Below are 81,671 nucleotides of genomic sequence, written 5' to 3'. Positions count from 1 at the left end.
AAACTATGTATCTTAACGAACATTATCAAGTCTAATAACTAAATGATTTGGATATTTAATCTTCTAAAAGAGTAGGATTACTCATTTTGAGTTTTATAGGTAAGCTAACCAGCTTAGTTTTGAGGACAAACTGACCAAATAATGAAAAAACTACTATGCTTATTCGTAATACTTTTTAGTTATAATTTATATTCTCAAGATTTATTAGATTTAGCTTTAGTCCATAAAACTAAGATTATTGACAAAGAGGGGTATAAACCTAATTTAAAAACGGACAAATGGAACATCAATAATTATCTATATGAGCTAAATGAAAGTGAGCTTACTTTGAATGATTCGATAATTTTAATTGAACTGATTTCAAAAACTAATACTCAAAACTTGACGGAATGGAAAGTGGACGAACTAAATGAAGTTTATCTGACAAAAAAGAATCAGAAAATTAGTATTAATGCTGCTCTGGAATCTATTAAACCAAAATCTAAAGAACAACAAAGGGAGTTGAAAAGAAAAATGAGACAGTATAATAATAATCCTAGTAAATGGAGAGGCTGGCCATTATCAATATCCAGACCTGTTTTTTCTGACGATAATAAATATAGCATTATTAGCTTTAAATTAGGTAATAGTGGAGGATACTCTAGTCTATATCAAAAATTGAATGAAGAATGGAAATTGATTGGAGTTTTTAATCGATTTGCCTATTAAAAAACTATACACAACGTCTCTTTTATATTGCATATGCCGCCTTCGGCAGGCAAGCACAATATAAAAGAGACGTTGTAGCCAATTAAATGAAAATAATCTTAACTTCCGTAGGTACTAGAGGAGATATGGAACCGTTTCTTGCTATCGGTGAAATATTAAAAGAAAAAGGGCATCATATTATTTGTCTTTTTCCTGAGCAATTCAGGCATCTTGCTGAAGACTCTGGATTTGAATTTGTTTCACTCGGTTCAAAATTTATGCAGTTATTGGATACTCCTGAGGCTAAAATTGCTATGGGAGGAGGGAAATTCGGATTTAAAAAACTAAAAGCTTACATAAAACTCATTTCCATGCAACCAGCAGCTAATGAGGAAATGATTAAAAATCAAGAAAAATGTATTCAAGCACAAAAACCAGATAGAATTGTTCATCATCCAAAAGCCATATATCCCATACTTTGGAGCTTACAAAACTCAGGAAAAACTACATTTATAAGTCCCGTCCCTTACTTGCATTATGTTGAGGATCATCCTCACATCATTTTTAGTAAAAACTATGGTAAATATATAAATAAGCTGACTTACAAACTGGTAAATTTTGGGTCAGTAAAAAGTGTTACGTATTCTCAAAAGTGGTTAAAAGATAAAAGCAGAAAATTAACTTCTAAAAAAGTTCGGGAAGTGTTATCAAAAAACAATGTATTATACACTATCTCTCCTTCTCTTTTTCAGCGCCCTAAGTATTGGAATAACAACTTACAAGTATTAGGATTTCATGAAAGGAATAAAACAAGAAATTGGAATCCTTCCCTTGAATTAGAGAAATTCTTAAAACAACATCCAAAATTCGTATTTATCACATTTGGAAGTATGGTTAATACCGACCCCGAAAAAAATACAAAAACGATACTCCAAATTCTTGAACGACATAAAATTCCCTCAATTATTAATACCTGTGCTGGTGGTATCATTCAACCTAAAAACTATAACTCTCAACTCATTCACTTTGTGGAGAGTATTCCTTATGACTGGGTTTTTCCTAAAACGTATGCCGTTATTCACCATGGTGGCTCTGGAACAACGCATATGGCTTTAAAATACGGATGCGCTACTATGATTATTCCGCATATCATTGATCAATTTGTATGGAATAAAATAGTTCACAAAAAAGGAGCAGGTCCTTTAGGACTTGATATTGGTAAAATTACGATAAACAATCTTGAACCTAAAGTGATTGATCTTATGGAAAACGATTGTTACAAACAAAAAGCGCAAGAATTGAGTAAAGAAATTAAGAATGAAAACTTTAGAAATGAAGTTTACAATTTTATCATGAATTAAAAATAGGTTACAACACTATATAACAAAACATAGTTGCCCTTCGGGACAACAACGTTTGTTATATTTACCGTCGTAGCCAATTGAAAAACAATATAAATGAAAGTATTGAAAATATTTATCACATTTATCAGTATCGCTTTTTGTAATCTAATTCTCGCTCAAAATGAAAACAAATCGATTGAAACCACTCAGCTTTCAATTGGAGAAAAAATAGAATTTAAATCAAAAGTCCTTAATGAAAAACGTGAGTTGAATGTTTATTTACCAAACGGATATTCAAAAGATTCGTTGAAAAAATATCCTGTTATTTATTTGTTAGACGGTTCTATTGATGAAGATTTTATCCATATTTCTGGACTTGTACAATTTGGCTCGTTCTCTTGGATTAATATGCTTCCAGAATCAATTGTTGTTGGAATTTCTAATGTGGATAGAAAAAGAGACTTTACCTTCCCTACCAACAACAAAAAAGATAAAAAAGACTTTCCGACAACGGGAAAATCAAAAGAGTTTATGAACTTTATTGTAGAAGAAGTACAACCATTAATTGACAATGAATATAAAACAAATTCACTAAGAACTTTGATTGGTCAATCTCTCGGAGGGCTTTTAGTCACTGAAATTCTATTTAAAAAACCTGACACGTTCGACAACTATATTATTGTAAGTCCAAGTTTGTGGTGGGATGACGAATCATTACTTAAGCACATGCCAAATTCTTACTCAACTAAAAAGTCAATTTTTATTGCAGTTGGAAAAGAAGGTGAAATAATGGAAAGAACTGCCAAAGAATTATACGCTAAACTAAACTTAAACAAGAAAGAAAATACGAATCTCTATTTTGAGTTTTTAGAAAAGCAAGATCATGGAGATGCGCTCCATTTAGCAGTTTATAGTGCATTTGAAAAGATATTTAAAACGGAAAAAGAATAAAAAACTAACTACAACACCGATAGCCGTTGCACAACTCATGATTTTGTCAAATAGCACTGATTCTTGAATTAGAACAAGTCATAAACACCTACCTATTAAGGGTAAAAAAGTTTTTTATCAACACAGAAAGAGTTAAAAAAGAAATCTTTATCATTTACTATCATTATGAACACAATTGGTATTCTGATTATTAGTGTTGAAACTACTTATTTTATATAAGTTTTTGGGAAAATTAGTAGTTCTATGCGAGGGTAATATATATGGGTTTAACAACTCTTGGTACTAGAAGTCTAGTAAATAATTAAGTTTAGTGATTAATTGAGAACTCTTTTATTTAGAATGGTGTTTTTACTCAAAACCTAAACACTGATTAATAATCCTTCAGTTTGAATAGATACTTGTTATTTTTTTAATAAAAATTTAACAAAAAAACTTCATTATGATATGTTATAAAAATGAAAAATAGCATCATTAGTATAGAAGCCCTCGGGGCTAAGTTATAATCTTTTTGGATTTAAATATTTCTGAGATTATTTAACAATTTCGAAAATTACTGATCAATGTGCTGTTCAAAGTCTTATATAAATAGAAACTTTGTGGGCGCAAGAGGCGAAGCTATTTTTACTTTTTAGTAGCAACTTATAGGAACCTCAGAATAGAAATATGATACTTTCATTCATTATGTAACTTAACAGAAATAAGTTTTGATTGCAGAAAGAGTAGTATCTAAATGAATGAGTAGATTGCTAAAGATATAAAACTAGAATCTTTTCGAGTAATCAATAAACCTTATTCCAAAATTGGGCAAATAAGTCTACTCTACTTTATATGTTTTTAGCTATAATTCTCATCTTGAACGTCAAAACTCAGAAGAGGCACTGTTAATTTTTTGTGAAAATTTGGTTATTTGAAGTTTAACGTGGCTTAAAGTTTTACTTAATTCTCAAGTTCGATTATTCGGTGTTGATAATTTGTCAAATGTGTAGTTAAAAATTTGTAATGCGAGATTATTAGAGGCGTGTCGATACTATGGGTGTAGGTTTTTAGAAAAATAATATTGAAAACACCTATTGTTAAAAGTGTATTTTTTTAATTAAAAATACTAGTAATAAATAATGTTTCACTAGTTTTTTTGAGCATACAACAATCTTATCACTGTTTTCAGGGAGTTGTTTTAAAATAAAATTCTATAAATTCGTACTTGTAGAATTTGTAAATGATAAAATACAGGTAGTTATGTAATCAAATGATAGAATTTTAGGTCCAAAATACATTGTTATTTTTTCCTTGATTTTATTACTGTTAATTTGTTTTCAGAAAAAACAAGCTTAATGATGCAACAAATCATTATTAAATATTACTAACAGACGAACTTCTTGTATTTATTACGAAAATTTATAATCAATATGATACTGGCTTACGTATAGTATAAACAAGTATTATTTTATTACCCCACTTTTTTATAGAAATGAGTAATTATTAAAAATTACTGCACAAATGGTGTGTGATTTTATATAATTTACTAATAAGATTCTAAGTTTTAGCTCCTGTTTTAAGGTGCACTCTTTGGAATTAAATATTTTTGAAATGGCTTATCATTTCAGAAGTAGCTTATCAATGTGCCGTTCAAGGTCTTTATTAAATAAGAACTTTGGGAGCGCAAGAAGCGAAGCTATTTTCATCTTTTAACTGTATTATAACTAGATATAGTTTTTATAACAATCAAATTTTTTCTTTATAAATGTATTCGTGAATATAAATATCCTGAGAATGCAAAATCTAAAAGATTTCGTTTATCAAAAATGAAATCCACCTAATTTTTTCGATAACATTCCATTTAGTATTTACCTCTAATCACTTCAAGAGGGGTAACACCCGTATGCTTTCTGCTTTGGGTTTTTGAATGTGAAATTAGTGTGCGTATTAGGTTTTGTAATCATTTTCTACTGAAAAGAGCTTTGTATAATTCTTGTAATCAAATATTTAAAACCAATATAAATTCTTAAACTATTAAACCATGAAAAATGTCAAAAATGTTTTTATTTTATTTTTATTCATCGTTAGTGTTCAATCATGTGTATCAGATGATATAGAAGAAGATATGTATATAGAAGTTGTTGAGGATGAAGAAGTAGCTAATGATGAGGATAATGTTGATATAGATAATGAAAAAGATGATTAACCATCTTCAGAAAATATATTTTAATGCCTTTAATATTTTTAAAGGCATTTTTTATATTATTGATGTAAAATTTTCACACCTTGAGTTTTAAAAACACACATATATTTTTTGGTACCGTATTTATTAGCATGTTTTGTCTATTAATTATTGGATGTGAACAACAAAACAAAGGGGTTGCCAATAAATTAGATACAATTGACACCGTTAATGAATGGATCAAAAAGTCGAAGAATTCTGATATACCCTTATCTAAAAGAATAGAGGTTTTAGAAAAAGCATATAATACCGTTCTTTTATTTCCTGAAGATACCGTAAAAAGTAAAAAGATAAGTTCTATTGCCTATCAGGCTTTAAAGTTAGAGGATACCATTCTCTTTAAAAGGAGTAATAAGGTGGCTCATGAATTGGCTTTACGCTTAAAACATGATTTTTCAATTGCAGACACTCACTGGAATTATGCATATTATCAATTAAATAAGGAAGTTTATGATAGTGTATACTATCATTATAATAGGGCATATTATTATTTCAATTCTGCTAATCATGAGTATTACAGAGCGAAAATGTTATATAATATGGCAATTATTAAAGGAAGATTTAGAGATTATACTGGTAGTGAAAACTTAATTGTGCAGGCTATACCGATATATAAAGAGCTAAAAAAAAATAAATCTTTATACGAGTCTTATAATTATTTAGCTGTTCTCTACAAGGAGCTTAAAGAATATAATACAGCATTATTTTATAACCGAAAAGCTTTAGAGTATCTAAATAAAATAGACGAAAAACACACTTTTCGTGAAGGTTCACTAAATAATATAGGTATTGTTTATAAGGAGTTGAAGGATTATAATAAAGCTATTGTTTATTTTGATAAAGCCTTAGAGAATGAAGATCTTGAATCTGAAAATATAAAATTGTATGCTAGATTAATCGATAATAGAGCATATTGTAAATTTCTTAATAATGATACTACAAAGGTCAAGGAAGAATTTTTTAATGCACTCCGTATTAGAGATAGTATAGATCATAAGGCAGGAATTGTTTTTAATAAAATACACTTATCAGAATACTTTTTGGCTCTAAAAGATAAATCGAAGGCATATAAATTTGCCAAAGAAGCAAATGAGCTGAGCAAAGAAATAAATAGTAACCAAGATTATTTACTTTCATTAAAACTACTTTCTAAGACCGATGTTTTGGAAGAAAAAAAATATTTAGAAGACTATATTACATTCAGTGATAGTTTGTATCAAAATGAACGAAAAAAAAGAAACAAGTTTAATCGAATAACCTTCGAAACTGATGAATATATAAAGGAAAACAAAAGATTATATCAGCAAAAAATTATCATTTTAATTGTTAGTCTTGGTTTAGTGACACTTCTGATATTGTTATATTTCATTAAAATTCAAAAAACAAGAAATGATAGGTTAATTTTAAAAAATGAACAACAAAAGGCCAACGAACAAATATATATTTTGTCTTTAGAACATAAGACTAAATTAGAAGAAGGAAGAATGAGAGAACGAAATCGCATTTCTGAAGAATTGCATGATGGAGTTTTAGGAAAATTATTTGGAACTCGTTTTGGATTAGGGTTTTTAGATCTTCAAGGGAGTAAACAATCTTTAGATCAATTTCAGTCTTTTCTGAATGAATTACATTTAATAGAAAAAGAAATAAGAGCTATATCTCATAACCTCAAATATGATTTGAAAACATCTGATATGGATTTTATTACCTTGGTTAGAGATCTTTTAGATGAGAAAGGTAAATTAGGGGGCTTTTCTTGTCAATTAGAAATCGATGAAGATACGAATTGGGATGAAGTAGGTGAAATTGTTAAAGTAAATTTATATAGAATACTTCAGGAAGCATTATTGAATATAATTAAACATGCAAATGCAAAACAAGTAAAGCTATATTTTTCTATCAAAAACAAAAATGTTAATTTGGTACTAGAGGATGACGGTATCGGCTATGTTTTATCTAAGAAGAAAAAAGGGATTGGTACAAAAAATATGAGATCAAGAGTTGAAAGACTAGGGGGAACATTAGAAATATCTTCTCAATTTCAAAAAGGAACCACAGTTAATGTAACAATGCCCGTCTAAACTGAAAATTTTATGGAAAAAAAATATACCGTTTTAATAATAGATGATCACCCATTAATTTCGGAGTCCTACAAGAGTGCTTTGCATAAGTTAAGCAGCAATAAACAAGATATTCTTTTTACAATTGATGTTGTACATAATTGTACGGATGCTCTAGAAAAGATTACTGAAGCTTCTAGCAACCAAAAGGAGATCGATTTAATTCTTTTAGACATGAAATTACCTCCAGCTCCGGACAAAAAAATTATCTCTGGAGAAGATTTGGGGTTAAAAATAAAAACGCTATTACCCTCTTCAAAAATTATAGTTTCTACAACCTTTAATGATAATTTTAGAATACATAGTATATTTAAGAGTATAAATCCAGACGGGTTTTTAATAAAAAATGATATTACTCCTTCAGAATTAGTAGTTGCAATAGAAACAGTAATTATAGATCCACCTTATTACAGTAAAACCGTTATTAAGCAGTTAAGAAAAGAAGTTGCTAATGATTTTTTACTAGATGATATCGATAGAAAATTGTTATATGAACTTTCTATTGGTTCTAAAATGAAAGACCTTCCTGATGTATTACCGCTCTCTATTGCTGGTATAGAAAAGAGAAAGCGACATCTCAAAAACATCTTCAATGTCCAGAATGAGAATGATAGAGAACTTCTTATAAAAGCCAAGGAAAAAGGCTTTATATAGCGTTTTTAAAAACACATGGAAACCCCTTACTTATTGTATGGGCTTTACTTTATCAAATAGTATATACTTCTATATCTTTGGTTAGAAATCAATTACTTGAGGTTTATTTATAGTTTCAAATTTCTTTAGAACTAGATGTAGTCTTTTAAGTAAATTGATTGTATTTCTAACCAATGTGATCATGTTTTATCAAATAGAAATGTGACCGCAAGAAGCGAAGCTGTATGCAAATTTTAATAGTACAGTGAACCTTGAATTTTTGGTCTAAGATTTTTTCAATCAATCAATCATCAATCCTTACTATTATGAAGTTAAACACTTTTAAAAATGGGTGGTATGTTCTTTATGTAAGATCATGTCAAGAAAAAAAAGTTCATAACCTTTTACAGGAAAATCAATGTGAATCGTTTCTTCCTTTAATTGAAACTACACGACAATGGAGTGATCGAAGAAAAGTATTACATAAACCATTGTTTCCGTGTTATGTTTTTGTGAAAAATAACTCTGCAAAAGATTTTTATAAGGCACTAAATATTGAAGGAGCTTGTACTTATATAAGATTCGGAAAAGAATATGCGCAAATCGCTGATGAAGAAATAAACAGGATTAAGCTTCTATTAAACGCAGATGGTGTTAAGGATTTAGAAATCAATAGCAAAGAACCTTTTATAGGAGAGAAATATAAGATAAATCATGGTCCTTTAAATGGTTTAGATTGCGAAGTCGTTCGCATTAATAGTGAAAATAGGGTAATGGTGCGTTTTGACTCTATAAGACAAAATATAACAGCAACAATTTCAAAACATTTATTAGAAGAGTATACCGTAGCGGTCTAGATTCCCTAATAATAGTATTACTTTAAAACTACTTTTATTCATACGTTTAGCAGCTGTTCTAAAATCTATAAATCAAATTTTTAGTCCGATTCATGTATTGAAACTTCTTTATGAAGATTTCTATACATCATATGGGTGTTCTAATACCTTTAGGATAGCCGTGATAGTGAGTTAAAAATTTACTAAGCCCTTGTATATACAGTAGCTTAAGATGCAACAGATTTTTTGAGGTATAAACTAAGTTTAATGAATAATTAGACTATGTATTTAAGTAAAGTGTCTGTTGAGTAATAAAACCGTAGTTAGATATTAAAAAGTTTAGAATCATGAGTTATCAAGTAGAAAAAAACACAAGTAACGAAGAGCAATTACTTTTGGATAAAAGTATTACTACTTCACTTATTCAAGAATCTTTAGGTTTTCCTTTAGTAATTAAAAATAATGATGAGCATCAAGAATTATCAGATTGGCTTCGTGACAATCAAGAATATTTTAATGCTAATTTGAGAAAATATGGAGCAATTCTTTGTCGGGATTTTAAAGTGGATACTGTAGAAAAATTTCAAAGCTTAACCGAAACCTTTCCTAGCGAATTATTAGATTATAAAATGAGATCTTCTCCTCGTTATGAGATTACCAATAATGTATATGTATCTACAACATATCCAGAAGATCAAAGTATTAATATGCACAGTGAAAGTTCATATGCTCCGAGTCATCCTACTAGAATTGTTTTTTGTTGTATCACTCCGGCAGAAGTACAAGGAGAAACCCCAATAGCAGATAATCGAATGATTATTCAGAATATGAGACAGGAGTTGGTAAAGAAATTTTTGGATTTGGGTGTAATGTATAGAAGAAACCTAACAGGTTTTTTAGGTATGGGTTGGGAAGAAGTCTTTCAAACTTCGGATCGCAAGGAAGTCGAGTTAGAGTGCGAACGAAACGGAATGCTATATGACTGGAAAAATGATGACCATTTAGAACTAACCTGGACCAAAAAAGCCATTTGGGAGCATCCCAAAACAGGAGAATTGACCTGGTTTAATCATGCTATGTTTTTTAATAAATATTCTTTGAATGAAGATTTACTAAGCTTCATAACATCAGATGAAGAACTGCCAAATAACACCTTTTTTGGAGATGGTTCAGAAATTACTGAAGAAGAAATTATACATATTAAAGAGGCCTATAGTAAATCAACAATAGAATTCCCTTGGGAAAAAGGAGATGTACTTTTTCTAGATAACATGTTAATGTCACATGGAAGAAACCCTTATCAAGGTGAAAGAAAAATTATTGTATCTATTTCTTAAATTATAAAAATTCATTTTCTATAAAACTTTGATGCAGCTGAATTCATGATGAATTTTTTGGCTAAACGTCTATTTTTAGATTAATAATAACGAAACGTACCTATGACTTCAAATATATTAGAAGATACTTCATTACAGGAGTTTTCTTATAACCAGAAAAAAGTTGTTAAAGATGGCGCAAATACTTTTTATAGCCAGGTTATTCTAGAATTTACTTCCAAAGTAAATAAAGATCATTTATTAAAAGCGCTTAGTTTATTGATTAGTAGGTATGAAGCATTATCACAAGCATTTGTAGAAAATGAAAGTTTAAATAAGCAAAAAGCACCAGCAGATCACTCCGTAACATATTACGAAGTTGATGATAAGAATGAAGAAAATATCATTACTCAATTAGATAGATCTTATGATTTTAGAAAAGATGCACCTATCCGATTTGGTTTTATAACTAGTAATGAAGAGGTAACGCGACTATATATTAGATTATATATACTTTGTGGAGATGTTTTTAGTAATAGATTGTTTATAAGCGAGTTGGGTAAAGCAATAAATAATCTAGAATCCTACAGTAAAGAGCAGCAGCAAAAAGTCACTTATTCAAAATATTGTGAATGGTATAATGCTTTGATCGAAGAATCAGATAGTGATGCTACTAATTTTTGGGAATCCTATAATCACCAACCATCTCAAGGAGGAGTCTTACCATTCTTAAAAAAAAGGAAAGGAAGTTTTGTTCCTAAACGTATTAGAATTAATACGATATCAGGCCCGCATCTAAAGGGAATTAGAAAGTATTGTCAAGAAAACAATGTAGGGCTGTCTGAGTATTTATTCACTCAATTTTTAGAGTATCTACAAAAATTTACTGATAATGATGTTACGGTTGGATATTATCCTCAAGAGCGTAACTATGAAGAATTAAATCAAACATTAGGCTTAATTAATAAAGTTATTCCCATTAAAACAGCCGTGCCAATAAAAGGTACACAAATTGAGAGGATTAAGAAAATAAAAGAACAAATAGAAGAGGTTACGCTATGGTCAGATTACTATTTGCCCGATGCCAATGATAGTGAGGAAGCTTCGACTTTTAGTACCAGTTTTGAGTTCATAGATTTTTCATCTAATCATGATAAAGATATCGTAATAAACGATTTCTTCGTTGTTCAGGATATTTTTGATCTAAAGTTGAGCTGTACAGATTTTCAAGACCAAATTACCTTAGAGTTATATTATAATTCAGAAACGATAGATTTTGAAACAATAAAAATAATTGAATCTCAATTAGAGCTGGTTCATGGTAGCTTAAAGTCAAATACTACATTGAGTGTGTTTGAGAAAAGTATTATTGATGTCAGTAATAATACAAGTAGGCGTTTTGATTCTTATTCATGTATGGGGGGATTTTTCGAAACCCAGCTCATAAAATATCAAGACAATACTGCTTTGATCCAAGGCAATGATTTCTTGTCATATAAGGATCTAAATGAAAGATCAAGTCAATTTGCGCATCATTTGATAAATAAGTTCGGTATACGAAAAGGAGATGCGGTTTGTTTATGTATGGAACCTTCAATAAATTTTGTAGTAAGTTTATTCGGAGTACTTAAAGCAGGAGGTTATTATGTGCCATTAGATCATAATTACCCAGAAGAAAGAATAAATTATATTTTAAGGGATAGTAATTCTAAAGTCATAATTTCTGATAGTGATACTTTTGATATAGACATTTCGAATATTTTGGTATTAGACCCTAATGATCCATTGATATTTCAAAATTCTAAAGAATCTCCCAAAGTCGGTTTAGAACCCTCAGATTTAGTTTATAGTATTTATACTTCGGGCTCTACAGGAAACCCAAAAGGTTGTCTCGTGACGCATAAAAACTTATTAAATTACATTCAGTGGGCTAATGAATATTATTTTGAAAATGATAAGAAAGGTAATTGGGGACTTATTACATCAATATCTTTTGATCTAACCGTGACCTCAATTTTTACGAGTCTTACAAGAGGAAATAAATTATGGATAGGAGATGCTAATAAAAGCAGTGACGAATTATTAAAGGAGTCATTTTTAAATTCAGAAATTGATACTCTTAAATTGACGCCATCTCACTTATCCCTACTTAAAGAGATGAATATTCAAAATACCTCTGTCCGAACGATAATTTGCGGAGGTGAACAATTAAAAAGAAATCAAATAAAAATTTTAAAAGATATTCATCCAGAGATACGAGTTTTTAATGAGTACGGTCCAACAGAAGCTACTGTAGGATGTGTTGTGACAGAAGTAAATGATACAGATACCCCTATATTGATAGGGAAACCAATTGCGAATACCAAAATTCATATTATTGATAATCAAAATGAAGAATGTGGTATTGGAGTAGTAGGAGAATTGGTGATTTCTGGGGATGGATTGTCAATAGGATATCATAATAGATTAAACCTTACAGAGAAAAAATTTAAGGAAAACTTTCTCAACTTTGGGTATAAGGGATATTTGACGGGGGATTTGGGTAGATGGTTACCCAATGGAAAGATTGAATATCTAGGAAGAAAAGATAACCAAGTAAAAATTAGAGGATATCGCATAGAATTAGAGGACATAGAAAGTAAGTTAATGTCTTATGATCTGATATCAAACGCAGTTGTTTTAGTAGGGGAGAAAGAAGAAGAATTAGTGGCATACTTAGTTGGGAATGCAAACCTGATAGAATCAGAATTAAGAGATTATTTGGTAAAGAAAATACCAGAATATATGATTCCAACAGATTTTGTTCTGGTAGAAAAAATTCCGCTAACAATTAACGGAAAAGTAGATAAGACTAAATTGATAAATACCACCGTAAAAAATATAGATTCAGGGATTACTTATAAGGAGCCTACTACTGAGATCGAAAAACAAATCGCTAAGTTATGGCAAGAGATTTTAGGAAAGGAAAAAATAGGATTATTGGATGATTTTTTTGCTTTGGGAGGACATAGTCTAAAAGCAATCAGATTGATTAATGAATACTATAAAAAATTAAATATTAAGTTAACACTAAAGCAATTATTCGATCATAAAACTTTACAATCACATGCAGAACTACTATCATCATCTTTAAAATCCAAATATGAAGAAATAATTAGGGTTCCTGAAAAGGAAAATTATGTGGTATCAGATGGACAAAGAAGAATTTGGATGTTAAGTCAATTCGAAGAAAGTTCTATTGCCTACAATATGCCAGCCTCAATAAATTTAGAGGGTGTTTATGATCCTGATATATTATCTAAAGCGATCAAAGCGTGTATAGAAAGACACGAAATTCTAAGAACTATCTATGATTTGGATGAATCAGGAGAGTTACGGCAAAAAGTTGTTCCTGTCGATCAGTATGATTTTAAGTTAGAGTTTTTTGACTATAGAAATCACGAAGACAAAAGAAATGTAATCAGACAAGATATCGAACATGATAGTCAAAAGAAGTTTAATCTTTCGCAAGGGCCGTTATTGAGAGCTAAATTATACCAGATTGAAGATGAAGAATTTTTATTCTATTACAATTTGCATCATATCACTGGGGATAGTTGGTCATTTGATATATTAGAAAAAGAGGTTTTTAAGTTTTATACAGCTTTTGAGAAAGAAGAAAAAGTTGATATCCCGCAATTAAAACTTCAATATAAGGACTATGCAAACTGGCAACTTAAACAATTAGAAAGTGATTCTTTAAAAGCTCAAAAGGAATATTGGATTAAAAGTTTAGGAGGGAAACGGCCAAAAATAGATCTTACCAATTGTAAACAAAGACCTAAAATAAAGACTTATACAGGAAGAACATTAATGACCTATTTATCACCAGAGTTAATAGGAGAATTAAAAGGTTTTTGTAACGAAAATGGAGGTAGTCTTTTTATGGGATTACTTTCTTTATGGAATGTTCTATTGTCAAAATACACTTCATCAAATGATTTGATCATTGGTACTCCTGTATCTTGTAGAAACCATAAAGATCTAGAAAATCAAATAGGTTTTTACCTAAATACTTTGGCTTTGAGAAATACAATTGATGCAAGCCTTAGCTTTGAAACGATTTATGAACAAATTAAGGCAAGTACTTTACAGGCTTATAAAAATCAATCGTATCCGTTTGATCGTCTAGTCGATGATTTACAACTACCTCAAGATTTAAGCAGAAACCCGGTTTTTGATGTAATGTTTACACTTCAACGAATGGAAAATAATTCAAAAAACATTGAAGTAGCCCCATCTCAAATACATAAAATAGTGGATACTGGCTTTTCATTATCCAAATTTGATATTGATATTTCGTTTTTTGAGTTTGATAACACAATGGCATTAGGTATTAATTATAATACTGACATATATGAGAGGTTTTTTGTAGAAAATTTGATGAGTAACTTCATCCATTTGTCAAAGAACGTTCTTAGTAAACCAAAAGAAAAGATACAGAGTTTATCATATATTTCTGATAAAGAGGTGGGTACGTTATTGAATGAGTTTAATGCTACTGACATCAATAAGGAGCCTGCACAAACGATATTAGAGTTGTTCAAAAGTCAAGTGATGATTAATGAAAATAAAGTGGCTCTTAATTTTGATGATAAAACATATTCTTATCAAGAAATAGATGAAATATCTAATCAATTAGCTCAATTTCTTAAAACAAAACATAAAGTAAAACCAGAAAGTATCGTAGGAATAAAGCTCGATCGAACAGAATGGTTGGTTATTTCAATTTTGGCAGTTTTAAAGGTTGATGCTGCATATGTTCCTATTTCTCCTGCTCTTCCTAAGGAAAGAATGGAGTACATCAAAAATGATAGCCAATATTCTTACTGTATTTCTACAGAGGATATCGATGATTTTAAGAAAGAAGCGGATCAGTTTACTAAAGAGTATGATATTATCAATAGTATCGATAGTAGTAACGTATGTTATGTAATATATACATCAGGAACTACTGGAAATCCAAAAGGAGTAACAGTTAGTCATGAGAATCTGATTTCTTTTATGTCAAATATTAATACAAGATTTGGTCTAAAAGATTGTAATAAAATAGGGGTTACTACTAATTTTACATTTGATATTTCGATTCTAGAAATATTAGGAGGGTTATGTAGCGGTAAGGAATTGATTTTGTTTTCGGATTCTATTTTATTAGATCCAGAAAAAATAATCGATCATATTGATAAACATCAAGTAGAGGCCATACAACTTACGCCATCAAGATTAGCACAGCTTTATGAAACTAATATTGCACTACCTAATAGTCTAAAAGTAGCTCTGATTGGCGGAGAGGCTATGAACCAATCTATTTATAACAAATTACAAAACGAAAAATTCGAGTCAATAAATGTTTATGGTCCAACAGAAACGACAATCTGGAGTACTAGTTTATCTATAAAAGAAAGTACTTCATTAAGTATAGGTAAGCCATTAAATAATGAGCGAATTTATATAGTTAATAAACAAAATGAGTTACAGCCTGTTGGCGTAGTTGGAGAATTGTGTATTGGCGGAGATGGCGTATCCTTGGGATATATAAATAAGAAACAATTAACAAATGAAAAATTTATTCTAAACCCATGGGTACCTAATCAACGAATTTACAAAACCGGAGATATGGCAATGTGGAGAGAAGATGGTACTATTGAGTTTTTTGGAAGAATTGATGATCAGGTAAAAATTAGGGGGTATAGGATAGAATTGGGTGAAATTGAAAATACGCTACTCAAAAATGAAAAAATAAAAGGAGCAACTGTTTTAGTACGCAAAAATAACAATGAAGAAAAAGATATCGTAGCCTATCTAATCTCTGATGAAACGCTTAATGTTTCGCTAATAAGGTCACATTTAGGGACTATTTTACCTGCATATATGATCCCTTCAATCTTTATACAAGTTGACAACTTTCCGCTTACCTCAAGTGGTAAAGTAGATAGAAATAAATTAAAAGCCTATGATGGAGAACCCATCTCTAGTGGAGAAAAATATCAGGCACCCAGAAATGAACAAGAAGAAAAACTAGTGAACGTTTTAGCAACTCACCTAGATAGAGACCCATCCAAAATTAGTATTTATGATAACTTTTTTGATTTGGGAATCAATTCTTTAAAGATGATAAAAATGTTAGGTCAGATTAATAATGAATTAGATTCTGATTTAAAGATAGTTACATTGTTTGAGTATCCTAATATCGATGAACTATCCCAATATTTTATGAGCATGGATAATGAAGATGAGCTTCAGGAAGAGCCTTCGAATATATCCGAGGATCTCGATGAAATATTAGATTTATTGTAACTCACCGTCAACATTCCAAAAATATCGTTCGATGGTTAAATACATGAATTGCTATACCACTCGATAGTATAGTTGGTCTCATCATTGATCTTAAAAATATTTAAATACACATAGTCAATTTTTTAGAAAGGAGGATATAAGTATTTCTACTTTCTACATATTAATTATTTCAATAAGAAGTGTAAGCATATGAAACAAGTAGTAAGAAAAAAAGATATTGCTGTTATTGGTATGTCCGGAAGATTTCCACAGTCTGATGATTTGAATCAGTTTTGGCAAAATTTGGTTAATGGTAAAGAGCTTATTCAATTTTATACAGAAGATGAATTAAAAGATAAGGGCATAACAGAAACAATTCTTAAAGATGCCAATTATGTAAAGGCTAATTCGACGATTAATAATTCAGATAGTTTTGATTATAACTTTTTTGGATATACGAAGCACGAGGCAACTAGTATGGATCCACAAATAAGAGTATTACATGAACAAGTGTGGTTAGCTATGGAAGACGCCTCTTATATTCCTAATAAATATAGCCAACCTGCTGGTGTATTTCTTACGGCATCAGATAATATTAATTGGAGAGCATATTCTTTGTTATCCAAAAATGAGAAAGTAAATCCTTTTTTTCTTAATCAGATTTCAAACAAAAATTTCATTAGTACATTAATTTCTTATAATCTAAATCTCAAAGGCCCTAGTTATTTTGTTGATACTGCCTGTTCGAGTTCCTTAGTTGGTATACATATGGCATGCCGAAGTTTATGGCTAAAAGAGTGTTCTATAGCAATTTCTGGAGGTGCAAGAATAGAATCAACAACTGGCATAGGGTATTCGTTTCAGGAAGGAATGATTAACTCTAAGGATGGTCACTGTAGAGCTTTTGACAAAGACTCTTCCGGAACAATAACAGGAGAAGGCGTTGGAGTTGTTGTTTTAAAACGTATGGAAGATGCAATAAGAGACAATGATCAAATCCATGCAATCATAAGATCATCATCTGTAAATAATGATGGGGATAGAAAAGTAGGATATACCGCTCCGAGTGTCAAAGGACAATCTGAGTGTATTAAAAGGGCCCATCAAATAGCAGATTTGGATTCTGATACTATTACCTATATAGAAGCTCACGGTACCGGAACTAAATTAGGAGATCCTATAGAAATTGAGGCACTAAATAGAGCTTTCAACTATAATACCGATCATTCTTGCGCTATAGGCAGTGTAAAAACAAATATGGGGCATTTAGATACCACTGCGGGAGTGGCAGGTTTTATCAAAACAGTATTAGCCTTAAAAAATAAGCAAATTCCACCCTCATTACATTATGTTCAGCCTAACCCAGAAATTAATTTTAAGGGAGGACCATTCTATGTTAATAATTTATTGAAAGACTGGAAACCAACAGGCGATGTACCTCTTAGAGCCGGTGTGAGTAGTTTTGGAATTGGTGGTACGAATGCTCATATTATTTTAGAAGAGTTTAATCAAGAAAAGAATACTCTAGAGGATAACAGTTATCATCTAATTAGATATTCTGCTAAATCAGTAAAATCTCTAGAAGCATATCAAAACAAGCTTTCAGATTTTATTGCAAATTCTTCTGAAATCAATTTAGATGATATTGCATATACTTTACAAATAGGGAGAGGCCAATTTGCGTATAACCGTTTTTTGGTGAGTAATAAAAAGGAAAATACAGTCTCTATTTTGAAGTCTGAAGGTAGTGAGTATCTTTTTTCAGGAAAATTAGAACCAAAGAGAAACGTTGTATTTATGTGTACCGGTTCAGGAACACAATATATGAATATGTGCAAAGGGTTATACTCGCAATACCCTTATTTTAAACAACTGATAGATAATGGTTTTGAGCAATTAAAAGAGATTACCAATCTTGATTTTAAGGATATAATATACGGCGAGAAAACTTCTTTAATTAATAACAATGAATATACCCAACCTATAGTTTTTGTATATGAATATGCACTTGCTCAGCTTTTGATAAAATGGGGGATCTCCCCAAACATGATGATCGGTCATAGTACTGGCGAATATGCTGCTGCTTGTCTTTCAGGAATTTTTTCTTTTGAGACGGGATTAAAATTAGTCGTAAAACGGGCGAAACTGATGAGTCAGACCCAAAAAGGAAGCATGCTTAGTATAGGAGTTCCAGAAAAAGAAGTAAGATCATTATTATCATCAGGAATTTCTATTGCCGCGGTCAACTCACCAGAGTCATTTGTTGTTTCGGGAACAGAAACAGAAATAGATGAACTGGTCGAAAAATTAGAAATAAATGATATAGCTCATTCAAAGCTTAGGATCTCTTTAGGAGCTCATTCGTATTTAATGGATCCAATTCTAGAAAGTTATCAGAAAGAACTTGAACAAGTTGAACTTTTAGAACCTCGGATTCCATTCATGTCAAACCTTACCGGGAAATTAATCACTAATAAGGAGGCTACTTCTGTGAATTATTGGGTAGATCACTTAAGAAATACAGTCCAATTTTCTAAAGGGTTAATAACCATGTTAGAAGAGCCATCTACAATTTTTATTGAAATTGGCCCAGGGAATGCTCTAACCACTCTTTTTCATCAACACTCAGAATATAACACTCATAAAAATTCGGTCGTTAATTTAATAAGGCATCCGCGAAAAGAGATAAATGATCAACAATTTTTGCTTCAAAAATTGGGAGAGCTATGGTTACATGGGATTGATATTAATTGGGATGTTTATTATGAAGAAAATCAACCAGCAAAAGTATCCGTTCCTGGATACAGTTTTCACGCTACAAGATTATTATCCAGAGTTGATCTCTTAAAAAAATTAAGTGGTCAATTAGAAAATCCATTAGAACTGCTCGAAATTCCGGAAGAACCAGCGCCCAATGAGGAAGATAATCAAGAGACGGTATTTGCCGACAGGTCTAGACTACTTACACCCTATGTGGCGCCAGGGGATAAAATAGAGAAAACGTTGGTTGCCATTTGGGAAGACTTTTTTGATATGGAAAAAATTGGAGTACTAGATGATTTTTTTGCTTTGGGAGGGAATTCCTTAAAAGGAGTTACGATGCTTAAACTGATTATGAAAAAATTTGATGTAGAAATTAATATAAAAGATTTCTATAAGCATGCCAGTATCAAAGCCTTGGCTATTGAAATTTCAGTGGCTTTAAAAATTAGAAAAATGAACAGAATGATACCATCTTCAAAAGTGGTTAAAATCTAAGTATATGGTAGAGCTAATAAATGAACTAGAAGAGAATAAAATAGCTGTATTTCTTGATGGAGAAGATTTGAAATTGACCTATGAAGGAGAAACATTAAATACAGGGCTGCTCGAAAAGGTAAAGACTCATAAAGAAGGTATTATTTCTTTTTTACAAAAGTATAGCCAATCTAATACCTATGCTGATATCCCAATGGCAGAGAAAAAGGAAAACTATCCTCTTTCTTCTAGTCAATATAGGATATGGTTATCCTGTACTTCTGAAGAAGTATCAGCAAGTTATAATGTATCTAATTACTTTACTTTAAATGAGTATCATAACATTGATTTTCTTATCAAGGCTATAGAAAATACCGTTGATAGGCATGAAACACTTAGAACTGTTTTTAAAGAAGACAAAAATGGAGAGATTAGGCAATGGATTTTTTCGAGAGAAGAAATAGGATTTAATGTAGTTTATAGGGATTGTAGGGAAATAGAAAATAATGCATCATTTGTAAAAACACATATCGAAGAGGATTCTAAAAAAGTATTCAATTTAGAAAAAGGTCCATTACTACGATTTTATATTTATCAATTAGCAGAAGATCAATTGGTTCTTTATTGCAATATGCATCATATTATTAGTGATACTTGGTCCTTAGGAGTGCTTACCAAGGATATATTAGCATATTATCAGTCTTTTACACAAAATAAAACTCTAGACTTACCAGTATTAAGAATTCAATATAAGGATTATGCCATATGGCATCAGGATCAAAATAGTTCGGATAAACTTAAGAAACAAAAAGCCTTTTGGTTGAAGCAGTTTGAAGGAGATATTCCTGTATTAGATTTATCTACGCATTTAACAAGACCTAAAATAAAAACACATAAAGGAGTTCATCTCGAAACGTATTTGTCCGAAGAAATTACAACAGGTTTAAATACGTATTGCCAGAAGCAAGGAGTAAGCCTTTATATGGGATTATTAGCCGTTTGGAATATCTTGTTTTACAGATATACGGGAGCAGAAGATATCGTCATAGGAACGGCCGTTGCAGGGAGAGATCATTTAGATTTAAAACACCAAGTAGGATGTTTTATTAATACGGTGGCCTTAAGAAATACTATTAATCCTTCTGATAATTTTAATGTTTTTTGTGATAAGTTAAAAACAAAAACACTTCAGAGTTATGAACACCAAACCTATCCGTTTGATGAACTTATAAAAGAACTCGATCTCAAAAGAGACCTCTCTAGAGGGGTATTGTTTGATGTCATGTTTTTACTTCAGAATGCGGTAGAAAATAATCATCAGATTACTTTAGACCGAGATAAGATTGATACTATTACAACCACAGGTACTAAAGGAGTGGTATCTGATATAGATATAACAATTCGCGAAGAGGGTAAATATCTGAAGCTTGACATTGTTTATGATACGGCGGTATATGAATCTAATTTGATCGAGCGTCTGATGATTCATTTTAGACAATTACTAAGTGCTTTATTGCAGAATCCTGATGAGGCAATAGGAACTGTCAATTATTTAACAGAAAAAGAAAAGTCTACCCTAATACATGATTTTAATAATACTGATATGGGATTTCCTCCATATCAAACAATTTTAGATCTTTTTGATCAGCAAGTTACAAAGACACCAGATCATATTGCTATTGTTTTTGAAAACCAATTAATTACATATAAACAATTAGATTTAGAGTCTAATAAACTCGCTAATTTTTTGGTAGAAAAAGGAGCCCAAGTTGAGCAGATGATTCCTTTGTGTATGGAGCGTTCTGTAGATATGGTTATAGGGATATTGGGTATTATTAAATCAGGAGCAGCTTATGTGCCAATAGACCCAGAGTACCCCGAGGAAAGGATAAATTACATTATTAATGATACGAAAGCAACATTAATACTTTCACAATCAAGCTTACATCAAAAGTTTCAAGAAAATAACGGACTACAAGTTATAAATGTAGATCAAAAGGACTATAAAGAATTTTCTGAGAGTCCAGTATTACATGAATTGAAGCCTGAAAATTTGATTTATGTTATATATACTTCAGGAACGACAGGAAAACCCAAAGGAGTTTTGGTAGAGCATCGAGGTTTTTTAAACCTAGCAATAAACCAGATTGATTTTTTTGATGTACAAGAGGGAACTTCTGCATTACAGTTTGCTTCGGTAGGTTTTGACGCTTCTTGTTCAGAGATATTTACATGTCTATTAGCAGGAGGTAAATTAGTGATTCCTTCTAATGAAACCATTGCAGATAGTTCTAAAATGATAGCACTTATCAGAAAAGAAAAAGTGACCCTAGCCACTATACCACCTTCATATCAAGCATTAATAATAGAAGAATTGGCAAATATGAAAAGCATCGTATCTGCTGGCGAAAATCTTAATAGTAGTGTAACTAGAAAATTACAAAGCTTGGGAGTGAGGATCATAAATGCTTATGGACCTACCGAGAATTCGGTTTGTGCAACAATGACAGAGAATCCGATTACAGAAGATGGTATAATTAATATTGGTGGTCCGATCGGGAATACCAAGATTTACATTCTAGATAAAGAACTAAATATTGTGCCTACTGGAGTTATTGGAGAAATTTGTCTTGCAGGAACTCAAGTTGCAAGAGGGTATCATAATCGACCAGAATTAACGAAAGAGAAATTTATTAAGAATCCATTTTCTTTAGAAACAGAGACCAGATTATATCGTACCGGAGACTTAGGAAGGTGGCTAGCTAATGGTACTGTTGAGTTTATAGGTAGAAAGGATGATCAGGTAAAAATAAGAGGATATAGAATAGAATTGAGGGAGGTCCAAAAAACACTAATGAATATAGAAAATATTCAACAAGCGGTGGTATTAGTGAAAGAAGAATCAGATAAAAAATATATGATCTCTTATCTAATAGGAATGGATATCGAACTTCATCAAATTAGACAGAATTTGAAGAAGTTTTTGCCAGCATATATGATACCGAGTAAATTTTTGATTTTGAACGAGATGCCTACAACTCCTAATGGAAAAATAGACCACAAGGCATTATTGGCAATGAATACTTTGGATCAGGCTTCAGCTCAGTATGTAGCACCTTCTTCAAACAAAGAAAAAGTAATTTTGGAGGCTTGTAAAGAAGTCCTCAAAATTGATGTTATAAGTGTTTTGGATAGTTTTTATAAAATTGGTGGTGATTCTATAAAGTCCATTCAACTAATTTCTTTACTTAAAAAATATGGGTATCAATTAAGAGCAAAAGATGTATTAACTGCAGAAGATTTTAGAGAATTAGCCACTCTGCTATCCGAGGATTTGAATACAATTGATCAACAAAAAGTTGTAGGAGATGTACTATTTACTCCTATTCAGAAACACTTTTTTAAGGATCCAACATTTGTAGTTCATCATCATTATAATCAATCAGTAATATTAAAAAGTAAAGAGGAAATACCGAGCAAAGCATTAGTAACGTGTATCGGGCATTTGGTAGAACACCATGATGCATTAAGAAGCGTTTTTCCTAAAAAAGATGGAGAATGGTCTCAATATACCTATGAGTCTTCAGAAAAGGCTTTTTCGATTGACTTTTATGATTTAGTCCAGGAGAAGAATGCATTAGAGACCATGTCTCAATTGGCAGGAGCTCTTCAGTCAAGTATTAATTTAGAAAAAGGACCTTTATTCAAAATAGGGCATTTTAGACTATCTGATGGAGATAGGTTAGTCCTGATAATTCATCACCTTGTTGTTGACGGTGTTTCTTGGAGAATTTTGATGATGGATTTGGCTTCATTATTCGCACAGTTTAAAAATGATCAGGAATTGTTTTTACCACCAAAAACAGATTCCTTTCAGAAATGGGCATTTTTACAAAATCAATACGCAGAAGAACCGTTAATTCTTCAAGAAAGAAAATATTGGGAGTCCATTTGTAGAAAAAATATAAAAAGACTTCCGCAAGATATAGAGGTATCAAGTCCTATTGTTAATTATGATGCTACAATATCTTTTAAGATAGATAAAAAAACTACAGAAATACTTCAAACAGGTATTCATAGTATATACCAAACCGAGATTAATTCTATTTTGATAGCTGCATTGGGCCTTGCAATTAAAGAAATATTTTCAACAGAAAAAACAATGCTAAAATTAGAAGGTCATGGTAGAGAAGATATCATTGACGATGTCGATATAAGTCGAACTGTTGGCTGGTTTACTACAATCTATCCTTTCTTATTAGATGTTTCGAATACATCAAATAGCTTAGATGCTGTTTTGAAGATTGATAAGGACTTGAGAAAAAATCCGGATAAGGGTATTGGGTACGGAATTCTAAATTATTTGACAAACGAACAATTGACAGACCCTAATCCAAGTGTAGAATTCAATTATTTAGGAGATTTTGGTAGCTCAATACAAGGTGAATCTAGCATATTAGAATATTCTTCTGAGGATATTGGATATAGTATAGATCCTTCTAATGGAAGTGATGCTTTATTAAGTGTTTTAGGAATGATGTCTTTTGGTCAGTTGCAGTTGTCAATTAATTTTTCTAAACAGATATATAAAGAGAGTACTATTAATCGACTAGTTAATAAATACCAATTTTACTTAGAGGAAATCATCGAACAATTAACTTCTGGCACGGAAGTAGAAAATAATACACATGCCAAGGGATATGCAAAGAAAGGTTTAGTAGACGTAGGTCAAAAAAATTATGTGCTATCTTATAACCAAAAACCATTTCTATATAAAAGCCAGTCACACGGGATACTTAGACCGATTAAAATAGAATGGTATACCCAAGAAACTTTTGAACAAACATTTCGTAAGTTTTTAAAAAAATATCCCTTTTTACGAGTGCATCTAAAAGAGATTCATGGAAATGTAATTCAAGAAGTAGAAAGCCCAGAAAAAGTAAAATTAGCGATTCGTAGTAAAGAGAATTTTAAAGTATCTGAATATTCTCAGACTCAAGAAGAAATTCTAAACTTTTTTCATCAACCCTATGATCTTTTTAAAGGAGAGTTAATTAGACTTTTTATCGTACCCGAAAAAAATGGTGAGGCACATCTTTTTGTTAGTATTCATCATATACTAACAGATATGTATAGTAATCAGATTATTGCAGGTCATTTACAGGATTTTTATAATAAAAAAACTGTAGAGCCAAACTATATATCTAGTTTCGATTTTGAGATTTGGCAAAGTAATTTTTTGAATTCTAAAAAAGCCTCGAATTCGAAAAAATTCTGGAGACAGAAATTAGGAACCCTTCCTTTTTCAGATCCCATAACTAATGACCAATATTCGGATTGTATTACAGAGAAAGTAATAGTTTCTGGAGATGAATTTAGTCATATTCTAAAAACTGCTGATTACTATGGAGTACCTATAAATGCAATTATAATGACAGCACACCAAAGGTTGCTTAGCTCATTAAAGCATATAGGTAAAGAATTACATTTAATGATTATTGATGGACGAGAAGTCCTTGATAGAGACATTCAAATTAATAATGTGTTAGGAGTGGTCTGCAACTTTTTGCCATTGCCCATAACACCATATATTGAAATGGATGAATTAGATCATATAAGATTAGTGTACGAGGAATATACGCAGGCAAGAATGCATCAGTCTATTCCATATAATGTGATGCGAAAAGATATTTTGGATAGAACAGGTAATGATATAGATTTTAAAGTCGCTGGTCTATTTAATTTTCAACTAAGAAATAAAAGTGATCTATCCATAGAAGGAGCTCAGTCTTATACCAAGATTCACAATAAAAATGATTATACAAAAGGATCAGACCTTACATGTGTACTGTATAAAAATGCAATAGAGATAAGTCTTACTACACCAATGCAGTTGCTTAATTTATATCCCCAATTATATATGAATTCGTTTTTAGAGAATCAACTTCTGAAAATTAATAAAGTGCAAGCTAAATCTTAAAATCTTAATCAATAAATAAACCCTTTCACAATGTTTAAAGTACGCATATTACTCCTTTTATTAGTTCCTTATTGGTGCCTTGCTCAGGTTGAGGTTAAAGGAACAGTAAAAAACAAAACTGAACCCATGGCTTTTGTTAATGTTTTCCTTACCAATTCTAATGGCGAAATTATTGCAGGAAGTATAACTGAAGATGATGGAAGTTTTAGCTTAGAGTCTATAAGTGGAAGTTATTTACTTAATGTAAGTTTTTTAGGATATAAGGATTGGACAAAAAAAGTGGTATTAGAAGAAGCACCAGTGGTATTGGGAGATATTGTTTTAGAAGAAGAAAATAATAGCCTCGATGAGGTCCTATTGGTTTCTAAAAAAAGAACTATCGAAAGAAAAGTAGATCGATTAGTGTTTAATCTGGACAACAATATAGCCGTAAGTGGAGGAGATGTTATGGATGCTCTAAAAGTAGCACCAGGCATTAGAGTACAGGGAGACGAAATCGTCATGATTGGAAAAAGTAATATGAATATATTAATCGATGGGAGATTAATGCAACTTTCTGAGGATGAGCTTACCAGTTATTTAAGTTCAATAGCAGCAGATGATATTGATAAAATAGAAATCATTACAAATCCGCCAGCAAAGTATGAAGCAGAGGGAAACAGTGGATTAATTAATATAGTTTATAAAAAAGGAGTTAAAAATACTTGGAGCAACTCTACATCAGGAACTTATGTTCAGGCTAAGTATGCCTATTATGAATTTAGAAATAACTTCTTGTATAATAAAAATAAGGTTAGAGCACTTCTTAACTTGAATACCCGATTAGGAGATTTTGAAGAAATAGAAGAATTAGAAGTTTTTTATACCGATGGTTTGTGGCAAACTGAGTTACAAAGAATAACACAACAAAAACGCTTTTCAGGAAGAGTAGAATTTGATTATGACATAAGTGATAGAACATCTATGGGGATTCAGCTTTTAGGAAATACGCTACAACCGGATATGGGAGATGATGCAGTAACAGAGATTTTTAATACCTCAAATACATTAGATTCTTTATTAACAACTAAAGGTTTTAATAAAGATGATACATATAATTATTCTGCCAATGTTCATTTTATAACTGAATTAGATACCCTTGGAAGAAAAATATCAGTTGATTTAGATTATTTTAAATATTCAGAACAACAAGATAGAGATTTTGTTACCAATAGTTTATCAGCAACAAATACTTTTCTCAATCTAATAACGGCACAGAATAACCTGGTTGAATTAGATTATATAAATTATAGCGCAAGAATTGATGTTGAGCATCCTATTGATAAGCTCAAGCTATCATATGGAGGGAAATTTAGTGTTATTAATAATGAAAGTGTTCCTACTTATTTTGATATTATAGATGATGAACCTTTTCTAAACACCGGACTCTCAAATGAGTTTGAATATGAAGAAGAAACAAAGGCCATTTATATTAATGCGACCAGAGAATTAACAGAAAAATGGACTGCTCAAATAGGGTTGCGATATGAAGGCACAGATACAAAAGGGATATCTCGAACCTTAAATGTCACGAATACCAATGACTATACAAAAGTTTTTCCGACAGCATATTTGTCGTATAAAATGAATGACGATAATTCTTTCTCAGGGAGTTATGGAAAAAGAATAAACAGGCCATACTATACTTTTTTAAACCCTTTTAGGTTTATAATTAACAGTAATATGTCATCGGTAGGAAATCCTTTCTTACAACCCTCATTTACCGATAATATTGAACTGAGTCATACCTATAAAGGAAAATTAACTACCAATCTATTTTTGAGCTATACCTCTGATGGTTTTGGACCCGTCTTTTCTGTAAATGATGAGACCAATGAGCAATTAATTACAAGAGAAAATTTTAATGATCAATATAATTATGGTATTAATCAAACGTATCAATTAAGTGCTTTTTCTTGGTGGGAAAGCCAGAATACAATTAGTTTAAGTTATTCAGAATCTGATTTTTATAATGAAAATGTTGATGCAGTAGAACAAAATGGTTGGGGTTTCTATTTTAGCACTAATAATACTTTTACCTTGAATAGATCCAAAACACTTAAAGGCCAGATTAATTCATGGTATAATTCTCCGTCTAAATCTTATCTTTTTGATAATAGTGAGGCTTTCAGTATTGATCTTACTTTAAGACATTCAATGTTTGATAATAACTTGCAAACAACGGTCGGAGTCTATGATATTTTTGACACGAGTCCTGTCAAGAGAACTTTTATTGTTAATGATGTTAAGCAAACGTACCAATCTTTTCCGAGTAATCGTTACTTGAAAATATCAATGAGTTACAAATTTGGGAATAAGAATATTAATTCTAAAAATAGAAACTCTGGTAATGAAGAAGAAAAGAGAAGGGCAGGAATCTAAATAAAAATTAACGATATGTATAAGTTAGATAAAACACAAATATTCTTTCTCCATTTTGCAGGAGGGAATTGTTACTCTTATGATTTCCTTAAAAAAACCATGGGGTTTGATACCAATTTTGAATTAATTTCATTAGAACTACCAGGAAGAGGAAAGCGATTACATGAGGACATTCTAGTAGATTTTAATGCTGCGGTTCTAGATTATTATCGTCAAATAAGAGAGCTTAGGAATGATAAACCTTATATGATATATGGGCACAGTATGGGGGCCACTCTAGGGCTATTTTTAACAAAGAAACTAGAAGAAGTTTTTGACCCACCGCTAAGTTTAGTGGTTTCTGGCAATGCCGGACCAGGAGTTATAGAAATTGATGAAAATGGTATTGAAGTAATAAAGAAGAGATATTTAATGAATGATGAAGACTTCAAAACAGAATTAAGACGTTTAGGAGGAATACCAGAAGAAGTATTACAATCCGAAGAATTATACGAATTTTTTAGCCCAATAATGAGGTCAGATTTTGAAGTTTTGGAGAAGGAAAATATTGATCAGGATATACAACTTAAATCACCAATTTATGTGCTGATGGGTTCAGAGGAAAGGAATTCGAAAAATATAAAAAATTGGGAGAGGTTTACAACTTCAAAGTTTCAATACAAAATTTTAGAAGGAAATCATTTCTTCATTCATAAGCATTCTGATCAAATAGCCAATATAATTATCAATAATTCTGATGAATTATCACTAAAGCCTATTTATTAAGTGTACTAGTATTTATTTACAGATTTAACACCATTTCTAAACTAAGTTTACGTAATAAAAATTGTGTCTTTTTACTTGACACTTTAAAATAAAAGAGAGGTATAGCCACTGCTATATCATAGTTTTCTCTTAGCTCAATTTAAATTAGAACAGGTATAGTCACCCTCCTTAAAATTAAGTCAAAATAGATTTGGATGTTAGATATAGAAATATATTCAATTAACGAAATCCAGTAATCAGTTATCAAAATTTAAATTTCAAAAGAAATGTTAAAACTAAAATTTAAATCGATTGTTTATATAGTATTATATGCTATTCCAAATACTGTATTAAGTTTTGGAATTATCTATATAATTAATAACGTCTTATCAGGAAATCCAGAGTTTTCTAAAGATTATATAGGGATAGTTTTTCTGGCAATTGTAGTATATACCTATTTATTAAATATAATTTTTCAGAAAAAACTAAACCACTTTTCTTTTGAACTATTATATGAAAATGAAAAGAAAATTTTTAATCAAATATTAAAAGCCCCTCTAATTCTTTTAGAAAAATTCGGAAAGTATCGATTCTACACAGCGGTAGAGGATTTGCGTACATTTGCCTCTTTACCGCAGACTGTAACGCATACAGTAAATTCTATTTTAATGTTAATATTGGGGATAGTATACCTTTTCTTACTATCAGTTCCTTCTGCTTTTATAGTATTGTCTTTGATTATTATAGTAGCGGTATGTTATCTTATTATAATGCACTCTATGTCAAAACAAGTGGCTGAGTTAAAAGTATATAATGAACAATATTTTAAGTATGTAGATGATGTAATGAATGGTTTTAAAGAATTGAAACTAAACTTTTTTAGAAGAAGTTCTTTAATGAATAAATATCTATCAGTTAATCGTGATCAATCAAAACAACTTGATTTTAAAATTAATTATGTGTTTTTATCGATTAATTTGATAAGTCAATATGGCCTTTATATGGTAGTTGCTGTTATATTATTTTTATTACCCGTTCTTGGACTATTAGAAACCAAAGATGTTATCTCATACGTTGTAATCATATTATTTATATCGGGACCTATAAACAATTTGATTAATTTACAGCCTATCTATACACAACTAATTGTTGCCAATAAGAGAATTAAAAACTTTGTTAAAGATTTTCATATTTCTTTTGAAGAAGGCGTGACATCAGAGAGACCCGTAGCCAGATTTGATTCATTGCAGTATCGTGATATGTCTTTTTCTTACACAGGAGATAAAGAAGATGGTTTTGCTCTAGGCCCCATAAACTTAGAGATTAAAGAAGGAGAGACCATTTTTATAGTTGGCGGAAATGGAAGTGGGAAAAGTACTTTTATCAATGTACTTACCGGATTATATGAAGCAACAGAAGGACAAACCATTCTCAACGGTACAAACTTAAAATACGAACAGAGACATAACTTACAAAGTTTAATAGCTGCGGTTTTTACTAATAATCACATTTTTTCTAAGAATTATGATAATTACACATTAGAAAATAATAAAGATTATATAGAATTACTTAAACTCATGAGTATGGATAAAGTAGTAGAGGATGACAAAGAAGAGTCTGCTAGAAGACATTATTCTAAGGGACAAAGTAAAAGAATGTCATTGATATTTACATTATTAGAAAATAAACCTATTCTAGTTCTCGATGAATGGGCTGCAGATCAAGATCCGCATTTCAGAAAATTCTTTTACGAAAAATTAATACCAAAACTCAAGGCAGAAGGAAAAACTATCATTGCTGTAACACACGACGATGCTTATTTTCATCAAGCTGATCGTATTATAAAGTTTGATCATGGTCAGATTATAAAAGATGTACAAGTTCAGAAAGAAGAAAAACTTACTGAAAGTTTTTGGGCTTAGAATTTACGTATTAATTCTTTTTTGAAAATCATCAAAAAAATTAGAAATAAAGCATAGTCAGAATATTGATATATGCTAATACAGTAGTATCCCATTCGAAGGATGCACTTAAAATGCAATTTCAGACGTACTATCTTTTTCTATTATTTCTTAGTCAGAAAGTTAAATCGTAGCGCTGTTATACTCTATGTATATGGCTTGGGTTAGCAAAAAATATTTTCAGATTATTTTAACCATAACTACATCATAAATGGTACTAGTCTTAGAAGAGAAGTACTTTTTATCTATATAAGCTTCTGTTTTAATACAAGGAGCGTAAGAGGATTTTTAAAGCATAACAACATTCAATTAAATACATATAAAATAAATAATTAAATCACAATTCTATGAACAAACTGGTTTATTGTTTTTGGCCTAAAGCTATCAAACAGCAATGGGAGAAAACAGAAAAAAAGAGGAGTTTTGAAGATACTCTGCAGCAATCAATGCTTAATTTATCATTATCGGCATTAAATGCAAAAAAGAATAATTTTAAAATAGAGATCATTACAGATTTAGCATGTACACAACATTTTGAAAAACTAAATGTTGGAGATGTCTTTTCGGATTTAGAGTTAGTCAATAGCGGAGAACATCTTTGGATCGAGGCCAAAATGTTAGCTTTGGCAAAGCAAAATGAACCATTCGTTTATATTGACTGGAATATTCATTTGAAAGAAGGAGAGATCACCAATATAATTAAGAATTACACAGAAGATGTATTGGTTGCTTCAGAATACAATATAGTACGTGATGGGTTTATAGATCCCAATAGTCATAAAGTACAATTCCCATTTCTAAAGGTTTTTTCTTGGATAGTTGATATGACAGGTATCAATATTGATGAATTTGTACAAAATAATGAGTACGCTTTTGATTGTAGGATTTTAGGATTTAATAATCTTGAACTTAGGGATACATATGTAAATAATTTTTATCAATGCCTAACAGCCACAAGAGCTAGTAATTGGTACGTAGATTCGAGCTTGATCATTGAAGAATATTTATTGTTTTGCATTACTAAATCTACAAAATCAAATGTTCGAAAATTGTTTGGAGAACTAGAAACTAAAATGATTCAGGTTGGGAGTATGGATCATCAGGTATCAACTATTAGTGGAGAAGAAATTCAAGAAACTTATGTTGAGATTATCCGAAATGATTTTCCAGAATATGATTTTCTAATACCTAAGAAATGGGAAATTAAGAACAAGGTCAAGATTAGTCTATGTACAGTGGTAATGAATAGGAAAGAGCACCTTCTAGAAACAGTAAAATGTAATCTTGAAGTAGCACGAAAGTTTGATGGTGCAGTCGACCTTAACATTATTGATTATAACTCTCAAGATGGTTTGCAGGAGATTTTATATGATCAAGATTGGTTTGTAAAAGGTATTGAGGATGGATTGATACATTATTTTAGAAATTATGATGCTCAGTTTTATCATAGAACATTACCTAAAAATGCCATTCATTTTCTAGCAAAGGGAGAATATCTTTTCAATGCAGATGCCGATAATTATATGACAGAGAGTTATTTGACATATTGTTTGAGTCAAATAGAAAAAAGACCTAATCAATATTTCAGGTGTTCAATAGTTAGTCACGTAGGTGCTTATGGGCGAGTAGGGGTGCATAGAGATGATTTTAGAGAAATCGGAGGATATAATCTAAAGATGGAGAACTATGGTTTTGAAGATATAGAAATCACCGTAAGACTAAGAAAAATTGGGGTAGAACAGCATTTAGTTCCATCACATTTATGCCTAAACGTAATAGATCATGAAGATGAAATGAGAATTGAGAATGAAAAACAAAAGACAGAAGAAAATGTTGGAAAATTTGTAATTGATTCTGATCACGATAACAGAAAAGATCCAATTGTAGTTAATCCTAACAAAGATCTTAATCCACACTTAGAGCTATTTAAATTTAATTCAAAAAATCAAAAAACACTAATCGAAGATGACACCTATCCATATATTTCGCGCGAGCTTGTTGGCTAATACCCATAATAAAGCAAAAGAACTTACAAGCCTTTTATTAAGTGCAATAGAAGTCAAAAAAAAGTTTGGTAAAATTTCTTTGTTTACAGATAATCGAGGTGTAGCCTTGGTTAAACAGTTAGGGATTCCTTATGATAATGTTTCACATCTAATGGAAACAGCAACAGATGAGGTTTCAGAAGTTGATGCTCAGGTTATTGGATTTCAAAAATTAGTGCATCTTCAACCTGATTATCTCTATATTGACCATAAAGTACCATTTAATAAAGATATAGAAGTAAAAGATTTCTTTGTTCGAGGAGAAAGAGAAGTTAGTAGAAAAGAATCCGTAGATTTTTATAAGGAAAAAGGAGCGAAATTCTTTTTTGATTTTGATGAAGAGAATGTAAAGCTTTACGATGTATCTGTTTTTAAGTGTGCTAATCCTCAGGTTATTGGTCACTATTTCGAAAGTTATTTCACATCACTGTATAAAAACAAAAGTCTTTTTAACAATCAAATAGAGTTTTTGAAGTTTTCTAACTTTTTGAAGCAAAGTTATTTATATAAAGTTGTTGAAGCTCACGGACTTCTTAAAGATATTGAAGTATTTGAAAGATTTGATGGGAAAGTAAAAACTCAAGAAGCAGAAACAGATGATTTGATGGAATATGCCTTAGCAAATTATCCAAAAGATTTTGCTCAATTCATATCTAAATATTAAACGTATTGTGTAACCCAAATTATGCAATAGCATTTCATTATTAGATCTGCAAGCGAAGTGTTATTGCATAAAGACGGGTTAAATACAATCTCAGGAATTTAAAAACAAAATTTTTTAACTGCAGAAGGTTAAATTTTTCAAGTATATCAGCAGTATAAAAAGATCTTTTAGAAAAAAGAAATCCAATTGTTTATAGAATCTTACCTCAGTTCGATAAACGACTTTCTTTGAGTTTTTAACAACGAAAATAATTCAAAAGAAATATCACAATTATTGACTTAATATGGTCCTTATAGTCCCAATCAAGGGGGGACAAAGGATTTCGTAATTCATTGAATTATAGTTAATAATTACCAACTAAATATTATAGCAAGATGAAATCTCGAATACATATTAATTCTTTTAGCAATAGGGTAAACATTAATCTTACTCTAATTCTTATTACTTTATTTATAATGGGTAGCTGCAAAACCACCACTACTACCTCGTCAAAATCTTTATTAGAAACAAAAGATACTCCTTCAAAAAAAATAAGCCTTACAGAAGCTCAATTAGAAAACTGGAATAAGTCAGACCCTATTTTGGATACCATTCCAGGAATGAGCGTTGATAGAGCATATAGAGAGTTGATAAAAAATAGAAAAGGAGAAACAATTATTGTGGCTGTAATTGATACTGGAGTAGATATAGAACATGAAGACTTAGACGATGTTATTTGGGTTAATCCCAAAGAAATAATCGGAAATAAAATAGACGATGACAATAATGGATATGTAGATGATATTAATGGTTGGAATTTTTTAGGAGATGTCGAAAACGAAAATCTTGAATATGTAAGAATTTTGAAAAAAAACAAATCAAAATTCGAGGCTAACGAACTGGATTCGAAAGAGCAACAGTTTTATAAAGGATTACAAGCCGAATATGAACAGGATTATCAAACAGTATCAGGTAAAAAGGAACAGTATAAACAACTCTTAAACCAGTTGAATAATGCCCATAGCATTATATCTCAACAGATAGCAAAAGAAGACTATTCATCTCAAGACCTTTTAGCATTACAAAGTGAGGACGATGAAGTGAATGGGTATGTTGACTTTCTTTCTCAAATGTATAATTACATAGATCATGAGCAAAGAATTCCAGACTTTATAAATAATATAAAAGAAGGTATTCATCAAACTGACCAACAGCTAAATTATCATCTCAATTGGGAGTTTGATGGTAGAGCTCAAGTTGGGGACAATATAGATGACATTAAAGATTTCAAATATGGGAATAATAATGTAATAGGACCAGATTCTGAAAAAAAGGGAATTCTACACGGAACCCATGTTGCGGGAATAATAGCTGCCGAACGTCAAAATGGAAAAGGAACTAATGGGATAGCCCAAAATGTAAAATTGATGTCGATTAGGGCAGTGCCAAATGGGGATGAGTACGATAAAGATATAGCATTAGCGATAAGATATGCTGTAGATAATGGAGCAAAGATTATAAACGCAAGTTTTGGCAAATACTATTCAACCCATCCAGAATGGGTAAAAGATGCTATTAAATATGCAGCAAAACATGATGTATTAATAGTTAATGCAGCAGGTAATGAAAATGTAAGTTTGGATCAGAAACAGATATATCCTAATGATCAAGAATACGATAGTAAAGAGATCACTAATAACTTCATTACCGTTGGTGCTTTAAATTATGAGTATGGAGAACATATTATTGCTGGTTTTTCTAATTATGGAAAAAATAATGTAGACGTATTTGCTCCGGGGGTTAAGATTTTTTCTACAACTCCCAATAATACTTACGGATACCTTCAAGGAACTTCTCTTGCAGCGCCAGCTGTATCTGGAGTAGCTGCATTAATTCGGTCGTATTACCCTAAACTTAAAGCGTCAGAAGTAAAGCAGATAATTTTGGATAGTGGAATTAAAATTTCTAGTACTGCCATTGTTGGGAATGATAATAAAGAAGGAAAGCATTTCGAGGATTTATGTAAGTCAGGAAAAATAGTAAATCTATTTAATGCTTTAATTCTTGCAGAAAAATAACCAAATAACCTTTAAGGAAATTCGAGTTTTTATAAAAGAGAAATAATGTTAGGGTCAAAATTTATTAAGACTTTTAAACTACAACAAACACTATGAGAGTATTATTTTATTCAACAGAATCATTTGTTACTGATAAACCAACAGGTGCAGGAAAGTATAATCAACAACATCTTCGACAGATGACCGAACATGGTCACCAATGTACTATGTTTAGTCTTTTGGTAGAAAATGCTGCTGATAGACCAAAAGTATTACAAGATTTTGTATCTCGAGGTTATCAAGTAGAGTCAGAAGAGTTAGCGCTATTGTATATTGATAGAATTATCGGAGAATCTTTTGACGTAATAACATTCACGCATAAACCCTTTAAAAGAATCTCCATATCTGAAAAACTGAAGTTCATTTTTTTAGGTAATAGTTTCTTTAATTCGAAGAAATCATCTATAGCAAATAGAAGAAGAAATTTTTTAGGAATGATATGGGCCTCTTTTCGCCATAATAAAGGGTTAAAACGAAAAATATTACTTATTGATAAATGGTTGTATTATTACTGGATTGAGCCATATCATCAAGCCATTGTGACCTATTATAAAAGCAAGAATCGAGAATTAAACCCTGATTTTATAATCATGGATGGTTGGGTAGAGCGAATGGCAATAGCTCAGGATTTCTCTAAGGTAACAGAATTAAAGAAACCTAAGGTAATCCCCATGGTATCGACTAGTATAATGACCAATTTTGGTTCAATGGCTTTGTTTTCTGAAAAGCAAACTATTTTTAAAGAAACTGAACTAAAAAATATTTATCTAGAGATGGATGGTTTCTTGGTATTGAGCAAATATTTAAAAAATTACCTTTTGCGTAAATCGGGGATGAACCTGAATTGTCAGCTTGTATATCCTCTTATTGAAAATGATCAAAAATATTTGAGTTATAAAAAAAGTATAGCTTCAAAAAAGTATGTAACATTAATTAATGCGTCAAATTTTAAAGGGTTACCCATATTTTTGGCTTTGGCAAAGAAATTTCCTGATGTAGACTTTATGGCTGTTACTACTTGGGGTAACATGAAAAAAGAACAATTCGAAGAGCTAGAAAATTTGCCCAATGTAAGAATCCAAAAACCTTTAACACCTGTAGACCCAATCTATGAAATGACAAAAATTTTATTGGCACCATCCCTATGGGATGAAGCTTTTGGAATGGTAATCGTAGAGGCAATGCTTAGAGCTATTCCCGTATTAGGGAGTGATGTTGGGGGCTTGTCTGAGGCAAAATTAGGAACAGACTTTTTACTTCCTGTGAATGCTTATAAAGGAATTAATGATGATGTGCCTTTACAAGAAATAGGTCCATGGGCAGAAGCATTGAATAAATTATTAAAATCAGATGCGTATTATGATAAATTGTCAAAAGAATCACAAAAAGCAGCAAGAGAATTCATTGGAGAAAATCAAGGTAAGTTATTAATAGATGGATTTATCACTAAGTCTTTGAAACCAGATATTAATACCCGTCTAAATCAAAAAGTTGAAGTTGTCGTTTAACAACAAATACGCTTTTTAGAAAAAATATACCTGTCTTAGTCAGTAATTATCAATTTAATATTGAAAGAGTTTTTTTGTAAAATAATTAGTATTCGGTCGATGTACTATAGCTATTGTCTTATACTAATTCAAGAATTTCATAGCGCAGATATTAGGTCAGGTATCTATTATGATTCTTCACTTTTTCGAAAAATGTACTCAGTAACATTAAAATTAGCATTAAATAAAATGTACACTAGGTTATTATGAACACATTATTTTTTACAACAGAGTCTTATGCAATTGATAAACCAACAGGAGCAGGTAAATACAATCAACAGCATCTTCATCAACTCGCCGAACATGGATATAAATGCACTATGTTATGTCTTCTGGTAGAAAAGATAAGCCAAAGGAAAAAGGCTTTGCATGACCTTGAATCGAGAGGGTATGAAATAGAATCAGAAGAGTTACCTCTATTACATATTGATAGAATTAAGGGAAACTCTTACGAAGTTATAGCTTTTACTCATAAACCTTTTAAAAGTATTTCGGTATCAGAGAAGATTAAATTTATCTTTTTGAGAAATAGCTATTTTAACTCTAAGAGTTCTAATATTAGAAAAAGTAGAAGAAATTTTTTGGGACTAATATTGGCGGCTATTAAGAATATGAGAGGATTTACAAACCAATTAAAGCTCATTGATAAATGGCTTTATTACTATCGTATTGAACCTTATAATCAAGCATTGATCAATTACTATAAGAAAGAAAATAAAAAATTGAGTCCTGATTTTATTTTAATGGATGGTTGGGTAGAGCGTATGGCGATTGCAAATGATTTTTTTGATGTCACCGAATTAAAAAAACCAAAATTACTATCAGTAGTATCAACAAGTATAATGACCAATTACGGGCCTATGGCCTTATTTTCGGATAAGCAAACAATTTTTAAAACCCAAAAAGTCAAAAGAATTTATGAGCGAATGGATGGCTTTTTGGTTCCTAGTAATTATTTAAAAAATTATCTATTAACGCAGTCTTCACTAGATCTAAATTGTAAAGTAGTTTACCCTTTAGTCGAAAATGATGAAAAATATCTAAGTTATAAGACATCCTCTAGTTCCAAAAAATATGTAACCTTAATTAACGCTTCTAACTTTAAAGGGTTACCCATTTTTATAGCATTAGCTAAAAAATTTCCTAAGGTAGATTTTATGGCAGTAACAACCTGGGGGAGTATGGATAAGAAACAACTTCAAGAACTAGAAAACCTGCCAAACGTGAAGTTACAAAAGCCATTGATGCCTGTAGACCCGATATACAATATGACCAAAATATTATTGGTGCCATCATTGTGGGATGAAGCTTTTGGAATGGTAATCGTGGAAGCAATGCTTCGAGCTATTCCGGTATTAGGGAGTGATGTGGGAGGCTTATCCGAAGCAAAATTAGATACAGATTTTTTACTTCCGGTAAATCCTTATAAAACTATAAATGGAAAGGTGCCTGCACAAGAAATCGGGCCATGGGTAGAGGCTCTGGATAAATTATTGAGCTCAGAAGAAGATTATTATCGCTTGTCAGTCGAATCGCAAACGGCAGCGCGAGATTTTATTAGAAGTAATAAAGGGAAATTATTGATCGATGGATTTTTAGACAAGTCCAAAAAAACAGAACCAAAAATTAACGCTAACAAATCACCTGAGTTTTTGAATTCATAATGTAATATATGTTGTAAATCAATTTATTAAGGTTCTGTTATTGGTGTCAGAATCTAAATTAATAGAAAGAAAAGCCTATTCATCAGGAATAAGGTCAGCGACCGTTTTTTTAATTTTTTAAGGCAATACTATGAAACTCACACTTCCTCAACAAGATGTTTATTTTGAACAATTACTATATCCAGATCGTCCGATATACAATATTGGAGCAAAAATTTTGATAGATGGAGTAGTAGATTATGACATACTCAATAAAGCTTATGTCATGTTGATTAATCAGCATGATGCCTATAGGAATACGATATCTTATGACAAAGAAGAAGTAACTCTAAAAATATTAGACTATCATAATTCTGTTCTTGAATATCTTGACTTTTCTGAAAAAGAAAACCCTGATGATTATGCCAATACGTTTATGCAAAAAAGGTTTGAAAAACCATTTGACCTAGGGTCAGGTTCTTTGCTGCATAAATTTATCTTGATCAAAGTAAAAGACTCATTTTTTTATCTATTTTCTATGTACCATCATATTATTACTGATGGTTGGGGGACATCATTAATGTTTCAACGTCTTGTACAAAATTATAATGAACTGCTAGAAAATGGAGAAGTTATAACATCATATCCTTATAGCTATGTTTCCTTTGTTGAAGATGATCAAAAGTATTATGAATCAGAGAATTTTGTTAAGGATAAGTTGTATTGGAGTAAAAAGTTTCAAAACCCGCCAGAACGGTTTCTGAATAAAATCAATGAGAATACAGACGGAACCACCAGTAAACGTAAAACAATTAAAATCAAGAGGTCTTTATATAATAAGCTTGAAGAAATTGCAAAAGAATGCCGAGGATCTATGTTTCATGTGATTTTAGGAATTTTGTATACTTATTTTGGTAGAAAACATCAGAATCATGATTTGGCAATAGGTTTGCCGGTATTAAATAGGGGCAAGTCAGTATTCAAAAAGACGGTAGGACTTTTTATGGGAGTAACCGCATTAAGAGTTTCACTGGAGTTTGAAAATACTTTTGAAGAACTAATTATTCAAATAAAGCAACAGCTTAGACATGATTATAGGCATCAACGATTTCCGTTAGGAAAGTTGATACAAGAGTTAGATATGTTTATTGAGAAAGATAGATTGTTTAACATCACTTTGTCGTATGAGAAGCAAAATTACGCGGATCATTTTAGAAATACTACCACTAAGGTAATTCCGATGTCACATCATGCAGAACGAGTTGGATTGGCCCTTTATATTAGAGAGTTTGATGATCAGGAAGATGTATTGATCGATTTTGATTATAACATAGCTTATTTCGATCAGGATTCTATAAATCAAGTCGCTACACATTTCGAGAAACTCATGATTTCTGTGTCCAAAAATCCTAAAAAAAAGCTATCCGAATATACCTATTTGTCAAAATCAGAGGAGAGAGAATTATTAGAAGGTTTTAATCAAACATCCTTTAATTATTCTAAGAACCATACTTTATTAGACTTTTTTGAAGAACAAGTAAGAATACGACCCAATGATATAGCGGTTAGAGATATATCAAAATTATATACCTATTCTGAGTTTGATCAGAAATCGGATAGGGTTGCCCATTATCTGATCAAAAATTTTCTGGATAATGATAAGAAGCCCATTGGAGTTATAATGGATCGATCAGCAGATTTGGTAGTAGTTTTAATGGGAATAATAAAGTCAGGAGTACCTTATATCCCCTTGGATCCAGATTTTCCTGAAGAGAGACTACATTATATCAGCAAGCATAGTGAGATCACTTGTCTAATTGGAACTGAAAAATATGAAGGCACTGTTGATTCAAAAGCCGTTTTTCTGGATGTTACTGAGCTGATGAGTTATGAAGATTCTTTAACCAAAGCAATGCCAAAAGTAACCCCAAATGATGCTGCTTACATTATTTACACATCAGGATCAACCGGAAAACCTAAAGGGGTAGTCATAGGACACCAATCCCTATTAAATTTTCTATTAAGTATTCAAAAGAAACCCGGAATAAAAGAAGAAGACTTATTATTTTCGGTAACAACACAATCCTTTGATATTTCTATTTTAGAGTTTTTTGTACCATTAATAACAGGGGCTACGGTATATATAGCAGATAAAGAGGTCTTATTAGATCCATTGGTTCTTATTGAGCAATTAAAAATTATTAGCCCAACAATTATACAGGCAACACCTAGCTTTTATCAAATGCTATTTAATGCAGGATGGCAAGGAAATAAAAAGTTAAAGGTCCTATGTGGGGGAGATTTAATTAGTCAGTCGTTGGCAAAAAAAATGATTTACAATTGTTCAGAAATCTGGAATATGTATGGCCCTACAGAGACCACAATTTGGTCGAGTGTTAAGCAGCTGTTTTTACCAGAAGAAGCATCAAATATAGGTAAGCCAATACAAAATACAAGTTTCTATATTCTTGATGAGCACTTACAATTACTTCCCAAAGGTGCTATTGGTACCATTTATATAGGAGGAGATGGATTAGCTCAAGGGTATTTAAAAAATAAAGAGTTGACTAACTCAAAATTTGTCCCTAGCCCATTTTTTTTAAATGAAAAAATTTATAACACTGGGGATTTAGGAAGATGGACTCCTCAGGGAGAAGTTGAGTTTTTAGGACGTAATGATCATCAAGTAAAAATTAGAGGCTATCGGATTGAGCTTGGTGAAATAGAAACAAAACTCAATCAATTGAAGACAATAATATCATCTGTTGTCATTGCAAAAAAGAGTGAGAATCAGGAAGCAATTCTTGTGGCCTATGTGATTTCTAACAATTCAATGTTCGATGGTCAAGAAGTTATCAGGGAGATACGCAAAGAGCTACCAGAATATATGATTCCTTATACAATAATTCGGGTAGAACACTTCCCCTTGACACCCAATAATAAAATAGATAGAGGAGCCCTTACAAAAAGAGAAATAAAGAGAACGAACATACATACAGAGAAAAAACCAGAAACAGTATTAGAAACAAAGATTAATGAACTTTTTAAAGAGGTTTTAGAATTCAAAAATGAAATAGGAGTTACGGACAACTTTTTTTCGTTAGGAGGTCATTCATTAAATGCAGTTAAATTAATAGGTAAATTAGGAGAAGAGTTGCATTATCATGTTTCATTAAAAGATATTTTTGACCATCCTACTGTTCGATCCCTATCTACATTTTTAGAAAAAAAATGTAAGAAATCCGAACATATAGTTAATGCAATAGAGAAAAAATCGTTTTATGCGGTGACTATTCCGCAATATGTATTATGGCTGGCAGGAATCCAAAAACAAAGATCAATAGCTTATAATATGTTTTCTGCTTACGACATTGAGGGAGAATTAAATAATCAAATTCTAAATAAATGTTTTCAAACCATTATTAATAAGTATGAAATATTAAGAACAAATTTTATTGAAATTGAAGGTTTCCCTTATCAAAAAGTTACTTCAGAGAATAGGACACAATTTAGTATCGAACATTTTTATTGTAAAGAGAATGAGATACACGAAGCTTTAGAATCCTATGCGAATAAAGAGTTTGATTTAGAACATGATACTTTGATACGTATTGGGTTATTTCAAAACGAAAACAACAAAACTGTACTATTATTTGTTACGCATCATATCATAATGGATGGATGGTCTTTAGAAATTTTGATAAAAGAGCTTGTAAACACCTACAGAACTTTAAGTAAAAAAATAACAGATATAGAACAGCCTTTGAATTTTCAATTTAAGGAGTATGCCGAATGGCAAACAAAAGAAGATCAAAAGAACAAAAAGATTAATTCTGACTTTTGGAAACAATATTTATTCGATTACTCTTGGGAAAGCTTGATTCCTTACGATTATGAATTAACCGAAAAGAAACATTTAGGTGCTTTCTATAATTTTGAATTGAATAACGGATTACTAGAAAAGATAGAAGGTATTGTTAAAAACTATAAAATCACGTTTCATAGCCTGTTATCTTCAGTATTTAGTATTTTGATTCACAAAGTACAAGGGCATGAAGATATTTGTATAGGAACCATAAATTCAGGAAGAACTTTATCTGATTTTCAAGAACAAATAGGAATGTTTGTGAAAACTTTGCCTTTACGAGTGAAAATAAAAAAAGAGCCTTCTTTTTTGGATGTTGCACACATGGCTCAAAATGATTTGTTAGCTATAGATAAACATCAGGATATTCCTTTTGAAATATTAAATTCACTTCGCTTAGAAGCAATTTTGGTGTTGCAAAACACATCATTTACTCATAAAAGTATAGACATTGACGACGGACTGTCTTTGATATCAAGAAAAGTGCAATCACAATACAACAGATTACCGTTGCTAATGAACCTTTCTTTAGAGGAACACAAATTATGCGGTTCTATACAGTATGATATTAGTAAATATGAAGAAGAATCTATTGCACTTTTAGCACTCAAATTTGAACGAATTTTAGAACAGATTTGTGAGAATCCCAATATTTCTATAGGCCTAATAGATACCAATTTAATGTTTGAAGAGAAACAAACTGTGGCAATAAATTTCAGCTTTTAAAATCTCAAGTACTAGTAAACTTTTAATTCTATCATAATCAATAAATTTTTTTAAAATGAAAAGATTTTTTCTGCTATTGGGTATTTTATCCATCAGCAACATAATGGGACAGCATATAAATTTTGAAAAAACAACATCTTTTTTTCCGGGAGTTGAGGTTTTAGAACAAGACAATATTGATTGGGGGTACCTCAATGTTCCAGAAAACTGGGAAAGCTCGGATACGATTAGTAAAACTAAAACGATCAAGATAGCTGTTGCAGTAGTAAAAAACCTATCGAATAAGAAAAATGCAGATGCAGTAGTTTTTGTGCAGGGAGGCCCTGGTGCAGGGAGCATACAGAATATAGGCCCCTGGCGAGATCACCCCCTGCGAAACCAAAATGATATTATTTTGGTAGATATGAGAGGAACTGGTTTTTCTTCACCTCGTTTATGTCCGGATTTAGGACAAAAGTTTCTTCAAATTTTGGCAAAGAATCAACCCGAAGAAACAGATGAAAAACAAAAAGTAGCATCGGTATTAGAATGCCAGCAAGATCTTTTAGAAAAAGGAATCGATATAGAATCGTATCATAGTCTATTTATGGCCAAAGATTTGAATGCCTTAAAAACGCAATTGGGATATTCGAAATGGCATATATACGGTGCATCGTATGGAACTTATATTGCACAGGTATATGCAAATGAATACGTTGATGATATCAAAACATTAATCTTGGATTCTTCGATTGATGATATGACCACCTATTATACTCAAAATACAAGTAATTATATGAGCAGTTTGAAGAAAGTCTTCGAATTGTGCAAAAATGATAAGGAGTGCAACAAGAATTATCCAGATTTGGAGCAGGTGTACTACAAAAATATTTTAAATTTAAAAAGCAAACCAATAAAGGTTTCGGTAGACTCAGAAATTATCAATAGTAGTTCTTTTACGTACAATGAAGAAGATTACAAGATAGCACTTCAACAGGCTTTATATCATAAAGAACTTATAGAAATCATTCCGTTATTGATTTATCAATTTCAAGATAGAAATGTAGATGCTTTAGGGAAATTGGTAGAAGCATTTTCTAATTTACTCAGTATGGATTATGGAGTCTACTACAGTGTGAGTTGTAATGAAGCACTTCCTATTAACGATATTTCTGAATATCAAAAAGACGTTTCGAGATACAAAAAAATACAAGGAGGAGTTTCATTTTATAAATCAGACTTTGCAGTATGTCAGCAATGGAACCTTAGGCGATCAGATTCATTAATGGTTAACGCTTCAAGCAATTTAGATAGTCTTGAGGCTCCGGTTATGATTCTTTCTGGAGCGTATGATCCTATCACCCCAGTTTCAAATGGAAAGGCTCTAGCAAAAAGATTTAAAAATGCGTATGCTATAACCATTCCTAATTACGGACATGTCCCAAGTTTTACTGCTACCGGAAGAGAAATGTTAAAAACATTTGTCGAGAATCCACATAAAAGACTTGAAAAACAAGAGTTTAGTAATGTTAAAAAAATAAATTTTGCAAAAAATATTGTTATGAATTCGGGAATATCTAAGGTAGGAGAGAGTCTAAAAGGACCGGATCCTATTTTTATAGTTCCTTTGGGGATAGCATTAGGGATTATGATCATTGCGATCTTTAATAGATTGATCAAAATGATCAGAAGAAAATATACATCAAGTTCTGATATTTTTATCAATATTTTTGTAATAGCAACATCGTTTGTGGGGGTACTTAGTTTACTATCTATTGTTTTAGCATTAACACAAGTAGCATCACAAAATAGTTACATTTTAGCATTTGGTCTACCCGATAGTTTTAATTACATCTTTACACTACTCTTAGTATTTGTGGTACTACTAGCAATCACGTTATTATTTTTCCTTTTTCGAATGAAGAAAATACATAATCGAAGTGTTGTTTTTTCAGTAGTATTCTCTAACGTACTAGTACTTACATATTTTTTTTATTGGGGGATTTTATTATAAAACATATCTTAACTTTTTTCATTTTTCAGGAAATTGTAAAAAGTTAAAAGGAGTTCGTGATTATTGGCTAATTCAATTTATTACATAGCACACTTTGTCATGAAACTTAAAAATATAGCATAATGTAGGCGTATAATACCTTAGTGTATGCATATAACCAAGTCCAAATACTTGCAATTCTGATTTTGTGGTAAAATCAGAGATCTCCACTATTGCAAAAAACACAGAAATCTAAATTAATGTACCGCCCCTATTTATTAACTCAGTTTAGGGTGAAATGAAGTAGAAATAATAAATTCAAAAAACAAGATGACGGCAATTCAAAAAAAAATAGCAACAGATTATTGGGTTAAGAAACTAGAAAACGCAGAAGTTGTTAGTTCTTCATTAGATATAGTCTTTTCTGAAGAAAAGATCTTTCTATCCCAAGAAGAAGTCAGTTATTTTGACAAGTTAACAAGTAAAGAACCTATGGCAGAATTAACTGTTCTATTAGCGATTTACGGAAACTTGATAGAAAGGTATTTTTCGAGTTTTGAAAAACAAATAGGGTATGAACCCTCTTCAGAGAACCCTCTAATTTTTTTTAAACCTTTAATTGCAGATTCTTCAACTTTTAAGGAATACTTGCAAGAGGTAAAAAAAGAGGTGCAAGAGGTATGTACTCATAAAAATTATGATCTAGATAGTTGGCACCAAAGAGTTCAAGGTAAAGAAATATCAGAATTATATTATTTTGGATTGTATATAGGGTCAGGCATAAAATCTAATAAAAATACGCCGGTACAAATAGGTTTTTCTAGGGGTTTACATAATGAAGTAGAAATCAAAATTATTTATAATCAAGATTTTATATCAGATTATTGTGCAAAACACTTTCTGAAAAATTTTAAAAATTGCTTGGTACATCTAACTCATTTAATTGATACGTCTTATGACCAGATTAGTATCCTTTCTGATAATGAATATACTCAAATTATTAGCAAGTTTAATACGACTAAAGAAGATTACCCTAGTCACAAGACGATTACAAAAGTTTTTGAAGATCAAGTCACAAAAACTCCTAATAGTATAGCTGTCGAATATGGAAAAACAAGGCTGAGTTATCAAGAGTTACATAAACGATCCAATCAATTTGGACATTATTTAAAAGAAAAATATGGTTTACAAATAGAGGATATAGTAGGAATTAAACTTGATAAAACAGAGCAATTACTTATTGTTATTTTGGGAATATTAAAATCAGGAGCTGCTTATTTACCAATTGATAGAAATTATCCCGAAGAAAGAATAACATATCTTCAAAAAGATAGTAATTGCAAACTAATTATCGATGATCAGGAGTTAGAGGTTTTTAATACTTCTATATCAAAATATCCCAAAGACGATATAACAACTACATGTAGTCCTAATAATTTGGCGTATGTAATGTATACATCAGGAACTACAGGGAACCCCAAAGGTGTAATGGTCGAACATAGAAATGTGATTAGATTAGTTAAACCTTGTTCTTTCTTTCAGCTTGGCGAAACACACACCTTGCTTAGTACCGGTTCTATTTCTTTTGACGCTACAATTATAGAGTTTTTCGGAACTTTATTAAACGGAGCAAAATTAGTATTGACTGAACAAAATAACTTATTAGTTACAGCTAGATTGGTTAATCTGATTAAGCATCATAAAGTTAATAGTATTTGGATGACGTCTTCCTGGTTTAATAAAGTGGTAGATGAAGACGTAGCGGTTTTTGAAGATATTGACAAGTTAATCGTTGGTGGAGATGTTGTTTCACCAAAACATGTTGCAAAAGTGTATGCGAAATACCCAAGTATACATATCGTTAATGGATATGGCCCAACTGAAAACACCACATTTTCTACGGCATTTCCTATTGAAAAAAAGAAATATAAAACCATTCCTATTGGTCGACCTATTGCAAACTCATCTGCCTATATTTTAGATAAAAAATTACGACCTGTCCCCATAGGAGTAGAAGGAAGACTTTATGTTTCTGGTGCAGGAGTAGCCAGAGGGTATCTAAATCGTGCAGAGTTGACTGCGAAAAAGTTTATAAAAAATCCATTTGTAGAGAACACAAGAATGTACGATACTGGGGATATGGCACGATGGCAACCCAATGGAGTTATTCAATTCAGTGGTAGAAAGGATTTTCAGGTAAAGATAAGAGGGTATCGAATAGAGTTAGAAGAAATAGAAAGAGTTGCCATACAATATTCTGATGCCTTAAAACAAGTAATTGTACTGGTCAAAGAAATCAATCATGAAAAAACTTTAGTCCTATTTTATGTTTCTTCTGTAGTGGTTAATAAAACAGATTTTAGAACATTTTTAAGCGAAAAATTACCCGATTATATGGTTCCGGGCTTTTATGTTCAGCAGGAATCTATACCACTAACTTCCCACGGCAAAGTAGATAGAAAAAAATTGCTTAGCTCAGAGAATATCGATGGGATTCGTAAAAAATATGTTGCACCAGAGAATGATCTAGAAAAGAAGTTAGTGGTGATATGGCAAGACGTTTTAAATACAAAACAGGTGGGCGTTACCGATAACTTCTTTGAGTTAGGTGGACATAGTCTAATGGTGGCACAGATAATCAATAGAATCCATAAATCCCTGAATAAAAATATCTCTTTTAGAGATTTTTTTGTCAACCCAACGATTAAAGAATTAAGCAGTAAATTGGTAGAAAACAAGTACGTTTCTATTAAGAAAGCATTAGAATCAGATAAGTATCCAGTAACGGCTTCACAAAATCGTTTATGGATACTAAGTCAGTTAGAAGGAGGCTCACTAGCATACAATATATCTAAAGCCGTTCAGATCAATGGGGGAATTACTATCTCGACCCTTCAGGAAGCTCTCGAGATAGTAATAGCAAGACATGAGGTGTTGCGTACTAATTTTGAGATAAATGAAAAAGGAGAGCTATATCAATATATTAAATCAGAAAATGAAATAGATTTTGGTATTGAAATTAGTGATTTTAGATCTAAGAAAGATAAGCAAATCGCAGTAGATACGTATATTCAAAAAAAGAACAGAATTCCCTTTGATTTAAGTCAAGCACCTCTACTAAGAGCTTCTATTATTCAATTAGAAGAAAACAAGTGTATCTTTTTTATTGATTTACATCATATTATAGGAGACGGTTGGTCAATCGAAATACTGATTTCAGAAATTATAACGTCATACAACACTTTATTGAAAGGAGAGACGGTTAACTTTCAGACACTGCCTATTCAATATAAAGACTATTCAGTTTGGATGAATAGTAGTTCTTATAAAGATTCTCAAAAAATATCAGAAGCATTTTGGTTAAAACAATTTGAAGGAGAACTCCCTGTATTAGAATTACCAAGTTTTAAGCCTCGTCCGCTAATTCAAACCTATAACGGAAAAGAAATAACACATTCTTTTTCAGAATCTTTTTTGGATAAAGTAAAGAAATTTTCTAGTGATCAGGAGGTTACCCTATTCATGACTCTTATGGCAGGAGTTAAGGTTCTATTGCATAGATATACGAATCAAAACGATATTATCATAGGAACACCAGTTGCCGGTCGTTCGCATCCCGAGCTAGAACAACAAATAGGTCTATATCTTAATACTCTTGCTATCCGAACAAAAATAGAAGATAATTTGTCTTTTACAGAGTTTTTAAGAAATCAGAAAAGTGCACTTATTAAGGCGTATGAGCATCAGGATTATCCTTTTGATGAGTTAATAAATAAATTAGATATACGAAGAGACACAAGCCGTTCTGCTTTATTTGACGTTATGATTATTTTGCAAAGTCAAAGTCAACTAAAGAGCATTCGCAATCCAGAAAGTCTACTAGGATTAGAATTAGTCGATTACGAATTAGATAGGAAAACATCTCAATTTGATTTGAGTTTTACTTTTGTCGAAAAACAAGAATTAGAGCTTACCCTAAGTTATAATACAGATATCTATGATGCATATTTTATTAGAAAAATATTTGATCATTTAGAGAATTGTATGCTTCAGGCAATTGAGTATCCAACTATCCATGTACAAAACCTTGATTTTTTAGGGTCTTCAGAAAAAAAACAACTATTTCAAGAATTTAAAGGCCCAGAAATTGCATACACAGATCAACAAAAGACACTCATACATTTGTTTGAAGAACAAGTAGATAAAACTCCCAATGATACAGCGGTTGTTTATGAAGGGAAAACCATGTCTTATAAGGAGCTTCATACAAAGTCTAATCAACTAGCTTTTTATCTTAAAGAATCCTATGCCATACAACCAGATGATTTAGTAGGTTTTAAACTAAAAAGAAGCGAGGATACTATTCTGGTTATTTTAGGCATATTAAAATCAGGAGCTGCATATGTACCCATTGATATTAACTATCCTCAAGAAAGGATTGATTATATCGAAAAGGATAGTAATTGTAAAGTAGTATTAGATGATAAAAAATTAAATCAATTTAAAAAGATAAAGAATAGATATTCAGATAGCACGGTAACTAACATCAATAGTCCAGAGCATCTGGCATATATCATATATACTTCTGGGACCACAGGAAAACCCAAAGGAGTAATGGTTGAGCATAGAAATGCAGTTGAGTTAATCAACTGGTCAATATCAGAATTTAATCCTTCAAAATTTGATATTGTGTATGCCGTAACTTCTCACTGTTTTGATTTATCGGTGTTCGAAATGTTTTATCCATTATCTATCGGAAAAAAAGTCCGTGTTTTAAATAATGCATTGGACCTTGATAAATACTTAAAAAAGGATACTAATATTTTATTAAATACGGTTCCATCTGTAATCCAAAAAGTAGTAGAGGAAAACTTAGATCTCACGAACATTTCTTATATAAATATGGCTGGAGAGGTTATCCCCGTTAATATTATAAAGCAACTTCCTCTAGATAAAATTGAAGTAAGGAATCTATATGGTCCATCAGAAGATACAACGTATAGTACAGGATATAAGATATCTGATAAGCACTATACTAATATTCCTATAGGGAAACCTTTGCCAAATACATCTGTATACATTCTTGATAAGGGGTTAAAGCCTGTTCCCATAGGTGTTACGGGGAATATGTATGTCTCTGGAGTAGGAGTGGCAAGGGGATATTTCAATAAAAAAGAGTTGACAGAAGACAAATTTATATCGAATCCTTTTTCTGATGGAGATAAGATGTATACCACAGGTGATATGGCGAGATGGTTGCCCGATGGAAACATAGAATTTTTGGGAAGAAAAGATGATCAAGTAAAGGTTAGAGGTTATAGAATAGAATTAGGTGAAATAGAAAGTGCTATTTTGAGCTTTGGTAAAGAATTGGCTCAGGTAGTCGTAGTGTGTAAAGAAGTACATAATGAAAAAACATTGGTAGCTTATTTTGTTTCTAACTCCTCTGTATCACCTTCTCAATTGAGAACATACTTAATAGATAAGCTTCCAGAATATATGATACCTGCTTTCTTTATAGAATTGCCTAATCTCCCACTTACCCCTAATGGTAAAATAAATAAAAAAGAATTGCCAGACATTTCGGGAGAACAAGTAATCAAAAATACATATACTGAGCCGGTAACGCATGAAGAAAAAATAGCTGTACAGATATGGCAAGAAATTTTGGGAATAGAAAAGATAGGAACAAATGATAATTTTTTCGAATTAGGGGGACATAGTTTAAAGGCTGTAAGACTGATCAATCAAGTAAATAAAGAGCTAGGAATACATTTAGAAATTAAGGATATATTTCGTTATCCTACCATAAAATCTCTTCTAAGTACACCTCACTTGCTTGCTGAATTTTTGGCAATTCCTCAAATCGAGCATAGAGATAGCTATCCCGTTACTCCTGCACAACAGCGGTTATGGATAATAAGCCAATTTGCCGAAGGAAATAAAGCTTATAATATTCCTAATATTATTGAGCTAAAAGGACATCTAGATATTACCGTCTTAGAATCGGCAGTTTTGACATTGATTCATAGACATGAGAGTTTAAGAACTTTTTTTAAGGTTTCTGAAGAAGGAGAGATTAGACAATGTATACTTCAGAAGGAAAAAGTAAAGCTTAATGTAAAGGTTCACGATATAAAAGAAGAAAATAAAGAGGAATCAATTACAAAAATTTTAGATCAAGTATTGACACACAGTTTTGACTTGACCCAAGCTCCATTATTACAAATAGAGGTAATAAGGAGATCAGAATTAGAGCATATTGTGGTATTAAATTTACATCATATTATTGGTGATGGTTGGTCTATGGAAGTTTTATTAAACGAAATAAAATTTATTTATACTGCATTAAAAAATAATACCCCAATTCCACTTCAAGAATTAACAATTCAATATAAGGAGTATGCTAGCTGGTTACAAAGTGAGGACATGCAATTCTCTTTCAAAACTTCAGAGAACTACTGGAAAGATCAATTCTCAGGGGATATTCCGGTACTAGAATTGCCCTCTACTCTAAAACGCCCTAAAGTAAAAACATATAAAGGCAAGTCTACCAGATATCAATTCTCTACAACCTTTGCACAGTCATTGAAGCAATTTGTTAAAGACTCAGAGGCCACTCTGTTCATGGGATTAATGGCTGGGTTGAAAGGACTGTTTTATCGATATACAGGTCAAACAGATATTGTTTTAGGAACTCCCGTGTCAGGAAGATCGCATTCAGATTTAGAAAATCAAATAGGGTTGTTTATCAATACACTTGCCATACGAACAAGTTTTGATCAATCTATTTCCTTTGAAGAGCTTTTGGAGCTAGAAAAAGTAACGCTATTGTCAGCCTATGAGCATCAGGAATATCCTTTTGATACATTAGTTGAACAATTAGAGATTAAAAGAGATGTATCTAGGTCTGCCTTATTTGATGTTATGGTTGTTTTGCATAATCAGCAACAAATTCTAAAAGACGAAGCAAAATTTACAGGTTTAGAAATAGAACATTATCCCTATGAAAATCGTGGGAGTAGTCATTTTGATATCAGCTTTTTATTCGAGGAAAATGATTCAGAAATATCAGTGACAGTAGAATTTAACAGTGATATTTATCAAAAGAAATTTATAGAACGACTTACCAAACATTTAGAACAGTTTATTATTCTGGTGACTCAAAATCCTAAGGAATCAATTAGTAATCAGGATTATTTAACTCAAGAAGAGAGATTTACCATTTTGTCTGACTTTAGTAATAATCAATTTTCTCTTTTGGATACAAAAGAAGATACCTTGGTAACCTTATTAGAGAGTCAAGCCAATATAACACCCACAGGTATTGCAGTGCTATCTGGTGATAAAGAGATTACGTATATGCAATTGCAAGAAAGGTCAAATCAATTAGCTCATTGTTTGATTGAGAAATATCGGGTAAAGAAAGGGGATTTTATTGGTGTTAAATTGGTTAGAAATGAATTGATGGTGATTGCATTAATGGGTATTATAAAAGCAGGAGCGACCTATGTACCGATAGATCTAAATTATCCCAAAGAGCGTATTGATTATATAGAATCTGATAGTCAATGCAAGTTTACAATTACAGACACTTTTATTCAAGATTTTGAACCTGAAGATTGGCCGAAAAGTTTACCTGGGATTCATATTAGTTCACACGATTTGGCTTATATAATCTATACCTCTGGGTCAACAGGAAAACCTAAAGGAGTGCAGATAAATCACAAAAATGTGGCTGCTCTAATCAATTGGAGTAAAGAAGAGTTTAAAAATACTCCATTTGATATTGTTTATGCGGTTACTTCTTATTGTTTTGATTTGTCAGTCTTCGAAATGTTTTATCCACTAAGCACCGGAAAAAAAGTACGTATTTTAGAAAATGGATTGGTAATTCCTTCTCAATTATCAAAAGATAGAAAGGTACTTATCAATACCGTACCATCTGTTATAGAAGATTTGTATTCTAGAGGCATTTCGTTTGATAATGTTTCGGCAATCAATATGGCGGGAGAGCCTATACCTGTAGGGTTGAGTAACAATTTGATAGATTTTCCGATTGAATTAAGAAATTTATACGGACCATCAGAGGATACAACTTATAGCAGTTGTTATCGTATTCAAAAAAAGTATGAAGAGGCACTCCCAATTGGCAAACCGATAAGTAATACACAATTTTATATTTTTTCAGAACAAATGCAACTTCAACCAGAGGGAGTTATTGGCGAATTATGTATCTCAGGAGATGGTTTAAGCAATGGGTATCTCAATCGAGAGAACTTAACTAACGAATTATTTATAGAAAACCCTTACAAAAAAGGGAGTATTATATATAAAACAGGGGATTTGGCGAGTTGGATGCCAGACGGTAACGTACGCTTCTTTGGTCGCAAGGATGATCAGGTAAAAGTAAGAGGGTATCGCATAGAATTGGGAGAAATTGAAAAAACGCTGTTACTAGAAAAAAACATCTCACAGGCTGTAGTATTGGTTAAAGATCACAAAGGGGATAAGTTAATTGTGGCCTATTTGCAAGGAGATACTATTGATAGTATACAAGTAAAAGAAAATATTAGTAAATCTCTACCTGCTTACATGATTCCTGCTTCTTTTATCATTATTGATAAATTACCCTTAACACCCAATGGAAAAACGGATAAAAAAGCATTGCTAAAACTGGATACTTTTGAGGTAGCATTACAAAATTATCAAGCCCCTACATCTGAAACGGAAAAAGAATTAGTCAACATCTGGCAAGAAATACTTGGGCTTGAAAAAGTAGGTGTTAAAGATAGTTTCTTTGAATTAGGAGGAAATAGTTTAAGAGCCATGAAACTTATATTTATAATTGAAAATAAGTTTGATGTTCCTATTGATGTTCAACAAGTTTTTGAGAATCCGACTATCGAATTTCTGGCTATAACCATTGATAATTTCAAATGGTCTTTTCAGAAAAAAGACGACTTAAAAAAGATAGTGATTTAGACTTTTTCAAGTCTTAGTTGACCATTTTTCAATTTTAAAAACAAGCTACAAAGATGTATTCTAGATCTAAGATGCATTAGGCTTGATAATTACCTTTATTAAGCAAAATATTCATAAAAATATCACACAAATAATATGGACGGGATTCAAGTTTTAATTAAAGACCTTAGAGTTAAAGGAATTTTACTAAATTATTCTAATGGAAATTTAGAAATACAACAAGTAGATAATATAGATATAACCGAAAGTGATATTGCGGTTATAAGAGCGAATAAAGAAGACATTATAAGGTATTTAAAATCTTTAATGTCCAGAACGAAGCTTGAGTCAATTTCAAAAGTAAAAAAGGCTGATACCTATCCCGTTTCTTCGTCACAACGTAGGTTATGGATTCTAAGTCAATTAGAAGATACATCGAGTTCATATAATATGCCATATCATACAACGTTGGACGAAGGGTATGACCTCCCTGTTTTTAAGAAAGCTATCGAAAAGACTATTGCAAGGCATGAAATTTTGAGAACTATTTTTGTGTCAACGGATTTAGATGAAATAAAACAAAAAATTCTTACTCCTGAAGCATTAGGGTTTAAAATAGAAGAGATTGATTACAGAGAAGATAGTGATGCAGAGACCCAAATACTCGAGTACATAGAAAAGGATTCTTATCAACCTTTTAATCTCGAAAAAGGTCCTCTTTTGAGAGCAAGTTTATTAAGACGTTCGGATACCGAATATGAGTTTTACTTTAACATGCATCATATTATTAGTGATGGATGGTCTCTTAAGATATTGATGAATGATATCATAACTAATTATAAAGCATTATTAAATAATAATGAAAAAGCAATTCCCTCCTTAGGTATTCAGTATAAGGATTTTGCTAATTGGCAAAACATCAATTTAACTTCAGATAAAAGTAAAGAAGATAAAACCTTTTGGATGGAGACCTTACAAGGAGAAATCGCTACTTTGGATTTGCCAAGTACTAAGATTAGACCAAGTTTAATGAGTCATTCGGGATATAGTTTAGGAATGAAAATCCCGTCAGAAGTAACTAATAGGTTACAAAACTATTGTGTAGAAAAAGGAACCAGTCTTTTTATGGGACTCCTAGCTTCTTGGAATGTCCTTTTGCATAGGTATACATCACAAAATGATATTGTTTTGGGTTCTCCAGTAAGTGGCAGAGAACATACCGAACTTGCAAATCAAATAGGGTGCTATGTTAATACTATTGCATTAAGAAATCAAATATGCTCTAATAGTAACTTTGACCAAATTATAAAACAAATAAAAGAATCTACACTAAAAGCCTATGCGCATCAAACATATCCTTTTGATCAGGTGATTGATGCATTAGAGATAGAAAGTAACCCAAGTAGAAGTAAACTTTTTGATATTTTACTTGTTTTTCAAGAGGAAGAAGAGATGTCTGTTGCTAAGGGAAAACAAGAAGGACTTATTATTGATGGTGGGCATAAAAAATCCAAACTTGACTTAGAAATTGTTTGTCATAAAGGGAACAATGAAATATTTTTAGAGTTAATATACAATACTGATGTATATGAAAAAGAAATGATAGAAAGGGTACTCTCTCATTATCTTGTTTTATTAGAAAAAATCATAGATACTCCAGAAATTGGGATAGGAAATATAGATTATTTATTACCAAAAGAAAGGGAACAACTCCAAAGTTTTAATGATAATGATTTTGATTATCAAAGTGATAAAACCATATTAGACCTTTATCAAATACAGCTAGGCAAAAATAGTGATGCAATAGCAATACAATATGAAGATAGAAAAATAACATTTCTTGAGTTAGATCATATCTCTAGTCAATTTGCAAATTACTTAACCGCTACTTATTCTATTACAAAAAATCAAATTGTCGCTGTTCGACAAGATAGAAGTGAGTGGATGTTGATTTCTATTTTGGCAATACTCAAGACCGGAGCAGGATATCTTCCTATTGATCCAGAATATCCTCAGGAACGATTAAATTTTATAAAAGAAGATAGTCAGTATATCCTATGTGTCGATCGTAAAGAAGTAGATAATTTTCTAGAACATCAGAAATTATGGGATACTAATTTTCAATATAAAGAAAGTTCCCCCGAAGACTTAGCATATGTGATTTATACCTCAGGATCAACGGGCGTGCCAAAAGGAGTAATGAATAACCACTCTGGTTTATACAATAGACTAATGTGGATGAAAGATGATTTGTTAATAACCGAAGAAGACAAAATTTTACAAAAAACACCTTATACCTTTGATGTTTCTGTGTGGGAATTAATAATGCCGTTGATAACAGGTTGTCGATTAATTTTTGCAAAACCAGAAGGTCATAAAGACCCTATCTATCTTCAGGAGATAATAAAGAACACTCAAGTAACTATACTTCATTTTGTTCCATCAATGTTAAGTGCTTTTTTATTAGATGTATCTCAAGAGCAATGTAGTTCCCTAAAACATGTAGTCTGCAGTGGTGAGGCATTGTCTAAAGAAACAGTTCAAGAATTTAAAGAAAAACTACCGACAATATCTATTCATAATTATTATGGCCCTACAGAAGCAGCAATTGATGTAACTGCGATTGACCTTACCAAAGAAAATATAGATAATGGAGTAACCATAGGAGCTCCTGTAGCCAATACAAACATATATATAACAAATGACGTGCTTAGAGAGCAGCCCATTGGAGTAGTTGGAGAGCTAATTATTGGTGGAGTTCAAGTTGCACGAGGATATTTGAATAGAGAAGAACTCAATAAGGATAAATTTATTAAAAGCCCTTTTAAGCAAGGAGAAAAACTATATAAAACAGGAGACCTTGCAAGATGGCTGCCTAATGGAACTATTGAGTTTGTTGGAAGAAAAGATAGCCAAGTAAAAATAAGAGGCAATCGTATTGAATTAGGAGAGATAGAAAAAAGTATACAAAAGTCTAATTTGATCAAAAATGCAGTTGTATTAGTTAAGAAGAATCCAAACAATGCCCTTCAATTGGTAGCATACGTAGTTGCGAATAAGAATTTTGATAAAGATTTGGTTCAGAGGTTTTTGATGGATCAATTGCCAAGTTATATGGTTCCGTCAATATGGATAGAACTTTCGGAGATGCCATTAACCTCAAATGGTAAGATTAATAGAAAAGCGTTGCCAGAACCGAATTTAAGTTTAGAAGATAGAAATGAAAACGTTGGAGCACGAAATAAAAATGAAAGTAAACTCATTCATTTATGGCAGGAAGTACTAGGGGTAGAAAACATAGGAATTCATGACAATTTTTTCCATATAGGAGGAGACTCAATTATAGCAATACGATTGATCAGTAAAATCAATAAGAGTTTTAATCTTTGTTTGGGAGTGGATCAATTGTATAAAAATCAGTGTATTGCGGATTTTTCTAAAAATATAACTAGCACAGAGAAAACTTCAGATCTCAAAATTGAATTGTATTCTAAAGTGAAGAAAAGTATAGAGCAATTAAGAGAAGAGGTAGTAACACAAATCTTAGATGTTAATAACATCGAAGATATATTTCCGCTTAGTGATATTCAGAGAGGAATGATGTTTTCTTCCTTAATGAATGAAGGAAAAGCAATATACCACGATCAGTTTGCTTATAAAATCTCTAGAGTAAACGTCAAAAGTTTTGAAAAAGCCTTGGCATTAATGATAGAAAAGCATGCTATGCTAAGGACGGGCTTTGATCTAGAAACCCATAACGAACCTATTCAAATAGTATATAATAACATTTCATATTCTATAGATTATAAAGAACTAAGTCATCTCTTGGCACAGGAGCAAATAGAGTATATCTCAGAATACATTCACAATGAGCGTAAGCGCCCATTTAATTTTTCTATAGCGCCTTTATGGAGATGCTCTATATTTAATCTAAATACGGATACAAGTGTTTTTTTATTTCAATTTCATCATTCTATTTTAGATGGATGGAGTGTTGCCTCTTTTAATACAGAATTATTTCAAATATATTCGAATTTAGAAAAGGGGATAGATACAAAGATAGAACCGTTGTCATATGGATATAAAGAATCCGTGATTTGGGAATTGGCAGAAAAAAGGGATGAAAGTAATATCGAATTCTGGAAACAGGAGTTGATGGATTATAAGAGGTTGGATATTTTTTCAGAGGAGACAGAAAAGAGTCAATATAGAAAACTATACCCTAAGGAGTTTTTAAATAAACTACGAGAAAAATCAGGAAAAGATCAAATATCTTTAAAAACCGTTTTATTAGGGGCTTATGTTTATGCCTTAAAAATGTTGACTTATGAAGATGATATTGTTGTTGGTTTGGTTTCTAATAATCGACCAGTTGTAGAGGATGGGGATAAAATTTTAGGCTGTTTTTTAAATACCCTACCCGTAAGATTTAAACTAGGAAAATATAGATCATCTACATGGTTAGAGTATTTACAAGGGCTAGAAAGGGAACAAGTTAATCTAAAAGATAAGGAGGGCTTAACCTTATTCGAAATTTCTAAACAAGTACCTAATCAATCTAACAATGAAAATCCTTTTTTTGATGTTTTATTTGATTTTATTGATTTTCATATTTATGATGATATAGGAATAGATTTAGAACAACAAAACAACCATTCATCTGGGTATGTTGAGGATCTTTCTTATGAAGCCACAAATACGTTTTTGGATTTGACGTTAAGTGCTACGGGAAATCAATTAAACTTTGATTATAAATTGAATCGCAAGTTTAATTCAGAAGTTTCATTGTATAAATTTCATGGATATGTTGATTCAATTTTGCAGCATTATTTAGAACATGATGATTGTGTGATCGATAATCAAGAGATTCTTAGTAGCAAGGAAATTACTAACGTTCTTTTAGATCCGAGCAATATAATACCAAAACATACAGATACAATAGTAGACTTATTTACAAATCAGGTAGATCAAACCCCAGAGAAAATAGCCATTGTTTTTGGTAATCAAAAAATCACTTACCAAGAGTTAGATGAATTGACGAATCAATTTGCCAATTACCTAAGATCAAGTTTTTCTGTAGGTTCTGAGCACCTGATTGGAGTAATGTTAGAAAGAGATTTATGGGTATTGGTCTCTATGTTATCAATAAATAAGTTGGGGGCAGCTTATGTTCCTATTGATACTAATTTCCCCAAAGAACGAAAAGAATACATTAAGAAAGATAGTCAATATACCTGTTGCATAGATGAACAGAAAATAACAAATTTCATTAAAAATCAATCGTCCTTTTCTAAAACGATGGCACCAATTTCAATTGATGTTAACCATAGGACTTATGTCATATATACCTCAGGAACCACGGGAAATCCTAAAGGTGTCATGGTCTCTCATGGCAATTTGGTTTCATTTGTAGATAACTTTCAGGAAGAATTCAAGTTTTTGGGGTTGAATAAAATTGCACTGACGACGAATGTGACTTTTGATATTTCGGTATTAGAGATTTTAGGAGCTCTTTGTACAGGAAAAGAGCTGCATTTGTTCAATATGGATGAGCTTCTCGATCCAATAAAAATAATGAATAAATTACAGGAGCAAGAAATTGAGATTCTACAAGTTACGCCATCAAGATTAGCACAGTTGTACGATACTAAGAAATCATTTGTTCAAAGTTTGAAAGTAATGCTAGTAGGAGGAGAAGCAATGGATGTTAATATGTATGATCGATTAAAACAAGAGTCTTTTCAATCGATAAATGTTTATGGACCAACAGAAACTACAATCTGGTCTTCTTCACTCTTGATAAAAGACAGTCCACAACTCTCTATAGGTAAACCTTTGAGGAATGAGCATGTTTGTATATTAGATGCAAACAATCAGTTACAGCCAAAAGGAGTGGTTGGAGAAATTTGTATCGGAGGAGCAGGGGTAACATTAGGGTACCTTAATAAACCCCAACTGACTTTAGAAAAATTTATAAGTAATCCTTATCTCAAAGATTCTCGGTTATATAAAACAGGGGATTTAGGAAAATGGTTACCAGATGGTAATCTTCAATTTCTAGGAAGAAAAGATGATCAGGTAAAAATTAGAGGGTATCGCATAGAATTAGGAGAGATAGAAGGTGCGCTTCTTAGATATGAAAGTATTGATAATGTTATTGTTTTGGCAAAAAAAGTTTCAGGAAAAGAACCACAATTAGTGGCTTATTTTCATGCTTCAACGTCAATAGAAGTGTCTGTAATAAGATCATTTTTAAAAGATATTTTACCGATATATATGATTCCTTCTTATTTTGTTCAAATGACTACATTTCCTTTAACCACAAGTGGTAAAATAGACAGGAAATCTTTACCGAATCCTAAAGAACAAGCAATAAGAAGAGATACTGCGTTTGTGGCTCCAGAAACCGCAAAAGAGAAGCAGATTTCAGAATTATTAATTGAATTTTTCAGAATATCGAAAATAAGTATTGAAGATGACTTCTTTGAGCTAGGAGGAGACTCTCTTCAGGCCATGTCATTTATAAACTTACTCAATAAAAAGACAGGGCACGAAATCTCCTTAGTCGACCTCTATCATAATCCTACAATAAAGTCATTGGCAGTATTTCTTGAAAATGAAGAATGGCTTAGTCGTGAGGTAGAAACCACTAATGAGATGGTTATATAAATAATTTAGAGAAATAACTAGTAATCACACCCTTTTTAAACCCGCTTTATACTATAAAACTTTGTAAAGAGGCTTGAGCATATAATGAAGACTGATTTTTTTTGAATGTAGGATGGCACCTTTACGGTTATCTTAAAAAAATACAGGGGAAAGATAGTCTTTAGAATGGTTTTAAGTCAAAATAGGTTTTCTGTTGTATAAAACGGGTCAAAGTTAGATAGCTATCAAATGTTTATAGTATGTGTGTCAGAAATGTTATTCACGATACTTCAAACGAATTTTGTAAAAAAAAGACAACAAACCCTTGTTACTAAAAAAATAATACTACCGTGGACAAATTAATAGAGAAATTAAGAAAAGAAGACATATTTATTTCGTTAGATCAGGATAATCTTAAAATCAATTTTAACGGAAATCAATTGTCTGCAGAGATAGTAGAAGAACTAAAAGCAAATAAAAATGATTTAATAACCTATCTAAAAAAACTGAATGCAAAATCAAAATATAAGGACATTCCATTGGTTCATAGAGAAGATAATAAATATACGCTTTCTTCCTCTCAAAAAAGATTATGGATTTTAAGCCAGTTCGAAGATGCTTCAAGATCCTATAACATGCCGTTTCAGGTTACGCTAAAAGGAAAGTATTCTATTGAAAATTTTAAGAAGGCTATTTTTTCTGTTGTAGAAAGGCATGAAATATTGAGAACCGTATTTAAGACAAAGGAGAACAACGAGGTATTTCAAGCCATTTTGCCAATAGAAGCAACTAATTTTAAAATAGAATATCAAGATTTTAGAAAGAAAGAAGAGATAGAGAAATGTGTAGATCAATATATCAAAGAAGATTCTTATAGATTATTTGATCTCGAACAAGGACCTCTATTGAGAGCAAGTATACTACAAGTTTCTGAAGAAGAATTTGTTTTTTACTATAATATGCACCATATCATTTGCGATGCATGGTCTTTTAATGTCTTAAAAAATGATGTTTTCCAATTTTACAATTTTTATAACGAAGGAACTCCTCTGCAATTAGAAACCTTACAAATTCAATATAAGGATTATGCCAATTGGCAGCAAAGTCAATTGAACGAAAATGCCTTACAAGTTCATAAAGAATTTTGGATCAATAAGAAGCTGACAGATTTTCCTAGACTAAATCTTCCTACTTCTAATTCTAGGCCCAAAGTTAAGACTAATAATGGTCGTAGTTTAAGTATCTATCTTGATAAAGAGCTTACTGCTGGGGTACAGACTTTTGTTAGTAATCAAGGGGGAAGTATGTTTATGGGGTTACTATCGGTTTTTAAATTACTTCTTTTTAAATATACTAATCAGAGGGAGTTGACAGTAGGTACATTAGCAGCGGGAAGAGATCATATGGATTTAGAAAATCAAATAGGTTTTTATGTAAACGCTTTAGTTTTAAGTAGTAAAATAAATCCGAAAGATTCTTTTGCAGATTTTTATAGTAAAGTAAAGGAGGATACACTAGAGGTGTTTTCTCATAGGACATATCCATTTGATTTATTGGTAGAAGATTTAGAATTGAAAAATGACCCTGGGAGAAATGCCTTATTTGATATTTTATTGGTCCTTCAGAATACAGGAGAAACGATAAAAGATTATGAGATAGATCCATCTGTATTAGATTCGATAGAGGATTGTGGAGAAATTTTTTCCAGATTTGATTTAGAAATTAATCTAAAAGAAGTAGGTCCTTATTTACGAATGGACTTTAATTTTAATACCGATCTTTATGAGGTTGATTTTATAAGGGGTATGATGCTTCATTTTAAGAAGTTATTGTCATCTGTTTTAAGCGATATTAATCTTCCGCTACATACTTATAATTGCCTATCGAAATTGGATCAAAAGGAATTATTAACCTATTTTAATGATACAGAGGTAAATTTTAAAGAATCAGGAACCATTGTAGACTTATTTTTATCACAAGTGCTGGATAAACCTGAAGCTATTGCAGTGTCGTACGAAGGCACAGAGTTGACATATAAGGATCTGGATTCACTCTCTAATCAGATGGCAAATTATCTTGCATCAGTTCATGCTTTATCCAAAGGAGATTTGGTAGGTGTAAAAGTTGAAAGAAGTGAGTGGTTAGTTGTAAGCATTTTAGCATTATTGAAATTAGGATGTGCGTATGTTCCCATAGATCCGTTATATCCCTCAGAAAGGATTTCTTTTATAGAAGAGGATAGCACAATAAAATTGTGCATAACAAATACTTTTCTTGAATCATTTCGATCTGTTTTTCAGGATTTTTCTGAAGAATTTGTTAAAGTTTCAGTACCCAATTCATCACTAGCTTATATGATATATACATCAGGTTCTACTGGCCGACCCAAAGGGGTCATGGTGAGTCATGGATCGTTATTTAACTATCTTTTGTGGTGTCGTGCTTATTATTTTCCTTCGGGTGAGGCCAGTGATTTTGGCTTATATACCTCTTTGTCGTTTGATTTAACAGTTACCAGCTTGTTTTTACCAATGATAAGCGGAGGTAAACTTACTGTTTTTGGTAGTGATAATGATATTTCGGATCTTCTCAGAAATTATGCATCAAAGGCTATCGAGTGTATTAAACTTACGCCCGCACATATTACAATTTTAGGTAGTCTGGGATTAGAAAAGCTATCTGCAAATAAGGCTATTATAGGGGGTGATATTTTACACCCATCGCAGGTTGCCATTTTACGTGGCCTCAACCCAGAAATTCAAATTTATAATGAATACGGACCTACCGAAGCAACAGTAGGTTGTATTGTCGAAGAAGTCAACCCAGAAGATTCTCCTATTTTAATCGGGAAACCGATATCTAATACCAAAGTTTATATTTTAGATGACAATCAATCGCTTGTACCTAAAGGGGTTGTAGGAGAATTATATTTAGGAGGAGATTGCCTATCAATGGGGTATTGGAATCGACCAGAATTAACCAAAGAACGTTTTGTTTCAGACCCCTTTAACTTCAATAATGTTATTTATAGAACTGGAGATATAGGATATTGGACTCAGGATGGCCGTATCATTTTTTTAGGTAGGAATGATGATCAAGTTAAGGTGCAGGGGTACAGAATCGAACTAGGTGATGTAGAGTCTACTTTATTATCACACCCATCTGTAGAAGAAGGAGCCATTATTAGTTCAACTAATGAAGAGGGGATTTTAGAACTAATAGGGTGTTTTACCAGTCGAGTTTCAGTTTCCATTTCTGATTTACGATCTTTTTATAAAGAAAGACAACCAGACTATATGATTCCTAGTCATTTTAAACAATTAGAAGAATTACCTCTAACGGTTAATGGTAAGGTAGATCGCAAAGCGTTGATTTCTATGGAGCTGTTTTTAGATGATCATTGTAAAGATACATATGAGGCACCGAGTAATGAAATAGAATCGAAAATAATAACTTTATGGGAGTCTATTCTCAAAAGAGAAAAAATAGGGGTCAATGACGATTTTTATGAATTGGGAGGTAATAGTCTAAAGTTAATTCGGTTGATGAACGAATACCATAAAATGTTTAACGTAAAGTTACATATGAAAGCTCTTTTTAAAGCTTCATCACTATTGTCTCATGCTACATTGGTTGCATCGGCCATAACCGATGCCTATATTGCAATACATCCAGCAGCAGCAGAGAGTAGCTACCCCTTATCTTTTTCACAATCTGCTTTATGGATGTTGAGCCAACATGAGGAACGTTCGGTAGCTTATAATATCCCTGTTATGATCCCTCTAGATGGGGTACATGATATTTCTATGTTTAACAAAGCTGTACTATCAGTTATTTCGAGGCATGAAATTTTAAGAACTTTTTTTAAAGAGGACGATAATAATGAAGTAAGACAATGGGTTGCACCAATAGAATCAATAGATTTTAAGATAACGTATAAGGACTATAGGTATTCTGATCAAGGAATAACATTAGCAAATAAATATGTACAAGAGGACGCTTATCAAGAATTTAATTTTTCTGAGGCACCTTTATTACGTTCTGTATTATTTCATATATCGGATGAGGAGTATCTCTTGTATTTTAATATGCACCATATTATTACTGATGAGGTGTCAATGAATGTTTTAAGACAGGATGTACTAAAATATTATAATCACTATGTACATAAAGATGACTTAGGGCTTTCTGCTTTACCTATTCAATATAAGGATTTTGCAGTTTGGCAAAAAAAGCGTTTTAAGGAAGGAGAATATGATGCTGACCGTTCGTATTGGTTATCAAAACTGTCAGGAGAGTTACCTGTTTTAGATTTGCCAAAACAAAAAGATAGGCCTTCAATAAAAACGTATACGGGGTATAGCCTTGGGGCTTATATTGATCGATCTGTAAGTGCTAAATTACGAGATTTTTGTAAAAAATCCGGAGGCAGTCTGTTTATGGGAGCATTATCAGCATGGTATGTTTTATTCCATAAATATACAGGACTAAATGACCTTGTTTTAGGAAGTCCCGTATCAGGAAGAAATCACGCAGATCTTAAACAGCAAATAGGCTGCTATACCAATAATATAGCTTTGAGGCAGGAATTAAATCCTAGTGATAATTTCAATGCCTTTTTTAGTCAAGTAAAAGAATCCATGCTTGATAATTATGCACATCAATTGTATCCATTTCATCGAGTGTGTGAAGAGCTAGATTTGAAGAATAATCTAGGTAGGAATTATATTTTTGATGTTATGTTTTCCTTTCATATTGCAACGGAAGAAACCGAAAAGGTTGCTGTTTCTTATACAGATATTATACAGGAAATAGGTGATGTACGCTCTAAATTAGATATTTTAATTAATTTTTATGAATATGGAGAATATTTATATTTTGAGATTAATTATAACACCGATATCTATGATCAGGCAACAATTAGAGAATTGATGAATAGTTATCGATTGCTTCTCGAAAAATTAGTAAATAATCCTTCTTCTATCATCTCAGAAATTAATTATGAGTTAGAAATCGCTAAGTCTAAGTTCAATAAGAATAAACAAAAACTTAGATTGTTATCAGTGAAATAAGTATTGATTTAAAAAAGGTACTGACTTGTAAATCAGTAATAATGTACTTCGTTATAGAAATTAATAATCGAAAATAGCCCATCTTTATGGTTAATATTTTGTATTCACAAGTTTCAGAAAAGAATCATGAGCTGTTAATAAATGAATTCTTGAGGAATTACTCTGATGGTTTTCAGGACAAAGTTATGAAGTATAGAGATTGGAAAGATGCACAATTATCATTATTAGGAAGAATTCTTTTAGAACATGGAGTAAAAGAACAAAATAAAGTGTCCTATAAGCATGAAATAAAATATACGACTTTTAATAAACCATATTTTGAAGATGAGACAATAAAGTTTAATATATCTCATTCAGGAAATATCGTTGTGTGTGCAATAACCAAAAATTCTGAAATAGGCATAGATATTGAGGTTATTAAGGATATTGATATCAATGATTTTCGGTGTCAGATGACAAATTTTGAGTGGAGAAGGTTGGTTGATTCAGCTAATCTTAGAGAATCGTTTTTCGATTATTGGACACAAAAAGAAGCAGTGATAAAAACTGACGGAAGAGGACTTTCTATTCCGTTGAAATCTTTTGAAGTTATTAATGGCCAAACCAATATCAATAAATCTTGTTTCTCTCTAAAAGAAATAAAATTAGATCACAACTACAAATGCCATTTGGCAATTAAAGACAGGAGACCTATAATAATCAATAAGATTCAATTTTTGAATTCATCAATTTTTTTGGATTCCTGATTTAACATCGAACAATTTGCATATAGTAAAAAACCTAGTACCTAGTATATCTGAATAGGTGTACGTAGTATTCTTTTTTAACCTTACGATGCCTTATTTAGGATAATCAATATCATTAAGTGAAAAATAAAATGGTTCTGATGTCATGCAGAGCCTTAATGATTTTCAATTTTGAATAGATTTTCAGATGTAAACATCGGATTTATTATTAGCTTATTTACCAAAGCCAGACAAAATTGTCTGGCTTTTTTGTTGGGGATTATTACATTTATACTCCAAGGATATAGTTAATAAGGTAACTATATATCCAGATATTAATGAATATAGTTATCTTGGTGTTTATATAATATTGTTGGGTGCAATTCGAACAAAAATAATGAAAGGTAAGATTATTCAATTCATAAGAAGTAAAGACTTCAAGTTCATAGAAGAAATTGGACAAGGTGGAACAGGAAGAACTGTACTTCTTGAAGATGAAATAATTAACGAACGCTTTGTTTGTAAAAAATACTCGCCTTTTTATGAAGAACACAAAAAATTATTCTTCAACAATTTCAAAGATGAAATTAAACTACTTCATCTTCTAAATCACAAAAATATTGTCCGAGTTTTTAATTACTATCTATATCCCGAAGAACATACTGGATATATTCTAATGGAATTCATTAAAGGACAAAACATTTCCAATTTCTTAAAAGATAATCCTGATAAATTAAATGATACTTTTAGGCAAACGATTAATGGATTTGTTCATTTAGAAAAATCGAATATTCTTCATAGAGATATTCGTCCTGATAATATTCTTATTTCCAAAGAAGGAATTGTCAAAATAATAGATTTTGGATTTAGTAAAAAAATAGATTTTGAATCAGACTTTGATAAAAGTATTTCTTTGAATTGGCGATATTCACCACCTAATGATTTTCAAGAAAAAAAGTATGATTTTAGAACAGAATTATATTTTCTAGGAAAACTTTTCGAAGAGATTATAAAAGAAAATGACTTTCAAAATTTCAGATATAAGGACTTATTGAAAGATATGGTTAATATAGATTATCTCAAAAGGACACCTTCCTTTTTCGACCTAAATAGAAAAATGATTTCTGAATTGACTAGTGAAATAACATTCACAAAAGAAGAAAAGAAAACTTATCAAAATTTCGCAGACGGATTGGAAAGTGTTTTTAGTAATATTGATATTGACGCTAATTACATAACTGACATTTCAGAAATAATAAGAGAAGTTCAGGAAGTTCATAGGAATTCTATTTTAGAAGATAACATTCAAAACCAAAATAGACTTGCAAGGTGCTTCATAAAAGGTAATTTTAGATATTGGAAAAACAGAGAAATAAAAGTTGATACTGTTTATGATTTTTCGAAATTCTTAATTTCTTCATCTAAAGAAAGACAAAAAGTGATTTTAAACAATTTGTGGCAACGACTTGATAAAATCGAAAGACACGACCCAAGTCTAGAAGATGATTTACCATTTTAAGAAAAAATAAAAACTGCACCCAACACGGTGTATAAAACACAGCTAATAAGTGTGAAAACGAAAGGTTTATGTATATTTAGAAAGTCCGCCAAATTTTTAATTTGGCTTTTAAAAAGAGAAAAATTAAAACCGAAATATAAAAATTCAGCTCTGTGTTAATCCGAAAAGTAGTGTCTTTTTACACGCTACGTTTCATACACAAGTCCGTTATCTTCAATAAGGAATGAAATTAATTTTAATAATAATTGGAGCAGTTTTAATATTGTCAATTTTGATCTATATAAGAAAAAAAAGACAATGGAAATGGTATGAACCTGAGGACTCTACTCCTAGAGAACAATGTCCTTGTTGTGACTATATTTCTTTACCAGAAAGAGGGAATTATTTGATTTGTCCCATCTGCTTTTGGGAAGATGATGGGCTAGATATTGATAAACCTGATGTTGGTTCAGGTCCTAATAAAGGAATTAGTTTGAGAGAAGCGAGAATAAACTTTAATGAATTTGGAGCTTGTGACGAATCAATGATAAAAAATACAATCCCTACAAAAGAAAGAGAGAATTACGAATATAAAAGTAGAGAAATACTAAATGAATAGCACGTATTCGAAATGTTCATGAAAGGAGACACAGATACAGAGGTTATAAAGGATCTAGAGATTCATCTTGCAGATGAGTTTCATAAGTTACTTTAATCCGCCTTATACCGTATGACTTCGTTTTGAGGCTCAAAATTGCCATAAACACTGACATTTTCTTATTTTCTGCATAGCACCGCTATTGTGGCTACAAAAAATGTAGCGTAGCAGTAGTTTTTACTGTGGTGTTTGTAATAGTGTTTGCAGTAGTTTTGGGATGTAATAGATTTCTACTGCATAAAACAGGTTTAATATAGCAGATATCGATACTGCTACTTTTTGTATTTGCGGTTTTGATCTGAATGCTTACTTTTATAAGGAACAATACAAGAAAAATTATTTCCTAATTTTAAACGTCGGTTGAAAAAAGAAAACCCTAAAAACAAACAAACACCAGTTGTGCATCAACACAGCATCGATCGAGTTTTTCAATACATCGATGATCATCTGGATAGGGATTTGTCACTAAATACCATTGCAGAGGTAGCTTTTTATTCACCTTTTCATTTTCATAGAATATTTAAGGTAATTACGCAAGAAACGCTCAACGCCTATATTACCCGACGTAGAGTTGAAAAAGCTGCTGCAGACTTACTTCATAAAAAAGCATCCATAACCGAAATATTCCAGACATATGGTTTTAATGACAATGCTACATTTACCAGAACCTTCAAGAAGTATTATGGAGTCAGTCCTACAGAATTTAGAAAACTTAACCCAAACAAGTTCAGTAAAATTTACCAATTAAAAAGCAAGAATGGTCAAGAGTACCCGAGCTACGAAAAATATATTTGCACTATTAATAACCTTAAAAATTGGACAAAAATGAATGCGAATATTGAAGTGAAAGACCTAACCGAATTAAAAGGCGCAAGTAGTACTCAAATTGGGGTTGATGGAGTTGAACATGCCTTTGAGAAATTACTTGTCTGGGCAAATAAAAATAGACTTTTTGAAAATCCAGAAACAAAAATGGGTAGAGTTTTTCATGATAGTTTTAAAATAACAGAACCAGAAAAAGTACGTATGAGTATCTGTGTTCTTACAAATGAGGTTTTTGAAGTTGAAAATGAAATCACAGCAGTTACTATTAAAAAAGGCACTTATATTGTAGGGCGTTTTGAAATAGTACCTGAGGATTTCGAAAAATCTTGGAGCGGATTATTTATATGGATGAATGAAAACGGATATAAAAAAAGAGCAGAGAATCCATTTGAAATCTATCACAATGATTTTAGACAACATCCTCAAAATAAATGTATTGTGGATATGTGCATCCCTGTCGTTTAACAAGATATTATAACACGATGTTCTTAGCCATAAAGAGCATCTTAAAGTACCACGTGTTTATAGATAGATGCTCTTATGTGAACGAAGAAAAATCTCTAAGTATAGTTCAATTACTATATTTCTTTATCTTAATTAATGGTAAATCATGAATACCGCAAAAAAAGTAATATAACCAGTGTCAAAATTGTTAGTCATTTCGTAAAAGACCCTAAATAGTCTGGCTTATTTAGTTTTATAGCCTCTCAACAAACAGAATTTTGAATATGTACTAGTTAGTACGTATAGTTTATATATTCTTAGTTCTCACCAAGTCATTTTTTTGCAACCAGATGAACAACTCTTCGGTTAAACAAAATAGGTCTAATTTGTTAATTAATTTATAAAATTTTATCTAAATCATTTTCATTTTTTTTGAAATGAAGACAGTATTTTAGTTAACGTAATGTTAAAAAAAATCGGTTTAAAAATAGTTGTAAGAAATATAAGCCTCGATTTTTTTTAGCGAAGTCTAAAATAAAAGTTAAAATAGAATGAAAAGTAACAAGAAGTCGAAATATTATTAGGAAGTAAATCGATTAAAATATACTTTTAACGGTGAAATACTACTTCTTTATTAATAATTATTAAAATATGAGAAAAGTATTACTCTTAAAACCTAAAAACCGAACCAATTATTTTAACAATTCTTTAACTAATAGCGAAACCGAAAATATTTTTCGATTTCGAGGAAGAATTAAACTAATTGTAGGTGTTTTATTGTTAATGAATTTAACAATGAATGCACAAGACTTCATAACCACTTGGGAGACAACAAGTGCAAATGAAACCATTGTTATACCCAACAGTGGGCTTATATCTGAGTACAATTTTACCATAAATTGGGGGGATGGTACCATAGAAAATAATGTGACTACGCCGGGTCATCAACATACCTATCTTTTACCAGGAGTATATACGGTTAGTATCAGTGGATTGTTCGAAAGGTTTAACCTGGAGTCTATTCCCACGAGTGCTACAAATCTACTTTCTGTGGAAGCATGGGGTAATTTGGCAGTATCGGAGCTCAATTTTTTCGATGCCATTAATCTTCAGATTAATGCTACGGATGTTCCGGATTTATCGGGGATGACTTCTCTAGAGAATCTGTTTAATGGTGCAACTTCGGTAAATGCCGACCTTTCTGGCTGGGCAGTATCTTCTATTACCAATATGAGTGCTGCTTTTCAAAATGCAACCTCATTTAACGGAGATATTACTTCTTGGGTTACAAGTTCTGTAACGGATATGTCTTCTATGTTTAATGGCGCCTCGTCTTTTAACCAAGATATAGGAGGTTGGAGTACAGTAATGGTGTCGGATATGTCATCAATGTTTGTTGGTGCTTCTACATTTAATCAAGATATAGGTAGTTGGATTACGAGTTCAGTAACTGATATGAGTGTCATGTTTTCTGGTGCAACATCTTTTAATCAAGATATCGGAAACTGGGATACTATCTTGGTAGAGAATATGTCGTTTATGTTTTTTGATGCCGCAGTGTTTAATCAAGATATAGGTAATTGGGATACTGATGCAGTTACAGATATGTCGTTTATGTTCGCAAATGCTGATAACTTTAATCAAGATATCGGTGGCTGGGAAACCGGATTAGTTGATGATATGAGTAGTATGTTCTCCGGAAATTCTGGATTTAATCAAGATATTGGTGGTTGGGATACCGGATCTGTAAATTTTATGGATTTTATATTTTCTACCGCATCTTCCTTTAATCAAGATCTGGGTAGCTGGGATATGGGCAATGTATTGTCTATGTTTGGTGCCTTGTCAAATAGTGGCTTGTCTACCTATAATTATGATGTAACCTTAATGGGGTGGTCAGCCCAAACATTACAAATGGGAGTTTTTCTCGGAGCAGACGGGTTGACATATTGTTTGAGTCCGACAGAAAGAGCAATTTTAACGAATGCACCAAATTCATGGATTATAACAGGAGATAGCTTCAGTTGTGCAACCATATTTACATATTCTATAAGTACTACTTCTGATGCTTTAGAGGGTTCGTCAGATGCAGTTTTTACAATTACTATAGACGATGGATTAAATAATATTAGTAGTGCAGATATTACTGGAACACTTACGTTAACAGGTACGGCAACAACCGGTAATGACTATACCAATGTTACCGACTTTAGTATTATTTCTGGTACTAATAGTTCAGTAATAACAGTTCCTGTACTAAATGATACAGAGGTTGAGCCCCCAGAAACGATTATAGCAACAATTTCTTCTCCGAGTATAGGAAGTATAAATACTAGCAATAATACCAGTACTGCAATAATTACAGACGATGATGGTGCTAATTTGAGGTATTCAATAACCTTGAACTCTGATGCAGTAGAAGGTACATCAGATGCAGTTTTTACGATTACTATAGATAATGGATTAAGTAATACGACAGGGACACCAATTACAGGTTTGATAACACTATCGGGTACTGCAACGAACGGCACTGATTATATCAATGTTATAGATTTTACAATTGATGTAGGAGATAGTACAACGATGATAACAGTCCCTGTGTTAGACGATACAGAGTTAGAACCTGATGAGACTATTATCGCTACGATTTCGGGCTTGAGTATAGGAAGTGAAAATACAACCGCTAATTTTGCAACAGCTACGATACAAGATGATGAGATGCCGGTTCCAAACCTATCTCTTTCGAAAATTGGTACTTACATAGATGCAAATAATGATGGGGTATTAAACATAGGAGATCAGGTTGCATACGAGTTTATTATAGAAAATACAGGAGATGAAGACATCGTAAATATTTCTATTTCAGATCCATTACCAGGGATTGTTTTAGAAGGAAATCCCATAGATCTAGACACTGGTGAGAGAGATACTACAACGTTTACTGGCACCTATATGATAACAGAAGACGATATTTTGAGTCGTACTGTGGTAAATCAAGCTTTTGTAACAGGACAGAATGAAGAAGGTATTGAAATTATAGATTTTTCTGATGATCCTAATGATGCGACTAACATTGATGATGATGATGATGGGGATGGCGAGGATCCGACGATTACCCAACTTTTAGGGGAGGATGAGCTCATTATCTACGAAATTATTACCCCAAATGGAGACGGTCTAAATGATGAGTTTCGAATTGTAGGGTTGCATAGGTTTCCTGATAATACGTTGATTATTTATAACCGTTGGGGAGCAAAGGTTTTTGAAGCAACTAGCTACGAAAATACAGGTGTTCCATTCTTCTCAGGAATTGCAAAAGGAGAAAATGAAATTCTACCAACCGGAACGTATTATTTTACGCTACAATACGAAAAAGCAATCGGAGATGTAAGCTTTAAGTCAGGGTATTTATACCTGAATTGATGACGTACACGTATACACAATAAATCTTCATAATAAACCTACCATACCCCCCTATCTTTATGAAAAAAATAGTACTATTAATTTTTATTATTCCTTTATTATTCCCTCTCTTCAGTTTTGGCCAGCAGGATAGTCAGTATACCCAATATATGTATAATACCGTTGTTGTTAATCCAGCATATACTGGCAGTAGAGGGGTTCTGAGTATGATGGGATTGCACAGAAGTCAGTGGTTAGGACTAGATGGAGCTCCTAGCACTCAGACACTTTCTGTACATTCACCCATTAATGAAAAAAATAAATTAGGATTGGGACTTTCTATCATAAATGATAAGGCAGGTCCGGCTAATGAAACTAATTTTAGCGTAAGCGCATCCTATACAGTTCCTGTCTCTAAAAAAGGAAAACTAAGTTTTGGTGTTAGTGGAGGCGGAAACTTGTTGAATGTAGATATCATATCACTTAGAAAATTCAATGAAAATGATGCCTTAACCGAACAAGATATTACTGGCAATTTTAATCCAAGTATTGGAGCAGGTCTTTATTTTAGAACAGATCGTTTTTATGCAGGGTTAAGTGTTCCTAATGTCTTAGAGACCAATCATTTTGATGAAGAATCAATCACGGTTAATAGTTTGCAAACGAGTGTGTTGGCTCAAGAGCGTATTAACTATTATTTGATTGCGGGTCATGTTTTTGAATTGAAACCACTCATAAAGTTTAAACCAGCAATATTAGCGAAGTATGTTATGGGGAGCCCAATACAGGTAGATCTATCAGCTAATTTTATGTTTTATGATACTTTCACAATAGGAGCATCATATAGATACAGCGAAGCCCTGAGCGCTTTGGCGGGATTTCAAATATCAGAAGCACTAATGATCGGATTTTCATACGATAAAGAAATTACCGAATTAGGTAGTACCAGATACAATAAAGGAACATATGAGGTTATTCTGCGCTTCGAACTAAAAAGAGTGTATAGTAGATTGTTAACCCCAAGGTTTTTCTAAACCACATCACAAACCAATATATAAATAGATGAATAAAAATATACATATAGTACTTGTTATTAGTATCATATTCTTCTTTGGTTTATCTGGCATGGCCCAACAGAAAATATTAGATATTGCAGATGAACAATTTAGTAACTATCAATATGTCAGTGCTCAGGAAACATATCTTAAAATATTGAAAACAGGATATGAAAGCCCAAAAGTGTTTAAGAATTTAGCAGATAGCTATTATTTAAACGGACAATTAGAAGAGGCTTCAAAATGGTATAAAGAACTGATAGAATCTTACCCAGATGAGATCTTAGCTGAGGATACATTTAGATATGCTCAATCTCTAAAATCGATTGGGGATTACGAAGGATCAGATGTATATATGCAGGAGTTTTTAGTATCAGATGAGGCCAATAAAGATTATTTGAAACGTATAGATTATCAATCCGGAAGATATACAATCGAAAACGTAGCAATCAACTCTCCTTTTACGGATTTTGGTTCGACTATTTATGATGATTTTCTGGTTTTTAGTTCTTCACGGGATACATTATTATTCAATAAAAAAATACACAAATGGACAGAGGAATCTTTTTTGGTTTTATATAAAGCTTCTATTGATCAGGAAACAGGAGAACTTTCTGATCCAACACCTTTTGCAGAAGAATTAAACACAAAATTTCATGAGTCAACTCCTGCTTTTAGCAAGGACGGAAACACCATGTATTTTACAAGAAATAGCAATAAAAAAAATAAAGATCGGATGAATATATTGCATATTTATCAATCTTCTAAAAATGCAGAAGGGCAGTGGTCAATTCCTGAAAAGCTATCTTTTGGTGATGAGAACTATTCTGCAGCACACCCAGCGATGAGTCCTGATGGATCGGTCCTGTATTTTTCTTCTGATATGCCGGGTGGATTTGGTGAGTCAGATATTTATTCGATGACGGTTTATGATGATGGTAGTTTTGGAGCACCCATTAACTTAGGGAGGAAGATTAATACATTAGGCAAGGATACTTTTCCGTTTTTAAGTGAAGATAATGAATTATACTTTTCTTCTGATGGTCATCAGGGATTAGGAGGGTTGGATGTTTTTATGATCAACTTAAATGAAGATTCAAACGAAGTAATCAATGTAGGGAAACCCGTGAATAGTTCACGAGATGATTTTGCCTTTATCATTAATGCGAAATCCAAAAAAGGATACTTTTCCTCGAACAGAGAAGGAGGAGAAGGAGGTGATGATGTATATCGTTTTGAGGAGCTATTAGATATCAAAAGTTTTGATATCAATAAAATTGTTGGAGAAATTAATGATAAAGAAGATTTAACACCAATCGAAGGGGCCATAGTATCTATCTACGATGAACAAGAGCTTTTAATAGATACACAAGTCGTCAAAGAAGATGGAGCCTTTAGTTTTTCCTCTGAGGAATTAAAAAATGCGCATACTATAAAGGTGCGTAAAGATGGATATATCCCCTATGAACATACAATCGATAAAACAGAGTTTTCAGACACCTATTTTAAGAGGATTCAATTAGAAAAAGATAAGGAAGAACTTATACAAGCAGTAGATGAAGATTTAGTAGAAACAGAGGAAGCATTTATGGATGGATTAGAGAATGCATTCAGGTTTGAGATGATTGTCGATCCTTCTCATTTTATCGAATTTTCTGATGCTCTTACATATAGATCGACAGTGAAATTAGAACGAATCGTTGTCTTGATGAAGCGTTACTCAAGAGTGAGTGCCGAGATCAAAGTATATACTGATGATTATAATGGTGATCTGAGAATGGCTCAAAGCCGAGCAGAATCAGTTTATAATTATATGAAGAATCAAGGCATCCCAAGTAGCAAGTTACGTTATGAAGGTGTACAAAGAGGTACCGTAAAACTAGAAAAGAAGTTAAATTTAATGATGGTGGTGCCCATGCCAATTCACTTTGATTTAGACTCCAGAGAATTAAGACAAAAATCAGAAATAGGGTTAAATAAAGTAATAGAAATAATGAGTTTTTACCCAACAATGAAGATGGGTGTTCATGGACATGCAGATAGTAGATCCAGTTATTGGTATAATAAAAAGTTAAGTGTAGATAGAATGAGATCTGCAATTAGTTATATAGAAAAAAATGGAAATATTAATTGGCGAAGACTAAGAGGTAAAGCTTATGGCGAAAGAAAACTCGTCAATAATTGTGATAATAATACGGATTGTCCAGAAGAAGAACATGAACGTAACCGAAGATGCGAATTTATTATAATTGATTAAATAATAATACTCATAATAGCCCCCTAATCCATATGTTTTATTTGATACTTAAAAATATTATTTACGAAACCTTAAACGCATTTGATGCTAGATTTTAGGTGGATATGGATATTGAATACTCTTAAAAACTTAATAAACCAACCCATGATTGATTTTTACCCTAAACTTTTATTGTATAAACCTCTAAGAGGAATATTCATTTTTCTTCTATTTTCTGCGCAGCTTTTTGCAAGTCCCGATTGTCCGATTCTTGTGGGCAATTTTGGGGGATTTTCAGAAGGAGCAACCTCAGGTTCTGGCGAAACCGGATGGTATCTGGATAGGAGTGATGTGCCAAATGCACTTTTTTTTGCCATTAAATCGAATAGAGTACATGCCGAAAATCTTGGCGGAGAAGGAATTTGGTATTCCAACGTTTTTTCAGCTCAAGGATATCAAGACTTTCAGGTATCGGTAAAGATCCATTCTGAAGGAAATATGAATGCTACTGAATACGCCAAAATTTATTATAAACTTGACGGAGGTCCAGAAATATTATTAGATGAACGAACAGGTAATTTTGGGACCATTGATTTTATATCTCCCTTACTTAATGGTGATAACGTACAAATTATTGTTAAATTCTACAATTACGATAATGGGTCTTCTCAGTCTTCAAAATATTACATCGAAGAGTTTCAGGTTTTTAAAGAAGAAGGACCTTGTACTGCTGATATCGATGTTACCGCTTCGGTAGAAGATGGTGGTGTTTTAACATGCATAAATTCTTCTGTTAATTTACTGTCTAATTCTGATGAGAGTGATGCTTCTTATAGTTGGACAGGTCCCGATTCTTTTGTGTCCACAGAACAAAATCCCGAGGTTTCAGTTGCCGGAACGTATACGGTAACAGTGACTAGTTCTGCAGGGGTCGGTTCTGCATCTGTAACAGTTACCGAAGATAAAACTGGACCTAATATAAGTGCAACAGGCGGTGATCTAGGATGTGGGGACTCCGTTGTCATTGGTGCAACCTCAAATATCACGAATGCTTCTTATGTTTGGACAGGTCCAGGTAATTTTACAAGTACTTCACAGAATCCGATAGTAACGGCTATAGGAACTTATTTTGTTACTGTTACCAACCCATCAAATGGATGTACAAATACTACAGCTGTTACTGTAACTTCAGGAGAAGGAGTAGAGACAACAATTTGGCTCGAAAATTTTGATAATTTAGCTGATGGCACTACGCAAGATAATGGAAGTACAGCGTGGTCATCAGAAAACCCGGGTTCAGGCTCAGCTCAAGTCTTTAGTAATGTTTTCGTAATGAATAATATTGGTTCAGGTTATGAAGCAGTCTGGATTTCAGAAATTATTGATATAGAAAATATCAGCGATGTAAACATTTCGGTAGATGTGTGCAGCGCTGGATTATTAGAAACAACAGATTATTTGAGATTGTACTATAAATTAGATAATGGGTCAGAAATACTTTTCAATGAAAATTTAGGCGAGATTAATGGCAATAGCGCAATACCTACAAATGTGTCCATTAATGCACTCAATGGAGCTACTGTTCAAATTTTAGCGCGTTCTGCTAGCACGTATGAAGATGAATCTTATTTTTTAGATAATGTACGGGTGTATGGCACTACTAATGAAGATACTATTGATGTTAGTGCATCTGTAGATGGTATTATTACCTGTGATAATGATTCGGTGATTCTTTCCGGCTCATCATCTCAAACCAATATAACCTACTTGTGGACAGGTCCCAATGATTTCTCAGAGAATGGCCAGAATGTAACAGTGTATGAGGCGGGGATTTATACATTACAGGCACTAGCCAGTTCCGGGTGCTCTAGTTCAATTACTATAGAAGTGATAGCCGATGTAACCGTTCCTGATGTAGATGCATCCGTAAACGGTCAGTTAGGGTGTTCACAGAATTTAGTTCAGTTAGTGGCGAATTCGAGTACCTCAGGTGTTTTTTATAATTGGACAGGACCTAATAGCTATACAAGTACATTACAAAATCCTGAGGTAGACACTTCAGGTACGTATTACGTAACCGTAACAGATCCATCAAATGGATGTACAAATTCTACCTCTGTAAATGTAGTCGTAGATGGAGGTATACAAACAAGCATTTGGTTAGAAGATTTTCAGGATCTCGATGACGGTGTTGTCGAAGACAATGGTACTACTGCATGGTCTAGTGACAATAATGGCTCAGGTTTTTTTGAGACTCTAAATAATAGTTTTTTTATAAATGCCATAGGAGCAGGGTGCGAAGGAATTTGGACATCAGAGATTATAGATATTGACGGAATTAATGATATAGGAATTTCTATTGATATTCGTAGTGCAGGAGGACTCGAAGAAGAAGGTACGTCTACAGATTATTTGAGATTATATTACAAACTCGATAATGGATCAGAAATACTTTTCAATGAAAGTATAGGAGAGATCAATAATAATAGTAATAGTTACACTACTGTTTCACTAGGTTCTCTAGAAGGTCAAACCCTGCAAATTTTGATACGATCTACTACAACAGCTTCTGATGAATATTATTATATTGATAATATAAGTGTTTCATCTAATGACAATTCTAATATTGATATTTCTGCAACCGCGGACGGAATTCTTACTTGTGATCATAGTTCTGTAACTATTACAACAGATGTATCAGTAGACAATGTTACATATTTATGGACAGGTCCTACTAATTTTACAGCTACAGCACAGAATATTACAGTTACCCAAGCGGGTATTTATGTGGTAGAAGTATCAACAAGTGGAGGGTGCGTAGGTTCAACCACTGTCGAAGTTGAAGAAAATATAACGATACCTAATGTAAGTACATCAATAGATGGAGAATTAGGTTGTTCTTCATCTTTAGTAGAACTACTAGGAAATTCTACTACTCCTGATGTAACTTATTATTGGATGGGTCCCGATGGTTTTAGTACAACGGATCAAAACCCATCAGTTAGTCTTGCAGGTTTATATACACTTACTGTTACAGATCCATCAAATGGCTGTACAAATTCAGAATCAATAACTGTAACTTTTTCAGGAGATTCAGAAATCAATATTTGGCAAGAGAACTTTAATGATGCATCAGACGGAACGAACGTTGATACTGGTGCTACAGCCTGGTCTGTTGATGCAGATTCTTCAGATTTGTTTTATGTGATTGACAATGAGTTTGTAGTCAGCAATATTGGATTGGTCGGGGAGGCAATTTGGATCTCCCAATCGATAGATATTTCGAATACAACGAATACAAGTCTTTTAATAGATGTACGAAGTATGACATTAGATGGTGCACTAATGAATGATAGCGGTGATAAGTTAGATTATATTCGATTTTACTACATAATTGATGATGGTCAAGAAATATTATTTGATGAAAAGTTAGGAGCTATTAATAATCATAGTACTTCGCCTACACAAGTCGCGGTGTCTAATCTTGTAGGGAGCAATCTTCAGATAATAGTTAGGGCTAGAGCAACTGCCAATGATGAGTTTTATTATTTTGATAATATACAAGTTCTTGGTTTTGGAGAAAGTGCTATAGAAGTATCAGCTTCGGTTGATGGTGTTCTTACCTGCGCAACCAATACGGTTACGTTGCTGGGAGATTCTTCTGTTGATAATGGAACATACGTATGGACAGGTCCTAATAATTTTGAAGCGTCTACAAAGGATATTACTATTAGTGAAGCCGGAGAATATACACTAACAGTTACAACCGAAACTGGTTGTTCTGGTGCTGCTATAGTTATTGTAGAAGAAGATATAACTCCACCCAATGTAGATGTTGCCGTAAGTGGTGCCTTAGATTGTTCCGTTTCTTCTGTTGACTTATTCGGAAGTTCTTCTTCAAATGTAAGCTATAGCTGGATTGGCCCTAATGGTTTTAGCAGTATAGAGCAAAATCCATCTGCAACTGAAGCAGGGATCTATACATTGACCGTAACAGATCTTTCTAATGGCTGTACCAATTCAAAATCTATAACCGTAACTTCTGCTATAGAAACAGAATCTATACTTTGGTTAGAAGATTTTCAGGATCTTGAAGACGGTATAACTCAGGATAATGGTGAAACTGCTTGGGATAGCGATAATAATGGTTCAGGTTTTTTCGAGACTCTAAATAATAGTTTTTTTGTGAATGCTATAGGTGCAGGGTGCGAAGGAGTTTGGATATCAGAGGTTATTAATATTGAAGGAGTTGATGATATAGAGATTTCAGTGGACGTGCGAAGTGAAGGTCCTTTAGAAGATCAGGGAATCGATATGGACTATTTAAGATTATATTATGTACTAGATGATGGTTCAGAAGTTCTTTTTAATGAAAATATAGGAGAAATAAATAGTAACAGCGCAAGCTATACTAATGTTTCTGTAAATTCCATTAATGGTAATAGTCTACAAGTCATTATAAAATCCCTCACTACGGGTTCTGCGGAATATTACTATTTTGATACTATTAAAATAACAAGTTTTGAAGAAAGTGCTATTGAAGTAAGCGCATCGGTAGACGGAATATTAACTTGTGATGTTGATTCGGTTACCATTACAGGAACTTCTTCTATTGCTGAAGTTAGTTATGCATGGGTGGGTCCAGATGATTTTACTGCCACCACTCAAGATATTACGGTCTCTGAATCTGGGATATATACATTAGAAGTCACTACCGTTTCGGGTTGTACAAGTGAAACAAGTATTGAAGTTGAAGAAGATACAGCACCTTCCGAAGTAAGTGCATCGGTAGACAGAATATTAACCTGTGATGTTGATTCAGTT

Annotated in this window: 32 protein-coding genes; all 32 read left to right on the top strand. The window is 32.0% G+C overall.

Features of this window, described 5'->3' with window-relative positions; genetic code table 11:
- Nucleotides 1-141: 141 nt before the first annotated feature.
- The gene (locus DZ60_RS0115530; RefSeq protein ID WP_025742961.1) at nucleotides 142-708 is read left to right on the top strand and encodes a hypothetical protein; all 567 of its coding nucleotides are present in this window, start codon (nucleotides 142-144) and stop codon (nucleotides 706-708) included.
- 86 nt (nucleotides 709-794) lie between these two features.
- A complete protein-coding gene (locus DZ60_RS0115525; protein WP_025742960.1) occupies nucleotides 795-2,048 on the top strand; it encodes a glycosyltransferase in 1,254 nt (417 codons plus the stop codon).
- A gap of 96 nt (nucleotides 2,049-2,144) precedes the next feature.
- On the top strand, nucleotides 2,145-2,981 hold the full coding sequence (locus DZ60_RS0115520; RefSeq protein ID WP_025742959.1) for an alpha/beta hydrolase: 837 nt from the start codon (nucleotides 2,145-2,147) through the stop codon (nucleotides 2,979-2,981).
- Nucleotides 2,982-4,998: 2,017 nt separating this feature from the next.
- Nucleotides 4,999-5,163: a hypothetical protein gene (locus DZ60_RS25280; protein ID WP_161634431.1), complete on the top strand. Its 165-nt coding sequence runs from the start codon at nucleotides 4,999-5,001 to the stop codon at nucleotides 5,161-5,163.
- An 80-nt stretch (nucleotides 5,164-5,243) separates the two neighbouring features.
- Nucleotides 5,244-7,280 carry an ATP-binding protein gene (locus DZ60_RS0115510; RefSeq protein WP_152537451.1) on the top strand — a complete coding sequence of 679 codons (2,037 nt, stop codon included), beginning with the start codon at nucleotides 5,244-5,246 and terminating at the stop codon, nucleotides 7,278-7,280.
- Between the two features lie 12 nt (nucleotides 7,281-7,292).
- Nucleotides 7,293-7,973: a response regulator gene (locus DZ60_RS0115505; RefSeq protein WP_025742957.1), complete on the top strand. Its 681-nt coding sequence runs from the start codon at nucleotides 7,293-7,295 to the stop codon at nucleotides 7,971-7,973.
- A gap of 305 nt (nucleotides 7,974-8,278) precedes the next feature.
- The gene (locus DZ60_RS0115500; protein WP_025742956.1) at nucleotides 8,279-8,809 is read left to right on the top strand and encodes a UpxY family transcription antiterminator; all 531 of its coding nucleotides are present in this window, start codon (nucleotides 8,279-8,281) and stop codon (nucleotides 8,807-8,809) included.
- A 326-nt stretch (nucleotides 8,810-9,135) separates the two neighbouring features.
- Nucleotides 9,136-10,125 (top strand): TauD/TfdA family dioxygenase, encoded by a 990-nt coding sequence (locus DZ60_RS0115495; RefSeq protein ID WP_025742955.1) that lies wholly within the window; start codon nucleotides 9,136-9,138, stop codon nucleotides 10,123-10,125.
- A 102-nt stretch (nucleotides 10,126-10,227) separates the two neighbouring features.
- Complete coding sequence (locus DZ60_RS0115490; RefSeq protein WP_025742954.1) at nucleotides 10,228-16,440, top strand: non-ribosomal peptide synthetase; 6,213 nt, start codon at nucleotides 10,228-10,230, stop codon at nucleotides 16,438-16,440.
- Between the two features lie 189 nt (nucleotides 16,441-16,629).
- Nucleotides 16,630-19,677, top strand: a complete 3,048-nt coding sequence (locus tag DZ60_RS0115485; RefSeq protein ID WP_025742953.1) for a type I polyketide synthase — start codon at nucleotides 16,630-16,632, stop codon at nucleotides 19,675-19,677.
- 4 nt (nucleotides 19,678-19,681) lie between these two features.
- Nucleotides 19,682-25,636: a non-ribosomal peptide synthetase gene (locus DZ60_RS0115480; RefSeq protein WP_025742952.1), complete on the top strand. Its 5,955-nt coding sequence runs from the start codon at nucleotides 19,682-19,684 to the stop codon at nucleotides 25,634-25,636.
- 30 nt (nucleotides 25,637-25,666) lie between these two features.
- Complete coding sequence (locus DZ60_RS0115475) at nucleotides 25,667-28,057, top strand: outer membrane beta-barrel family protein (RefSeq protein ID WP_025742951.1); 2,391 nt, start codon at nucleotides 25,667-25,669, stop codon at nucleotides 28,055-28,057.
- Nucleotides 28,058-28,072: 15 nt separating this feature from the next.
- Nucleotides 28,073-28,822 (top strand): thioesterase II family protein, encoded by a 750-nt coding sequence (locus DZ60_RS0115470; RefSeq protein ID WP_025742950.1) that lies wholly within the window; start codon nucleotides 28,073-28,075, stop codon nucleotides 28,820-28,822.
- A gap of 266 nt (nucleotides 28,823-29,088) precedes the next feature.
- Nucleotides 29,089-30,723, top strand: coding sequence for a cyclic peptide export ABC transporter (locus DZ60_RS0115465; protein ID WP_025742949.1), 1,635 nt, complete (start codon nucleotides 29,089-29,091; stop codon nucleotides 30,721-30,723).
- A gap of 386 nt (nucleotides 30,724-31,109) precedes the next feature.
- On the top strand, nucleotides 31,110-32,768 hold the full coding sequence (locus DZ60_RS0115460; protein ID WP_025742948.1) for a glycosyltransferase family 2 protein: 1,659 nt from the start codon (nucleotides 31,110-31,112) through the stop codon (nucleotides 32,766-32,768).
- The gene (locus DZ60_RS0115455; protein ID WP_152537450.1) at nucleotides 32,728-33,471 is read left to right on the top strand and encodes a DUF6734 family protein; all 744 of its coding nucleotides are present in this window, start codon (nucleotides 32,728-32,730) and stop codon (nucleotides 33,469-33,471) included. The genes DZ60_RS0115460 and DZ60_RS0115455 overlap by 41 nt, the downstream gene beginning before the upstream one ends.
- Before the next feature lie 374 nt (nucleotides 33,472-33,845).
- A complete protein-coding gene (locus DZ60_RS0115450) occupies nucleotides 33,846-35,528 on the top strand; it encodes a S8 family peptidase (protein WP_025742946.1) in 1,683 nt (560 codons plus the stop codon).
- A 92-nt stretch (nucleotides 35,529-35,620) separates the two neighbouring features.
- Complete coding sequence (locus DZ60_RS0115445; RefSeq protein WP_025742945.1) at nucleotides 35,621-37,075, top strand: glycosyltransferase family 4 protein; 1,455 nt, start codon at nucleotides 35,621-35,623, stop codon at nucleotides 37,073-37,075.
- A gap of 245 nt (nucleotides 37,076-37,320) precedes the next feature.
- Nucleotides 37,321-38,778 (top strand): glycosyltransferase, encoded by a 1,458-nt coding sequence (locus DZ60_RS0115440; RefSeq protein ID WP_025742944.1) that lies wholly within the window; start codon nucleotides 37,321-37,323, stop codon nucleotides 38,776-38,778.
- A 130-nt stretch (nucleotides 38,779-38,908) separates the two neighbouring features.
- Nucleotides 38,909-43,348 carry a non-ribosomal peptide synthetase gene (locus DZ60_RS0115435; protein ID WP_025742943.1) on the top strand — a complete coding sequence of 1,480 codons (4,440 nt, stop codon included), beginning with the start codon at nucleotides 38,909-38,911 and terminating at the stop codon, nucleotides 43,346-43,348.
- A gap of 55 nt (nucleotides 43,349-43,403) precedes the next feature.
- Nucleotides 43,404-45,341, top strand: a complete 1,938-nt coding sequence (locus DZ60_RS0115430) for an alpha/beta fold hydrolase (RefSeq protein WP_025742942.1) — start codon at nucleotides 43,404-43,406, stop codon at nucleotides 45,339-45,341.
- A 309-nt stretch (nucleotides 45,342-45,650) separates the two neighbouring features.
- Complete coding sequence (locus tag DZ60_RS0115425; protein ID WP_025742941.1) at nucleotides 45,651-54,305, top strand: non-ribosomal peptide synthetase; 8,655 nt, start codon at nucleotides 45,651-45,653, stop codon at nucleotides 54,303-54,305.
- 135 nt (nucleotides 54,306-54,440) lie between these two features.
- Nucleotides 54,441-60,953, top strand: a complete 6,513-nt coding sequence (locus DZ60_RS0115420; protein ID WP_025742940.1) for a non-ribosomal peptide synthetase — start codon at nucleotides 54,441-54,443, stop codon at nucleotides 60,951-60,953.
- Between the two features lie 329 nt (nucleotides 60,954-61,282).
- Nucleotides 61,283-66,004, top strand: coding sequence for a non-ribosomal peptide synthetase (locus DZ60_RS0115415; protein ID WP_025742939.1), 4,722 nt, complete (start codon nucleotides 61,283-61,285; stop codon nucleotides 66,002-66,004).
- Between the two features lie 86 nt (nucleotides 66,005-66,090).
- Nucleotides 66,091-66,750, top strand: coding sequence for a 4'-phosphopantetheinyl transferase family protein (locus DZ60_RS0115410; RefSeq protein ID WP_025742938.1), 660 nt, complete (start codon nucleotides 66,091-66,093; stop codon nucleotides 66,748-66,750).
- A gap of 376 nt (nucleotides 66,751-67,126) precedes the next feature.
- On the top strand, nucleotides 67,127-68,248 hold the full coding sequence (locus tag DZ60_RS0115405; protein ID WP_025742937.1) for a protein kinase family protein: 1,122 nt from the start codon (nucleotides 67,127-67,129) through the stop codon (nucleotides 68,246-68,248).
- Between the two features lie 223 nt (nucleotides 68,249-68,471).
- Nucleotides 68,472-68,846, top strand: a complete 375-nt coding sequence (locus DZ60_RS23205; RefSeq protein ID WP_025742936.1) for a CPCC family cysteine-rich protein — start codon at nucleotides 68,472-68,474, stop codon at nucleotides 68,844-68,846.
- 399 nt (nucleotides 68,847-69,245) lie between these two features.
- Nucleotides 69,246-70,175 (top strand): AraC family transcriptional regulator, encoded by a 930-nt coding sequence (locus DZ60_RS0115395; RefSeq protein ID WP_025742935.1) that lies wholly within the window; start codon nucleotides 69,246-69,248, stop codon nucleotides 70,173-70,175.
- 630 nt (nucleotides 70,176-70,805) lie between these two features.
- Nucleotides 70,806-73,577 (top strand): BspA family leucine-rich repeat surface protein, encoded by a 2,772-nt coding sequence (locus tag DZ60_RS24340; RefSeq protein ID WP_025742934.1) that lies wholly within the window; start codon nucleotides 70,806-70,808, stop codon nucleotides 73,575-73,577.
- A gap of 59 nt (nucleotides 73,578-73,636) precedes the next feature.
- Nucleotides 73,637-74,590 carry a PorP/SprF family type IX secretion system membrane protein gene (locus DZ60_RS0115385; protein ID WP_025742933.1) on the top strand — a complete coding sequence of 318 codons (954 nt, stop codon included), beginning with the start codon at nucleotides 73,637-73,639 and terminating at the stop codon, nucleotides 74,588-74,590.
- A 28-nt stretch (nucleotides 74,591-74,618) separates the two neighbouring features.
- Nucleotides 74,619-76,868, top strand: a complete 2,250-nt coding sequence (locus DZ60_RS23195; RefSeq protein WP_025742932.1) for an OmpA family protein — start codon at nucleotides 74,619-74,621, stop codon at nucleotides 76,866-76,868.
- 144 nt (nucleotides 76,869-77,012) lie between these two features.
- Nucleotides 77,013-81,671 (top strand): PKD domain-containing protein (locus DZ60_RS23190; RefSeq protein WP_034229856.1); only part of this gene is annotated, 4,659 nt, incomplete at its 3' end.

It is taken from the genome of Aquimarina pacifica (assembly GCF_000520955.1).
Taxonomy (GTDB): Bacteria; Bacteroidota; Bacteroidia; order Flavobacteriales; family Flavobacteriaceae; genus Aquimarina; species Aquimarina pacifica.
This window is presented reverse-complemented; position numbering and strand designations above follow the sequence as displayed.

What these genes read in the sequence shown, in the direction of transcription:
- DZ60_RS0115530 (WP_025742961.1), top strand. Translation starts at nt 142, where the DNA reads ATGAAAAAACTACTATGCTTATTCGTAATACTTTTTAGTTATAATTTA.
- DZ60_RS0115525 (WP_025742960.1), top strand. Translation starts at nt 795, where the DNA reads ATGAAAATAATCTTAACTTCCGTAGGTACTAGAGGAGATATGGAACCG.
- DZ60_RS0115520 (WP_025742959.1), top strand. Translation starts at nt 2,145, where the DNA reads ATGAAAGTATTGAAAATATTTATCACATTTATCAGTATCGCTTTTTGT.
- DZ60_RS25280 (WP_161634431.1), top strand. Translation starts at nt 4,999, where the DNA reads ATGAAAAATGTCAAAAATGTTTTTATTTTATTTTTATTCATCGTTAGT.
- DZ60_RS0115505 (WP_025742957.1), top strand. Translation starts at nt 7,293, where the DNA reads ATGGAAAAAAAATATACCGTTTTAATAATAGATGATCACCCATTAATT.
- DZ60_RS0115500 (WP_025742956.1), top strand. Translation starts at nt 8,279, where the DNA reads ATGAAGTTAAACACTTTTAAAAATGGGTGGTATGTTCTTTATGTAAGA.
- DZ60_RS0115495 (WP_025742955.1), top strand. Translation starts at nt 9,136, where the DNA reads ATGAGTTATCAAGTAGAAAAAAACACAAGTAACGAAGAGCAATTACTT.
- DZ60_RS0115490 (WP_025742954.1), top strand. Translation starts at nt 10,228, where the DNA reads ATGACTTCAAATATATTAGAAGATACTTCATTACAGGAGTTTTCTTAT.
- DZ60_RS0115485 (WP_025742953.1), top strand. Translation starts at nt 16,630, where the DNA reads ATGAAACAAGTAGTAAGAAAAAAAGATATTGCTGTTATTGGTATGTCC.
- DZ60_RS0115480 (WP_025742952.1), top strand. Translation starts at nt 19,682, where the DNA reads ATGGTAGAGCTAATAAATGAACTAGAAGAGAATAAAATAGCTGTATTT.
- DZ60_RS0115475 (WP_025742951.1), top strand. Translation starts at nt 25,667, where the DNA reads ATGTTTAAAGTACGCATATTACTCCTTTTATTAGTTCCTTATTGGTGC.
- DZ60_RS0115470 (WP_025742950.1), top strand. Translation starts at nt 28,073, where the DNA reads ATGTATAAGTTAGATAAAACACAAATATTCTTTCTCCATTTTGCAGGA.
- DZ60_RS0115465 (WP_025742949.1), top strand. Translation starts at nt 29,089, where the DNA reads ATGTTAAAACTAAAATTTAAATCGATTGTTTATATAGTATTATATGCT.
- DZ60_RS0115460 (WP_025742948.1), top strand. Translation starts at nt 31,110, where the DNA reads ATGAACAAACTGGTTTATTGTTTTTGGCCTAAAGCTATCAAACAGCAA.
- DZ60_RS0115455 (WP_152537450.1), top strand. Translation starts at nt 32,728, where the DNA reads ATGACACCTATCCATATATTTCGCGCGAGCTTGTTGGCTAATACCCAT.
- DZ60_RS0115450 (WP_025742946.1), top strand. Translation starts at nt 33,846, where the DNA reads ATGAAATCTCGAATACATATTAATTCTTTTAGCAATAGGGTAAACATT.
- DZ60_RS0115445 (WP_025742945.1), top strand. Translation starts at nt 35,621, where the DNA reads ATGAGAGTATTATTTTATTCAACAGAATCATTTGTTACTGATAAACCA.
- DZ60_RS0115440 (WP_025742944.1), top strand. Translation starts at nt 37,321, where the DNA reads ATGAACACATTATTTTTTACAACAGAGTCTTATGCAATTGATAAACCA.
- DZ60_RS0115435 (WP_025742943.1), top strand. Translation starts at nt 38,909, where the DNA reads ATGAAACTCACACTTCCTCAACAAGATGTTTATTTTGAACAATTACTA.
- DZ60_RS0115430 (WP_025742942.1), top strand. Translation starts at nt 43,404, where the DNA reads ATGAAAAGATTTTTTCTGCTATTGGGTATTTTATCCATCAGCAACATA.
- DZ60_RS0115425 (WP_025742941.1), top strand. Translation starts at nt 45,651, where the DNA reads ATGACGGCAATTCAAAAAAAAATAGCAACAGATTATTGGGTTAAGAAA.
- DZ60_RS0115420 (WP_025742940.1), top strand. Translation starts at nt 54,441, where the DNA reads ATGGACGGGATTCAAGTTTTAATTAAAGACCTTAGAGTTAAAGGAATT.
- DZ60_RS0115410 (WP_025742938.1), top strand. Translation starts at nt 66,091, where the DNA reads ATGGTTAATATTTTGTATTCACAAGTTTCAGAAAAGAATCATGAGCTG.
- DZ60_RS0115405 (WP_025742937.1), top strand. Translation starts at nt 67,127, where the DNA reads ATGAAAGGTAAGATTATTCAATTCATAAGAAGTAAAGACTTCAAGTTC.
- DZ60_RS23205 (WP_025742936.1), top strand. Translation starts at nt 68,472, where the DNA reads ATGAAATTAATTTTAATAATAATTGGAGCAGTTTTAATATTGTCAATT.
- DZ60_RS24340 (WP_025742934.1), top strand. Translation starts at nt 70,806, where the DNA reads ATGAGAAAAGTATTACTCTTAAAACCTAAAAACCGAACCAATTATTTT.
- DZ60_RS0115385 (WP_025742933.1), top strand. Translation starts at nt 73,637, where the DNA reads ATGAAAAAAATAGTACTATTAATTTTTATTATTCCTTTATTATTCCCT.
- DZ60_RS23195 (WP_025742932.1), top strand. Translation starts at nt 74,619, where the DNA reads ATGAATAAAAATATACATATAGTACTTGTTATTAGTATCATATTCTTC.